Annotated in this window: 93 protein-coding genes, 2 tRNA genes and 4 pseudogenes (2 of these 99 only partly in view); 44 read left to right on the forward strand and 55 right to left on the reverse strand. The window is 69.1% G+C overall.

Translation table 11 applies throughout. The features are described 5' to 3' along the window. Together ACFV6H_RS06775 and ACFV6H_RS06780 are read left to right on the forward strand one after the other, a co-directional pair. Nucleotides 1–102 (forward strand): annotated as a pseudogene (locus ACFV6H_RS06775) (DUF1990 family protein) (its annotated part extends 150 nt beyond the left edge of the window); the annotation flags it as partial. A gap of 201 nt (nucleotides 103–303) precedes the next feature. Continuing rightward, nucleotides 304–588 (forward strand): annotated as a pseudogene (locus tag ACFV6H_RS06780) (DUF1990 family protein); the annotation flags it as partial. A gap of 102 nt (nucleotides 589–690) precedes the next feature. Here ACFV6H_RS06780 and ACFV6H_RS06785 read toward each other — a convergent pair. The 5 genes from ACFV6H_RS06785 to ACFV6H_RS06805 form a co-directional block, all read right to left on the reverse strand. After that, nucleotides 691–861 (reverse strand): hypothetical protein, encoded by a 171-nt coding sequence (locus ACFV6H_RS06785; RefSeq protein ID WP_176732606.1) that lies wholly within the window; start codon nucleotides 859–861, stop codon nucleotides 691–693. A 223-nt stretch (nucleotides 862–1,084) separates the two neighbouring features. Continuing rightward, nucleotides 1,085–2,602: an SDR family NAD(P)-dependent oxidoreductase gene (locus ACFV6H_RS06790; protein ID WP_385539298.1), complete on the reverse strand. Its 1,518-nt coding sequence runs from the start codon at nucleotides 2,600–2,602 to the stop codon at nucleotides 1,085–1,087. A gap of 146 nt (nucleotides 2,603–2,748) precedes the next feature. Next, nucleotides 2,749–3,498: a GNAT family N-acetyltransferase gene (locus tag ACFV6H_RS06795; protein ID WP_385539781.1), complete on the reverse strand. Its 750-nt coding sequence runs from the start codon at nucleotides 3,496–3,498 to the stop codon at nucleotides 2,749–2,751. A gap of 98 nt (nucleotides 3,499–3,596) precedes the next feature. Beyond that, entirely contained in the window at nucleotides 3,597–4,520 is a 924-nt protein-coding gene (locus tag ACFV6H_RS06800) for an NADP-dependent oxidoreductase (RefSeq protein WP_385539783.1), read from the reverse strand. 233 nt (nucleotides 4,521–4,753) lie between these two features. Next, a complete protein-coding gene (locus tag ACFV6H_RS06805) occupies nucleotides 4,754–7,420 on the reverse strand; it encodes a PA14 domain-containing protein (RefSeq protein WP_385539300.1) in 2,667 nt (888 codons plus the stop codon). Nucleotides 7,421–7,539: 119 nt separating this feature from the next. Between ACFV6H_RS06805 and ACFV6H_RS06810 the strand changes: the two genes are divergently transcribed. From ACFV6H_RS06810 to ACFV6H_RS06830, 5 genes are all read left to right on the forward strand, one after another. Then, entirely contained in the window at nucleotides 7,540–8,565 is a 1,026-nt protein-coding gene (locus tag ACFV6H_RS06810; protein WP_384975078.1) for a LacI family DNA-binding transcriptional regulator, read from the forward strand. Between the two features lie 156 nt (nucleotides 8,566–8,721). Further along, complete coding sequence (locus tag ACFV6H_RS06815) at nucleotides 8,722–9,813, forward strand: ABC transporter substrate-binding protein (RefSeq protein WP_385539302.1); 1,092 nt, start codon at nucleotides 8,722–8,724, stop codon at nucleotides 9,811–9,813. Nucleotide 9,814: 1 nt separating this feature from the next. Beyond that, nucleotides 9,815–11,332 carry a sugar ABC transporter ATP-binding protein gene (locus tag ACFV6H_RS06820; protein WP_385539304.1) on the forward strand — a complete coding sequence of 506 codons (1,518 nt, stop codon included), beginning with the start codon at nucleotides 9,815–9,817 and terminating at the stop codon, nucleotides 11,330–11,332. Beyond that, nucleotides 11,325–12,290, forward strand: a complete 966-nt coding sequence (locus tag ACFV6H_RS06825) for an ABC transporter permease (RefSeq protein ID WP_385539306.1) — start codon at nucleotides 11,325–11,327, stop codon at nucleotides 12,288–12,290. Before ACFV6H_RS06820 ends, ACFV6H_RS06825 begins: the two co-directional genes overlap by 8 nt. 89 nt (nucleotides 12,291–12,379) lie before the next feature. Next, nucleotides 12,380–13,360 carry an ABC transporter permease gene (locus ACFV6H_RS06830; RefSeq protein ID WP_385539308.1) on the forward strand — a complete coding sequence of 327 codons (981 nt, stop codon included), beginning with the start codon at nucleotides 12,380–12,382 and terminating at the stop codon, nucleotides 13,358–13,360. Nucleotides 13,361–13,429: 69 nt separating this feature from the next. Here the strand turns inward: ACFV6H_RS06830 and glgC are convergent, their stop codons facing one another. Beyond that, the gene (gene glgC, locus ACFV6H_RS06835; RefSeq protein WP_384782431.1) at nucleotides 13,430–14,647 is read right to left on the reverse strand and encodes a glucose-1-phosphate adenylyltransferase; all 1,218 of its coding nucleotides are present in this window, start codon (nucleotides 14,645–14,647) and stop codon (nucleotides 13,430–13,432) included. An 11-nt stretch (nucleotides 14,648–14,658) separates the two neighbouring features. After that, the gene (glgA, locus tag ACFV6H_RS06840) at nucleotides 14,659–15,840 is read right to left on the reverse strand and encodes a glycogen synthase (protein WP_385539310.1); all 1,182 of its coding nucleotides are present in this window, start codon (nucleotides 15,838–15,840) and stop codon (nucleotides 14,659–14,661) included. Between the two features lie 287 nt (nucleotides 15,841–16,127). Between glgA and ACFV6H_RS06845 the strand changes: the two genes are divergently transcribed. Continuing rightward, complete coding sequence (locus ACFV6H_RS06845) at nucleotides 16,128–17,222, forward strand: DMT family transporter (RefSeq protein WP_385539312.1); 1,095 nt, start codon at nucleotides 16,128–16,130, stop codon at nucleotides 17,220–17,222. Here the strand turns inward: ACFV6H_RS06845 and ACFV6H_RS06850 are convergent. After that, nucleotides 17,103–18,434 (reverse strand): transglycosylase family protein, encoded by a 1,332-nt coding sequence (locus tag ACFV6H_RS06850; RefSeq protein ID WP_385539314.1) that lies wholly within the window; start codon nucleotides 18,432–18,434, stop codon nucleotides 17,103–17,105. The genes ACFV6H_RS06845 and ACFV6H_RS06850 overlap by 120 nt on opposite strands. Nucleotides 18,435–18,715: 281 nt before the next feature. Here ACFV6H_RS06850 and ACFV6H_RS06855 point away from each other — a divergent pair, with 281 nt between their 5' ends. Both ACFV6H_RS06855 and ACFV6H_RS06860 read left to right on the forward strand, forming a co-directional pair. Further along, nucleotides 18,716–21,268, forward strand: coding sequence for a glycoside hydrolase family 3 C-terminal domain-containing protein (locus ACFV6H_RS06855; RefSeq protein ID WP_385539316.1), 2,553 nt, complete (start codon nucleotides 18,716–18,718; stop codon nucleotides 21,266–21,268). 16 nt (nucleotides 21,269–21,284) lie between these two features. Next, on the forward strand, nucleotides 21,285–22,409 hold the full coding sequence (locus ACFV6H_RS06860; RefSeq protein ID WP_385539318.1) for a LacI family DNA-binding transcriptional regulator: 1,125 nt from the start codon (nucleotides 21,285–21,287) through the stop codon (nucleotides 22,407–22,409). A 129-nt stretch (nucleotides 22,410–22,538) separates the two neighbouring features. Here ACFV6H_RS06860 and ACFV6H_RS06865 read toward each other — a convergent pair whose 3' ends face one another. Beyond that, entirely contained in the window at nucleotides 22,539–23,879 is a 1,341-nt protein-coding gene (locus ACFV6H_RS06865) for an ROK family protein (RefSeq protein WP_384975088.1), read from the reverse strand. 142 nt (nucleotides 23,880–24,021) lie between these two features. On the opposite strand from ACFV6H_RS06865, the gene ACFV6H_RS06870 reads away from it, so the two are divergent. Genes ACFV6H_RS06870 through ACFV6H_RS06885 form a run of 4 tightly spaced genes read left to right on the forward strand, consistent with a single transcriptional unit; the run spans nucleotide 24,022 to nucleotide 28,582 of the window. Beyond that, entirely contained in the window at nucleotides 24,022–25,332 is a 1,311-nt protein-coding gene (locus ACFV6H_RS06870; RefSeq protein ID WP_384975089.1) for an extracellular solute-binding protein, read from the forward strand. Nucleotides 25,333–25,342: 10 nt separating this feature from the next. After that, complete coding sequence (locus tag ACFV6H_RS06875) at nucleotides 25,343–26,353, forward strand: carbohydrate ABC transporter permease (protein WP_384782415.1); 1,011 nt, start codon at nucleotides 25,343–25,345, stop codon at nucleotides 26,351–26,353. After that, nucleotides 26,346–27,206: a carbohydrate ABC transporter permease gene (locus ACFV6H_RS06880; RefSeq protein ID WP_384782413.1), complete on the forward strand. Its 861-nt coding sequence runs from the start codon at nucleotides 26,346–26,348 to the stop codon at nucleotides 27,204–27,206. Before ACFV6H_RS06875 ends, ACFV6H_RS06880 begins: the two co-directional genes overlap by 8 nt. 20 nt (nucleotides 27,207–27,226) lie before the next feature. Beyond that, nucleotides 27,227–28,582, forward strand: coding sequence for a GH1 family beta-glucosidase (locus tag ACFV6H_RS06885; protein ID WP_385539322.1), 1,356 nt, complete (start codon nucleotides 27,227–27,229; stop codon nucleotides 28,580–28,582). A gap of 103 nt (nucleotides 28,583–28,685) precedes the next feature. Here ACFV6H_RS06885 and ACFV6H_RS06890 read toward each other — a convergent pair whose 3' ends face one another. The 8 genes from ACFV6H_RS06890 to ACFV6H_RS06925 all read right to left on the reverse strand — a co-directional run bounded on the left by ACFV6H_RS06890 (nucleotide 28,686) and on the right by ACFV6H_RS06925 (nucleotide 38,331). Beyond that, complete coding sequence (locus ACFV6H_RS06890; protein ID WP_385539786.1) at nucleotides 28,686–29,582, reverse strand: PfkB family carbohydrate kinase; 897 nt, start codon at nucleotides 29,580–29,582, stop codon at nucleotides 28,686–28,688. 38 nt (nucleotides 29,583–29,620) lie between these two features. Then, nucleotides 29,621–30,610, reverse strand: a complete 990-nt coding sequence (locus tag ACFV6H_RS06895) for a zinc-dependent alcohol dehydrogenase family protein (RefSeq protein WP_385539324.1) — start codon at nucleotides 30,608–30,610, stop codon at nucleotides 29,621–29,623. Continuing rightward, on the reverse strand, nucleotides 30,610–31,509 hold the full coding sequence (locus ACFV6H_RS06900; protein ID WP_202450676.1) for a carbohydrate ABC transporter permease: 900 nt from the start codon (nucleotides 31,507–31,509) through the stop codon (nucleotides 30,610–30,612). Before ACFV6H_RS06900 ends, ACFV6H_RS06895 begins: the two co-directional genes overlap by 1 nt. Then, nucleotides 31,506–32,489: a carbohydrate ABC transporter permease gene (locus ACFV6H_RS06905; RefSeq protein WP_385539327.1), complete on the reverse strand. Its 984-nt coding sequence runs from the start codon at nucleotides 32,487–32,489 to the stop codon at nucleotides 31,506–31,508. The genes ACFV6H_RS06900 and ACFV6H_RS06905 overlap by 4 nt, the downstream gene beginning before the upstream one ends. Beyond that, nucleotides 32,486–33,865 carry an ABC transporter substrate-binding protein gene (locus tag ACFV6H_RS06910; RefSeq protein WP_385539329.1) on the reverse strand — a complete coding sequence of 460 codons (1,380 nt, stop codon included), beginning with the start codon at nucleotides 33,863–33,865 and terminating at the stop codon, nucleotides 32,486–32,488. The genes ACFV6H_RS06905 and ACFV6H_RS06910 overlap by 4 nt, the downstream gene beginning before the upstream one ends. 207 nt (nucleotides 33,866–34,072) lie before the next feature. Further along, the gene (locus tag ACFV6H_RS06915) at nucleotides 34,073–34,834 is read right to left on the reverse strand and encodes a DeoR/GlpR family DNA-binding transcription regulator (RefSeq protein ID WP_066949817.1); all 762 of its coding nucleotides are present in this window, start codon (nucleotides 34,832–34,834) and stop codon (nucleotides 34,073–34,075) included. A 461-nt stretch (nucleotides 34,835–35,295) separates the two neighbouring features. Next, on the reverse strand, nucleotides 35,296–37,101 hold the full coding sequence (locus ACFV6H_RS06920) for a discoidin domain-containing protein (RefSeq protein WP_385539332.1): 1,806 nt from the start codon (nucleotides 37,099–37,101) through the stop codon (nucleotides 35,296–35,298). Nucleotides 37,102–37,212: 111 nt separating this feature from the next. Further along, nucleotides 37,213–38,331 (reverse strand): DUF1996 domain-containing protein, encoded by a 1,119-nt coding sequence (locus ACFV6H_RS06925; protein WP_384975096.1) that lies wholly within the window; start codon nucleotides 38,329–38,331, stop codon nucleotides 37,213–37,215. Nucleotides 38,332–38,715: 384 nt separating this feature from the next. On the opposite strand from ACFV6H_RS06925, the gene gndA reads away from it, so the two are divergent. Then, a complete protein-coding gene (gndA, locus tag ACFV6H_RS06930; protein ID WP_385539334.1) occupies nucleotides 38,716–40,158 on the forward strand; it encodes an NADP-dependent phosphogluconate dehydrogenase in 1,443 nt (480 codons plus the stop codon). 540 nt (nucleotides 40,159–40,698) lie between these two features. Here the strand turns inward: gndA and ACFV6H_RS06935 are convergent. The 3 genes from ACFV6H_RS06935 to ACFV6H_RS06945 form a co-directional block, all read right to left on the reverse strand. Then, nucleotides 40,699–41,328: an aspartate/glutamate racemase family protein gene (locus tag ACFV6H_RS06935; protein ID WP_385539336.1), complete on the reverse strand. Its 630-nt coding sequence runs from the start codon at nucleotides 41,326–41,328 to the stop codon at nucleotides 40,699–40,701. 100 nt (nucleotides 41,329–41,428) lie between these two features. After that, complete coding sequence (locus ACFV6H_RS06940) at nucleotides 41,429–41,797, reverse strand: GNAT family N-acetyltransferase (protein ID WP_385539338.1); 369 nt, start codon at nucleotides 41,795–41,797, stop codon at nucleotides 41,429–41,431. A gap of 90 nt (nucleotides 41,798–41,887) precedes the next feature. Next, a complete protein-coding gene (locus ACFV6H_RS06945) occupies nucleotides 41,888–42,433 on the reverse strand; it encodes a DUF6328 family protein (protein WP_385539340.1) in 546 nt (181 codons plus the stop codon). Between the two features lie 433 nt (nucleotides 42,434–42,866). Between ACFV6H_RS06945 and ACFV6H_RS06950 the strand changes: the two genes are divergently transcribed. Beyond that, nucleotides 42,867–45,587, forward strand: coding sequence for a carbohydrate-binding protein (locus ACFV6H_RS06950; protein WP_384975101.1), 2,721 nt, complete (start codon nucleotides 42,867–42,869; stop codon nucleotides 45,585–45,587). Nucleotides 45,588–45,641: 54 nt separating this feature from the next. Here the strand turns inward: ACFV6H_RS06950 and ACFV6H_RS06955 are convergent, their stop codons facing one another. Continuing rightward, a complete protein-coding gene (locus ACFV6H_RS06955; protein WP_385539342.1) occupies nucleotides 45,642–46,211 on the reverse strand; it encodes a DoxX family protein in 570 nt (189 codons plus the stop codon). A gap of 234 nt (nucleotides 46,212–46,445) precedes the next feature. On the opposite strand from ACFV6H_RS06955, the gene ACFV6H_RS06960 reads away from it, so the two are divergent. The 3 genes from ACFV6H_RS06960 to ACFV6H_RS06970 all read left to right on the forward strand — a co-directional run bounded on the left by ACFV6H_RS06960 (nucleotide 46,446) and on the right by ACFV6H_RS06970 (nucleotide 49,144). Next, entirely contained in the window at nucleotides 46,446–47,456 is a 1,011-nt protein-coding gene (locus ACFV6H_RS06960; RefSeq protein WP_385539344.1) for an SPFH domain-containing protein, read from the forward strand. Beyond that, nucleotides 47,453–48,352, forward strand: coding sequence for a hypothetical protein (locus tag ACFV6H_RS06965; RefSeq protein ID WP_384975104.1), 900 nt, complete (start codon nucleotides 47,453–47,455; stop codon nucleotides 48,350–48,352). Before ACFV6H_RS06960 ends, ACFV6H_RS06965 begins: the two co-directional genes overlap by 4 nt. A gap of 105 nt (nucleotides 48,353–48,457) precedes the next feature. After that, nucleotides 48,458–49,144 carry an endonuclease gene (locus tag ACFV6H_RS06970; RefSeq protein WP_385539347.1) on the forward strand — a complete coding sequence of 229 codons (687 nt, stop codon included), beginning with the start codon at nucleotides 48,458–48,460 and terminating at the stop codon, nucleotides 49,142–49,144. 98 nt (nucleotides 49,145–49,242) lie between these two features. Here the strand turns inward: ACFV6H_RS06970 and ACFV6H_RS06975 are convergent, their stop codons facing one another. Continuing rightward, complete coding sequence (locus ACFV6H_RS06975) at nucleotides 49,243–49,455, reverse strand: antitoxin (protein ID WP_384782358.1); 213 nt, start codon at nucleotides 49,453–49,455, stop codon at nucleotides 49,243–49,245. 69 nt (nucleotides 49,456–49,524) lie between these two features. Next, on the reverse strand, nucleotides 49,525–50,079 hold the full coding sequence (locus ACFV6H_RS06980; protein WP_385539349.1) for a luciferase family protein: 555 nt from the start codon (nucleotides 50,077–50,079) through the stop codon (nucleotides 49,525–49,527). 59 nt (nucleotides 50,080–50,138) lie between these two features. On the opposite strand from ACFV6H_RS06980, the gene ACFV6H_RS06985 reads away from it, so the two are divergent. Beyond that, nucleotides 50,139–50,708, forward strand: coding sequence for an HD domain-containing protein (locus tag ACFV6H_RS06985; protein ID WP_385539351.1), 570 nt, complete (start codon nucleotides 50,139–50,141; stop codon nucleotides 50,706–50,708). A gap of 63 nt (nucleotides 50,709–50,771) precedes the next feature. Here the strand turns inward: ACFV6H_RS06985 and ACFV6H_RS06990 are convergent, their stop codons facing one another. Both ACFV6H_RS06990 and ACFV6H_RS06995 read right to left on the reverse strand, forming a co-directional pair. After that, nucleotides 50,772–52,343 (reverse strand): M1 family metallopeptidase, encoded by a 1,572-nt coding sequence (locus tag ACFV6H_RS06990; protein WP_385539353.1) that lies wholly within the window; start codon nucleotides 52,341–52,343, stop codon nucleotides 50,772–50,774. 79 nt (nucleotides 52,344–52,422) lie between these two features. Next, nucleotides 52,423–54,774: an MMPL family transporter gene (locus ACFV6H_RS06995; RefSeq protein ID WP_385539354.1), complete on the reverse strand. Its 2,352-nt coding sequence runs from the start codon at nucleotides 54,772–54,774 to the stop codon at nucleotides 52,423–52,425. A 261-nt stretch (nucleotides 54,775–55,035) separates the two neighbouring features. On the opposite strand from ACFV6H_RS06995, the gene pgm reads away from it, so the two are divergent. From pgm to ACFV6H_RS07020, 5 genes and pseudogenes are all read left to right on the forward strand, one after another. Beyond that, nucleotides 55,036–56,682, forward strand: coding sequence for a phosphoglucomutase (alpha-D-glucose-1,6-bisphosphate-dependent) (gene pgm / locus ACFV6H_RS07000; protein ID WP_385539356.1), 1,647 nt, complete (start codon nucleotides 55,036–55,038; stop codon nucleotides 56,680–56,682). A gap of 240 nt (nucleotides 56,683–56,922) precedes the next feature. Then, entirely contained in the window at nucleotides 56,923–57,450 is a 528-nt protein-coding gene (locus tag ACFV6H_RS07005; protein ID WP_385539358.1) for a DUF4142 domain-containing protein, read from the forward strand. A 171-nt stretch (nucleotides 57,451–57,621) separates the two neighbouring features. Next, on the forward strand, nucleotides 57,622–58,599 hold the full coding sequence (locus ACFV6H_RS07010) for a ketopantoate reductase family protein (protein WP_385539360.1): 978 nt from the start codon (nucleotides 57,622–57,624) through the stop codon (nucleotides 58,597–58,599). A 58-nt stretch (nucleotides 58,600–58,657) separates the two neighbouring features. After that, entirely contained in the window at nucleotides 58,658–59,671 is a 1,014-nt protein-coding gene (locus ACFV6H_RS07015; protein ID WP_385539362.1) for a zinc-dependent alcohol dehydrogenase family protein, read from the forward strand. A 66-nt stretch (nucleotides 59,672–59,737) separates the two neighbouring features. Then, nucleotides 59,738–59,878, forward strand: a pseudogene (locus ACFV6H_RS07020) (TetR family transcriptional regulator); the annotation flags it as partial. Between the two features lie 7 nt (nucleotides 59,879–59,885). Here the strand turns inward: ACFV6H_RS07020 and ACFV6H_RS07025 are convergent. Together ACFV6H_RS07025 and ACFV6H_RS07030 are read right to left on the reverse strand one after the other, a co-directional pair. Continuing rightward, nucleotides 59,886–60,995: a PP2C family protein-serine/threonine phosphatase gene (locus tag ACFV6H_RS07025; RefSeq protein ID WP_385539364.1), complete on the reverse strand. Its 1,110-nt coding sequence runs from the start codon at nucleotides 60,993–60,995 to the stop codon at nucleotides 59,886–59,888. Nucleotides 60,996–61,162: 167 nt separating this feature from the next. Beyond that, nucleotides 61,163–61,239: transfer RNA gene (locus ACFV6H_RS07030), tRNA-Pro, on the reverse strand. A gap of 105 nt (nucleotides 61,240–61,344) precedes the next feature. Here ACFV6H_RS07030 and ACFV6H_RS07035 point away from each other — a divergent pair. Continuing rightward, the gene (locus ACFV6H_RS07035; protein WP_385539366.1) at nucleotides 61,345–61,836 is read left to right on the forward strand and encodes a DUF309 domain-containing protein; all 492 of its coding nucleotides are present in this window, start codon (nucleotides 61,345–61,347) and stop codon (nucleotides 61,834–61,836) included. Here ACFV6H_RS07035 and ACFV6H_RS07040 read toward each other — a convergent pair. Genes ACFV6H_RS07040 through ACFV6H_RS07050 form a run of 3 tightly spaced genes read right to left on the reverse strand, consistent with a single transcriptional unit; the run spans nucleotide 61,817 to nucleotide 64,709 of the window. Next, nucleotides 61,817–62,458, reverse strand: coding sequence for a lactate utilization protein C (locus ACFV6H_RS07040; protein WP_385539368.1), 642 nt, complete (start codon nucleotides 62,456–62,458; stop codon nucleotides 61,817–61,819). The two genes, ACFV6H_RS07035 and ACFV6H_RS07040, sit on opposite strands and share 20 nt — an antisense overlap. Next, nucleotides 62,455–63,993, reverse strand: a complete 1,539-nt coding sequence (locus ACFV6H_RS07045; protein WP_385539370.1) for a LutB/LldF family L-lactate oxidation iron-sulfur protein — start codon at nucleotides 63,991–63,993, stop codon at nucleotides 62,455–62,457. The genes ACFV6H_RS07040 and ACFV6H_RS07045 overlap by 4 nt, the downstream gene beginning before the upstream one ends. Continuing rightward, a complete protein-coding gene (locus tag ACFV6H_RS07050; RefSeq protein WP_385539372.1) occupies nucleotides 63,990–64,709 on the reverse strand; it encodes a (Fe-S)-binding protein in 720 nt (239 codons plus the stop codon). Before ACFV6H_RS07050 ends, ACFV6H_RS07045 begins: the two co-directional genes overlap by 4 nt. A gap of 121 nt (nucleotides 64,710–64,830) precedes the next feature. Here ACFV6H_RS07050 and cobF point away from each other — a divergent pair, with 121 nt between their 5' ends. Further along, nucleotides 64,831–65,640 (forward strand): precorrin-6A synthase (deacetylating), encoded by an 810-nt coding sequence (gene cobF / locus ACFV6H_RS07055; RefSeq protein WP_385539374.1) that lies wholly within the window; start codon nucleotides 64,831–64,833, stop codon nucleotides 65,638–65,640. Between the two features lie 104 nt (nucleotides 65,641–65,744). Here the strand turns inward: cobF and ACFV6H_RS07060 are convergent, their stop codons facing one another. After that, nucleotides 65,745–69,110 carry a family 78 glycoside hydrolase catalytic domain gene (locus ACFV6H_RS07060; protein WP_385539376.1) on the reverse strand — a complete coding sequence of 1,122 codons (3,366 nt, stop codon included), beginning with the start codon at nucleotides 69,108–69,110 and terminating at the stop codon, nucleotides 65,745–65,747. Between the two features lie 206 nt (nucleotides 69,111–69,316). Between ACFV6H_RS07060 and ACFV6H_RS07065 the strand changes: the two genes are divergently transcribed. Both ACFV6H_RS07065 and ACFV6H_RS07070 read left to right on the forward strand, forming a co-directional pair. Beyond that, nucleotides 69,317–71,692 carry a discoidin domain-containing protein gene (locus ACFV6H_RS07065; protein WP_385539378.1) on the forward strand — a complete coding sequence of 792 codons (2,376 nt, stop codon included), beginning with the start codon at nucleotides 69,317–69,319 and terminating at the stop codon, nucleotides 71,690–71,692. A gap of 286 nt (nucleotides 71,693–71,978) precedes the next feature. Continuing rightward, nucleotides 71,979–72,896 (forward strand): MIP/aquaporin family protein, encoded by a 918-nt coding sequence (locus ACFV6H_RS07070; RefSeq protein WP_385539380.1) that lies wholly within the window; start codon nucleotides 71,979–71,981, stop codon nucleotides 72,894–72,896. Between the two features lie 53 nt (nucleotides 72,897–72,949). Here the strand turns inward: ACFV6H_RS07070 and ACFV6H_RS07075 are convergent, their stop codons facing one another. Further along, complete coding sequence (locus ACFV6H_RS07075) at nucleotides 72,950–73,678, reverse strand: cupin domain-containing protein (protein WP_385539788.1); 729 nt, start codon at nucleotides 73,676–73,678, stop codon at nucleotides 72,950–72,952. A 161-nt stretch (nucleotides 73,679–73,839) separates the two neighbouring features. Further along, nucleotides 73,840–74,316 carry an ATP-binding protein gene (locus tag ACFV6H_RS07080; protein WP_093593506.1) on the reverse strand — a complete coding sequence of 159 codons (477 nt, stop codon included), beginning with the start codon at nucleotides 74,314–74,316 and terminating at the stop codon, nucleotides 73,840–73,842. Between the two features lie 284 nt (nucleotides 74,317–74,600). Here ACFV6H_RS07080 and ACFV6H_RS07085 point away from each other — a divergent pair, with 284 nt between their 5' ends. Continuing rightward, nucleotides 74,601–75,434, forward strand: coding sequence for an alpha/beta fold hydrolase (locus ACFV6H_RS07085; protein WP_384975124.1), 834 nt, complete (start codon nucleotides 74,601–74,603; stop codon nucleotides 75,432–75,434). Here ACFV6H_RS07085 and nhaA read toward each other — a convergent pair. Together nhaA and clpX are read right to left on the reverse strand one after the other, a co-directional pair. Beyond that, nucleotides 75,424–77,310, reverse strand: coding sequence for a Na+/H+ antiporter NhaA (gene nhaA, locus ACFV6H_RS07090; protein WP_385539383.1), 1,887 nt, complete (start codon nucleotides 77,308–77,310; stop codon nucleotides 75,424–75,426). The two genes, ACFV6H_RS07085 and nhaA, sit on opposite strands and share 11 nt — an antisense overlap. 100 nt (nucleotides 77,311–77,410) lie before the next feature. After that, nucleotides 77,411–78,706: an ATP-dependent Clp protease ATP-binding subunit ClpX gene (gene clpX / locus ACFV6H_RS07095; protein WP_385539385.1), complete on the reverse strand. Its 1,296-nt coding sequence runs from the start codon at nucleotides 78,704–78,706 to the stop codon at nucleotides 77,411–77,413. Between the two features lie 116 nt (nucleotides 78,707–78,822). Between clpX and ACFV6H_RS07100 the strand changes: the two genes are divergently transcribed. Further along, on the forward strand, nucleotides 78,823–79,941 hold the full coding sequence (locus tag ACFV6H_RS07100) for a TetR/AcrR family transcriptional regulator (RefSeq protein WP_385539790.1): 1,119 nt from the start codon (nucleotides 78,823–78,825) through the stop codon (nucleotides 79,939–79,941). Nucleotides 79,942–80,027: 86 nt separating this feature from the next. Here the strand turns inward: ACFV6H_RS07100 and ACFV6H_RS07105 are convergent, their stop codons facing one another. Then, a complete protein-coding gene (locus tag ACFV6H_RS07105; RefSeq protein WP_385539387.1) occupies nucleotides 80,028–82,298 on the reverse strand; it encodes a M4 family metallopeptidase in 2,271 nt (756 codons plus the stop codon). Nucleotides 82,299–82,858: 560 nt separating this feature from the next. Here ACFV6H_RS07105 and ACFV6H_RS07110 point away from each other — a divergent pair. Further along, nucleotides 82,859–83,998 (forward strand): Gfo/Idh/MocA family protein, encoded by a 1,140-nt coding sequence (locus tag ACFV6H_RS07110; protein WP_385539389.1) that lies wholly within the window; start codon nucleotides 82,859–82,861, stop codon nucleotides 83,996–83,998. 72 nt (nucleotides 83,999–84,070) lie between these two features. Here the strand turns inward: ACFV6H_RS07110 and ACFV6H_RS07115 are convergent, their stop codons facing one another. Beyond that, the gene (locus ACFV6H_RS07115) at nucleotides 84,071–84,928 is read right to left on the reverse strand and encodes an NAD-dependent epimerase/dehydratase family protein (RefSeq protein WP_385539391.1); all 858 of its coding nucleotides are present in this window, start codon (nucleotides 84,926–84,928) and stop codon (nucleotides 84,071–84,073) included. 137 nt (nucleotides 84,929–85,065) lie between these two features. Further along, on the reverse strand, nucleotides 85,066–86,154 hold the full coding sequence (locus ACFV6H_RS07120; RefSeq protein ID WP_385539393.1) for a glutamate--cysteine ligase: 1,089 nt from the start codon (nucleotides 86,152–86,154) through the stop codon (nucleotides 85,066–85,068). Nucleotides 86,155–86,494: 340 nt separating this feature from the next. On the opposite strand from ACFV6H_RS07120, the gene ACFV6H_RS07125 reads away from it, so the two are divergent. Continuing rightward, nucleotides 86,495–88,498: a DUF305 domain-containing protein gene (locus ACFV6H_RS07125; RefSeq protein WP_385539395.1), complete on the forward strand. Its 2,004-nt coding sequence runs from the start codon at nucleotides 86,495–86,497 to the stop codon at nucleotides 88,496–88,498. Between the two features lie 80 nt (nucleotides 88,499–88,578). On the opposite strand, the gene ACFV6H_RS07130 is transcribed toward ACFV6H_RS07125, so the two are convergent. Next, the gene (locus ACFV6H_RS07130; RefSeq protein WP_385539397.1) at nucleotides 88,579–89,043 is read right to left on the reverse strand and encodes a nuclear transport factor 2 family protein; all 465 of its coding nucleotides are present in this window, start codon (nucleotides 89,041–89,043) and stop codon (nucleotides 88,579–88,581) included. A 213-nt stretch (nucleotides 89,044–89,256) separates the two neighbouring features. On the opposite strand from ACFV6H_RS07130, the gene ACFV6H_RS07135 reads away from it, so the two are divergent. The 3 genes from ACFV6H_RS07135 to ACFV6H_RS07145 are packed head-to-tail and all read left to right on the forward strand — an operon-like array spanning nucleotide 89,257 to nucleotide 91,425. Continuing rightward, nucleotides 89,257–89,823: a TetR/AcrR family transcriptional regulator gene (locus tag ACFV6H_RS07135; RefSeq protein ID WP_385539399.1), complete on the forward strand. Its 567-nt coding sequence runs from the start codon at nucleotides 89,257–89,259 to the stop codon at nucleotides 89,821–89,823. A gap of 42 nt (nucleotides 89,824–89,865) precedes the next feature. Continuing rightward, entirely contained in the window at nucleotides 89,866–91,089 is a 1,224-nt protein-coding gene (locus ACFV6H_RS07140) for an exo-alpha-sialidase (RefSeq protein WP_385539401.1), read from the forward strand. Between the two features lie 9 nt (nucleotides 91,090–91,098). Next, the gene (locus ACFV6H_RS07145; RefSeq protein WP_385539403.1) at nucleotides 91,099–91,425 is read left to right on the forward strand and encodes a hypothetical protein; all 327 of its coding nucleotides are present in this window, start codon (nucleotides 91,099–91,101) and stop codon (nucleotides 91,423–91,425) included. Nucleotides 91,426–91,708: 283 nt separating this feature from the next. Here ACFV6H_RS07145 and ACFV6H_RS07150 read toward each other — a convergent pair whose 3' ends face one another. The 4 genes and pseudogenes from ACFV6H_RS07150 to ACFV6H_RS07165 form a co-directional block, all read right to left on the reverse strand. Further along, nucleotides 91,709–92,245, reverse strand: coding sequence for a hypothetical protein (locus tag ACFV6H_RS07150; protein ID WP_385539405.1), 537 nt, complete (start codon nucleotides 92,243–92,245; stop codon nucleotides 91,709–91,711). Nucleotides 92,246–92,449: 204 nt separating this feature from the next. Then, nucleotides 92,450–92,989, reverse strand: coding sequence for a hypothetical protein (locus ACFV6H_RS07155; protein WP_385539407.1), 540 nt, complete (start codon nucleotides 92,987–92,989; stop codon nucleotides 92,450–92,452). Nucleotides 92,990–93,000: 11 nt separating this feature from the next. Beyond that, a pseudogene (locus ACFV6H_RS07160) lies at nucleotides 93,001–93,464 on the reverse strand (nitroreductase). Nucleotides 93,465–93,622: 158 nt separating this feature from the next. After that, nucleotides 93,623–94,234, reverse strand: a complete 612-nt coding sequence (locus ACFV6H_RS07165) for a helix-turn-helix domain-containing protein (RefSeq protein WP_385539409.1) — start codon at nucleotides 94,232–94,234, stop codon at nucleotides 93,623–93,625. Between the two features lie 144 nt (nucleotides 94,235–94,378). Between ACFV6H_RS07165 and ACFV6H_RS07170 the strand changes: the two genes are divergently transcribed. Beyond that, nucleotides 94,379–95,368, forward strand: coding sequence for an alpha/beta fold hydrolase (locus tag ACFV6H_RS07170; protein ID WP_385539411.1), 990 nt, complete (start codon nucleotides 94,379–94,381; stop codon nucleotides 95,366–95,368). A 939-nt stretch (nucleotides 95,369–96,307) separates the two neighbouring features. On the opposite strand, the gene ACFV6H_RS07175 is transcribed toward ACFV6H_RS07170, so the two are convergent. The 3 genes from ACFV6H_RS07175 to ACFV6H_RS07185 form a co-directional block, all read right to left on the reverse strand. Next, a complete protein-coding gene (locus ACFV6H_RS07175; RefSeq protein ID WP_385539413.1) occupies nucleotides 96,308–98,050 on the reverse strand; it encodes a PE-PGRS family protein in 1,743 nt (580 codons plus the stop codon). A 187-nt stretch (nucleotides 98,051–98,237) separates the two neighbouring features. Continuing rightward, entirely contained in the window at nucleotides 98,238–98,393 is a 156-nt protein-coding gene (locus ACFV6H_RS07180; protein WP_385539415.1) for a hypothetical protein, read from the reverse strand. 528 nt (nucleotides 98,394–98,921) lie between these two features. Next, nucleotides 98,922–98,998 (reverse strand) — tRNA-Pro (locus ACFV6H_RS07185). Nucleotides 98,999–99,141: 143 nt separating this feature from the next. Between ACFV6H_RS07185 and ACFV6H_RS07190 the strand changes: the two genes are divergently transcribed. From ACFV6H_RS07190 to ACFV6H_RS07200, 3 genes are all read left to right on the forward strand, one after another. Beyond that, a complete protein-coding gene (locus ACFV6H_RS07190) occupies nucleotides 99,142–99,867 on the forward strand; it encodes a transketolase (RefSeq protein WP_385539417.1) in 726 nt (241 codons plus the stop codon). A 64-nt stretch (nucleotides 99,868–99,931) separates the two neighbouring features. Further along, complete coding sequence (locus ACFV6H_RS07195; RefSeq protein WP_385539419.1) at nucleotides 99,932–100,831, forward strand: transketolase family protein; 900 nt, start codon at nucleotides 99,932–99,934, stop codon at nucleotides 100,829–100,831. A 165-nt stretch (nucleotides 100,832–100,996) separates the two neighbouring features. Further along, the gene (locus ACFV6H_RS07200) at nucleotides 100,997–101,509 is read left to right on the forward strand and encodes a DUF664 domain-containing protein (protein WP_385539421.1); all 513 of its coding nucleotides are present in this window, start codon (nucleotides 100,997–100,999) and stop codon (nucleotides 101,507–101,509) included. On the opposite strand, the gene ACFV6H_RS07205 is transcribed toward ACFV6H_RS07200, so the two are convergent. Further along, entirely contained in the window at nucleotides 101,484–102,464 is a 981-nt protein-coding gene (locus tag ACFV6H_RS07205; RefSeq protein WP_385539423.1) for a LysR family transcriptional regulator, read from the reverse strand. The two genes, ACFV6H_RS07200 and ACFV6H_RS07205, sit on opposite strands and share 26 nt — an antisense overlap. Before the next feature lie 161 nt (nucleotides 102,465–102,625). On the opposite strand from ACFV6H_RS07205, the gene ACFV6H_RS07210 reads away from it, so the two are divergent. The 3 genes from ACFV6H_RS07210 to ACFV6H_RS07220 all read left to right on the forward strand — a co-directional run bounded on the left by ACFV6H_RS07210 (nucleotide 102,626) and on the right by ACFV6H_RS07220 (nucleotide 108,200). Beyond that, nucleotides 102,626–103,483 carry an aldo/keto reductase gene (locus ACFV6H_RS07210; RefSeq protein WP_093596423.1) on the forward strand — a complete coding sequence of 286 codons (858 nt, stop codon included), beginning with the start codon at nucleotides 102,626–102,628 and terminating at the stop codon, nucleotides 103,481–103,483. Nucleotides 103,484–103,801: 318 nt separating this feature from the next. Next, nucleotides 103,802–107,284 (forward strand): ThuA domain-containing protein, encoded by a 3,483-nt coding sequence (locus ACFV6H_RS07215; RefSeq protein ID WP_385539425.1) that lies wholly within the window; start codon nucleotides 103,802–103,804, stop codon nucleotides 107,282–107,284. Nucleotides 107,285–107,474: 190 nt separating this feature from the next. Next, nucleotides 107,475–108,200, forward strand: coding sequence for a sugar phosphate isomerase/epimerase family protein (locus ACFV6H_RS07220; RefSeq protein WP_385539792.1), 726 nt, complete (start codon nucleotides 107,475–107,477; stop codon nucleotides 108,198–108,200). A 41-nt stretch (nucleotides 108,201–108,241) separates the two neighbouring features. Here the strand turns inward: ACFV6H_RS07220 and ACFV6H_RS07225 are convergent, their stop codons facing one another. From ACFV6H_RS07225 to ACFV6H_RS07240, 4 genes are all read right to left on the reverse strand, one after another. Then, the gene (locus ACFV6H_RS07225) at nucleotides 108,242–108,829 is read right to left on the reverse strand and encodes a GNAT family N-acetyltransferase (protein WP_385539427.1); all 588 of its coding nucleotides are present in this window, start codon (nucleotides 108,827–108,829) and stop codon (nucleotides 108,242–108,244) included. A gap of 242 nt (nucleotides 108,830–109,071) precedes the next feature. Then, entirely contained in the window at nucleotides 109,072–109,878 is an 807-nt protein-coding gene (locus ACFV6H_RS07230; protein ID WP_385539429.1) for an ABC transporter ATP-binding protein, read from the reverse strand. A gap of 56 nt (nucleotides 109,879–109,934) precedes the next feature. Then, nucleotides 109,935–110,954 carry an ABC transporter substrate-binding protein gene (locus tag ACFV6H_RS07235; protein WP_093596014.1) on the reverse strand — a complete coding sequence of 340 codons (1,020 nt, stop codon included), beginning with the start codon at nucleotides 110,952–110,954 and terminating at the stop codon, nucleotides 109,935–109,937. Between the two features lie 82 nt (nucleotides 110,955–111,036). Next, nucleotides 111,037–111,936, reverse strand: a complete 900-nt coding sequence (locus ACFV6H_RS07240; protein WP_385539432.1) for an ABC transporter permease — start codon at nucleotides 111,934–111,936, stop codon at nucleotides 111,037–111,039. A gap of 232 nt (nucleotides 111,937–112,168) precedes the next feature. Here ACFV6H_RS07240 and ACFV6H_RS07245 point away from each other — a divergent pair, with 232 nt between their 5' ends. Continuing rightward, the gene (locus ACFV6H_RS07245; protein WP_385539794.1) at nucleotides 112,169–113,224 is read left to right on the forward strand and encodes a LacI family DNA-binding transcriptional regulator; all 1,056 of its coding nucleotides are present in this window, start codon (nucleotides 112,169–112,171) and stop codon (nucleotides 113,222–113,224) included. A gap of 46 nt (nucleotides 113,225–113,270) precedes the next feature. Here the strand turns inward: ACFV6H_RS07245 and ACFV6H_RS07250 are convergent, their stop codons facing one another. The 4 genes in view from ACFV6H_RS07250 to ACFV6H_RS07265 are tightly spaced (at most 23 nt apart) and all read right to left on the reverse strand, a layout consistent with a single transcriptional unit that may run on beyond the window. Further along, a complete protein-coding gene (locus ACFV6H_RS07250; RefSeq protein ID WP_385539434.1) occupies nucleotides 113,271–113,810 on the reverse strand; it encodes a GAF domain-containing protein in 540 nt (179 codons plus the stop codon). Between the two features lie 23 nt (nucleotides 113,811–113,833). Further along, on the reverse strand, nucleotides 113,834–114,529 hold the full coding sequence (locus ACFV6H_RS07255) for an ATP/GTP-binding protein (protein WP_385539436.1): 696 nt from the start codon (nucleotides 114,527–114,529) through the stop codon (nucleotides 113,834–113,836). After that, a complete protein-coding gene (locus tag ACFV6H_RS07260; RefSeq protein WP_384975557.1) occupies nucleotides 114,507–114,878 on the reverse strand; it encodes a DUF742 domain-containing protein in 372 nt (123 codons plus the stop codon). Before ACFV6H_RS07260 ends, ACFV6H_RS07255 begins: the two co-directional genes overlap by 23 nt. 2 nt (nucleotides 114,879–114,880) lie before the next feature. After that, nucleotides 114,881–115,007, reverse strand: partial view of a roadblock/LC7 domain-containing protein gene (locus ACFV6H_RS07265; RefSeq protein WP_093596032.1) — the 3' end only. Its footprint extends 311 nt past the window's final position; only the last 127 of its 438 coding nucleotides appear in the window; its start codon lies beyond the right edge, outside the window — the gene reads right to left on this strand; its stop codon occupies nucleotides 114,881–114,883.

Consider the following 115,007-nt stretch of genomic DNA (forward strand, 5'->3'; position numbering starts at 1 on the left):
TTCGAGGCGGCCGGAGCCGCGGTCACCACCTGGCGGCTGCACCGCTCGGCAGGCGCGCGGATCCTGGCCGGATCGCCCTGGGCGGAGCCCGGCACCGATGTGGAGGTCTCCGTCGGTCCAGGGTCTCTCGTTTGGGTCTTGCTGGGCTCGCGTGCCCTGGCACCGCGCCTCGCCGCGTTGTCGTCACTCAACGACGCTCCGCGTCGCCTCCCTCCTCCGCCTTGCGATCCACGGCACCAACGCCGACATCAGCCGCTCCCGCAGCGGGCGCTCCCTGATCCAGCCAGACCCAAACGAAAGACCCTGGGCCCGCTGCGGCTGAGCGCGCCGTGCCAGGTGGTGTGGACGGCGTACGAGAGGGACCGCACCGGCTTCGCGTACGGGACACTGCCCGGCCATCCGGAGTGCGGCGAGGAGTCGTTCATGGTCGAGCTGCGCGAGGACGGCTCGGTGTGGTTCACGGTCATGGCGTTCAGCCGTCCCGCCCGCTGGTACTCACGGCTCGCGGGACCGCTGGTGCCGGTGCTCCAGCTCGGGTATGCCAAGTGGCTGGGCCGTACGCTGCGCCGGATCACGGCCGGAGGCTGAGGGCGGAGAGATCTCCGTCGTACGAAAACCTCCGCCGTAAGGCCGTAAGAAAGACGTCCCGCACCCCGGAGATCCCGGGGCACGGGACGGACGGCGTCCGGTTCAATCGATACCGGGCAGGATGTGCGGCTCGGCCAGGTCGTCCTCGTAGCCGGCGAGCCTGATGGGAGCCGATCTGGCCCACACCTCCAGGTTGCCGATCTTCTCGGGGCCTGGCTTGGGCTTGTCGGCCTTCGCCGGTCTTTCTTCCTGCTTGGTCGGCTTTCGTGTCACCGCGCGCTCCTCTGCGTCGTGCAACTCTGGGACAGGGGCAGTTCCGTCGCGGTGGCGCCGTTTCAGAGACGGGACCGCGGCCTTGGTAGTGGGCCTGTCCCAGCGGCGGCCGTGGAGATGGTGTATCCCGTGCGTGGCCGCCCGTACCTCCCAGAGTAACCAGATGAGCAGCTCGGCGCTCTCCCGGGTTCACGTTCTGGTGATGTTCCGGTCGAACGGCGCACTACCAGTTGGCAGGTGCGTAGTCCTTCAGGAAGCAGCCGTAGAGGTCCTCGCCGCCCTCGCCGCGCACGATCGGGTCGTACACCCGGGCCGCACCGTCGATCAGATCGAGCGGAGCGTGGAAGCCCTCGTCGGCGAGACGCATCTTGTCCGGGTGCGGGCGCTCGTCGGTGATCCAGCCGGTGTCGACGGCGGTCATCAGGATGCCGTCGGACTCGAACATCTCCTGGGCGCTGGTGCGCGTGAGCATGTTCAGCGCGGCCTTGGCCATATTGGTGTGCGGATGGCCCGCGCCCTTGTAGCCGCGGCTGAAGACGCCCTCCATGGCGGAGACGTTCACCACATAGGTGCGCTTGGCCTCGGCGGCGGCCATCGCCGGACGGAGCCTGCTGATGAGGATGAACGGCGCGGTGGAGTTGCAGAGCTGCACTTCGAGCAGCTCGACCGGATCGACCTCGGAGACCGTCTGCACCCAGCTGTTGGTGTCGTGCAGGTCGGGTACGAGCCCGCCCGCGTCGATCGCCGTGCCCGCCTCGATCCTGGCGAGCGAGGCGGAGCCGCCGACCAGGGCGAGCGAGGTGATGTCGGAGGCGCTCAGGGCCTCGGCGCCGGCGGCGGGCAGCACGGCCTGGGCGCCGCTGCCGAACGCGCCGATCACCTGGGAGGCCGGGAGCTCCCCGGCGGGCAGCGGCGCGGACTCGGCGGCGAGGAGCTCGCTGTACGCCTGCGGGGAGCGGCGTACCGTCTGCGCGGCGTTGTTGATCAGGATGTCCAGCGGGCCCTCGGCGGCGACGGAGTCGGTGAGGGCGACGACCTGCGCCGGATCCCGCAGATCGATCCCGACGATCTTGAGCCGGTGGATCCAGTCGTCGCTGTCGGGCATCGCCTTGAAGCGGCGGACGGCGTCTCCGGGAAAGCGGGTGGTGATGGTGGTGTGGGCGCCGTCGCGCAGCAGCCGCAGCGCGATATACATCCCGATCTTGGCCCGGCCGCCGGTGAGCAGCGCGCGCCTGCCGGTGAGATCCGTACGGGCCTCGCGGCGGGTGCGGTTCTCGGTGGCGCAGGCCGGGCAGAGCTGGTGGTAGAAGGCGTCGACCTCGGTGTAGCGGGTCTTGCAGATGTAGCAGGAGCGCGGGCGCTGAAGTATGCCCGCGATCTCCCCGGTGACCGAGGAGGAGGGCAGCAGGCCCTGTGTCTCGTCGTCGATGCGCTCGGCCGAGCCGGTGGCGGTGGCCTCGGTGACGGCCTTGTCATGGGCGGTCTTGGCGGCCCGGCGCTCCTGGCGGCGGCGCTGCTTCACGGTCCGGTAGATACCGGCGGTGGCACGCCGGACCGCGATCGAGTCGGGATGGTCGACATCCAGCGAGTCGAGTTCGTCCAGCACGCTCAGACAGACGGCCATCCGCTCCGGATCGATACCGGGGCCGTACTCCTGGCTCCCGCCCTGTGCCGCCTGCGCCGGGATCCCGTCGTGGACGGGGCTCTCGCCGTACGCGGGGCCGTCCTCTGTCACCGTCATCGCCGCTGCCGTTCCTCGATCACTCGTGCCGCTCGTACCACTCGTACGCCGGAGTCCCACATGGTGGCATTTACCGACCTTGCGGACATCCCCGCAGGTCAGGAGCATACCGATGGCGTGGGAGTCAACAAAATCCCGCGGTGCCCCTACTCCGGGACGTCCGGGACGCGTACGGCGCGGAAGGTCGTCTCCTTGCGGAGCCGGAAGCCCAGAGACTCGTAGAGCCTGATGGCGCCCGTATTGGAGGCGGCGGCGTGCAGGAACGGCGTCTCGCCACGGGCGCGGATCTCATACGAGACGGCCACGACGAGCCGGGCCGCGAGGCCCTGGCCGCGGAACTCCGGTGCGGTGCAGACCGCGCTGATCTCGGACCAGCCCGTCGGACGCATCCGCTCACCGGCCATCGCCACGAGCGTGCCCTCGCGGCGGATGCCCAGATAGGTGCCCATCTCGACGGTGCGCGGCAGAAAGGGACCCGGCTGGGTGCGTTCGACCAGGTCGAGCATCTCCGGCACATCGGCGGGACCGAGGCGTACGGCCTCCTCGTCCGGCGCGGCGGCCACTCCGGCGTCCACGAGCTGCACTCCGCCGGCATGGAAGGTGATCTCCCAGCCGTCGGGCACGGAGCCGTCGAAGCCGACGAGCCCGAGGGATCCGCCCGGTCCCGCGAGGACGGCGGCATCGGCCCAGTCCCGCTCGTCGGGATCCTCGGGCAGGGCCACCCAGAGCGACACCTCGGACGGATAGCGCAGCAGTCGGCCGCGGCGCTCGGCGAAGTGCGCGTGCGGTCCGGTGAGCGCGGAGCGTACGGGCTCGTCCAGCGGATGCCGCCGAGGCTGCGGGCCGGCGGGTTCGAGGTCCGAGGAGCGGAGATCCGACGTACGGAGATCCGGCATACGTGTGTCTGCGGGCCGGGAATCCGGCGTACGTGCGTCTGCGGGCCTGGGATCCTGCGTGCGCGGCTCGGCCGGGCGCGATATGGACGGTCGGGTGCTCATGCGCCGACCTCGATCACGATCTTGCCCTGGACATGTCCGTCCTCGACCGCGCGCAGCGCCTCGGCCGCGCGCTCCAGCGGGAAGGTCCGTGTCACATACGGCCGCAGCGTCCCGCTCACCACGAGCTCGGCGACCGCGTCGAGGACGGCGGCGGTACGGGCCCGTACGACGGCCGCTCCGCCCAGCTCCGGCACCGTGCCCTTGTCGCCCGCGCTGATCAGTCGTCCCTCGGGATCGGCGAGCACTTCGGCCGCCTCGCGCAGGGCCGGGCCGCCGACCAGGTCCAGGACGGCGTCGACACCGTCGGGCGCCACGGCCTTCACACGCTCGGTGAGACCGGGCCCGGGAAGCACATGGACGGCGCCCAGCGACTCGACGAACTCCTTCTTGCCCGCGCTCGCCGTACCGAGGACCCGGATACCGAGACCGCGCGCGATCTGCACGGCGGCCACGCCCACTCCGCCGCCCGCGCCGGTGATCAGCAGAGTGGCACCGGGCTCCAGAGCGAGCTGGTGCAGGGCGTCGTACGCGGTCGCCGCCGCGACCGGCAGTGTGGCCGCGTCCGTGAACGGGAGCGCGTCGGGCTTGTGCGCGGTGATCCCGACCGGGAGCAGGGTGTACTCCGCGTAACCACCGGTGAGAGTGGAGCCGAAGACCGCGTCCCCGACGGCGAAGCCCTCCACTCCCGCGCCGATCTCCCTGACCACGCCCGCCGCCTCGCTGCCGAGGACGGCAGGCAGCTCGGCCGGTGCGGAGCCGGGCCGGCGGTAGCCGTTGCGCAACTTCCAGTCCACCGGATTGACGCCCGCCGCGCGTACGGCCACCAGAAGCTGTCCGGGGCCCGGGCTGGGCACGGGCAGCTCGGCGAAGGCCTCCGCCTCCGGGCCGCCGTGTTCGGTGAAGACATACGCCTTGGAGATGGCCTGGGGCATGGGACTGGGCTCCTCGTTCCGACCGATCACACCGGGCCGCCGCCCGGGACAACAGAATGTCCAAGGCGGTCGGCCCGATCACTATTCCCGATTCCCGTGGCGGCCGGCCACGGTCGAACGGCCCCGGTCCGCCCGACGCGCGGGCGGGCCGGGGCCGTCGGCCGGATCAGGCATCAGGCATCAGGCATCAGGCATCAGGCATCAGGAGGCCGGATCAGTGATCAGGAGGTCGCGCACTCCATCGACGCCGGGTCCGAGGCATCGCGTATCAGTGCGTCATGGGCCGCCTTGAGCCGCTCGGCGTCGGGCTTCAGCACCTTGCGGTCATAGGTGAGCAGTCCGTTCAACTCGCCCTCCACATCGGAGATCTGCGTATAGACGGCGCCGTTGCCGCCTCGGCAGGCGAGCGTCCGTACGTTGTCGAGCTGGGCCAGATACTCGTCGGTGTACACGGTCTGGTCGACACCGACATAGGTGTGCTGCACCGGCCAGGCATGGCCGGGCACCGCGAGCCCGAGTCCACCGTACTCGCCGCTGACCAGTGCCCGTCTGCCGTCGAGTGCGGGCAGTTGCGGGCTCGGATACCCATGGGCGTCGGCGATGTCGCCGTTGCCGCCGTCGACCGCGCCGCAGCAGTTGACGCCGCTCATGTTGTTGATCAGCCGGCTCGGGTCCCAGGCCTTGGCCTGGTCGGCGACGCGCGCCTGGTCGTACTGGCCCCAGCCCTCGTTGAAGGTGACCCACATGACCACCGAAGGGCTGCTCGCGTGCTGGTCGATCATCTCCTTCATCTCGTGTTCGTACTGGGCGCGGGAGGCCTCGTTCGGATTGATCGTGTTCATCGCCGGCATGTCCTGCCAGACCAGCAGTCCGAGCCGGTCGGCCCAGTAGAACCAGCGGTCCGGTTCCACCTTGATGTGTTTGCGCACGGAGTTGAAGCCGAGCCGCTTGTGCGTCCTCAGGTCGTACGCGAGGGCCTCGTCGGTCGGCGCGGTGTGCAGCCCGTCCGGCCAGAAGCCCTGGTCGAGCGTGGCCATCAGAAAGACCGGCTTGCCGTTGAGGACCGTACGCGGCGCTCCGGCGACCGTCCGGACGCCGATCGAGCGCATACCGAAGTAGCTGCCGATCTTGTCCTTCCCGGCCGTCACCTCCAGCCGGTAGAGATACGGATCGTCCGGCGACCAGAGCCGTGGATCGCGTACGGGCACGCTCAGCGGTGCTCCGGTGCGGCCGGTGACCGTGCCCACCTTGCGCCTGCCCTCGTACGCGGTGGCCGTGACCGGCACACCGTCGCGTATCCCGCGCACCTCGACGGTGAGCCGCTCGCCGGGCACATCGGGCGTGAGCTTCAGGGAGTCGGCGTGGTCGGGCGCGACCGGCTCCATCCACACGGTCTGCCAGATTCCGGAGGACGCGGTGTACCAGATACCGCTCGGGTCCAGGCGCTGCTTGCCGATCGGCGGATTCTCGCCGTCCCTGGCGTCGGTCGGGTCGTACACACCGACGATCAGCTCCTGGGTGCGGCCGGGCCGGAGCACGTCGGTGACATCGACGCCGAACCGGTCGTAACCGCCTTTGTGCTCGGTGACCTTGGTGCCGTTGACATAGACCTCGGCCTTCCAGTCGACGGCGTCGAAGTTGAGTTTCAGCCGCTTGCCGACGCCGATCTGCCAGTTCGACGGGACCGTGAAGGTACGGCGGTACCACATCCGGTCCTCGTGCCGTTCGACACCGGAGAGCTGTGACTCGACCGGGTACGGGACGAGGATCTTCTCGGGGAGCGTTCTGCCGACGGGCGGGCGCTCGCCCTGCTCGGCGGCGGCGAACTGCCACTGTCCATTGAGGTTCTGCCAGGCGTCACGGGTCAACTGCGGCCGTGGGTACTCGGGATGGGCGTTGCCCGGTCCCACGTCCTTGGCCCAGGGAGTGGTGAGCTGGTACTCGGAGGTGTTGGGTCCGCTGCTCCAGAAGGCCGCGACGGGCTTGCCCTGCCGTGCCGTGAGACCGCCCGTTCCGTCGTAGCGCAGATCGGCGGTGCCGCCTCTGCCGACGACCGGTTCCTTCAGGCTCACCAGCAGCCTTCTGTCGTCCGTCGGATCGCTTCTGACCGTGCCCAGCGGCCAGGCGGCGCCGCCGATGACCGCGCCGAGATGGGCGGCGAGCCCGGCGGGCGGCGGTGCGAGCGGCTGGGCGAAGTCCAGCCGCAGCGTGCGGCCGTCGGGCAGTACGGTGGCGGCGAGGGCGCCGTCGTACGCGAAGCCGTCGGGCAGCCGGAAGGCGGACTGGGGCACCGGCCGCTTCGTACTGCCGGGCTCGGTCCACCTGAGGTGCAGATTCGAGCCGCCGTAGTGCTCGAAGTACTCCACCTTGATGTCATAGGCCTGACCTGCCGTCAGTTCGACTGGCTGGGCGGTCTGTTCGTTCTCCCAGTCGTCGATCCAGTGGTCGATGGTCAGCCTGCCGTCGACCCAGAGCCGGAACCCGTTGTCGCCGATCATCGAGAAGGTGTGCGGGCCGGTGGTGGTCGGCACGATCTTCCCGGTCCAGCGCACACTGACATCGTCCGCCCGTCCCGTGGTGGCGCTCAGCCGCGGGTCGAGATTGCCGAAGTCGATGGCCGGATCGAAGACGGTGGCCTTGAGTTCATGGAAGTCGAAGGCTCCGGGAGCGGACTGGGTGTAGTACTCGCCCTTGAGGCCACGGGCCTCGACGGCATCGTCGTCGGCGGCAGCCGAGGCGGCCGGGACCGCGATGAGTCCCGCGACGCCGAGTACGGCGGCGAGCAAGAGGGCCAGTTTTCTTCGGATGCGCACAAGTCCTCCTTGAAACTGAGGGTGGCGGCTCGTTGCGACGGTCTGTACAACGTTGGAAGGAACGGCAGTTGGCATGACAGCACGCCGTTCCTCCACTGTCCAGGGCCCTGACCGAGCCGGGATCGGCGCCTTGTATAACGTTGAACAAAACGGGCGGGGCGGGCCCGCGGGACCACTCCGGAGGGGAAGTGCCGATGAACGTCAGCCTCAAGGACGTCGCGGAGCGTGCGGGCGTCTCCATCAAGACCGTGTCGAACGTGGTCAACAACTACCGGCATGTCACACCGGCGATGCGCGCCCGGGTCCAGCGGGCGATCGACGAGCTGGGCTACCGGCCGAATCTGACGGCACGTCATCTCCGTAAGGGACGTACGGGCATTCTCGCGCTGGCCGTGCCCGAGCTGGGCAATCCGTACTTCGCCGAACTGGCCGGCGCGGTGATCGATGTGGCCGCCGAGTACGAGTACACCGTGCTGCTCGACCACACCGGTGGCCGCCGTGAGCAGGAGATCCTGGTCAGCCAGGGATTCCGGGCACGGGTCATCGACGGGCTGATCCTGAGCCCCATCGAGCTGCGTCCTGAGGATCTGCTCGGGCGTGACCACGACGCGCCGCTGGTGCTGCTCGGCGAGCGGGAGTACGACCTGCCGTACGACCACATCGCGATCGACAATGTCGCGGCGGCCAGGACCGCGGTAGGGCATCTGCTCGGTCTCGGCCGCACCAGGATCGCCTTCCTGGGCGCCCGTACGGACCGGGCGAACGAGCCCTCGCAGCTCCGGCTGCGCGGCTGGCGTACGGAGCTGACGGCGGCCGGAGTGCCCGCGCCGGACTCCCTGGTCGCGCCGACGGGCGGCTGGGAGCACGCGGACGGCGCGGCGGCGATGGCGCGGCTGCTGGACTCCGGCGTGCTGCCGGACGCGGTCTTCGCGTACAACGACCTGATCGCCATCGGAGCGATGCGGGTGCTGTGGGAGCGCGGGCTCCGGGTGCCCGCGGATGTCGCGGTGGTCGGCTTCGACGACATCACCGAGGGCCGCTACGGCATGGTGACACTGACCACGATCTCACCGGACAAGCAGACCATCGCCCGGCTCGCCGTGCAGTCGGTGGTGGAGCGGCTGCGCGGCGGGACGGAGGACCGCGAAACCGCGGCGGCACGTGAACTCCGTGTGGATTTCACCCTGGTGGAACGGGAGAGCACACGCGGCGGACAGTGAGCGTGCCGCACCGGGCCGGTGCGACAGGAGGGGTTTACAGGTCTCGTACAACGATGTAAAAACCTTCCGAACAATCTCAACGCACCAACTGACCGTACGAGTTGGCCTCCCGCGGGCGCTCAGCGCGCCGGGGCCGCGCCGAGATGGGGTTCCGCCATGAAGTCTTCCGCCGTCCGCCGCACCACCGCCAAGACCGTTCTCGCCGCTGCCGTCGCCGCCGCTCTCGCCCTCACCGGCTGTGCGAAGACCGAGGACGACGCGGCCGGTGACACGTCCTCGTCCGCCTCGGGCGACACGGGTCAGGTGGTCGCCACTCCCGGCGCCGGGAGTGGCGCGACCTGCACCGTCGAGCAGTTCGGCGGTGCGAAGACCGATCTCGCCACCGCGACCGTCGGCTTCTCCCAGTCCGAGAAGGAGGCCAATCCCTTCCGGATCGCCGAGACCGCCTCGATCAAGGCGGAGGCGGAGAGCCGTGGTGTCAAGCTGCTCACCGCCAACGCGCAGAGTCAGTTCTCCAAGCAGATCAGCGATGTCCAGGACCTGATCGCCAAGGGCGCGGACCTGCTGGTGATCGCTCCGCTCAACTCAGACGGCTGGGGCCCGGTGCTGCGCGCGGCGGCGGCCAGGAAGATCCCGATCGTGACCGTCGACCGGAAGATCAACGCGGCTCCGTGCAAGGACTATGTGAGCTTCATCGGCTCGGACTTCATCGAGCAGGGCAAGCGGGCGGCGGACCGGATGATCGAGGCAACCGGCGGCAAGGGCGAGGTCGCCATTCTGCTGGGCGCCGCCGGGAACAATGTCACCACCGAGCGCACCAAGGGCTTCAAGGACCGGATCGAGGCCGAGGCGCCCGGTCTCCGCGTGGTGTTCGAGCAGACTGGTGAGTTCGCGCGGGAAAAGGGCCAGCAGGTCACCGAGCAGCTCATCCAGTCCAATCCGGACATCACCGGGATCTACGCCGAGAACGACGAGATGGGCCTCGGCGCGGTCAACGCCCTGAAGGGCGCGGGCAAGAAGCCCGGCGCCATCAAGATCGTCACCGTGGACGGTACGCGCAACGCGGTGCAGGGCATTGTCGACGGCTGGATCTCCGGAGTGATCGAGTCCAACCCGCGCTTCGGACCGCTCGCCTTCGACACGCTCGACGCCTTCACCAAGGGCGAGGAGGTCGCCCAGGACATCGTCATCCAGGACAGCGCGTACACCGAGGCGAACGCGAAGTCCGGTCTGGGCAAGGCCTACTGACGTGCTGTCGGTCACCGGACTGAGCAAGACCTTTCCCGGCGCGCGGGCCCTGGACGGTGTGGACCTGGCCGTAGGGCCCGCCGAGGTCCATGCGCTGATCGGCGAGAACGGCGCCGGCAAGTCCACACTGATCAAGGTGCTCACCGGTGTGTACCGGCCCGACGAGGGCGAGATCGTCCTCCAGGGCCGGCCGGTCCGGTTCGCGACACCGCTGGAGGCACAGCGCGCCGGGATCTCCACCATCTACCAGGAGGTCAATCTCGTCCCGCTGATGAGCGTGGCCCGCAATCTGTTCCTCGGACGCGAGCCGCGCGGCCGGCTCGGGCTGATCGACTTCCGCCGGATGCACCGCGCGGCGGACGAGGCGCTGCGCGCGCTCGGGCTCCGGGTCGACGTACGGCGGCCGTTGCGCTCGCTCGGTGTCGGCGCCCAGCAGATGGTGGCGCTGGCACGGGCCATGGCGGCCGACGCCCGGGTGGTCGTGATGGACGAACCCACCTCCTCGCTCGAACCGCGCGAGGTCCGCACCCTGTTCGAGGTGATCAGGACGCTCAAGGAGCGCGGGATCGCGGTGATCTATGTCAGCCACCGGCTGGACGAGCTGTACGAGATCTGTGACACCGTCACCGTGCTGCGCGACGGCAAGCGGGTGCACACCGGCTCCCTCGCGGAGCTCGACCGGCTGCGGCTGGTGTCGCTGATGCTGGGCCGGGAGATGGGCGAGGTACGCGGCGAGGGCCGCACCAAGTTCACCGGAGCGCACCGGACCGGCGGTGAACCGGTGCTCGAAGCAACGGATCTGACGGCGCGTCACTCCCTGCGTGGAGTGTCCCTGCGACTGCGTCCCGGCGAGGTGGTGGGACTCGGCGGACTGCTCGGCTCCGGCCGTAGCGAGACCGTCAGAGCCATCGCCGGGGCGCTGCCGGCCGACTCGGGCCAGGTGCTGGTGGCGGGCGTTCCCGTACGGACCGGCTCCACGCCCGCCGCGATCAGGGCGGGTATCAGTCTGCTGCCCGAGGACCGCAAGGCCGAGGGCATCGTGCCCGGACTCTCCGTACGGGAGAACATCGCGCTGGCCGCGCTGCCCGGACTCTCCCGCTTCGGTCTGGTGGACGACGCCCGGATCGACCGGGTGGTGGACACCTTTGTGAAGCGGCTGCGGATCAAGGCGTCCTCACCGCACCAGAAGGTCGGTGAGCTCTCCGGCGGCAATCAGCAGAAGGTGCTGCTCGCCCGCTGGCTCGCGATGCGGCCCAAGGTGCTGCTGCTGGACGAGCCCACCCGGGGCATCGACGTCGGTGCCAAGGCCGAGGTGCAGGGCCTGATCGACGAACTCGCGGACGAGGGACTCGGAGTGCTGCTGATCTCCTCCGACATGGAGGAGCTGATCGAGGGCTCCGACCGCGTCGTGGTGCTCAGGGACGGCGCGGTGGTGGCGGAGCTGACCGGGACCGAGGTGACGGAGGAGCGGCTGCTGCGCGCGATCGCCGCGGAGGAGGGCGGAGACCGTGATGACTGAGCTGGCGGCGCCACGGCGTGTACCGCTGGACCGGACACGGACGCTGACGCTCCTTCAGGAGTACGGCGTCTACGTGGGCGTGGCCGTTCTGCTGCTGGCCAATGTCCTCTTCACTCCGCACTTCCTGTCCGCGGAGAACTTCCGCACCCAGGCGGTGCAGGTCGCTCCCGTTCTCGTCGTGGCGCTCGGCATGGCGCTGGCCATCGGCAGTGAGGGCGTCGATCTGTCGGTCGGCTCGGTAATGGCGCTGTCGACCTCGCTGCTCTCGCTCTATCTCGGCTACGGGCCCTGGATCGCGCTGATCGCCGCGCTCGTCGGCGGAGCCGCGGTCGGTCTCGCCAATGGCTCACTGATCGCGTTCATCGGCGTGCAGCCGATCGTGGCGACGCTGGCCCTGATGGTCGCGGGCCGCGGGCTGGCGCTCGTACTGCTCCCGCAGCTCAAGGATGTACGGGACCCGGGGATGGCGGCGCTCGGGTCGGACGATCTGCTCGGCGTTCCCTATCCGGTACTGATCGCGGCCGTGCTGGCGCTCGCCGTCGGCTTCACCGTACGGCGCACCACCTTCGGCCGGCAGCTCCTCGCGATCGGTGACAGCCGGCCGGCGGCGAAGCTCGCCGGGCTCCCGGTGCGGCGGGTGCTGATCCTTGTCCATGTCTGCTCGGGCGTGCTCGCCGCGATCGCGGGAGTGCTGGCCACGGCCCGTCTCCAGGCGAGCGATCCGACCTCGCTCGGCAATCTGATGGAGCTGTCCGCGATCACCGCCGTGGTGGTCGGCGGGACTCCGCTGAGCGGCGGACGGATCAGGATCGGCGGCACGGTGGCGGGCGCCGTACTGATCCAGTTGCTGACCGCCACGCTCATCAAGCACGATCTGCCGCCGTCCTGGACGCAGATCGCCCAGGCCGTGGTGATCGTGCTCGCGGTCTACACGGCACGGGAACGGGGGAAGCGGTGACCACGGTGGAGACCGGGAAGGCCGGAGGCTCGGGGAAGGGCGGAAGTTCAGGGAGAGGCGGAAGCTCAGGGAAGGGCGGTTCCGCGCCAGTGCCGGAGGAAGAGCTCGGCGCGGGCCGGGCCGAGCGGCTCAGCGCGCTCGCGCAGCAGCACGGAGCGCTCATGACGCTGATCCTGGTGGCGCTCGCCGCCTCGATCGGCTTCGACACCTTCGCGACCGGCGACAATCTGGCGAACATGGCGGTCTCCTCGGCGTTCCTCGCCGTGGTCGCCCTCGGCATGACCTTTGTCATCATCACCGGCGGTATCGATCTCTCGGTGGGCTCGCTGTTCGCGCTCGGCGGTGTGCTCGCCGCCTGGGGCTCCCGGTACGGCACGGCCGTCGCGCTGCTGCTGCCGCTGACGGTCTGCGGAGTGATCGGCCTGGTCAACGGACTGCTGATCGCACGGGCCCGGCTGGCGCCGTTCATCGTGACGCTGGCCGCGATGCTGCTGGCACGCGGTGTGCTGCTGTCGGTCACCGACGAGGGCTCCACCACCTATCTGGTGGACGAGACGTCCTTCTTCGCCCGGCTCGGCCAGGACACACTGCTCGGGATCGGTGTGCCGGTGTGGATCACCGCGGCGCTCTTCGTGCTGGGCGCGATCGCGCTGCGCCGCAGCCGGTTCGGCCAGTATGTGTACGCGGTCGGCGGCAACGAGGACGCGGCGGCCCTGATGGGCGCTCCGGTGGCCCGTACGAAGATCGCCGTCTACACGCTCTCCGGGCTCTGCGCGGGACTCGCGGGAGCGCTGAACGCGGCCTGGCTGGTCTCCGGCGTGACCATTCTCGGCGCCGGTCTGGAGCTGGAGGCGATCTCCGCCGTGGTCATCGGCGGCACACTGCTGACCGGCGGCTTCGGCTTCATCAGCGGTTCGCTCGTGGGCGTCCTGCTGCTGAAGGTCATCCAGAATGTGATCAACCAGATCGGTTCGCTCGACTCGGCGTATCAGCAGGTCGTCAGCGGAGCGTTTCTCGCGGTGGTGGTGATCGCCCAAACCTGGCTGGGCCGACGGCGCCGGATGCTCTGACCGTACGGGCCGCTCCGGGCGGAGGTGCCAGGAGTTCCGGCACCTCCGCGGCACCTCCGCCCGGACCGGTCAGACGACCCGCTGTCCCTTGCCCAGGGCGATGACTCCGTTCTTCGAAACGGTGTACAGCTCCTGGTCGCGCCCGGGATTGACGCCGATCGTCGCGCCGGGCGGCACATCCACGTTCTTGTCGAGGATCGAGCCGCGCACCACCGCGCCACGCCCGATCCGTACGTTGTCGTGCAGCACGGAGCCCTGCACCACCGCGCCCTCCGCCACCACCACTCCCGGCGAGAGCACGGAGCGGGTGACCTGGCCCCGGATGACACAGCCGGGCCCGACGATGGAGTCGCTGGCGATCCCGCCCGCCACGAAGCGCGCGGGCGGCAACTGGCCCGGGTGGGTGTAGATGGGCCAGCGGCGATTGTCGAGATTGAACACCGGCTGGTGCGAGATCAGATCCATGTGCGCGTCGTAGTACGAGTCGAGCGTGCCCACATCGCGCCAGTAGCCGTGCTCCCTCGGTGTCTCGCCCGGCACATGGTTGTCCTGGAAGTCGTAGACCTGGGCCATGCCGCGCTCGGTGAGCATCGGCAGGATGGAACCGCCCATGTCATGCACCGAGTTCTCGTCCTCCGCGTCCCGGTGCAGCGCGTCGACGAGGACCTTGGTAGTGAAGAGATAGTTGCCCATGGAGGCGAAGACACGGTCCGGATCGCCCGGCAGGCCCGGCGGATCGGACGGCTTCTCCAGAAACCGTTCCACCTGAGTGCCGTCCGAGGCCGGTGTGATGACTCCGAAGGACGAGGCCTCGGCACGCGGCACCCTGATCCCGGCGACGGTGACGCCCGCGCCGTTCTCGATGTGCTGTCTGAGCATCTGGCGCGGATCCATCCGGTACACATGGTCGGCGCCGAACACCGCGATGTAGTCGGGCTGTTCGTCATGGACGAGATTGAGCGACTGGAGAATGGCGTCCGCGCTGCCCAGATACCAGCGCGGGCCCAGCCGCTGCTGGGCGGGAACGGGCGTCACATAGTTGCCGAGGAGGCTGGACATCCGCCAGGTGGTACTGACATGGCGGTCCAGCGAGTGCGACTTGTACTGCGTCAGCACACACATCCGCAGGATGTCGCCGTTCACCAGATTCGACAGGACGAAGTCGACGAGACGGTACGTACCGCCGAAGGTCACCGCTGGTTTGGCCCGGTCCGCGGTGAGCGGCATCAGGCGCTTGCCCTCGCCACCCGCCAGTACGATCCCGAGCACCGAAGGTCCACCACGCATCGCCGCTCCCTCTATTCGGACTTGAGAAGCTCCTGGTACACCTCGTACGTACGGCGGGCGATCCGGTCCCAGCCGAACGCGCCGACGGCGCGCCCCCGGCCCGCCGCGCCCATCCGCGCCGCCGACTCGGGATCGTCCAGCACCCGGTTGAGGGCCTCGGTGAGTCCCGACTCGAAGGCCTCCGGATGGCGTTCGTCGTACGGCACGAGCAGTCCGGTCGTCCCGTCGTCCACCACCTCGGGGATACCGCCGACGGCCGAGGCGACGACGGCCGTTCCGCAGGCCATGGCCTCCAGATTGACGATACCGAGCGGCTCGTACACCGACGGGCAGACGAACACCGTGGCATGGGTGAGGAGTTGGATCACCTCGGGGCGCGGCAGCATCTCCGGGATCCAGTGCACACCGTCCCTGGTCCGGCCCAGCTCCTCGACCAGCTCCCGGAACTCCCGGCCGATCTCGGGCGTGTCGGGAGCGCCCGCGCACAGCACGAGCTGGGCGCCGGGATCGAGCGCGCGGGCGGCGCGCAGCAGATGCGGGACGCCCTTCTGGCGGGTGATCCGGCCGACGAAGAGGACATAGGGCCGCTCGGGATCGAGACCGATCCGGTCCAGTACGGCGGTGCCGTGGTCGGGACGGTAGAGCCCGGTGTCGATGCCGTTGTATACGACCTGCACGCGGCCGGGATCGAGCGCGGGATAGCAGGCGAGGATGTCGTCGCGCATCCCTCGGGAGACGGCGATGACCGCGTCCGCGGCCTCGATCGCCGTACGCTCCGCCCAGCTCGACAGCGCGTAACCGCCGCCGAGCTGTTCCGCCTTCCAGGGCCGCAGCGGCTCCAGGGAGTGGGCGGTCACCACATGAGGGATGCCGTACATCAGCTTGGCGACATGGCCGGCGAGATTGGCGTACCAGGTGTGCGAGTGGACCAGCTCGCGCCCGTCGAGCTCCGCCGCCATCGACAGATCCACGGAGAAGGTGCGCAGGGCGTCATTGGCGCCGTCGAGTCCGGGCGCGGCCCGGTGGCGGACCACTCCCGGCTCCACCGCCGCGGCGGGCTCCTCGCCCGCGCTCCAGCAGTGCACTTCGAGATCGGTCAGGGAGCGCAGCTCCCGGGCCAGGAATTCCACATGGACGCCCGCGCCGCCGTAGACGTCCGGCGGATATTCGCGCGTGAGCAGGCCGACTTTCACGCCATCCCCCGTTCTCGCCCGGCGATCGCAGCCCTGTCATGGTCACCCGGATTCGGCCTGGGCGGAAGAGCACGAGGGCGACCGGTGTCGCGACGGGCCGCGATCGGCCCCGCCGTACCGGACCACACCGGCCGGATCACCGCGGCCGACGGCCATCCATCCGGCGCTGACCTGGACGACCCTCCGTGGGAGGACATCTTGCTCCACCCAGTACTACGACAGCAGTACACAGGATTGACCTCTCCAGGACGACGACCGGAACACACAGAAGAGAGATCGTGGAAGACATGAGTGCCCTCGCGCTGTCCGTGCTCCTCTCCCTGGTCTCCGCCGTCGCGTACGCGACCGGCGCGATCCTCCAGGAGCGCGTCGCGGCGAACACCCCGGACCGTCCCTACGCGCCGCTGCACCATGGCGCGTGGTGGGCGGCCGTGGTGCTGAACGGTCTGGGCGCGGCGCTCCATGTGGTGGCGCTGGCGTACGGGCCGCTCAGCCTGGTCCAGCCGCTCGGTGCGCTCACCATAGTCTTCGCCCTGCCCATGGCGGCGCTCTTCGTGGGCCGCAGGGCCGGGCGCACGGCCTGGCGTGGCGCGATCATGGCGAGCGTGGGCCTGGCGGGGCTGCTCGCGCTGACCTCGGGCAGCGATGCCCGCACGCTGGGCGGCGAGGAGCGGCTGGCTCTGGCCGCGGCCACGCTGGGCGGCGTGGGTGTGCTCTTCCTGGCCGCGCAGCTCGTGGGCCGGCCTGCGGTACGGAGCGTGCTGCTGGCGGCTGCGGCCGGTGCCGCGTTCGGTATCGGCTCGGTCTTCACCAAGACGGTCACGGTGGACTGGGCCTCGGACACACCGAGTGTGCAGCTGCCGAGCCTGCTGATCATCGCGGTCCTCGCGATCGGCGGGCTGCTGCTCTCCCAGGCGTCCTACCGAGGCGCGGGACTGGCCGCGCCGCTGGCCACGGTCACCGTCGTCAATCCGGTGGTGGCCGCGACCGTGGGCCTGACGCTCTTCGGTGAGCAGTTCCGCTACGGCGTCCTCGGTACGGTGCTGGCGCTGGGCTCCGGTGTGGTCGCCGCGGGCGGGCTGATACTGCTCACCACGGAGCGGCTCGGAGCCTCGCGGGCGGGCGGCCCGGGAGCGTCTGCGGCTCCGTCGGCCTCCTCGGCGGCCTCCGGCCGGCTGGAACGGGCGGATCGTCCGGGACCGGCTCATCCGGGACCGGCCGGGGCGGGCGGCAGCACCGTGGCCCCGGCCTCGGACGCTCCCTCAGAGCCTGATGCCCGCGGCCCGCAGATAGGCGAGCGGATCGATGTCGGTCCCGTAGTCCGGCCCCGTACGCATCTCGAAATGGAGATGCGGTCCCGTACTGTTACCGGTCGATCCTGACCGTGCGATCCGCTGGCCGCCGCCGACCTGCTGGCCCTCACGCACATTGAGCGCGGAGAGATGCGCGTACTGGCTGTACTTGCCGTCCTCGTGCCGGATGACGATCTGATAGCCGTACGAGCCCGCCCAGCCGGCCGAGACCACATGTCCGGCGGCGACGGCCTTCACCGAGGTGCCGGTGGGCACCGGGAAGTCCACACCGGTGTGATAGCCGCTGGCCCAGGAGCCGGCCTGACGGTACTGGGTCCCGGTGGAGGCGGAGACGGGCGCGGTGACCACGGCCGTCCTCGGCCTCTCGGTGCGGGCGGGCGCCTTGGCCTGCTGCTTCTTCTCCGTCTGCTTCGGCTTCTCGGCCTGCTTGGGCTTCGCCGCCGCCTGTTTGGGCTTCTCGGCCTGCTTCGGCTTGTCCGCCGCCTGCTTCGGCTTCGCGGCCGGTACGGGCTTCGCCGTCTCCTTGGGTCCTGTGGTAGCGCTGCCCTTCGGAGGCGTGCCCTTCTCAGGCGCCAGGACATGCAGGACGAGCTTCTGGCCCGGGAAGATCAGATCGGGATCGGTGCCGATGAGCTGACGGTTCTCCTCGTACAGCCGCTGCCAGCCGCCCTTGACGGACTCCTCGACGGCGATCGCGGAGAGCGAGTCGCCGCGCGCCACGGTGTAGCCCTCGCGCTGTGTCGGGACGGTGGTGGGCGACGCGGCCTTCTTCGGCCGGCTCTGCTCGGTCTGCCGGCTCTGCGCCGACTTCGTCCGGAGCGGGCCGCTGGTCCGCTCGGTCGCGGCTTCGGGCGCGTTGCCGCCACCGCCGGTCCGGTCCGGAGTGATGTCCGGCGCGTCGCCGCCCCGCGTCAGTCCGGCCTGTACCGAGCAGGCGGGCCAGGCTCCCGGGCCCTGGCCCTTGAGCACCTTCTCCGCGACGGCGATCTGCTGGTCCTTCGTGGCCAGATCGGCGCGCGGCGCATAGCTCCCGCCGCCGTACGCCTCCCAGGTGGACTGGGTGAACTGGAGTCCGCCGAAGTAGCCGTTGCCGGTGTTTATCTGCCAGTTGTCGGTCGACTCACAGGCCGCCACCTTCTCCCAGACATCCACCGACGCTCCATGCGCCGATCCGGCGGCGATGAGCGGCAGTGCCATCCCGGCGCCGCTCGCCGTAACGGTCAGCGATGCTCGGTTGATACGGCTCGGCTGGTACCTGCGGTGCCGACCGGTTGCGGCCATGGCTGGGCTCCCCCACTGGCTGTAGGACACGTCGCAACCGGACAACTTACGGGCTGGGCACACACCGTGACAAGACCTCAACTGGTGGCGACCGCAACCCGATTCGACCGATCGGCGCCCTGCCTGGTCAGCGGCCCTCCTCCGGCGCGGTCCGACGACGGGAGCCGGGCCGCCGGTGTCCCGCGAGAGCCGCCATTGACAGCGCCGAGGCCGTCCGGCGAGTCTTGGCGCAGCAAATGGGAGAGCGCTCTCCCGGTGTGGTGTGGAGCGAAGGGGCGGACATGACCGAGGAAGAGATCGGCCATCTGCTGGAGAAGCTCGATCTCCGGCAGAAGGTGCGTCTGCTGACCGGCGCGAGCAACTGGCGTACGCATCCGGAACCGGCCCTCGGACTGCGCGCCCTCACCTTCTCCGACGGTCCCGCCGGAGTGCGCGGAGTGGCCTGGGACGAACGGGACACCTCGCTCGTGCTGCCCTCCCCGAGCGCGCTCGCGGCCTCCTGGGACGAGGAGTTGGTGACCGAGCTGGGCGGGCTGCTCGCGGAGGAGGCCCGGCGCAAGGGTGTCGACGTCCTGCTCGCGCCCACGCTCAATCTGCACCGATCGCCGCTGGGCGGGCGGCACTTCGAGTGTTTCTCCGAGGACCCGCTGCTGACCGGCCGTACGGGCGCGGCCCTCGTCCATGGCATCCAGGACGGCGGAGTGGCGGCCACAGCCAAGCACTTCGTCGCCAATGACGCGGAGACCGACCGGCTCACCGTCGATGTGCGGGTAGACGAGCGGACATTGCGCGAGGTGTATCTCGCGCCTTTCGAAGCGGCGGTGGAGGCGGGCGCCTGGGCGGTGATGTCCGCGTACAACCGCGTCAACGGGTACACGATGGCCGCAGGACCGCTGCTGACCGAGCCGCTCAAGGGCGAATGGGGCTTCTCCGGGCCGGTGGTCTCCGACTGGGGCGCGGTCCGCTCGCTGCTCGACACCGCGCGTGCCGCGCAGGATCTGGCGATGCCGGGGCCCGAAAGCCCTTGGGCCGACGGGCTGTTCGCCGCCGTGCAGCAAGGGCTGGTCCCTGTGGCACGGATCGACGACAAGGTACGCAGACTGCTGCGGCTCGCCGACCGCGTGGGCGCGCTGGGTGAACGGCCTGTAGCGCGGCGGCCGTTGGCCGCGGTGGCGGCCGACGGGCGCGGGCTGCTGCGCCGTGCCGTCGCGGCGGGAACGGTCCTGCTGCGCAACGAGGGCGGGCTGCTGCCGCTCGATCCGGCGCGACTGCGCTCCGTCGCGGTCATCGGTCCTCATGCCACGGCGGTCCGTATCCAGGGCGGCGGCAGCGCGGAGGTGTTTCCCGCCTCCGTGGTTCCGCCGTTGGCCGGTATCACCGCCGCTCTGGACGGATCGGCCGAGGTGACCTACGTCCCGGGGCTGCCGCCGGACGGTCGGCCCAGGCCGCTGGACCGGAGCTGGACACGCGATCCGCGCGACGGCGAACCGGGCGTGCTGGTACGGCTGTTGGACGCCGACGGGACCGAACTCCACGCGGAGCACCGGCTGTCGGGACGGATCGTGGAGCCCGCCCGGCTGCCGGGAGCGGAGACCGTGGAAATCCGGGCGCTGATCCGGCCGGACCGGGACGGCGACTGGACACTGGCGGTCGGCGGCTGGGGCCCGGTCACTCTCTCCGTCGCCGGACGCACGGTGCTGAACGGCACCTTCCCGCTGGACTCCGACGATCCGACGCGGGTCCATGTCGCGCCGCCGTACCGGTCCGTACGGGTCGGGCTGACCGCCGGGACCGAGGTGGAGGTGGTCGCCCGGCGCGGGCTCGCTCCCGGCACCGGAGTGGCCACGGTGCTGGCCGCCGCACCGCCGCCCGGCGATCCGGTGGCCGAGCTCGCCGCGGCCGTCGCGGCGGCCCGCGACGCCGATGCCGCCGTGGTGGTGGTCGGCACCACCGAGGAGAGCGAGTCCGAGGGCCGCGACCGCGACTCGCTCGCGCTGCCGGACGGTCAGGACGCGCTGGTACGGGCCGTGGCGCGGGCCAATCCACGGACGGTGGTGATCCTGAACGCGGGCGCTCCCGTCACCCTTCCATGGCGCGCGGAGGTGCCCGCGCTGCTGCTCGCCTGGTTCCCGGGACAGGAGGCAGGCGACGGTCTCGCCGATGTGCTCTTCGGACACACCGAGCCGGGCGGCCGGCTGCCCACGACCTGGGCGGCGGCCCGCGAGGACGTTCCCGTACTCCGCACCAGGCCCGAGGAGAACAGCCTCGTCTACGCCGAGGGACCGTATGTCGGCTACCGCGCCTGGCTGAGATCGGGCGCCACGCCCGCGTACTGGTTCGGCCATGGACTGGGCTATACGACCTGGTCGTACGGCGCGCTGGAGGCACCGGACCGGGTGGGCGCGGGCGAGCCCTTCGACGTCCGGATACGGCTGCGCAACACGGGCACGCGGCGCGGACGCGAGGTCGTACAGCTCTATCTGTCCGAACCCGAGCCGTCCCAGGCCGAGCCGTCCCAGGCGGAATCGTCCGGACCCGAGCCGTCCAAGGCCGGATCGTCCGGTCCTGAGCCGGTCGATCCGTCGGCGCGCAGGCTCGTCGGATATACGGCGGTCGTCGCGGAGCCCGGCGAGGAGGTCGTCGCGGTGGTACGGGTCGACGGCCGGGCACCGGCGCGCTGGTCGACGGAGCGTCACCGCTGGGAGTGGACGCCCGGCAACTACGCCCTCTACGGCGGGCGCTCGGCCGGAGATCTGCCGCTCGGCGGGACGATCACACTGTCCGTGACGCCACCGCGCTCACCTGGGCCGACCACGGAGAGCGCTCTCCACTAATGCTATAAAGGGGGTCATGACGGAAGACCCGCGACCGGCCGGCGCACCCACCCTGGAGGATGTGGCGCGAGCCGCCGGTGTCTCCCGCGCCACGGTCTCACGGGTCGTCAACGGCGTCCGCAATGTCGACCCGGTGATACAGGAGTCCGTACGGCAGGCGGTGGCCGCGACCGGCTATACGCCCAACCGCGCGGCCCGCTCACTGGTCACCCGGCGCGCCGACGCGATCGCGCTGGTGGTCTCGGGAGCCGGGGACGACTCGGCCGAAGAGCCGGCGGACAGCCCTGCGGAATCGGCGGGCGGCTCGCCCGATGCCTCCGCCGTCGGTCCTGACGGTGCCAACAACTCTTTCACCGCACATGTCTTCGCCGATCCGTTCTTCGGCCGGGTGGTGGCGGGAGTCGTCAACTACCTGCGGCCCCGGGGCATGTATCCGGTGCTGATGTTCGCCGAGACGTCCCGCGCCCGCGACGAGGTCGTCTCGTATCTGCGCCAGGGCAGCGCGGACGGCGCGCTCGTGGTGTCGACACACGCCGAGGATCCGCTGCCCGCGCTGATCACGGACGCGGGACTGCCCGCCGTGCTGTACGCGCGCCCGGCCCGGCCCGCCCGTATCAGCTATGTGGATCTGGCCCATCAGGACGGCGCGCGGCTGGCCGCCGAGCATCTGCTCGCACGCGGCTGCCGGCGGATCGCCACGATCACGGGCCCGCTGGACGTGCCCGCGGGCCAGGACCGGCTGGCGGGCTTCCGCGACACGATGGCGCGGCGGGGCCATCCGTACATCCCCATCGCCGAAGGGCGGTTCACACAGGAGAGCGGCGAGACTGCGATGGAGCGGCTGCTCGCCGAACACCCGGATCTGGACGGCGTGTTCGCGGCGAACGATCTGATGGCGGTGGGCGCGTGCCATGTGCTCCGTGAGCACGGCAGACGGGTGCCGGAGGATGTCGCCGTGGTCGGTTTCGACGACAGCAGCGCGGCGCTCGCCTGCCGGCCGCCGCTGACCACCGTCCGGCAGCCCGTGGAGGAGATGGCGGCGGAGATGGCCCGGCTGCTGCTGGACCGGCTGGCGGGCTCGGACCGCGCGGTCACCTCGGTCATCTTCGAACCGTCACTGGTGGTACGCGGCTCGGCCTGACCGGACGACGCCTGGCGACGCCTCGCCTCGTAACGCCTCGCGCGAATCCACGGTTAGGCAACCGGAGTACGGAACAGATCGGGACCAAGCGGGCATTTCCTACGAAAAGGCATGGCCAGTTACATCTCGTCAGCCCGCCGGCTCGCCCGCCGTAGTCGAGGCGCGGTGCCAGCGGCGGGACACGGAGACTCCGCCCGGGTCCGGCTCGGATGACGGTCCCGGGAGTCTCGGACGGCTGCCGCCGCGTGCGAGGAACGCGGCGAGAGGCAGCGTCGCGGCGCCCACCGTCACCGCGTCCGGGCCGAGATGGCCCAGCTCGATGCTGGTGCGCTCCGCCGGGTGCCGGAGCGCGTACGCCTCCGCGTGGCGCCGGATCTCGGGCAGCAGATGCGGTCCGATCAGCAGTCCCGCCCAGCCGCCGAGCAGGATGCGCTCGGGCAGGAAGAGATTGATCAGATCGGCGACGGCCGCTCCCAGACACTGGGCGGTGTCGTCAAGGAGCGATACGGCCACCGGATCGGGCGCGAGGCCCTCGCCTTCGGGAAAGGCCGCTTCGAGCAGCGCCGCCAGCGCGGTCTCGTCGTCCGCGTCGTCCGGCAGCGGTCCGCCCGCTTCGTACCATCTCTCGCGCATCGCCTCCGCTCCGGCGTACGCCTCCAGACAGCCGACGGAGCCGCAGCGGCAGCGGCGTCCGCCCATGTGCACGGTGGTATGGCCCCATTCGAGCGCGCTGCCCCGGCCGCTCTCCTCCACCAGCGCGCCGCCGTGGATGACGCTCGCGCCGACTCCGGAGCCGATGAGCGCGATCGCGGCCGTGCCGGCACCACGGCCGCCGCCGAACCACATCTCGGCCTGTCCGAGAGTCTTGGCTCCGTTGTCGATGAACAGCGGCACCTCGGACGGTACGTCCAGGACCGCACGCAGCAGCTTCTCGAACGGGACCGCCGTCCAGCCGATGGTCTGGCCGTGCACCACGGCGCCGTCCTGGCCACCGCGTTCGATGATCCCGGGAACGCCGATACCGATACCGAGGAGCCGTCCCGGGTCGGCGCCCGCGTCGCGCAGCACATCGGCGACACCGGAGCAGACATGGGAGACGATGCGCTCGACGTCGTAGCCGTGCTGGGCCAGCAGCCGGTCGGTACGGGCGAGTTCGGTGAGGGAGAGATCGAAGAGTTCGACGCGGACCCGTGTCTCACCGATGTCGATACCGATGAGCAGTCCTCCGCCGGGCGCGACGCGCAGCAGCGTACGGGGACGCCCGCCGTCCGAGTCGACCACTCCGGCCTCCTCCAGAAGGCCTTCGGCGGCGAGTTCGGCAACGACGTTGCTGATAGAGCCTGAACTCAGCCCGGTGGCCGTACCGAGCTCCTGGCGGCTGAGCGGACCGTCGAAATACAACCGTTGTACAACCCTGGCACGGTTGTCCCTTCGCAGGTCACGCACCGTCCGTCTGCCGCGTTCTCCCATGGTGCTCCTTCCGTGGACGCAACATACCCCGGTCACAGACCTTGACGCGACCTTCCCTCACCTCTTAAATCACGTCATAAATTAAGTCATGGAGGCCGTTCGACTCTCGAACGCAGCCACCCCCGGAAAGGGGCCACCTCACATGCGCACCATCAGAGCCGCAGCAGCAGTAGCCGTCGTCAGTGCCCTCACCGCCGTCGCCGGCTGCGGTGGCGGATCCTCCAGCGAGGGCGGAAGTAACGAATCACCCAAAACCCTGACGTACTGGGCGTCCAACCAGGGGCCCAACATCGAGGCGGACAAGAAGATACTCACTCCCGAACTGAAAAAGTTCGAGGAGCAGACCGGCATCAAGGTCAAGCTCGAAGTCATCCCGTGGTCCGATCTGCTCAACCGGATCCTGGCCGCCACCACCTCGGGTCAGGGCCCCGACGTGCTGAACATCGGCAACACCTGGTCGGCCTCCCTCCAGGCCACGGGCGCGCTGCTGCCGTGGGACCAGAAGAACTTCGACGCGATCGGCGGCCGTGACCGGTTCGTCGACTCGGCGGTCGCCTCGGCCGGTGCGGAGGGTCAGGACCCCGCCGCCGTGCCGCTGTACTCGCTGGCCTACGCGCTCTACTACAACAAGCAGATGTTCGCGGACGCCGGTATCTCGCAGCCTCCGGCCACCTGGGACGAGCTTGTCGCCGACGGCAAGAAGATCTCCAAGGACGGCAAGTGGGCGCTGGGCGCCGAGGGCGGCAACCTGTCCAACAACATCCACCAGGTCTTCGTGCTCGGCAAGCAGCACGGTGCCGACTTCTTCGACAAGGCGGGCAAGCCGACCTTCACCTCCGACGGCGCCGTCGCCGCGGTGAAGCAGTACGTCGACTTCATGGCCAAGGACAAGATCATCGCTCCGGGCAACGCGGAGTACGCCCAGAACCAGTCCCTCACGGACTTCGCCAAGGGCAAGACGGCCATGGTGCTGTGGCAGGCCGCGGCCTCGACCTTCGCCTCCCAGGGCATGAAGCCCGAGGACTGGGGTGTCGCTCCCGTTCCGGTCCAGTCCGGCACTCCGGGCGCCGGCCAGAACACCAACTCCATGGTCGCGGGCATCAATATCGCGGTGTTCAACAACACCAAGAACGTCGACGGCGCCAAGAAGTTCGTGAAGTTCATGACGAGCGACGAGGAGCAGAAGCTGCTCAACAAGACCTTCGGCGCGATCCCGCCGGTGAAGGCCGCCCAGGAGGACCCGGCGTTCGGCGCGCCCGATCTGAAGGTCCTGCGTGACACGCTGTCCACCAGCGCCGCGCCGCTCCCGCAGGTCGCGAACGAGTCGCAGTTCGAGACGACCGTCGGTACGGCCGTCAAGGAGCTGTGGGCCGATGCCGCGGCCGGCAAGCCGGTGACCACCGAATCCGTCAAGGCGGCCCTGACCAAGGCCCAGCAGCAGATGGCACAGTGAGGCTTTCTCCATGACCGCCACCGTGACACCCAGTACTGGGCACAAGGCGGGCAAAACGGAGAAGACGGAGCATGGGGGTGCGCGCGGACCACGTCTGCTGCGCATCCCCGACCGCATCCGTCAGGGCGGTCTGCCCTATCTCCTGCTGCTGCCCGCGGTCGTGCTCGAACTGCTCATCCACATCATCCCGATGGTGATCGGGATCTGGGTGAGCTTCCGGCAGCTCACCCAGTTCTTCATCAGGAACTGGGGCAATTCACCCTCGGCCGGCTTCGACAACTACAAGATCGCCATCGATTTCGATGCTCCGATCGGCCAGGCACTGCTCCACTCGTTCCTGGTGACCTGTGCCTTCACCGTGCTCTCCGTCGGGCTGTCCTGGCTGTTCGGTGTGACGGCGGCGATCATGCTCCAGGAGAACTTCCGAGGCCGGAGCATTCTGCGGACGATCTTCCTCGTCCCGTACGCCCTGCCCGTGTACGCGGCGGTCATCACCTGGGCGTTCATGTTCCAGCACGACAACGGCATCATCAATCACGTACTGCATGATCAGCTCGGCCTCACCGACAAGCCGTCGTTCTGGCTGATCGGCAACAACAGCTTCATCGCGCTGGTCGTCGTCTCGCTCTGGAAGTCCTGGCCGTTCGCGTTCCTGATGCTGATGGCGGCCCTCCAGAACATCCCGCGCGATCTCTACGAGGCCGCCTCCATCGACGGAGCGGGCATCTGGCAGCAGATCCGCAAGATCACACTGCCGTCGCTGCGCCCGGTCAACCAGGTGCTGGTGCTCGTGCTGTTCCTGTGGACGTTCAACGACTTCAACACGCCCTATGTGCTGTTCGGCAAGTCGGCGCCGGAAGCGGCGGATCTGATCTCGATCCATATCTACCAGTCGTCGTTCGTCACCTGGAACTTCGGCTCGGGATCCGCGATGTCCGTCCTGCTGCTGCTCTTCCTGCTGCTCGTCACGGCGGTCTATCTGTTCTTCACCTCACGGGGAAGGAAGGGCTCCGATGTCTAGGCCCAGGTCGCCCAGCGCGCCGCCGCAGTCGTTCATCTGGACGCGCCGTGTCGTACTGACACTGCTCGCGGCCTTCGCGCTGCTGCCGGTCTATGTGATGGTCAGCAGCTCGCTCAAGCCGCTCCAGGACGTGTCGGGCAAGTTCCAGTGGTTCCCGACGAACTTCACGGTCCGGCCGTACTTCGACATCTGGAAGACCGTCCCGCTCGCCAAGTACTTCGTCAACTCGCTGATCGTGGCCGGTTCGGCGACCGCGCTCTCCGTGGTGATCGCGGTGTTCGCCGCGTACGCGGTGAGCCGCTACCGCTTCCGCGGCAAGCGGGTCTTCACCGTCACGGTGCTCTCCACCCAGATGTTCCCGGGCATCCTCTTCCTGCTCCCGCTGTTCCTGATCTTCGTCAACATCGGGAACACCACGGGCGTCGAGCTCTACGGCTCGCGCGGCGGTCTGATCCTCACCTATCTGACGTTCTCTCTGCCGTTCTCCATCTGGATGCTGATCGGGTACTTCGACTCGATTCCCAGGGAGCTGGACGAGGCCGCCATGGTGGACGGCGCGGGACCCATCCGCGCGCTGTTCCAAGTGGTGGTGCCCGCCGCGGTGCCCGGCATCGTCGCCGTCGCCGTCTACGCGTTCATGACGGCCTGGGGCGAAGTCCTCTTCGCCTCCGTCATGACCAATGACACCACCAGGACCCTGGCCGTCGGTCTCCAGGGCTACGCCACCCAGAACGATGTCTACTGGAACCAGATCATGGCCGCCTCGCTGGTCGTCAGCGTGCCCGTGGTCGTCGGGTTCCTTCTTCTCCAGCGCTACCTCGTCGCCGGCCTGACCGCGGGCGCCGTGAAGTGACCCATTCAGAAAGGCAGTCCGTGAACGACCTCAACGCCCTTCCCCACGATTTCACCTGGGGCGTCGCCACCGCCGCGTACCAGATCGAGGGAGCCGTGGCCGAGGACGGCCGCAGCCCCTCCATCTGGGACACGTTCTCGCACACTCCGGGCAAGATCGACAACGCCGACAACGGCGATGTGGCCTGCGACCACTACCACCGTGTGCCCGAGGACATCGGGCTGATGAAGCGGCTCGGTGTGGACGCGTACCGGTTCTCGATCGCCTGGCCGCGGATCGTGCCCGGCGGTGACGGACCGGTGAACGAGCGCGGTCTCGCGTTCTACGACCGGCTGGTGGACGGTCTGCTGGAAGCGGGCATCACTCCGTTCGCCACGCTCTACCACTGGGATCTGCCGCAGATCCTCCAGGACCGCGGCGGCTGGCCCTCGCGTGACACCCCCGAGCACTTCGCGGCGTACGCCTCCGCCGTCGCCGAGCGGCTCGGCGACCGTGTGAAGGACTGGGCGACGCTCAACGAGCCGCTCTGCTCCTCCTGGATCGGCCATCTCGAAGGCTCGATGGCGCCCGGACTGACCGATCTCACGGCCGCCGTGCGCACCTCGTTCCATCTCCATCTCGGGCACGGTCTCGCGGTACAGGCGATCCGTGCGGCGTCCTCGGACGCCCGGGTCGGCATCGTCAACAATCTCAGCCCGATCGAGCCGGCGAGCGACAGCGACGCGGACCGCGCCGCCGCCGTCCGTGCCGACGGTCATACGAACCGCTGGTGGCTGGACCCGATCCACGGCCGCGGCTATCCGCAGGACATGCTCGATCTGTACGGAGTGGACCTGCCCGTGCGCACGGGCGATCTGGAGACCATCGCGACACCGCTGGACTGGCTGGGGCTCAACTACTACTTCCGCCAGATCGTCGAGGACGACCCGACGGGCCAGGCGCCGTTCGCCCGCCAGGTCGACGTACCGGACGCCCGCCACACCCATATGGGATGGGAAGTGCACGCCGACGGTCTGGAGCAGCTTCTGCTCCGGCTGAAGGACGAGTACGGCGCCCAGCGGATCTTCGTCACCGAGAACGGTTCGGCCTTCCCCGACACCGTACGGGCGGACGGCACCGTCGACGACCCGGAGCGCGCCCGGTATCTGGACGAACATCTCGCCGCCTGCGCGCGGGCCGTGGAGAAGGGCGCGCCGCTCGCCGGGTACTTCGCCTGGTCGCTGATGGACAACTTCGAGTGGGCGTACGGCTACGACAAGCGGTTCGGTCTGGTCCATGTGGACTACGAGACACAGCGCCGCACCATCAAGGGCAGTGGCCACCACTACGCGGAGATCATCCGCGCGGCCAACGGCGGGACCGGCAAGGCCGCCTGACGCAAGGCTGTCTGACGCGCCCTCACTTGCCGTGAACGGCCGGAGCCACCGTCCTGGGGAGGTCGGACGGTGGCTCCGGCCGCGGCCGGGTACGCTCAACCGCTCAGATACTGGCGGGTATTGAGGGTTCCGTACCGGTCTGGGCGCAGACCGAGGCGGCCACCTCGGAGGCATAGCCCAGCATCCGTGTCACCTGGTCACGCGACAGCGCGGATGCGCCGCCGTCCCGGTGCGCGCCGGTGGTGGTCAGCCAGTTGAGAACACCGGACATGAAGGCGTCTCCCGCGCCGATGGTGTTGACCACCTCGACCGGCACCGCGGGCACGGACACCGGCTCCGCGGAGCCCGCGTATCCGGTACTGCCCTTGGCGCCACGGGTGACCACCACGAGCCTGCCCTCCGCCGCCAGCCGCCGGCAGGTCTCGTCGGGATCGGTGCCGGGCCAGAGCCGTACGAGATCCTCGTCGCTCGCCTTGACCACCTGGGCCAGCGAGCACAGCTCGCGCAGCCGCCGCCCGCCCGTCTCCGGATCGATCGTCCGGTCCTCGCGCACATTGGGATCCACCACCAGCAGGGAGCGCGCGGCGGCGGCGCGCGCGGTGGACGCGACGGCCTCGGCGGCCGGTTCGACGACCGCCGCGACACCGCCCGCGTACACCGCGGCGAACCGGTCCACCTCGCCCGCGTGGTCCGGCAGCCGGAAGGTCGCCGTGTCCTGGAGATGGAAGTGGTAACTGGTGCCGTCCGGGCCCGGATCGGCGACCGCCAGCGTGGTGGGCAGCTCCGAGCGCGCGCAGAGACCGAGCTCCGTACCGGCCGAGACCAGCCGCTGCTCGATCATCCGCGCGAAGCCGTCGCCGCCGAGCGCGCCCGCGAACCAGCTCGGTGTGCCGAGCCTGGCGAGTCCCGCCGCGACATTGGCCGGAGCACCGCCCGGCTCGGCGCGGTAGGCCGCCGGCTCCTGCGGCGACGGTACGAGGTCGATGAGCGCCTCGCCCATCACCAGAACGGCGCCCGGGCGGACCGGCCGCTCCTTGCTCACGGCTCCACCACGATCTTGCGGCCCTGGCCCGCCTTGAACCGCTCGATCGCCTGCGGGTACTCCTCCAGCGGCATCCGGTCGCTGATGAAGACCGCCGGATCGAGCACTCCGGTGGCGAAGAGCGCGGCGGCCCGCTCGTAGCTGTGCAGCACCGCCATGGAGCCGGTGATGGTGATCTCCTGGTTGTAGATGCGGTACGGCTCGATGACCGCGGTCGTCGCGTAGTCGGAGACGCCGAACTGGAGGAAGGTGCCGCCCTTGGCGACCCGGCCGAGACCGTCCTGGATGGCGCCCGCGTTGCCGGTGGCGTCGATCACGAAGTCCCAGCCGCCCGGCCGGTCGAACTCCTCCGCCGAGGCGGCGGTACGCGAACAGCCCAGCTTGCCGGCGGTCGCCAGCCGCTCCGGATTGATGTCCAGGACGTCGACAACGGCGGCGCCGGTGCGCTTGGCGAGTTCGAGCATCATCAGTCCCATGGTGCCCGAACCGTAGATCAGCACCTCGGCGCCGAGCGTGGAGCTGAGGACGTCGTATCCGCGGACCGCGCAGGAGAGCGGCTCGATCAGCGCCGCGTCCCGTACGTCGATATGGTCGGGCAGCTTGACACAGTTGGCGACGGGCGCGACGGCGTACTCGGCGGCGCCGCCCGGCTTGCTGACACCGATCGCGTTCCACCGGTCGCACAGATTGCCGCGCCCGGCCCGGCAGTAGCGGCACTCGTGGCAGTACAGCGACGGATCGACCGCCACCTTGTCGCCCACGGCCAGTTCAGTGACGTCGGAGCCGATTTCCACGATCTCACCGGCGAACTCATGGCCGGGCACGATCGGCAGGGTGGGTGCGAACTCTCCCTGGAGAATGTGCAGATCGGTGCCGCACAGGCCGCACGACGCGACGGAAACGACCACATCCCGGGGGCCCGGGGTGGGATCGGGCACCGTCGTGACGGAGACCTGGCCGACGGCTTCGACGATCGCTGCCCTCATTACTTAACAGCTCCAAGAGAAAGGCCCTGGACCAGCTTGTCCTGGGCGGCGAAACCGGCTGCGAGCACCGGCAGGGAGACAACGACGGACGCCGCGCAGAGCTGGGCGAGGAAGAGCCCCTGGCTGGTGACGAAGCCCGTCAGGAAAACAGGTGCGGTCTGGGCCGTCACCCCGGTGAGCACCCGGGCGAAGAGCAGCTCGTTCCAGCTGAAGATGAAGCAGATCAGGGCGGTGGCCGCGATGCCCGGCGCGGCCACCGGTGCCACCACCCGGGCCAGCACGGTCGGCAGCCGGGCGCCGTCCACCTGGGCCGCCTCGATGATGGAGACCGGGACGTCCGCGAGGAAGGACTGCATCATCCAGACCGCGATCGGCAGATTCATCGAGGTGTAGAGGATGACGAGCAGCCAGATGTTGTCCAGCATGCCGGTGTTCTTCGCGAAGAGATACACGGGCAGCAGTCCGGCGACGACCGGCAGCATCTTCGTGGAGAGGAAGAAGAACATCACGTCCGTCCACTTCTCCACCCGCTTGATGGAGAGCGCGTACGCCGCGGGAAGCGCCAGGACGAGCACGAACACCGTGGAGAACAGTGACGCGGTCAGGGAGTTGATCAGCGGCGGCCAGGGGCTCGCGCCGCCTCCCGCGCCGAAGAAGACCCGGTAGCTGTCGAGTGTGAGTCCCGCGCCGAAGGAGGGCGGATTGGTCGCCGCGTCCGCCTCCGAGTGGAAGGAGGTGAGCAGCATCCAGAGCGCCGGCAGACAGAAGACGATTCCGACGATCCAGGCCAGCAGACCGAGCCCGGCGGAGCGCCGCCTGGCCCGCTTGGCGGCGGGCGCGTACGGATCGATCCTGGGGCGTGCGACCGGTGCCGCGTGCGGGGCCGAGAGGGTACTCATGCGCGGTTCGCCTCCTCACTGAAGAGGGACGAGACCACACGCAGGGCGAAGGTCGCGATCACGATCGTGCCGATCACGACGACGACTCCGGCGGCGGAGGCCAGTCCGTACTCGTGAGCCTGGTAGAAGGTCTGGTAGATGGTGTACGGGAGGTTCGCGGTGCCGAGCCCGCCCGAGGTGAGGGTGAAGACCGCGTCGAAGTTCTGCACGATGTAGATCGAGCCGAGCAGGACGCCCAGTTCGAGATAGCGGCGCAGATGCGGCAGTGTCAGATAGCGGAAGGTCTGCCAGGTGGTGGCGCCGTCCAGCTTCGCGGCCTCGATGATCTCGGCCGGCCTGCTCTGGAGTCCGGCGAGCAGGATGAGCATCATGAACGGCGTCCACTGCCACACCAGAGCCGCCTCGACCGCGATCAGCGGCATGTCGGAGATCCAGTCCGGCTGGGCCGGGCTGCTCACTCCGAAGAGTCCGGTGAACCAGGCCCAGGCACCGTTGAACAGACCGTACTCGGGGTTGTAGAGCGCGTGCTTCCACAGCAGCGCCGCCGAGACCGGGACCAGCAGGAACGGCGTGATCAGCAGCGTACGGACAAAGCCGCGGCCGAAGAACTTGCGGTCCAGCAGCAGGGCCAGCAGCAGTCCGAGGATCACACTGGCGATCACGACGCTCGCGGTGAGCAGGACGGTGGTGAACACCGATTCCCGCAGGCTCGCGTCGGAGAACACGGAGCCGTAGTTGGCGAGTCCGGCGAAGCCGCGCTCGTCGGGAGCCAGCGAGTTCCAGTCGAAGACCGAGATCACCAGCGTCGCCACGAAGGGCAGCTGGGTGACCGCGATCAGAAAGACGAGCGCGGGCAGCAGCGGGGCCCGGGTGGCCCAGGCGCGGGCCCGGCCGGAGGCCCTCCGGCCGGCGCGCCGTGGGGCGCCGGGGCGCGACGCGCCGGCCGGGGAGAGCGGAGATGTACTGACGGAGGTGCTCACTGCTGCTCCTTGCCGACCTTCTCGGCGAGCGCCTGCGAGGTCTTCAGCGCCTCGGCCACCGACTTCTTGCCCGCGATGGCGGCGCTGATCTCCTGCGAGACCTTGGTGCCCAGATCGGTGAACTCCGGGATGTCGACGAACTGGATGCCAACGGTCGGGCGCGGCTGGGTGCCCGGGTCACGCGGGTTGGCGGTGGCGATGGCTTCCTTGGTGACCTCGGCGAACGCCGCCGCGTCCTTCAGATAGTCGGGGTTGGCGTATGTCGAGGCGCGCTTGCCCGCGGGGACGTTGGCCCAGCCGATCTGCTCGCCGACGAGGTTCTCGTACTCCTTGCTGGACGCCCAGGAAATGAACTTCCACGCGCTCTCGGTCTTGGTGGAGGCCTTCTGCATGCCCCAGGCCCAGGTGTAGAGCCAGCCCGAGCTCTCCGTCTTGTCCACGGGAGCCGGCACATAGCCGATCTTGCCCTTGACCGGCGAGCCCTTGGCCTCCAGCGATCCGGCGCCCGCGGTGGCGTCGTACCACATGGCCGAGTTGCCCTGCGTCATGTTGTTGAGGCACTCGGCGTAGCCGGACTGCGGAGCACCGGCCTGGCCGTGGTTGCGTACCAGGTCGACATAGAACTGGGTGGCCTTGGTGAACTCCGGCGAGGTGAGCTGTGCCTCCCAGTCCTTGGTGAACCAGGTGCCGCCCATGGTATTGACGACGGTGGTCAGCGGAGCGATGACCTCGCCCCAGCCGGGCAGTCCGCGCAGACAGATGCCCTTCATGTTCTCCTGCGCGCCGTCCACCTTGGCGGCGAGGTCGGCGACCTGCTGCCAGGTGGGCTTCGCGGGCATGGTGAGGTTCTTCGCCGCGAAGACGTCCTTGCGGTACATCAGGAAGGACGACTCGCCGTAGAAGGGCTCGCCGTAGAGCTTGCCGTCCTCGGCGGTCAGGGACTCCTGGAGCGGCTTGAGTATGTCGCCCTGGTCGAAGGCCTTGTCCTTGGCGGAGTACTCGTCGAGCGGGTGCAGCCAGCCGTTCTTCGCGTAGAACGGGACCTCGAAGTTGCTGATGGTGGCGACGTCGTACTGACCGGCCTGGTTGGAGAAGTCCTGGGTGATCTTGTCGCGTACGTCGTTCTCCGGCAGGACCGTGAAGTTGACCTTGATCCCGGTCTCCTTGGTGAAGTTGTCCGCGGTGAGCTTCTGCAGCTCCACCATCTGCGGGTTGTTCACCATGAGCACATTGAGCGTGTCACCGCCCGAGGAGGAGGTGCCGCCCGCACCGCTGCACCCGGCGAGCAGGGCCATCAGTGCGGCGCTCGCGCCCACACGTACCCGGATTCCGTTGCTTCCACCAAAGCGCCGTTGCTGGAGGGGAAGGAGTGGCATGACGTTCTCTCCTGATCGTTCGATGCGGGAAGACTCAGAGGTGCCGGACGAGAAGGCACCAGAGTTGCTGGAGGGGATGGAGGGTGTGACGGATATCCGAAGGCGGTTACGGGTACGAAATGAAGGACGGGTGCCCGGCGGGCGGGACGGAACGGGATGCGAGGGGACGCATACGGGCGGAACGGAAGCGGGCGGAGCGGGACGGGATCAGACGCGGATGACCTGCGGCCCGAGCAGCGAGTAGCGCTGGGCCTCGGCCGAGGGCAGGCCGGCGTCCGTGACGATCGACTCGAAGTCACCGACCTCGGCGAAGCGGCAGAAGCTGACCGCGCCGAATTTGGTGTGGATCCCGGCGAAGACCCGGCGGCGCGCGCTCCGCATGGCCTGGGCCTTGACCTCGCTGACCGCCGGATCGGGAGTCGTGAGGCCGTACTCGCGGGATATGCCGTTCGCTCCGACGTACGCCAGATCGATGACGAACTCGGCGAGCATCCGGGTGGTCCAGTGGTCGACCGTGGCCATCGTAGAGCCACGGACCCGGCCACCGAGCAGCAATACGGCGATCTTCTCGGCATCGGCGAGCGCCGTCGCCACCGCGAGGGAGGCGGTGACCACGGTCAGCGGCCGGTCCCTGGGCAGCGCCTCGGCGACGAGCTGAGGAGTGAAGCCCTCGTCGACGAAGACCGTTTCCGCGTCGCCGAGGAGATCGGCGGCAGCCGCCGCGATCCGGGACTTCTGAGGTACGAGCCGGGTGGTCCGTACCGCGAGGGTGGTCTCGAATCCGGCGCTCTCCACCGGGTAGGCGCCGCCGTGGGTGCGTCGCACCAGCCCGTGTTCCTCCAGGGCGTGCAGATCGCGGCGGACGGTCTCCTTGGCGACCTGAAGTCTCCCGGCCAGGGCGGTGACCTCGACCGACCCGTCTCGTCGGGCGATCTCAAGGATTTCTCGTCGGCGCTCGTCGGTGTCCACGACAACACACTTCCCTGCTTTGCTGCGGCTCAGCACCCGTTCGGGCTCATGCGTCGTTTGTACAAGCAAGAGACCGGCTGCGACCAGCTTCTTCACAGCATCGACTGTGCCCGTTCATGCCCGTTTCGGGAAGAGTGTTTGCGCTGATCACCGCAGTGATCGGGATGACTGTTGCCCGGATCACTGCCCGATTGATGCCCGCCGTGCGCCCGTTCGGCGCCCGGTGCGGTACACGCTTTTCCCGCAATCGGAACCGTCATACGGCAGCCCGTCGCGGGACGGGAAATCCAACGGCGGGCCATGGAGTGTCCATGGCCCGCCGTCGGAGTGCCGTCCGGCGCCGCCGGCGGGGAGGAGACGGCGCGGGCGGATCAGGTGAACCGGGCCGCGCCCGGATCAGAGGTCCGGGTCAGGCGTCCGGGTCAGACGTCCAGGTCAAGCGTCCGGGTCAGACGCCCGGATCAGTTGTAGACGCCGAACTCGTAGAGCGAGTAACCCCAGCCGGTCCCTCGCACGGTCGCATTGATCCTGACATAGCGGGCATTTCCGGCCAGGTCATGGTCGTCTATCCCGCCATTGCCGTCGGTGACGGTCTTCAGCGTGGCCCAGTTCTGTCCGTCGTCGGAGGTCTGGACGGTGTAGCCCTTGGCGTACGCGGTCTCCCAGGCGAGCTGGACATGGCGGAACGCCGTCTTCTGGCCGAGGTCGACCTGGATCCACTGCGGATCGCTCCAGTCGCTCGCCCACCGGGTGTCGAACGAGCCGTCGACCGCGTTGCCGGCCGGGCAGGGACAGCCCGTACCGCCCGCCTGCGCCGAGGACGCCGTGGCGGGCTTGCCACGGGCGACATTGGTCCCGGTGACCGGCGGCGGCACCACCTTGAACGACTTGGTCTCGATGCCCACATTGCCCTTGCCGTCGCTCGCCTTGACATAGACCTTCCAGACACCGAGCCGCTCGGGCGCGACCAGCCGGAAGGTGCCGTTGCCCAGGGCGGTGAAGGCCGTGTCGTTCAACTGGCCCGAGTTGTCCACGTACTTGGCGCCGAGCAGCAGTTGGTACGAGAGCGGATCGCCTTCCGGGTCCGTGACCGAGGCGCGGACGGTGAACTCCCGGCCCGCGGGCACCGAGGCGGCTCCGTCGACCGACATCGAGGAGATCACCGGCGGTGTGTTGTCCCGGGAGGTGTCTCCTCCGTACGCGCGCTTCACCGCGTAGTACGAGAGCCGCTTCTGGCCCGCGGGAAGCAGATTGAACCAGACGCCGCCGAAGTCGTACTCGGTGCCGTAGTGGAAGAGCGTCGCACCGAGCGCCACTCCCCGGTGACCGGTGATACAGCCCCAAGCCTTGGTGTAACCGGCGGCCTTCGCGGGATCGGCGGGCTCGTCGGGCACGCCGTTGGCGTCGTTCGGGACCTCCCACTCACCGGCCGGACCGCCCTCGGTGACGATGTACGGCTTGGTGTAGCCGCCGTCCTGCCAGGTCTTCTGGATATTGCAGACGTCTCCGTACGAGTTCACCGCGTACAGATCGAGGTCGGGCGCGTTGCGCCGGTAGTACGGCCAGGCGCCCGTCCAGGCGTCGGTCGAGGTCACCGGATGGTTGGGATCGACGGCGTGGATCCGCTTCGCGATGTCGTTGACGAAGGTCGTGTACGCGTTGCGCTGCTGCTCCAGCGCGTCGCCGCTGTAGCAGTTCTGGAGACCGAGGACGGATTCGTTGCCGACGTTCCACATCAGCACGCCCGGGTGGTTCTTGTAGGTCTCCACCCAGCGCGGGAACTCCGCGAGCATATTGTTCTTGTACGTGGTGTCCGTCAGATAGTTGACACAGCCACCGCTCCCGGGGCCGCCGCCCGGCTGGAGCCAGAAGCCCGCGATGACCTTGACGCCGTTGGCCGCCGCCGCGTCGAAGAGCGGTGCGCTGCTGGCGTCGGTGCCCCAGGTCCGTACGGTATTGGCGCCCATCGACTTCACGTCGGGCATGTACCGCGCCGCGTCGGCCACGGCCGGTCCCCAGGTCAGGCCCTTGACCTGGTACGGCGCTCCGTCGACGGTGAGCTGCCAGTTGCCCTGCGCTCCGGTGACCTTGACGACGCTGCCGGCGGCGTGCGCGGCGGGCGCGGGAAGGGCCACCAGACAGGCCCCGAACAGGGCGGCGACGGCGAGCGGCGCCGCGCGCCGGATTCCGGCGGCCCGGCGCAGAACGGCGGCGAGCCGCGCGGCTCGCCGGTGTGCGGGTGGTCGATGTGCGGGTGCTCGGTGCATGGCGTGCTGTCTCCTCGGGGTGGCGGTGCGGGTGGGAGAGCGAGTGACGAGAGAACGGGAGAGCGCTCTCCCGCAGAGGCACGGTCCACCTCCGCGGAAGAGCGGCCCGGATCAGGGCAGTTCGTAATTCGCGTTGAGCGCGGCGCCCGCGTCTGGGTGATTCTGGTCGTACCCACGGGCATCACACTGGAGCCCGCCGACGACACAGTGCTGGACCAGCGCGTTCAGCGTGCGGTCGTCCCAGGCGTTGAAGAAGTCGTAGTGGAAGGTGTGTCCCACTCCGCTCGCCAGCCTGACCTGCGACATATCACCGTTGACGGGCCAGGCCATCTTGAACTCGATCATCGGCAGCGCCACCGGATGCGAGGGCGGGCAGACGTCCTGGTTGGCGCCCTGCGCTCGCGGATAGGCCATATGGCTCTGGTGGTCCGGTGTGTCCAGATACTTTCCGTCCCAGCAACTCGGCGCCTGGAAACGGAGATTGAGCTGGACATCCGGCCGGGCCGGGCAGGACGCGGGGATCTCGGTGTTCTTGTAGCTGTCCCCGCACTCCCAGCCCTCCACCCAGCCACGGTGGTTGCGGAACTGCTCGGCGGTCTGCAGCGGACTGCCGACGACGAAACGCAGTCCCTTGGGGAACGGCCGCACCGAACGGTAGTCGGTGACGCCCGACTTGTAGTAGATGGTCTGCGGACCGACCGGCCTGACCGCGGTGTTGCCGTTGAACAGCGTCGGCATCCAGTACGCGGACTTGTCACCGGGCGCCTTGCACGCGGTGCCGCCGCCGCTCAGCGAAGCCGTGGTGCTGTTCGCGTCGGTCGTGTTGTTGCCCATGAAGGTGTGGTCGTGCGACTTGCCCGGCTGGCCCGGGTAGACGATCGGGTCGTCCGGCCGGGTGTGTGTGACGGAACAGTTCGCCTGGAACTCGTGGAAATAGCGGGTCGGCGGGATCTGGTCGGACGGCACGACACCGGTCACGGGCGGATTGGCCGGAATATAGCCGTCTCCGTCGGGATCGTCGCCGGACGGTACGGGGACCGCCGGGGCCATCCGGTGTCCTGCGTGGGCCGCCTTGGCCGCCGCGGGCGGATCTGCCGCCCGGGGAGTGGCCTCGGCGGTGGCGGTGTCCGGGATCGCGATGAGCCCGAACGCCACCAGAGCGAGGGCGGTGGCGACGAGCAACGCGGACACCAGTGCGGTACTGCGAAAACTGCGCAATCTTTCGGCCATGCGGACCTCCATGCCGCTCTTCAGCCGCACCCGTCGGAGGGTGCGGTGGGGGGAAGTGGAGCTGGAAGGTGCACCGCGGAGAGCCGGGCCCGCAGCCGGTGAAGAAGCCGGGATCACTGCGGGAGAGCGCTCTCCAAAGCGCTGTCAGTGTTACGCCGCCGCTGAGAGGGTGTCAATACTTTGTGAACGAAGCCCGGTCGACGCCTGCCGTCCTCGTCTCGCGCTGGCGCTCAGAACACGGCACGATGCGTCAGGTCCGGAATGCATGAGCTCCGGGCCCGCTTGACGACTGATGAACGGCCGTGTCCGGCGGTACGTACCGCTCCCCAGCGGGACCTACCGGCGGCGCACGGCGCATCCTACGGATATCCAGGAGCACACGACATGAGTGGAACTGCCCAGATCGGTGTCACGGGGCTCGCGGTCATGGGCCGCAACCTCGCCCGGAACTTCGCCCGCAACGGCTTCACGGTCGCCGTGCACAACCGCACCGCGTCCAAGACCCGTGCCCTGGTGGAGGAGTTCGGTGATGAGGGCACGTTCGTCCCCGCGGAGTCCGCGGCGGATTTCGTCGCGGCGCTGGAGCGGCCCCGCCGGCTGATCATCATGGTGAAGGCCGGTGCTCCGACCGACGCGGTGATCGAGGAGTTCGCACCGCTGCTGGAGGAGGGCGACGTCATCATCGACGGCGGCAACGCCCACTTCGCCGACACCCGGCGCCGGGAGAAGGAGCTGCGCGAGCGCGGTATCCACTTCGTCGGTGTGGGCATCTCGGGCGGCGAGGAGGGCGCGCTGCACGGGCCGAGCATCATGCCGGGCGGCTCCGTCGAGTCGTACGCCTCGCTCGGCCCGCTGCTGGAGCGGATCGCCGCCAAGGCGCCCGACGGCGCGCCGTGCGTGGCCCATATCGGTCCTGACGGCGCGGGCCACTTCGTGAAGATGGTGCACAACGGCATCGAGTACGCCGATATGCAGCTCATCGCGGAGGCGTACCACCTGCTGCGGTCCGTGGCCGGCTACTCCCCCGCGAAGATCGCGGAGACCTTCAGGTCCTGGAACACGGGCCGGCTGGACTCGTATCTGATCGAGATCACGGCCGAGGTGCTCGCCCATACGGATGAGGCGACCGGGAAGCCGTTCGTGGACATCGTGACCGACCAGGCCGAGCAGAAGGGCACCGGCCGCTGGACCGTACAGATCGCCCTCGATCTGGGCGTCCCGGTCTCCGGTATCGCCGAGGCGGTCTTCGCCCGCTCGCTCTCCGGCCACGCCGGGCTGCGCGAGGCCTCCCGTTCGCTGCCGGGCCCGACGGCGGCGGCGCTCTCCGAGGCGGACGCGGCGCGCTTCGCCGACCAGGTCGAGCAGGCGCTGTACGCGTCGAAGATCGTCTCGTACACCCAGGGCTTCCACCAGATCCAGGCGGGCAGCGACGAGTACGACTGGAACATCGACCTCGGCTCGGTCGCCGCGATCTGGCGGGCCGGATGCATCATCCGGGCCGCGTTCCTCGACCGGATCCGCGAGGCCTACGACACCCAGCGCGAACTGCCGAGCCTGCTCTCCGACAAGCAGTTCGCCGAGGAGATCGGCGCGGCGCAGGAGGACTGGCGCGCGGTGGTCGCCACGGCCGTGCACCAGGGAGTACCGACGCCGGGCTTCGCCGCGGCGCTCTCGTACTACGACGCGCTGCGCGCCGAGCGGCTGCCCGCCGCGCTCACCCAGGGACAGCGGGACTTCTTCGGCGCGCACACCTACCGGCGCACCGACCGCGAGGGCTCGTTCCACACCCTCTGGGGCGGCGACCGCTCGGAGGTCTCGACCGACTAGGTCCTGTCTGGCAGGTCCTGTCTAGCGGATCCAGCCGAGCGGCCCGGGCGCGGGCTCCGGTTCCGGCCCCGGTACGGGGTCGGGGCCCGGCGGCGGGCTCGGGATCGGGTCCGGCGGAGGCATGGGCGTGGGGCTCGGCGGCGGTGTCGGGTGCGGCGGCGGTGTGGGCATGGGTGGTGGACCGGGCGGCACCGGATCCGGGCCGCCGGGGCCCGGCAGGCCGGGCGGCGGAGTGGGTGTGGGCGTTACCGGATCGGGGTGAACGGGGTCCGGGTTCGGGCTGGTCATGGCCTTGCCTCCATGGTGCGGGCGTCGTGCGTTATCACTCTCTCCCTCTGCGCGTGCCCACGCGCGCCGGGTCCACGCATGATCGGACCCGGTACGAGCCGGACGCACGCAAGCGCCTTGCGGACGGTGCCCACGGGCGGCGTCGGAACGCCCGTGGGCAGCCGGCACACGCCGTACGCGCTACGGCGTACGAGCTAAGGCTCCTACGCGTCGTACGCGCTCCTGTACGCGCCGGATACGCCGCCTCCGCCGTCAGATCGCCGCCGCCGCGGCAGCCGCCGCGTTCAGTCCCGGGCGCGGGCTGGAGAAGACCGGAAGACCACAGGTCGTACGGTCGGCCGCGTCGGCCATCGAGGCCTGGGCCAGCACGACGACATCCGCGCCGGTGATCGCGTCCACCGCGGCGGCCACCGCGTTCAGATAGCCGTCCCGATCGCCCGCCTCGAAGCGCTCCCAGGCGCCCTCGACCAGCACCATCCGCAGATCGACCGGCCGCCCGGCCGCCTCCTGGCGGATCAGCGCGGCCGTCGGTTCCAGTGTGCTCTCCAGAGCGGCGACCACGACAACCCGGCCGGCCGCGGCAGCGGCAGCCGCCATCGGCCGGTCGACCCGCAGTACGGGCACGCCGAGCGCCGCGCCGGTCTTCTCCGCGACCTCACCGATGGTCGAGCAGGTACAGAGCACGGCGGCCGAGCCCTCGGCGACAGCGGCGGCGACCACGGTCTCGACATCGGCCGCCACGGATTCCGGGCCCTCGGCCCGCGCCCTGGTGAGCAGGGACTCGTCGACGACATGGCGCAGGACGAGTCCCGGATGGTCCATGTCCCGCAGGGCGTCGAAGACCGGGACATGGACCGGGGAGGTATGCAGCAGAGTCAGCATGATCGCGATGCTAGGTCCTGCTCTTGTGCCGAGTCCGGCAATGTTCGCCCGACAGGACGAAGAGTGACGGAAGGGACCCGCCCGAAGGATGGGAACACCGTCAGGCGTCCGCCGCGTTGCCTTCGTCTTGCGCGGCCTTCAGCAGCTCCCTCGCGCTCTCGACCACATCGTCCGGGGCCGCCGGAGCCTCCTCGGGATGGCGCTGGGCCCACCGGGCGGCATACGGGCAGAACGGGACGACGGGCACGCCCTCACGCCCGGCCGTCGCGTACAGCTCCCGTACCAGCGCTCCCGCGATGCCCTTGCCCTCGTGCCCTTCCTCCACTCCGGTGTGCACCGCGACCAGCGCACCGGACGACTCCTCCGTGGCCTCCATCGCGAAATAGACGATGGAGCCGACGGCCCGGCCGTTCTCGTACGCCTCAAGACGGCCCTCGGACCGGTTGTCGCGGATGTCGAGATCTGACATGACGGTTGGTTCTCCCTGCTCCTGGTGGCGCGCGGCCGATTCGGCCCGCGGGTACATCGTTCCACCGTCAGGCTGTCATCCCTCGCGCTGTCATCCCTCGCGTTCCAGACGGCGTTTGAGGACCAGCGGCAGGACCAGCCAGCAGCACGCGAACCACACCAGTACGACCGCCGCGACGGCCCAGGCGTAGTCGGATTGCAGTGCGACGCGGAGCAGAAGGAGTACCGCGCAGACGATGGCGGCGGCAAGCAGGGCGATGCCGGTGCCGAGCAGCCGGCCTGTCATACGGACGAGCTCAGGCTTGCGCCGGTGTCCGGCCAGCATGCGGTGTACGGAGACCGGCGCGACCAGCGCGCCGGTGGCCAGCGCCCCGATCACCACGGTGACCACATAGAGGTCCTTGTCGAACCAGCCCAGCCGCGCGAAACGCGGTGTGAAGGCGACGCTGAGCAGGAAGCCGAAGAGGATCTGCGCTCCCGTCTGCGCGACCCGTACTTCCTGGAGCATCTCGACCCACTGGCGGTCCGCCCGCTCCTCCGGGCTCTCGTGCCGCGCGAAGCCGTGGGCCCGGTCGGCTGCGGCTGCCTCTGCGGCTGCGGCTCTCTCGTCCTCCGGCCGTCCGTCGTCGTCTGCCATGGCCCTCCTCGGGAACGCTGCGACGGCGTCGCCGGCGGCGGACCCGTCCTCGTCGCCGGCGGACCCGTCCTCGTGCCCCGTCCTCGTCGTCCTCGTCCCGCATGCGCATGTAAGCGCGTGGCCGGTCTTCGTACCACCGGGTGGACGGCAAGTGGCCGCAGCGGGCCGCCGAGACCGTCCCAGCAAGTCCGCTGAGGCCGGTCGCAGCTGCGGTATCGATGGAGATCCGATCAATATGCGCACAGGGCTGCGAAATAGTTCTGCACGGCTACTTGACGGCCTGAAACCTCCGATGTTCACTGCATGTTGCGAACATGTCACCAGCTTGCTGCTTTATGGATCACCGCGCCGACCAGGTGTTCCCGCGCCACCGCGAACCCGCACACCTCCTTGCCTTTCGGCACCCCCTTGCCACTCGTGGGAGTGACACACGATGAGACCCAACCGAATAGTCGTATTCGTCCTCGCCGCCGTCTGTCTGCTGGGCGGTCTCGCCGGTGGTCCGGCGTCCGCGTCGACCACCGACGCCGCGTTCAACAACGCGACCGGCGCACTGAACGTCGACTACGCGAGCTATCTCTCCAAGCACGACATCGTCTACAACCGGCCCAACACCAATCCCGATCACGGACTGACCGTCGGCAACGGCCGTATCGGTGCCATGGCATGGCAGAACAACGGTCTGTCCATGCAGGTGTCCGGCGTCGACACCTCCCAGCAGACCGCGTTCGGCGGCGGGCTGCTCAATCTGGCCACCACTCCGGCGATGGACAGTGGGTACTCCACCTACCAGCAGCGTCTCTCGCTGTACGACGGAACACTCACCACCAAGTACGACAACAACCGGACCGTCACCGTCATGGGTTCACCGAACTCCGAGGTGATGGGCATCCATGTGGACGACACACGCGGCGGAGTGTCCAGCATCGCGCTGGAGCTGAGCCTGTGGGATGTGAGTCAGCTCGGGAACAGCGGTGACGTACCCAATCTCGACACCTGGAAGACGGTGTCCACCTACGCCGACTCCACCGGCGCGGGACTGAGCCGTGGCCAGGCCGATCCGCAGAACTTCGGCTACACCCTGGCGGCGACCGTGGAAGGCGCGGCGTACTCCGCTCAGGTCGTCGACGGCCGGAAGGTACGGCTGACGATCACACCGTCCAGCAGTTACACGATCTGGTTCACCGCCAGCAGCCGGCTCAACGCTCCCGGCAACAACTCGGTGACCCAGGCCAAGAACGCGCTGAACTCGGTGAAGGGCACGGGATACACGACCACCCTGAACAACTACCGCAACTGGTGGCACGCGTTCTGGGAGAAGTCGTTCGTGCAGTACTCCAACGGGTCCCGTGAAGCGGACTACATGGAGAATGTGTACTACCTCAGCACCTATATGATCGCCGCCGGCGGATACGCGAACTATCCGTTCCACTTCATCAACGGCACTTTCCGGGCGACCGGCGACGCCACGAAGTGGAGCAATTCGTATTGGTACTGGAACCAACGGGACGTCTACAACTCGTTCCTGGCCTCCAACCATCCCGATCTGCTCGCCGGGTTCAACAAGCTGTACAGCCGCAACTTCGACGCGCTCAAGGCGTACACCCGGACCAGATACAACGTGGACGGGATCTGGGTGCCGGAGACCATGGGCTGGGACGGCAACGCCCGTGGCACGGTCAACAGCGACTACACCAAGAACATCTGGTCGACCGGTGCCGAAGCCGCGTACAACATGTATCTCCAGGCCAAGTACACCAACGACACCAACTATCTGCGGAACACGGCCTATCCGTTCATGCGTGAGGTCGCCAAGTTCTACGCGGCGAAGCTCTCCTACGACAGCGGCACCGGCAAGTACTATGTGGCCACGTCCAATTCGCACGAGACCTACTGGAACGTGCCGAACGCCATCACCGATCTGGCCGCCGTACGCACCCTGTTCCCGCTGGCCATCCAGACCGGCGCCGATCTCGGTCTGGACGCCGATCTCCGTCCGCAGTGGCAGCGGATCCTGGACAATCTGATCGCCTATCCGTCGGACGCGAATGTGTATCTGCCGCACACGCCTCCGATATCCCAGACACGCAACAACGAGAATGTGGCGGCCGAGATCGTCTGGCCCTACGACCTCACCGGAATCGGCTATCCGGACCAGCAGAAGGCCATCAACACCTGGAACGCCCGGCCGTTCCCGTACGGCAACGTATGGGCGAACGACGCGGTCCAGGCCGCCAGGCTCGGCCTCGGGGACCAGACGTTCCAGGGCATGAAGACCATGCTGCGCCAGTACCAGAACTATCCGAACGGTCTGACGGCCAACACCAACGGTGTCTTCGAGTATCTCGGTGTGCATCTGACGGCGACGAACGAGTCGCTGCTCCAGTCGTACAACGACAAGATCCGGGTCTTCCCGGCCGTGCCCTCGGACTCTTCCTTCGTCGGCAAGTTCAGCCTGCTGGCCAAGGGCGGTTTCCTCGTCAGCTCGGAGCGCGAGGCGGGCGAGATCAAGTACGTGGGAGTCAAGAGCCAGTACGGCAACAGCACCCGGATCGTGAACCCGTGGGGCACGCAGCAGGTGCGTGTCCGCCGGGTCTCCGACAACGCGACCGTACTGACCACCAGCGCCGCCGAGTTCGCGCTCAGCACCACGGCCAACACCGTGTACGTCGTCGAGCGCACCGCCAAGCCGCTCAGCTCGTACACCTCCACCCGGCTCACCGGGACGGCCAACCAGGACGCCAAGTCCCTGGCCGGCACCAACTCCACGCTCGGGCTCGGCTCGACGCCCAACCCGATGGTGAACAACACCTCGGTGACCTACGACAGCAACTGGTACCTCACGACCAACCGCGGCTACGGCGACTACAACGACGACACCCACCACAGCAACACGGTGGGAGCGACGGCGCAGTACACCTTCACCGGCACCGGGATCCAGTACCTCTCCGAACGCAACGGTGACATGGGAACGGTGGACGTCTATCTGGACAACGCCTTCCAGGCGACGGTCGATCTGAGGATCACCGGCCCTCGGCAGGCCCAGCAGACCGTCTGGCAGAGATCGGGGCTCTCCCGGGGCTCGCACACCATCAGGATCGTCAACAGGAGCACAGCGGTCGGCATGATCGACGCCTTCCGCATCACTCCGTAGCCGTCAGAGGCGCATGGGAAAGGGCGGTGGCCGCGGCGGCGGTCACCGCCCGTCTCACTCTCCGGCGGGCGCGCCCTCCTCTCCGGCGGGCGCGCCCTCGGCGCTCTCCCGGGCAGCCGCCGCCATGCCTCTGGCCCGCTTCCCGATGACCAGCGCCGCGCCCGCCGCGCTGGCCGCGAAGGCGACGGGAACCATCCACCGCCGGTCGAGCCGGTAACAGGTGACATGGTCCAGCGAGTAGCGGCCCGCTCCCATCAGACCGATGGAGGCCGCGGTCCAGCCGAGAAGGCCCGGATACTCGAATCCGCCCGACTGACTGAAGAATCCGTTGGGCGCGTGCACCGCCGACGCTCCCGCCATACCGCCGGCCGCCGCCGCGCCGGCCGCCGGAGTGGCGAGCCCCAGGGCCAGCAGCACACCGCCTCCGGTCTCGGCGAGTCCGGAGGCGATCGCGCTCGGTCTGCCGGGCCGGTAGCCCATGGCCTCCATCCCCTGGGCGGTCCCGTCGATCCCGCCGCCGCCGAACCAGCCGAAGAGTTTCTGGGTGCCGTGCGCGGCGAGTACGGCTCCGACGCCGAGCCGCAGGGTGAGCAGTCCGAGGTCGCGTCGGTTCACACAGGTCATGGCGGGCTCCGGGGTGTGTGGGTGCGTCAGTCGTGCCGAGGAGTACGGGGACGTACGACTCCACTCTCGGCGGAGCGGCGGGCGGGAGGTCAGCGTTGCTGGGCCGTACGAGTCGCCACGGCGCGCCGGCCCACTCCTTATGTCACCTTGACGATAAGCAGAGGAACTCGATATCGTCGCCATGACGAAAAGAAGGAAGAGAAACAAGAAGAGATCAACGAGGAAGGCCCTTCCATGGCCGACATCACACGCCGTCTCGGCCGGCGCCATCTCCGCTCCGCGCCGACCGCCCATGTCCGCCACCACCGGCGCGGCCGACTCGTCCACGACGGGCCGGGGCTGAGCTTCTGGTTCCGGGCGCTGACCGCCGCGCTCTCCGAAGTGCCCGTCGACGACCGCGAGTTGGCGATGGCCTTCCATGCCCGTACGGCCGACTTCCAGGATGTCACCGTGCAGTCCACGGTGACGTACCGGATCAGCGATCCGGCCACCGCCGCCGCCCGTATCGACTTCTCCATCGATCCGGACAGTGGTGTCTGGCGCGGCGCGCCGCTGGAGCAGATCGCCACTCTGCTCACCGAGACCGCGCAGCAGCACGCACTGGACGTGCTGGCCCGTACGCCGCTCTCGGCGGCCCTCGCGGACGGAGTGGCGGCGGTGCGCGAGCGGATATCCGAAGGTCTCGGCGCGGAACCGCGGCTGCCCGCCACCGGGATCGAGGTGGTGGCGGTACGGGTCGTCGCCGTACGTCCCGAGCCCGAGGTGGAGCGCGCGCTGCGCACTCCCGCCAGGGAGCAGATCCAGCAGGAGGCGGACCGGGCCACCTATGAGCGCAGGGCCGTGGCCGTCGAGCGCGAGCGGACCATCGCCGAGAACGAACTCGCGAGCCGGATCGAACTGGCCCGCAGGGAGGAGCGGTTGGTCGAGCAGCAGGGCGCCAACGCCCGTCGTGAGGCCGAGGAGAGCGCCGCGGCCGATGCCGTACGGGCGGAGGCCGAGGCGCTGCGCACCGTACGGCTGGCCAGGGCGAAGGCCGAGGCCGAGCGGGAGACCGGCGAGGCACGGGCCGCCGCCCAGTCCGCCTGGCTGCGGGTGCATGCCGAGGTGGAGGCCGCCACACTGCACGCGCTGGCCGCCACCCGGCTCGCGGAGAATCTGCCGCGCGTCGAGAGCGTCACGCTCTCCCCCGATGTGCTCACCGGTCTGCTGGCCAGACTGGGCGGTCCGAGCCGGGACGGGGCATGAGTCTCGCGCCGCGTGCGGTGCTGGTGCACCGCACCAGTGAGTACGAGGAGTTGCTCGCCCGGCACGGCACCCATGGCCAGGCCGCCTTCTTCCTCTCCTCGCGCGGCCGGTCCGTCGAGGAGGTGGCGGAGCGGCACCACCGGGCGCGCCGGGCGCTGGCGGAGGTGGCGGGCGCGATACCGCTGCGCTGGCGGCAGGCCCGGGTGGAGCGCGCGGATCTGGACCGGTTTCTCTTCGCGCCCGAGGATGTGGTGGTCGTGGTGGGCCAGGACGGACTGGTCGCCAACGCCGCCAAGTATCTGTCGGGCCAGCCGGTGGTGGGCATCGACACGGATCCGGGACGCAATCCCGGTGTACTGGTGCGCCATCGTGCCGCCGACGCGCCCGCGCTGCTGCGGGCGGCCACCGCGGGCGCGGGCTCCGTCGACGAGCTGACCATGGTGGAGGCCGTCACCGACGACGCGCAGCGGCTGCTCGCGCTCAACGAGATCTATCTCGGCCGGCCGGGCCACCAGACCGCCCGCTACCGGCTCGGTCCCGACGAGGAGAACGGCCCGGCCGAGGCCCAGGCGTCGTCCGGAGTGCTGGTCGGCACCGGCACGGGCGCCACGGGCTGGCTGAGCTCACTGCGGCGCGAGCGCGGCGGCGGACCGCCGCTGCCGGGACCCGCCGAGCCCAGACTGATCTGGTACGTACGGGAGGCCTGGCCCTCCCCGGTCACCGGCACCTCGCTGGTGGAGGGCGTGCTGACCGCCACGGAACGGCTCCGGATCACCGTCGAGTCCGACCGGCTGGTGGCCTTCGGGGACGGTATGGAGAGCGACGCCCTGGAGCTGACCTGGGGACAGACGGTCCGGGTGGGCAGATCCGCCACGGCGCTGCGACTGCTCGGCTGAGAGCCACGTACACGCGTGCGACCGCCGTCGGACCGCGTCACAATGGAGAGAGCGGGCACGGGCACCGATACGGCGATGGCAGCCGGACGGAGGAGGCGCGTTGCGATGGAGACCAGCGATCGCGAGACCGTACGGAAACTGCTCGCCACCCACGGCCGCACCTACGCCGATCAAGCGGGTATCCAGCTGCGGAACACACCTCAGCCGCTCTACCAACTGCTCGTCCTGGCCTGTCTGTTGAGCGCGCGTATCCGCAGCGACACCGCTGTCGCGGCTTCCCGCGCGCTCTCGGAGGCCGGCTTCCGCGACGCGCGCCGGATGGCGGACGCCACCTGGCAGCAGCGGGTGGACGCGCTGGGCCTCGGCGGCTACCGCCGTTACGACGAGCGCACCTCGACACAGCTCGGTGTGGGCGCCGAGCTCCTGCTCGACAAGTACCACGGCGATCTGCGCCGACTGCGCCACGCGGCGGGCGGAGACATGGGCACGCTGCGGTCGCTGCTGCGGGAGGTGCCCGGACTCGGTCCCGTGGGTGTGGACATCTTTCTCCGCGAGGTTCAGGGCATCTGGCCGGAGGTCGCGCCGTATCTGGACAAGAAGACTCTCCAGGGCGCGCGGAAGCGCGGACTGCCCGACGAGCCCAAGGCGTTGGCGCGGCTGGCCGATCACACGGATCCCGCGGTCTTCGCGGCGGCGATGGTACGAGCCGCTCTCGAACGGACCGGGACGACGAAGAAAGCAACGACGACGAAGAAAGCGGCTGAGAAGACAGCGCAGAAAACAACGCAGTAGCCCGCCATGCCCGCCATACATGAGGCGCCTCTCCGTGCAACTGCTCGCACGGCAAGGCGCCTTCACGTCGAATGTGGTCTCGCGCCGGAAGTGTCGCGTCAGCTAGCCGGCGGCCGGTTGTCGCGAGGCGGCTCACGGGACGGCTCGTTGGTGCCGAGCTGCTCATTGATCTTCTTCTGGGCCATGTCGACCGGCCCTTTGTACTTGTTCCCCGTCTTCCTGTCGAACGCGTCGCCCGCCTTCTCGACCCCCTGGCGGACCGTGCTCTCATGCCCCTTGATGAGGCCCTTCAGCTTGTCGAGCATCGACATGTTCGGCTCCTCGCTCGGAACGTCTTCATGTCCACCTTCACCGCTGTCCGGCGATCCCGCATCCGGACATCAGCGTGAGTAGGCGTAAGTGCGCTGCCGCGTGCAGGGATCGCTCACCGCGCCCGTGCCGTCGTCCTCGGGCAGCCCGGCGACGGCCTGGAGCGCGGCGCTGACCAGAGTGACCAGAAGATCGATGTCCGCTCCGGTGTCGAGCCGTACGGTGACCCAGCCGCAGCCGGCCCGCAACCGGAGCGCGGTGGACCTCTTGAGCGCCGGCCGAAGCTTGGCGATCATGGCATTGGTGAGATGAACATCTGCTTCGTTCTCACCGTGGAAGTGAACTATTTCCTGTGTACCCGAGCGTACGCACGGATCTGTGCCGCAATAGGCCCGGCCACCGCTGAGACCTGGCCAAGTCATCAGCCGTTCGCCGGCATGTCTGGCAGCGTTCATGCCATCAGCGTGCCGTACCGCGACCTCGGCGGACAGAGGAAACGAGGAACAAATGTGCTTGTCTTTGCCGAGTTCCGCGCAGCTCCGCCGATTTCCACGCGGCCGGGCGCGCCTCGGGCCGACGGCTTTTGTTCGCCACGTGTTCAACGCTCCGTCCGTCGGCCCGTTCATCCCTTCATGATCTCCTCGGCAGGGCGACGGCAGACATTTCAGGACGAGAAAGGGCCGCCATGGCTGCGAACTCGGTCGATGAGCTGATGGATCTCCTGTACGCGTGCCGGGGCGTCTGGGACAGCCCCGACCGCAGCGGCGACGCCGTCGATCTCCATGACCACGCCCTTCAGACAGCCGCTCTGCTGCGCCGCCGGCATCCCGCCGACAAGGAGCTCCAGATCGCGGGTCTGGTCCACGATCTGGGCCATCTGCTGCTGCCCGGTGACGACGCGGGACACGGGAACCGGGCCGCCGACGCCGTACGCCCGCTGCTCGGCGACCGGGTGGCCCGGCTCGTACGGCTCCATGTGCCCGCCAAGCGGTATCTGGCCGCGATGGAACCGTGGCACACGCTCTCGGAGCAGAGCGCGCGGACGCTGCGGCTCCAGGGCGGCGCGATGACCCGGGCGGAGGTGGAGGCCTTCGTCCTGGACCCGCTGGCCGAGGACGCGGTACGGCTGCGCAGGGCCGACGACGAGGGCAGGACCGCCGGAATGGACGCGGGAATCATGGAGGACTGGCGGCCGGTCCTCGAATCGGTCGCGGCCGGCCACCATCATGTCGGTGTGCGCTCGCGATACCAGTAGGGCTCGCGGTACCAGTAGGTACGGTACGGGCATCGGCCACCCGTACCGTACCTACTGGGCGCGTCAGCCGAGCGTCGCGCTTCCCAGGTCCTTCGGGGAGCTGGGCAGCGGCAGCCGGCGCGCGGTGGAGCCGGTCGGCGGAGTGACCGTCCAGTCCGGGTGCCCGGGCATCCTCGGCGTCTTCGTGCCGTACAGCCACTCGGTGAGGAAGCCGGTCAGATCCTGTCCCGACACCTCGGAGGCCACGGCGATGTACTGCGCCGTGGAAGCGCTGGAGTTGCGGTACCGGTCGAGGAAGGTGTGCTCGATACGGCTGAAGACCTCCTCGCCGACCAGCGTCCACAGCGCGTACAGGACCAGCACACCGCCCGTGTAGCGCTGGCTGTGGAAGAGCGTGGCCGCCGTCGGCGCCGCGACGGGACCGGCGTCCTTGCGCCACTGGTCGCCACGGGAGTAGACGTCCTTCATCCGGGCTTCCATGCTGGTCAGCCCGATGGAGTCGGGCCAGCCGCGCTCGTACCGGTACAGCAGCCCGTAGTAGTCGGCGTGGCCCTCGTTGAGCCACAGATCCGCCCAGGTGGCGGGCGAGACGAGATTGCCGAACCAGGAGTGGACCAGCTCGTGCATCATGTGCGAGCCGATCAGATTCTCCGTCTGGAGAAGGAAGTTCGGCTTGTAGATGGTGAGGGTCTGGGTCTCCAGACCGGTGAAGTCGAAGGCGTTGGGATCGTCGGTGTTGGCGGGCAGGATGCCGTACGCCTCGAACGGGAAGGCGCCCAGCCGCTGCTCCAGCCAGGTGAGCTGATTGGGCGTCAGGGCGAGGGCCGGCTCAAGTGCCGCCGCGCGTGCGGTCGGTACGACATCGCGCAGCCGCAGTCCGCTCGGGCCCGGCCGTTCGACGATCCGGTAGTCGCCCACGGTGATCTGCACCAGCTCGGTGGCGAGCGGATCACGTGAGCGGTAGGTGACGGTGGTGGTGCCGTTCGCCTTCCTGGTGGAGACCAACGAGCCGGTCGCGACGGCCGTCAGTCCGTCGGGCGCGGTGATACGGAAGGTGAAGTCGGCCTTGTCGCTGGGATGGTCGTTGCACGGGAAGACCGTGCGCGCCAGATCCGGCTGCCCGGCCACAGCGAAGCCGTCGGGAGTGGGCACCCAGCCGTTGTACGGCGGCGCGATCTTGCGCGGATCGGCGGTGTAGTCGATCCGTACGGTGAACCTCTCACGGTTCGCCAGGCAGGACGGCGGCGTGACGACCAGCTTCTCGGTCTGCTGCTCGAAAGCCGCTTCCCGGCCGCCCACCCACACACCGTGGACCACGAAGCCGACCGCGTCGAGGGAGAAGCGGGAGAGATCCTGGGTGGCGTGCGCGGTGACGGTCACGCTCGCGTCGACGAGCTTGGTGTCGGCGCGGTAGGTGAAGTCCAGCAGATAGGCGGCGACACGGTATCCGGTGTTGCCGAGCACCGGATAGACGGGATCGTCCAGACTGTCGCCGCCCGGAGTTCCGCCGTCTCTGACGTCCCGTACGCCACGTCCGTCGGTGCTCCGCGCCTGCGCGGCCGGGGAGAGGGTGAGAGCTGCTGCTGTGCCGAGGAGCGCGACCGCCGGGGCCGTCACTCTGGTGCGATATCGCATGTTCCTCTTTCGGTAAGTGCGACTTGAGCAGCGCGATCCGGCCAAGAATGATCACGCCAACTGCCGGGACGCATAGGTGTCATGGTCGGTTCCCGGCATCCCGGTACCGGTTCCGGAACCGGTACCGGTCCTGTTCCCTGTCCAGTCGGCGAGGCAGCCACCAGGCACGCGCGCCGAGCAGTGTCATCACCGCGGGGACCAGTAGCAGCCGGACGATCGTGGCGTCGATGAGCACACTGACGGCCAGTCCGAGGCCCAGCATCTTCACCACGATGTTGTCGCTGAGGATGAACGCGGCGAAGACGCTGGCCATGATGAGCGCGGCGCAGGTGATCACACGCGCCGTGATCTCCAGACCGTGCGCGACCGCCGCTCTGCTGTCACCGGTGAGCAGCCAGGACTCATGGACACGGGCCAGCAGGAAGACCTCGTAGTCCATGCTCAGACCGAAGACGATGGCGAACATCATCATCGGCACATAGCTCTCGATCGGCACCGTCCCCGAGATCCCCAGCGCGGGGCCTCCCCAGCCCCATTGGAAGACGGCGACCACCACTCCGTACGACGCGGCGATCGACAGAAGGTTGAGCACGGCGGCCTTGAGAGCCACCAGCAGCCCGCGGAACACCACCAGGATGATGAGGAACGCCAGGGCGACGACCACACCGATGATCAGCGGGAGCCGCGCCCTGATGATGTCGAGGAAGTCCTCCGCGGCGGCGGTCGCGCCCGTGACATAGGTCGTGGCGGCCGTGCCGGAGACGCCTCGGGGCAGGACGTCGTCCTTGAGCCGGCTGAAGAGGGCGGAGGTTCCCGCGGACTGCGGTGAGGTCGCGGAGACGGCCGTGGCGGTCAGCACCTGACCGTCGCCGGTGGGCCGGAGAGGGCTAATACCGGCCGCGCCCGGGACATCCGTGAGCGCCTCGGTGAGGCCTGCCGCCAGCGCGGGACGCCCGGCGCGCGGCACCCGGCTCTGGTCGACGACCAGGAGGAACGGACCGTTGGCGCCCGGCCCGAAGCCCTCGGTGATCAGGTCGTACGCGCGCCGGTCCGTGAAACTCCTCGGATCGGCGCCGTCATCGATATGGCCGAGGCGGATGGAGAAGACGGGAATCGCGAGTACGCCCACGGCGACGAGCCCGGCCAGCAGGAACCACCAGGGCCGGCGCTCGACGCGCTGGGCGTAACGGTGCCAGGTGCCCTGCGCCTCGGCGGACCGCCGCGTACCGGCCTGCCGCGTACCGCCCTGCCACGTACGTACTCGCCGCGTACGGACCTGTCGCGCGCCTCCCGGCCGCGTACCGCCCGCGCGCAGGGCCGGAAGTCCCTCCGCGACGGGCTTTCTGACGTAGTAGCGGTCGATACGGCGGCCGACGAGTCCGAGCAGAGCCGGTACGAGAGTGATCGCGCCGATGACGGCGATGACGACCGTGACGGCAGCGGCCACGCCCAGCTTGCCGATAAAGCTGACCTGGGAGACATACAGGCCCGCCAGCGCGACGATGACGGTGCAGCCCGAGACCACCACGGCCCGGCCGCTGGTGGCGACCGCCCGGCCGGCCGCCGTCACCGGATCCGCGCCGTCCATGATCTGCTGCCGGTGACGGGTGATCAGGAACAGCGCGTAGTCGATCCCGACGCCCAGTCCGATCATCGTGGCCAGGGTCGGCGAGACACTGGCGAAGGTGGACGCGGCGGCGATCAGTCCCAGACAGCTCAGCCCGACGGCGACGCCCACCAGCGCGGTGAGCAGTGGGACACCCGCGGCGATGACGCTGCCGAATCCGAGGAGCAGAACGGTGACCGCCACCGCGAAGCCGATGACCTCGCTGTTCAGATCCGTCGGCAAGGGCCGGGCGAGTTCACCGAGCGGACCGCCGTACTCGACCCGTACTCCGGCGGCGCGCAGCGGCTCGACCGCCCGGTCGATCCCGTGGAGATAGGCGGCGCCGAACGAGGCGGGAATGGCGTCGAATCCCACGGTGATGTACGCGATCCTCCCGTCGGCGGTCAGCGCGCCCGTGGGCGGTCCCGACGGCGTCGCGGGCAGCGGGCTCACCACGGAGATGACATGCGGAAGCGCCCGGAGCGAGCCGACGGCCCGGTCGATTTGGCTCCGTACGGCGGTCAGAGGCGCGCGCGTGTCGTGCAGGACGATCTGGGCGCCGATACCGCCCGTACCGGGAGCGTGCCGGGCGAGCACCCGCGCGCCGTCGTCCGACTGCGTACCGGGCAGCGAGAAGCTGTCGGAGTAGGTGCCGCCGAAGGCTCCTTGGAGCGCGTGCAGCCCGCCGAGCGCGACCAGCCAGAGGAGCAGAACGACGATGAAGCGCCGCGCGCACCACTCCCCCAGCCGCTGAAGTCCGCCGGCCTCGTGAAGAGCTGCCCGCGCTTCCGCGTCCGTGTCGCTCTGCTCGCTCTGCGACGTCATACGGTCCCCCCGAGGGTGCCGGCCTCGCCCTGGCCCGATAAATGTCGGCATTTTATGTGGTTCGTCAGGAAAAGCCGGGCTCAGTACTCCATCCGGCGTGCCCTTGGAAGCTGACGGCCCGTCATGCCACCGGCGGACGGGCGCCGGGCGGGCAGGCCCGGCAGGAACGTCCCTGCGGTGGGGCAGCCGCCACGCGCGGCGACGGCCCGGGAAAATAGGACCGCGAACCGATCGCAGCAACCGACCTGGAGGAGTGGGCAGATGCCGCACGAACGAGCGGGACAGCCGGCCCGGCCGGAGGATCTCATCGATGTCGCCCGGCTGGTGACCGCGTACTACGCGCTGCACCCGGACCCGGAAGAGCCGGGCCAGCGTGTCGCGTTCGGGACCTCCGGGCACCGTGGATCGTCCCTCGCCACCGCGTTCAACGAGGACCATATCGCCGCGACCAGCCAGGCGATCTGTGAGTACCGGGCCGGACAGGGCATCACCGGGCCGCTCTTCCTGGGCGCGGACACCCACGCGCTGTCCGAACCGGCCCGTGTGACGGCGATCGAGGTGTTCGCCGCCAATGATGTGACCGTGCTCGTCGACAGCGCCGACGGCTATACGCCCACTCCGGCGGTGTCGCACGCCATCCTGGCCCACAACCGTGGGCGTGCCTCGGGGCTCGCCGACGGTGTGGTGGTCACGCCGTCCCACAATCCGCCCGCGGACGGCGGCTTCAAGTACAACCCGCCGAGCGGCGGCCCGGCCGGTTCCGAGGCGACCGGCTGGATCCAGGACCGGGCCAACGAGATCATCGCGGACGGACTGAAGGACGTACGGCGGATCCCGTACGTCCGTGCCCTGGCCGCGCCGACCACCGGGCGGTACGACTTCCTCGGCACCTATGTGACGGATCTGCCGGCCGTGCTGGACCTGGACGCGGTGCGCGCCGCCGGAGTGCGGATCGGCGCGGATCCGCTGGGCGGCGCGTCGGTCGCGTACTGGGGCCGTATCGCCGAGCAGCACCGGCTCGATCTGACGGTGGTCAATCCGCTGACCGATCCGACGTGGCGGTTCATGACGCTGGACTGGGACGGCAAGATCCGGATGGACTGCTCGTCGCCGTACGCCATGGCCTCGCTGATCGACCGGCGCGACGAGTACGGGATCGCCACCGGCAACGACGCCGACTCCGACCGGCACGGCATCGTCACGCCGGACGCCGGGCTGATGAATCCCAACCACTATCTCGCCGCCGCCATCGGCTATCTCTACGCCCACCGCGACCGGTGGCCCGCCACGGCGGGCATCGGCAAGACGCTGGTGTCGTCCGGGATGATCGACCGCGTCGCCGCGGATCTCGGCCGCGAACTGGTCGAAGTGCCCGTCGGCTTCAAGTGGTTCGTGGCCGGGCTGGCCGACGGATCGCTCGGTTTCGGCGGGGAGGAGTCGGCCGGGGCGTCCTTCCTGCGGCGCGACGGTTCGGTGTGGACCACCGACAAGGACGGCATCATCCTGGCGCTGCTCGCCTCCGAGATCCTCGCGGTCACCGGCAGGACGCCGTCCGAGCACTGCGCCACGCTCACCGGCCGCTTCGGGGCGCCCGCGTACGCCCGTATCGACGCGCCCGCCACGCCGGCGGAGAAGTCCGTACTGGCCCGGCTCTCACCCGAGCAGGTCACGGCGGACAGCCTCGCGGGCGAACCGGTCACCGCCGTGCTCACCGAGGCGCCCGGCAACGGCGCGTCCATCGGCGGTATCAAGGTGATCACCGAGAACGCCTGGTTCGCGGCCCGTCCCTCGGGCACCGAGGACGTCTACAAGATCTACGCCGAGTCCTTCCTCGGCGCCGACCATCTCGGCCGCGTACAAGAGGAGGCCAAGGGCGTCGTCGCGGCGGCCCTGTACCTGGGCGACTGAGCCGGCTGAGCCGGCGATCCGGACGACCGCGTACGGGCCGGCTCGTACGCGCGGCCCGTACGCGGTCGCCGGGCCATCGCCGGGCCATGACGGCCATTCGCGTGATGAATGTGGTGATCGTGTGAGCACACGGCGTGGCGAGGGAAAGGATGACCACCGGACACCGACACGCGTGCCCGTTCATCGACCGGTCTGACACGAGCTGTGTGCCTCCCAGGCCGGGCGAAGGGAGCAACGCAGATGATTGCTGTGCGACGCATCGCAGCTGCCGCGACGCTGGCAGCGCTGGCCGGCATATCCGCGCCTTCCGCGTTCGCGGCGGCCAGGGCCACCGACGACGCGCCTTTCCTGAAGGCGATCCATCAGGGCAACCTGACGGAGATCCAGGACGGTGAGAACGCGGGCAAGCACGCCAGGGCGACATGTGTGAAGACGGTCGGCGCCACGCTGGTGCGCGACCACAAGAAGCTGGACGCGGGCGTCAAGGCGCTGGCGAACAAACTCGGCGTCACTCTGCCCACCTCGCCCTCCGCGGCACAGGAGCAGGCACTGGCCGCCGTGCAGGCGAAGGCGGGCACGAGCGGATACGACAGCGCCTGGCTCGCCAACGAGGACAAGGGACACGTGGACACACTCAAGCTGATCGACCAGGAGATCGCCACAGGCGGCAACTCCGAGGTCAGGGCGGCGGCCAGCGCGGCACGTCCCGTGGTGGCGGAGCACCTGACCCTGATCCGCGACTGCAAGGCCGAGCTCAACTCGACCTGACCCGGCCGACCTGCCTGACCCGACCGACCTGACCTGATCTCTGGTCAAGCCCGCCTCCACGGAGACCGGCCGCTGCCGCCGCACCGACGACCGCGGCAGCGGCCGAATCCGTTACGGTCAGGGCATGTTCGTGCCGTACCGCCGTGGGAGGTCATGATGAGGCTTCTGGTCGTGGGTGCCGGGGCTACCGGAGGTTATTTCGGGGCCAGGCTGGTGCGGGCGGGCAGGGATGTCACGTTTCTGGTGCGTCCCGGCCGGGCGGCCGTTCTGCGGGAGCGGGGGCTGCGGATCGTGGGCTCCGGAGAGGACGACCGTATCGACGCGCGGTTGGTCACGGCGGCCGAACTCCGTGATTCCGGCGGCTCGTACGGTTCCTACGATGTGGTTCTGGTGTCGGTGAAGGCGACCGCGTTGGCTCAGGCGATGGAGGACATCGCGCCGGCGGTCGGGCCGTCCACCGCGATCCTGCCGGTCCTGAACGGGATGGCGCACCTGGACCGGCTCAGCGACCGGTTCGGTACGGCGTCGGTGCTGGGCGGTGTGGCGTTGCTGGCGACGTCCGTGGACGCGCGAGGAGACATCGTCGTACTGGCTCCCGGCGCGAAGCTGACGCTCGGCGATCAGCGCGGCGGTGCCGTACGCGCCGGTGCCGCCGATGCCGTGCGCGCCGCCGACTCGCCTGCCGGGCGGGCCCTTGAACTGCTGGACGGAGCGGGCTTCGAGGTCACGGTCTCGGAGAACATCCTCGCCGAGATGTGGCACAAGTGGGTCTTCATCGCCACCGCGGGTGCGATCACCTGCCTCATGCGCGGCACGATCGGTGATGTCGTCTCTGTACCGGGCGGCACCGAGTACGCCAAGGCCGTACTCGCCGAGACGGCCGCCGTGTCCGCCGCCGCGGGATTCCCGCTCACCGAGGAGAGGCGTGCCACCACCGAGGGCACTCTCACCCAGCCGGATTCACCGTTCGCGCCGTCCTTCTACCGGGATGTGACGGCGGGCCGTTCGACCGAGGTCGAGCATGTCTTCGGCGATCTGACCCGACGGGCCGCCGAGCTCTCCGTCGCCACTCCGCTCATGGATCTCGCGACCATGAACCTGCGCGTGTACGAACACCGATACGGGCTTGGCTTGCGTTCCGCAAGCTGACATCTAGCCTGGAAGTAGGTGGCCGGCCTCGAAAGCGGCACGCCGAAGGAGCGATGTCATGAGCCAGATCATCCTCAAAGAAATAGGGCCCGTCAGCGAGTCCGTTTATCTCGAACCGAATCCCGACCTGACCTTGGGCCCGGCCGATGTGCTGGTGGAGATGGAGGCCGCGGGAATCAATCTGACCGACTTCAGGCTGGCCGAAGGCACCTACACGGAACGTGTTCGGCCTTCCCTTCCGAGCGTGCTGGGCACGGAGGGAGTGGGCCGGGTGATCGAGGCCGGTACGGCCGCCGATCCCTCGCTCGTGGGCCGGCGCATCATACTTCTGCCGAACTATCTGCAAGGCACCTGGGCGGACCGGACCGTCGCGCCCGCGAGCAGTGTGATCCCCGTGGGAGAGAAGGCCGACGCACACCAGCTCGCCCTGCTCGCGGTCAATCCCGCGACGGCATACGGCCTGCTGCACCGGTACGCCTCGCTCAAGCCCGGCGACTGGATCGGCCAGGACATGGGCAACTCCGCCGTCGGCCAGAATGTGATCGCCCTCGCCCACCACGCGGGCGTCAGAACGCTGAGCGTCGTGCGCCGCGAGGAGACCGTCAAGCAACTGCTCGACCAGGGCGCCGACTTGGTGGTGGTCTACGGAGACGGCGGAGACGACCTCCGCGACCGTATCGCCGACGTACTGGGCGATACGATATTCCGGCTCGTCTTCGACGGCGTCGGCGGCCCCGTCGCCGGAGCCCTCGCCCACTCACTGGAATTCGGCGGCCAGGTGATCAGCTATTCGTCCCTGACCCACACACCGGTGGCGGTACCGGCGGCCGATCTCGTATACCGCGAACTCGGCGTGCGCGGCTACTGGCTGATCAACTGGATCCGAACCGCTCCACGACCGGAGATCGAAGCCGTCTACACCGAACTCGCCGAACTGGTCGAACAAGGCATCCTCTACACACCCGTCGAAGAGACCTTCGCGCTCGCCGACTACCGCACGGCATTCGACCGGGCCCGAAAGCCACAGCGAGAAGGAAAGATCCTGTTCCATTTCCAGAACGGCGACCGTTAGAGGGCTCGGCGACTGTTAGAGGGCTCAGTGGGCGCCGGACAGGCGCTCGGCAGACGTGGTCAGGTCTGGGCGCTGGCACAGGACAACGCCGAACGCCTGGCGTACGGGGAGTCCGCCGACGAGCGCTATGCGGGTGCGGTGAGCGATGCCGAGCACGCGTTCGCACTGCTGGAACACGGATTGGGTCGGCTGAGCTCGCGGGAGTGAACCGGGATCAGGGCCGGCCGGCGCCCTTGTGGAAGTGGGCCGTGAGGTGAGGGCCGTGGGTCTGCTGGGCGGGAATGCGTTCGATGACCAGGAGAACCGCGTCGTCGGCGGGATGCTTGCCGATATGGGTCAGCAGATCGCGGTGGATATGGCGCAGCAGCGCCTCCGGGCTGGACGCGGGAAAGGAGGCGACCCGTTCGGCCAGCGGATAGAAGACTCCGGCCGGTGAACGGGCTTCGACGACTCCGTCGGTGTAGAGCAGGAGGGTGTCGCCGGTTTCCAGGGTGAACGGATCGACGCGATGGCTGAGGTCGGGTGGCTCGCACACACCCAGCGGCGGTGCCGGACTGGGTGAGTACAGCACCGTGACCTCCCGGCCGCGCACCAGGAGCGGCGGCGGATGACCGCAGTTGATCATCTCGGCCTCCGGGCCCTGGTCCGGTATGTCGAGCACGAGAGCGGTGGTGAAGTGCTCGCCGGGATCGTCCTGGGTGTCGGCGACCTCCTCCAGACTGCGGCTGACGCTGCCTTCGAGAGCCGCCGCGAGTTCGAGCAGACTCGTGCAGCGATGGGCGCCCTCCCGGAACGCGCCCAGCACCACCGAGGCCTCGCCGATGGAGGCCAGACCTTTGCCGCGGACATCGCCGATCACCACGCGCGTACCGGTCTCACCGGCCCGGGCGACCGCGAACAGATCGCCTCCGATCTGGGTCTCGTCCTCGGCCGTCAGATACAGCCAGGCCACCCGCAGCGGCCCGATCCGGCGAGGCGGCAGCCTCAGCAGCACACGCTGCGCCGCATCCGCCACCGAACGCACCCGGATCAGCTCCCGGCCACGCCGTTCTCGTACCAGACAGAAGAAGACCACCAGAGAGGAGAGCACGATCAGCGCCGTGATCTGTGCCAGATGGTTGGTTGTGGTCAGCCCGCCGTGGAACACGGCGATGAATACCTGCGCCACCACCGTCAGCGCCCCGATCAGGGCGGTCAGCCGCGCTCCGGCGAAGGAAGCGGCGAGGGCGGGCGCGATCACCAGAAACGGGCCCAGATGGACATCTGTCGGAGAGTGGAGGTCCACCACGGTGATCACCACGATCAGCGCAAGTGGGATCGCCACCAGTCCGCGACCCGGCGATTGCTCCTGAAGGCGGTCGGCCCACCAGCGCCCGGCGTGCATAATGTCCCTTTTTATCACTTTCTTGGCGCCGTGCGCTTCCCTTGAGCCGCAAAAACTGAAAGGCGGTACCGGATTCCTCCGATACCGCCTGCGACCTGCGAAAACGCTGGTCGGGACGACAGGATTTGAACCTGCGACCCCTTGACCCCCAGTCAAGTGCGCTACCAAGCTGCGCCACGTCCCGATGCGCGGATCCGACGGGAAAGATCCCTTCGGCCGACCACGCAGGACAACATTACCCCACTCCGCGCGACGGGAAGACGCACTCTGTCCGGGCGACAATCGACGTATGACGGAGAACGGTCGGGACCGTGACAATGAGGGACGGGCGCGTAACGCGCGACCGCGTGACGGGTTGGGGCGGCCTCTGCCGTACGGGGCCCAGGGCGTGGAGCGGCAGCCCGAGGGTGTGATCCGTACGCCCGAGGAGACCGTCAGGGAAGCCCAGCTCCTGCTGGACGCGGGCAAACCGTTCCACGCGCACGAGGTGTTCGAGGACGCCTGGAAGTCGGGACCCGAGGACGAACGGGCGCTGTGGCGCGGACTGGCCCAGTTGGCCGTCGGGCTGACGCACTCGGCCCGCGGCAATACGGCGGGCGGTGCCCGGCTGCTGCTGCGCGGCGCGGGCGGGATCGCCGCGTATCCGTCGCCTCACGGTATCGATATCGCCGGGCTGACCTCCTGGGCACGGGAGTTGGCCGGACGGGTGGCCGGCGGCGGTCCGGTGGACGCGAGCGCCGAGGCACCGCGGCTGACCTCGGTCACTCGGCGAGCAGGATGACTTCCAGCGTTCGTGGACCATGGACGCCCTCGACACGGTCGAGCTCGATGTCGCTGGTGGCGGAGGGACCCGAGATCCAGGTCAGCGGGCGGGTGGGATCCAGCCGCGGCATGGCCTGCGGTACGGAACCGACGATCTGGTCGGCGGTCCTCACCACACAGATGTGATGGTCGGGTACGAGCGTGATACGGCGTCGTCCCTGGTCCGGGGCCGCGTCGAGGACGAGCGTGCCGGTCTCCGCGATGGCGAGGGCACAGCCGGTGACCACGCTGTCGACCGCGTCGAGCTCCCGGGCCGTCGCGTCGATGTCGTCCTCGATCCGGGTGATGTCCGCGGGCGTCGCGGAGAGCCAGGACGGCGGGAGCAGCGGAGGCACCAGGACCGTACGGGCGCCTCGCCCGGCCAGCAGGCGCCCGATGAGCGCGGGAAGCTCCTCGGTGTCCGACCGGTGGACGATCGCGCGGTAGTCCGCGAGGTTCTCGGCGAGCAGCTCGACGATACGGTCCTCGGGCGTGTGCGTGTCCAGATAGTCGCGTACGGCCTCCGGAGCGTCCGGGGCATCGGCGACCGCCGTACGGATACGGGCGAGAATCCGCTCCCGCGAGCCGGAACCGGTGCTCATGTCCCACTGTCCTTACGGTCGTCGGAGTTGAGGTCGGCGGAGTTGAGGTCCGTGGCGCTCCGAGGGCCGGCGCCGTCCGCACCGCCGCCGGTCGGGCGGGCGCCCTTGCCGCGGCCCTCCGCGCGGTTCTTCTTCCACCAGTCGCGGAACGGCTCGGGCGGCAGCTTCGGCAGATCGCGCGCGTCCGTCCACGCCCTCGCGCCCGGCAGTCTCGACGGATGGAGCCGACGCGTCTTCGAGGCGACCTTCTCGCCCGCGGCCAGCACCCGGGGATGGTCGAAGACCCAGCCCGCCGCCTTCATCGCGGCCTTCTCCAGCCGGTGCCCTTTACCGCCCTGGTCCGCCACCCGCTCGCGCAGATGGACCAGGACCTCGGGAATGTCGATGGCGACGGGACACACCTCGTAACACGCTCCGCAGAGCGACGAGGCATACGGCAGCGAGGCGTCGATCTCGCTCTGGGTGCCACGGAGCTGAGGGCTGAGGATCGCGCCGATCGGGCCCGGGTAGACCGAGCCGTACGCGTGCCCGCCGGCCCGCTCGTACACCGGGCAGACGTTCAGACAGGCCGAGCAGCGGATACAGCGCAGCGCCTGCCGGCCGGCCTCGTCGGCCAGTGTCTCCGTACGGCCGTTGTCCAGCAGCACCAGATGGAAGGTGCTCGGGCCGTCGGCGTCATGGGTGCCGGTCCACATGCTGGTGTACGGGTTCATCCGCTCGGCGGTCGAGGAGCGCGGCAGCGTCTGGAGGAAGACCTCCAGATCGCGCCAGGTCGGCACCACCTTCTCGATCCCGACCACGGAGATCAGTGTCTCGGGGAGCGTCAGACACATCCGTCCGTTGCCCTCCGACTCGAAGACGACGAGCGTCCCGGTCTCGGCGACCATGAAGTTCGCGCCGGAGACACCGACCTTGGCGCGCAGGAACTTCTCCCGCAGATGGAGCCGCGCCGCCTCGGCGAGTTCGCCCGGGGTGTCGGAGAGTCCTTCGGGAGCCGCCCGGCCCCAGGCACCCATCCGATCGCGGAAGATGTCACGGATCTCGCCGCGGTTCTTATGGATCGCCGGGACCAGGATGTGGGAAGGGCGGTCGTCGCCGAGCTGCACGATCAGCTCGGCCAGATCGGTCTCGTACGCGGAGATGCCTTCGGCCTCCAGCGCCTCGTTGAGCCCGATCTCCTGGGTGGCCATCGACTTGACCTTGACGACCTCCGACTCGCCGGTGGCCTTCACCAGCTCCGCCACGATGCGGTTGGCCTCGGCGGCGTCGGCAGCCCAGTGCACCACTCCGCCCGCCGCCGTCACCGACTCCTCAAGCTGGACAAGATAACGGTCGAGATGGCGCAGCGTATGGTCCTTGATCCGCTTGCCCGCCTCGCGCAGCAGCGCCCAGTCGTCCAGCTCCGCGACGGCTTTGGCGCGCTTGTCCCGGATCGTATGGGTGGCGTGCCGCAGATTCGCCCGCAGCGTCTCATTGCCCACGGCCTCCTTGGCCGCGACCGGAAACGCCGGCATCCCCAGATATGTACCGCTCATGACCAGGGCTCCTCTTCCGTCGACGCCAGGATCTCCGCGAGATGCACAGGGCGCAGCGGGGCGTCCTCACGGCTCACGATTCCGCCGATATGCATCAGACAGGAGTTGTCCGCGCCACAGAGCACATCGGCCCCGGTGGACACGGCGTTGCGCACCTTGTCCTGGCCCATCGCGGCCGAAACATCGGAGTTCTTCACGGCGAACGTACCACCGAATCCACAGCACTCGTCCGCGCCGGGCAGCTCGCGCAGCTCCAGTCCCTTCACCGCCTCCAGCAGTCTCCGCGGGCGCTCTCCGAGCCCGAGCAGACGCAGTCCGTGGCAGGACGGATGGTAGGTGACGGTGTGCGGGAAGTACGCGCCGACATCCGTCACGCCGACCACATCGACCAGGAACTCCGTCAGCTCATAGGTCCGTGCGGCGAGGGCCGTGGCGGCCGGGTCGCCGAAGGCCGGATAGTGCTGACGGACCATGGCCGCGCAGGATCCGGACGGCGTCACCACATAGTCGTAACCCTCGAAGGCGCGTGCGGTCCGCCGTACCAGCGGCTCGGTCTCGCGCCGGTAGCCGGTGTTGAACTGAGGCTGGCCGCAGCAGCTCTGCGCCTCGGGAAAGTCGACTTCGACACCCAGCCGTTCGAGGAGCCGTACGGTCGCGATCCCGGTGGACGGATAGACGGCGTCATTGACACAGGTGACGAAAAGGGCGGCACGCATGGGCGGAGCATATGCGGTGTGCGGTGATACGCGTAAGCCCTTCGAGAGGCGGCGGAGATCGCGAAGAGGCGTCAGACCTCCGATGAGTGGTACGCGGCGGGCATACGGCAGACTCGACGTGGTGAGAAAGATCTATGTCATCGGTATCGGAGCGGGCGACCCGGACCAGCTCACCGTGCAGGCGGTCAGAGCGCTCAACGAGGTGGATGTCTTCTTCCTCCTCGACAAGGGCGCGGAGAAGGCCGATCTCATCGGTCTGCGGCACGAGATCCTGCGCCGATATGTCGAGGGCGACCGCTACCGGCTGGTGGAGGCCCGCGATCCGCTGCGGGACGCCGCGGCCGACGGAGCCGGCTATCCCGGGACCGTGGACGACTGGCGGAGCCGGCGGGCCGATCTCTACGAACGCATGATCACCGACGAGCTGGGCGAAGGGCCGGACGGCGACCGGACCGGCGCGTTCCTGGTCTGGGGCGATCCCGCCCTGTACGACTCCACGCTCGGGATCCTGGCAGAGGTCCTGGCACGTGGCACGGTCCGGTTCGAGCACGAGGTGATCCCGGGCATCAGCAGTGTCTCCGCACTGGCCGCCAGGCACCGGATCGGGCTGAACCGGGTGGGCGGGCCGGTGCAGATCACCACGGGCCGACGGCTCGCCAAGGGATGGCCGGAGGGCGTGGACGACCTTGTCGTGATGCTCGACGCGCACCAGTCCTTCCGGCACCACCTCGCGGCCGATCCGGTCATCCACTGGGGCGCCTATGTGGGAACGGAGGACGAGATCCTGGTCTCCGGACGGCTCTCGGAGGTGGCCGGCCGTATCGAGGAGCTCCGGTCGGCGGCCCGGGAGCGCAAGGGCTGGATCATGGACACCTATCTGCTGCGCCGGGACCCGGAGCCGGACCGCGACCGCGATCTCCACAGGGAATGACCCGGGAAATGAAACGTTCAAATCCACTCCGCCCTCAACTCCCCCTCAACTCCCCGTCGCCCTTCCTCCAGCTCCCCCGTCAGCCCCTCCTCCGGCTCCGCTCGTCAGCTCCGTCCCACGAACTCCCACTCGCCGTGCGCCGCGCGGTACACCACGAAGCCCGGCTCCGTACGCAGATACACGGCGCCGCCCGGCGCCCGCACCTCCTCGCGGCGGGCCGCAGGTACATGGATCTCGGCGCTCGCGCCGACCGGCACCCGTACCGTGAGCCGCAGATCCCGGCCGATCAGCGACCACGCCACCGAGGCCGTGCCACGGACCGTACGGATCGAGGTGCGTGCCCAGCTGACTCCGGTCCGGCCGTCGGGCCGTACGGTGAAGGTCCGGTAGCCCGCGTCCCCAGGGCGCAGCCCGGCGACATTCTCGTACAGCCACTGGACGACCGTGCCCTGGAAGTAGTGGTCGCGCGAGCGTGAGTCGAGCGGCCACATCTCCCACATGGTGTCGGCGCCGTGGTCGAACCAGTAGCCCCAGCTCGGATATGTACGCTGGGTGGCTATGGCGTGCGCGACGTCCGGGCGGCCGTGGGCGCACAGGACCCGCAGCAGCACACTCGTGCCCAGGGCGCCGGTGTTGAGATGGTTGCCACGGGCGGTGATGTCGGCGACGAGACTGTCCAGCACCGAGGCGCGGGCGCCGCTCGGGACCAGGCCGAAGGCCAGCGGCAGGGCGTTGGAGGTCTGCCGGTAGCCGGGATCCTTCGCGGTCCTGTAGTGACCGGAAGAGGTGTCGAGAAAGGCGGAGTTGAAAGCGTCCCGCAGCCCGTCTGCCGCCGCGCGGTAGCGCACCGCGTCCTCGTCGTGGCCCAGCAGCTCGCCCATCTCGGCCGTCTGGGTGAGCGCGCGGTGCAGATATGCGGTCGCCGTCAGCCGGGTGTCCTCGGGCGGATTTCCGCCGTAGCCGGGCGGCAGATAATCGCCGAGCGCGGTGACCGCGAGTCCGTCCACCAGCCGGTCCAACTCCCAGTCCAGATAGCGGATCAGAGTCGGCCAGTGCTCGCGCGCCACGCGGTCGTCGCCGTAGATCCGGTACATCTCCCGTATCAGGAACGGATATACGGTCGTCCACTCCGGCGACGGCCCAAGATCGCCGTAGCCCCAGCCGCCGCTGGGAACGATCACCGGGAGCTGGCCGTCCGGGTTCTGACTGTCCGCCAGATCGCCGAGCCACTTGCCCAGAAAGCGGTGCACTCCGAAGGCATAGATCATGACGGGCGCGCCGAGCTGTGCGTCGCCGGTCCAGCCGTTCTTCTCGTACATGGGCGTGTCGGTGGGTATGCCGTGCAGATTGTTGAGCAGGGTGCGGCGCATCGCCCGGTCGAGCTGCTCGTAGAAGGGCTCGGAGCAACGGAAGTCACTGACCTCGGCCACCTTCGAATGGACGACACGGCCCTGGACATCGGCGGGAAGCGGGCGTGTGGGCAGCCCGCTGACCTGGACATAGCGGAAGCCCTTGTACGAGAACGAGGGCTCCCACACCTCCGTACCACCGCCCGCGCAGATGTACTCGTCGCGCTGGAAGCGGCCGGGCACATGTCCGGTCTCGGCGTGCACGGTGCCGTCGTCCTTGAGCTTCTCGCCGTGGACGAGCTGGACGGTGGTGCCGGCCGGGGCCCGTACGGTCAGCCGGCTCCAGCCCGCGGTCGTACGGCCCATGTCCACGACATACACACCGGGACGCGGCTCGCTGATCGCGGTGGGTGTGAGCGTCTCCACGACCTCGATCGGATCGAGCGGCTGGGCGCGCAGGCTGCCTCCGGGAGCCGGCTGGGCGCTGGGACGGCGCCATGCGCTGTCGTCGAAGCCGGGCCGGGTCCAGCCCTCGGGCGCCAGCCGGGCGTCGTATGTCTCGCCCGCGTAGAGGGAGTTGGTGAGCGTGGGGCCTTCGGTGATACGCCAGTCGGTGTCGGAGACGACGGTGGTCCGGGAGCCGTCGGAGTGTTCCATCTCCAGTCGGCACAGGAGCCGGGGCTCGCCGTGCCAGGGCGGCCGGTGCCAGTTCCAGACATTGGGAGTGGTCATTCCGTAGAAGCCCCGGCCGAGTGTCACGCCGATGGCGTTGTCTCCTCGCCGGAGGAGCGAGGTCACGTCGTGCACCGCGTACAGCACCGTCTCGTCGTAGTCGGTGAAGGCCGGATCGAGCACCTGGCTGCCGACGCGCTTCCCGTTCAACTCGGCGACGTAGTAGGCGAGTCCGCTGATATAGAGCCGGGCCCGCGCGACCGGTCGGGTGACGGTGAACTCGCGGCGCAGCAGAGGCGCGGGCGCCTCGGGCACGGCGAACGACACACCGGTGCCCCATGGTCCCTGGCCGTACGGAGCGAGGACGGCGGTCTCGGTCCAGGCGCTGTCGTCGAAGTCCGGGCGCTCCCAGCCCGGTTGCTCGGTCTCGGCGGCGCGCCAGCCCGCGCCGGTGACGAGTTGGTGGCGCGCGCCGTCGGCGGTCTCGATCAGCAGCCGGACCAGCAGTCCCGCCGGATTGACGGAGACATTGCCGCGGTTGGTGGCACGGGCGGCGAGGACGAGCCGGCCGTCGGCGGCGGACCGTACGGCCTCGGTGACATCGGCCATCAGACCGGTGCGCCAGCCGTCCACCTGCTCGGGCGCGTGGAGCGTCTGCCGGCCGTTGAGATGGAGAGTGAAGTCGTCGTCGGCGGTGGCGAGGAGAGTCGCGCGGACGATGTCGGGGCGGATGCTGTCAGGGCGGGCGGCGCCGGGGTGGGCGGCGCCGGACATCTGCGGCTCGCCCGCCGTACCGGCCGGGAGTGTGAGACCGCCGCGGAACCACCGTGATCCGACAGGCGCGTTGCCGGTCGTCGCTCCGGGAGTCCAGATCCAGGACGCGCCGTCGAGGCCCGGCGGTTCGGCCGCGGGATCGGCTCCTATCCACCGCGCGTGCCACTCCTCGTCGCCGAGCGCGGTCTCCCACCAGCCGGCGGTGCTCCACAACGAGGCGTGCCCTTCCGCGTCCCATACCCGGACCTGCCAGTGGCAGCGGGTACGGGACGGCAGCGGCGGGCCCGCGTACGGGACGGCGACACCGCGGTCGGACTCCACGCGGCCGGTGTCCCAGAGAAGCCTTCGGCCGGCCGCGAGGTCGCGCGGATCGGCAGCGGCCCGGATCTGATACGCACTCTGGCGGGCGCCCCGAGCGCTGCCTCGGCCGGCGCCCTGGCCCTCGCCACCGCCCTCGCCGCCGTCGAGTTCCCAGGACAGGAGCGGGGCCCTGACATCGGTGCCGAGGAGCCGCTCGGCGTACTCGACCGTGGCGCGTACGACACGGAGCCGGCCGGCGCGAGCGCCCTTCTCCATGGCGGCGGCCGGTGAGACCGCGGCCAGGCCCGCGATTCCCGCTCCCGCGCCCATGACGGAGGTGTGCAGAAGACCTCTGCGCGTCCAGCCCATATCCATTGCGGCCCTTCCTGATTGAAACGTTTCATGTCCCCCGTCAAGCATCGTAGGGCCGAGCGCGAGCGCTGGACAAGGGGCATGCACACACGCCCTCGGGTCGAGGATTTTTGCTTTGAGCTTCAAAATTTGCGCAGATTCATAGACTTCCTGCGGCGCCGCTTCTAGCCTTTTCGCGTCCGCAGAGTCCCCACGAGCCGCAAGGACGTATGTCTGTGACACTCCCCCCAACACCAAGAGGCCGTTTGCTCCGGCGCGGTCTGTCAGCCTCCCTCTCTCTCGCACTCGCCGTGGCCGGGACGGCCGCGGCGGTGGTGCTCTCCACCGCGCCCGACGCCCAGGCGGCGGCGGTCCCCGCGCCGTCCCCCCTCGATGTCCAGGGCCGTGGCGCGAGCGTGCCGTTCAAGGAGCAGGAGGCGGAGTACGCCGCCACCAACGGCACCCTGATCGGCCCCAACCGCCTTTACGGCACGCTGCCTTCGGAAGCCTCCGGACGGCAGGCCGTGACGCTCGACGCGGTCGGTGAGTATGTCGAGTTCACACTCACCGCTCCGGCGAACGCGATGACGTTCCGCTACTCGCTGCCCGACAACGCCGCGGGCACCGGCCGGGACGCCGACATCGACCTGCGGGTCAACGGCAACTCGCTCAAGAGCGTGCCGGTGACCTCCAAGTACGGCTGGTACTACGGCGGTTATCCCTTCAACAACAACCCGGGCGACACCAACCCGCACCACTTCTACGACGAGACCCGGACCATGTTCGGATCGACTCTGCCGGCCGGTACGAAGGTCCGGCTCCAGGTCTCCTCGACCGCCGCGTCACCGACGTTCACCATCGACCTGGCGGACTTCGAGCAGGTGGCCGCGCCGATCGGCAAGCCTTCCGGCGCGCTCGACGTCGTCACCGACTTCGGTGCCGACCCGACCGGTGCCGCCGACTCCACCGCCAAGATCCAGGCGGCGGTCGACGCGGGCCGTACCCAGGGCAAAGAGGTCTACATACCGCAGGGCACCTTCCAGGTGCGCGACCACATCATCGTCGACAAGGTGACGCTGCGCGGCGCGGGCCCGTGGTACAGCGTGCTGACCGGACGCGATCCGTCCAACCGCAGCAAGGCCGTCGGTGTGTACGGCAAGTACGCCAACGCGGGCGGCAGCAGCAATGTCACCCTCAAGGACTTCGCCATCATCGGCGACATCCGTGAGCGCGTGGACAATGACCAGGTCAACGCCATCGGTGGTGCGATGTCGGACTCGGTCGTCGACAACGTCTGGATGCAGCACACCAAGTGCGGCGCCTGGATGGACGGCCCGATGAACAACTTCACCATCAAGAACAGCCGGATCCTGGATCAGACCGCCGACGGCGTCAACTTCCATATGGGCGTCACCAACTCGACGGTCACCAACACCTTTGTGCGCAACACCGGTGACGACGGTCTGGCCATGTGGGCGGAGGCCGTGCCGAATGTGAACAACAAGTTCACGTTCAACACCGTGATCCTGCCGATCCTGGCGAACAACATCGTCACCTACGGCGGCAGGGACATCACCATCTCCGACAATGTCATGTCGGACACGATCACCAACGGCGGCGGGCTGCATATCGCCAACCGCTATCCGGGCGTCAACTCCGGTCAGGGCACGGCGGTCTCCGGTGTCACCACCGCCGCGCGCAACACCCTGATCCGGGCCGGCAACAATGACTACAACTGGCGCTTCGGCGTCGGCGCGATCTGGTTCAGCGGACTCAACGAGCCGATCAACGCGACCATCAACATCACCGACAGCGAGGTGCTGGACAGCTCCTACGCCGCGATCCATCTGATCGAGGGCGCGACGAACGGGCTGCGCTTCAACAACATCAGGATCGACGGCGCGGGTACGTACGCGCTCCAGATCCAGGCACCGGGCACGGCCTCGTTCACCAATGTGACCGCCACCCATATCGCCCAGTCCAACCCGATCCACAACTGTGTCGGCAGCGGCTTCCAGATCACTCAGGGCGCCGGTAACTCGGGCTGGTACGCCAATCCGCCCGCGTGCACGGGCACCTGGCCCGATCCGGTGTGGACCAACGGCGGTGTGCCGGGCGGTCCCACCACCCCGCCGACCACTCCCCCGACCACGCCTCCCACCACTCCGCCCACGACGCCGCCGGCGGACACGGGCAATCTCGCCCAGGGACGCCCGGTGACCGAGTCGGGACACGCGGACGTGTACGGCGCGGGCAACGCGGTCGACGGCAACGCCAACACCTACTGGGAGAGCACCAACAACGCCTTCCCGCAGTCGATCACGGTGGACCTCGGCGCCGCGAAGGCGGTCAAGCGCGTGGTCCTGAAGCTTCCTCCGGCCGCCGCGTGGGCGACCCGTACGCAGACGCTGAGCGTACTGGGAAGCACCACCGGGCCGTACAACACGCTGAAGGCATCGGCGAATTACACCTTCAACCCGTCGAGCGGCAACACCGCGACGATCAGTCTGGACGGAACAGAGGTCCGCTATCTGCGGCTGACGTTCACGGCCAATACCGGCTGGCCGGCCGCCCAGCTCTCCGAGCTGGAGGCCTACACCAGCTAGCGCAGGACAAACAAGCTCACGGTGAACAACAGACGGAACGCCCGGCCGGTGACCTCCCCGGCCGGGCGTTCTCGTATACGGGAGCGCTCACTTACGGGAGTGCTCACCCGAATGGCCTATACGGCCCTGTACGGCCTCCATGAATGACCGTCAGCCGGTGAATACACTCGCCGGGCGCGTTCCGCCGGACGGTCCTACACTCGCGTATCAAGGCCCCACTCCTGGGTACCTCCGTGGGATTCAGCATTCGAACAGCGCGCCGAACCCATCGCAAGCAGGAGGCGTAATGACAGCCACCAGTACGAAGCGTCGCGGCTACCGAGAAGGGCTCGCCGGTGAACTGCTCGCGGAATTCCTGGGAACATTCGTACTGATTCTGTTCGGCTGCGGATCGGTCGCCGTCGCCGTCGCCGGTCTCCCCGGTTCGGGCCGCCAGTCCACGCCCTTCGACGCCGCGAACTGGCTGATCATCTGCTTCGGCTGGGGCCTTGGGGTGGTCTTCGGCGTCTATGTCGCGGGAGGTGTCAGCGGCGCGCATCTCAATCCCGCGGTGACACTCGCCTTCGCCGCACGCAGGAAATTCGCCGTGAAGAAGGTTCTCCCTTACTGGGGCGCACAGTTCCTGGGCGCCTTCATCGGTGCCGCCGTGGTCTTCAGCATGTACAGCTGGGCCATCAACGCATTCGACAGCAAGGCAGGGATCGCCCGGGACCAGTCGCTCCCCACCTTTTCGATTTTCGCCACCTTTCCGGCCGAGTACTTCGGAAATTCCTGGTGGGGTCCGCTTCTGGACCAGATCATCGGTACCGGCATCCTCGTCATGCTCATCTTCGCTCTCATCGATACGCGCAACATGGCTCCCGCGTCCAATCTCGGCCCTTTTCTGACGGGCTTCATCGTTGTCGCGATCGGTCTCAGCATCGGTACGAACGCGGGATACGCGATCAATCCGGCCCGTGACTTCGGGCCGCGGCTGTGGACGTACATCATGGGCTGGGGCGACATCGCCATTCCCGGGACTTTCCAATGGTTCAGCCATTACATGTGGATCCCCATCGTGGGCCCGCTGATCGGCGGACTCGTCGGAGCCGTTGTCTACGACCTCTTCATCGGACAGGTGCTCGATGCCCGCCGCAAGGTCATGGAAGGACGAGAGGGCGGCCGTGCCGGAGACGCCGCGCCCGGCCCGGCCGCCGACGTCTAGAGCTTCTCGGCCGACCTGCCGACGTCCAGACCTGCCGACGTCCGGGCCGACGACTAGAACTGAACGTCGTAGGTGTCGAGGTGCCCGCACATGCCGAATCTGCCGTGCGCCGCCGGGAGCCGGGCATACAGCCGGGACTCGGTGAGATACGAGGCATCGCCCTCGGCGAGCCGGTCGAGTTGAGCACCGGTCTGCCGGGCGGCCTCCGCCGCGCCCGCCTCCCAGCGCTCGCGCCACCGCGCCACCCGAGGCCGTACGAGCGCGGCGGCGGCCCGCTGGAAGTCGAGCAGAGGCCGTGTGTCGCCGGCCTCCCATGCCGTACGCAGCACCGTGAAGCCCTCGACGGCGAGATCACGCCGTCGGCGCGCGACCGCGGCCTGCTCCGCCTCGGACGCCTCCGCCGCCTCGGGGATACGGACGGCCCGCGCGTATGTCTCCGGGTCGGCCAGATACTCCGGCGGGAGCGTGAGCACGGCGTCCCCGGCCTCCGGCAGACCGCTGTTCTGCATCAGGACCACGATGCGCAGCCCGTCGTCGTTGACCAGCCGGTGAATGGTGCCCGGCGTGAACCAGACGAGGGCTCCGGGCGCCAGCGGTGTGACGGCGAAACCCGTGGGACCGAGCGTCTGGACGGCTCCCTGTCCCGCCGTCACCACATATCCCTCGGAGCAGGTGAGATGGAGATGCGGTGTGCCACCGCGCAGTCCGTCGGCGGCCTCCCAGTCGTACACACGCAGATGCGATACGGCGACGGCTCCGGGCAGCCCGGCGAAGCCCGCCACCGGAGTCACCATGTGTGTTTCCACCAGCTCCTCGCCTTCACGGTGGTGGTGCGGAACACCAACAGCAAGCGCTTTCTACGCAGAACGTAGAGTCACGGCACAGCACTGTCAACGGGACGGTCCCGGGAGCCGGGAGCTCCGTCGGACCGTCGGGAGCTCCGTCAGACCGGAAGCCGACCGCCGCCCGTGTCGAACAGATCGAACACGGCCTGGACGCGCTTGCCCACCGGGACCCGTTCGGCGACCAGCCGGTCGCTCAGCGCGTCGACGATCTCCATACCGTGCCCGCCCAGCCGGCCGGGATCCCGCTCATAGCGGCGCGGCAGCGTCGAGCTGCTGTCGTACACGGTCACGATCAGCCGTCGGTCCGTGCCCTCCAGCTCCAGCAGATACGGTCCACGGCTGTGCCGCTCGGCGTTGGTGACCAGCTCATTGACGACGAGCAGCACATCGCCGCTCCTCCCGTCGCCGAGCACGGCACACCACTCCGCTTCGAGCCGCTGGAGGAAACGGGCGGTGAGCCCACGGGCCTCGGCCGTGCACCCCGGCGAGCCCAGGAACTCCCGTGCCAGGCGCAGTGGCCGCACGGAGTCCACCAGGGACGCCAGAGCCGTACCGATGACGGTCTGTCCGTTCATACGCTCATACGCTCCTGCCCCACATCGATGAGGGCGATGCGGGGGACCCCCTTCTCCGTTCTTCCTTGTGCCCCCGCACGCCGTGGGTATGCACTCCGGTCCCGACGCACTCCGGTCCCGGCGAAAAGCACACCGGTGGCGGGCCCCGACGGCCGGGGTTTTCATGGAAGACAAAGCGTCAGCATCAGGGGCGATCCGAACGGCACGGCCGGTGCCGGGTGTTCCCGCGTGGCCCGGACGATGCCGTAGGTGCCCCCTGCCGAGCAGAGAAAGCGGGCACACTCATGCCGTTCGTCACCGTCGGGCAGGAAAACACCGGCTCCATAGACATCTACTACGAGGATCACGGCATGGGACAGCCGGTGATCCTCATCCACGGTTACCCGCTCGACGGGCACTCCTGGGAGAAGCAGGAACGCGTCCTGCTGGCCACCGGCTACCGTGTCATCACGTACGACCGGCGCGGCTCGGGCAACTCCAGCCGCCCTACGTTCGGTTACGACTACGACACCTTCGCCGCGGACCTCAAGGTCCTCATCGACCATCTGGGCATCTCCGACGTGGTGCTGGTCGGCTTCTCCATGGGCACGGGCGAGGTCACACGCTATCTCGGGAAGTACGGCTCCGGACGGATCAGCAAGGCCGTATTGATGGGCGCCATACCGCCGTTCCTCCTCAAGACCGATGACAATCCCGACGGGCTCGACCGGTCGATCTTCGAGGACATCAAGTCGGCCATCGTCGCCGACCGCCCGGCCTATATGAAGGAGTTCGTCAACAACCTCTACAACGTGGACCGGTACCGCGGCACCCGGATCAGCGACGAGGCATGGACCTTCAGCTTCAACACGGCCCTGGCCGTCTCGGCCCATGCCGCCCACGCCTGCGTCGACACCTGGCTGACCGACTTCCGCGCGGACCTGCCGAACATCGACGTGCCCGTGCTGCTCCTGCACGGGACCGATGACCGAGTCCTTCCGTACGTGAACACGGCGAAGCGGCTTCCGGGGCTGATCAAGGATCTGACCTTCGTCACCGTCGACGGCGGCCCGCACAACATCGCCTGGACCCACTCCGAGATCGTCAACCCGGCCCTGATGGACTTCCTCAAGGCTTGAGAAAGGAGCGCGCGCGGGCGGCGCGTACGGCCGCGGTGAGACCTTCGATGTCGTACGCGCCGTGGTGGCGCCGTCCGTTGATGAAGAAGGTGGGTGTGCCCGAAACACCGCTCATATCGGCCGTCTCCACATCCTCGGCGACCCGCGCGGCGCCCTTGTGATGCCGCAGATTCCGGTGGAAACGGTCGGTGTCCAGCCCGGTCTCGGCCGCGTAGCGGAGCAGATCGGCGAGGCGCAGATCGCCCTGGTGGTCGAGCAGAAGATCGTGCATCTCCCAGAACGCGCCCTGTTCGGCCGCCGCCTCCGACGCCTCGGCCGCGAGCTGGGCGTTCGGATGAACATCGGTGAGCGGGAGATGGCGCCACACATACCGGACGTCTCCGGAGTCCGCGAGCAGTTCGCGGATGACGGGCTCCGCCAGTCCGCAGTACGGGCACTCGAAGTCGCCGTACTCGACGACGGTCACCGGCGCCTGTCTCGGACCGCGTACATGGTCGCGGTCCGGGTCGACGGGTGTCGACAGATCGACAATGGACTCCGCCCTGCCCAGCAGGGCGCTGATCCGGCGGCGCCGCGGCAGCAGCCAGATCACCCAGGTGACCACCCAGGTGGCGGCGAAGGAGCAGAGCACCGCGGCGAGAATGCCGATCTTCGCCTGGTCGAGCCGGGTGCCGTGGAAGGCGAGGGTGGCGATCAGCAGCGAGACGGTGAAGCCGACGCCCGCGATGGTGCCGCCGGCCGCGGTGGCACCCCAGCCGACGGGCGGGCGCAGCCGTCCTCGGCTCAGTCTGGTGGTCAGCAGTGAGGCGCCGAGGATACCGACGGGCTTGCCGAGCAGATAACCGAAGAGGATGCCCAGGGTGACCGGTGAGCCGAAGGCGTCCGCCAGCCGGGCGCCGCTGATGGTGATACCGGCGTTGGCGAGGGCGAAGACCGGCACGATCACATAGCTCGTCCAAGGGTGGTACATCCGCTGGAGCCGCTCGTTGGGCGAGAGGGCCGTGGCCAGTCCGGCCCGTACGGAGCGCTCCAGCTCCGGTGTGGGCTGCTCGCGGAAGAGCCGGAACAGCCCGGACGCCCGCTCCAGATCGCTGCGCGCCGCCGGATAGGCGGAGGTGATCAGTCCCATGGCGAGGCCCGTGACGATCGGATCCACACCGGATTCCAGTACGGCCAGCCACAGCGCCGCCGCGAGCACCGCGTACACCGCGCCTCGGCGTACTCCCGCGGCCCGTACCAGCAGGACCACACCGAAGATCGTGAGGGCCACGACCAGCGCGATCACATCGACATGGCCGCTGTAGGCGATCGCGATGACGCCGAGCGCCACGAAGTCGTCCACGACGGCGACGGTCAGGATGAAGGCCCGCAGTCCTCTGGGCAGCCGGGTGCCGAAGACGGCGAGGATGCCCAGCGCGAACGCCGTGTCGGTGGACATGGCGGTACCCCAGCCGTGCACCGACGGATCGCCGACGGTGAAGGCGAGATAGATCGCGACCGGTACGACCATGCCGCTCAGGCCGGCGATCACGGGAAGGGCGACCCGTTTGCGCTCGCGCAGTTCGCCCATGTCGAACTCACGGCGTGCCTCCAGGCCGACGACGAAGAAGAACAGCGTCATCAGTCCGCTGTTCACCCACTCGCGCAGTCCCAGGGAGACTCCGGCGGAGCCGACGCGGACCGAGAGATCCGTCGTCCAGAACGAGGCGTACGTACCGGGCCCGGCGTTGGCCCACACCAGCGCGGCCAGGGCCGCGGCCAGCAGTACGGAGGCGCTGCCGGTCTCCGTGCGCAGGAAGTCACGGAGCGGCGTCCGGATCTCCTCGCTGTATTCGGTCTGGCCGGAAAGGCGCGGCGTCGCCGGATCGACAGTCACCTGGCCATTCTGCTGCGAGCCGTCCCGTCACCGCCTGACGAGGCCCTCCGGGACCGGTCGCGATCGGTTCATGACGGTCCGCAACGGGCAGCGGTCGGGCTCAGGCGGACTTCTCGCGGCGCTCGTGCCCTCGGCGTGGTACGAGCGTCGGATTGACGTTGTCGAGCACAGTGGCGCGGTCGACCACGACACGGGCGACATCGTCCCGGCTCGGCACCTCGTACATCACATTCAGCAGGACCTCTTCGAGGATCGTGCGCGCCGCGCGGGCGCCGGTGCGGCGCAGCAGCGCCTGTTCGGCGATGGCGGCGACGGCGTCCTCGGTGAACTCCAGCTCCACTCCGTCGAGGTCGAAGAGCTTCTGGTACTGCTTGAGCAGCGCGTTGCGTGGCTCGGTGAGGATCCGGCTCAGCGCGGTCCGGTCCAGCGGCTGAACGGTCGCCAGCTTCGGCAGCCGGCCGACCAGTTCCGGGATCAGCCCGAACTTCAGCAGGTCCTCGGGCAGCACATCGGTGAAGGCGCTCCGTCCCTCCCGCTCGTCCCGCTCCTCCTTGGTACGGATCGAGGCGCCGAAGCCGATGCCCTTGCGTTCGACGCGCTGCTCGACGATCTGTTCCAGTCCCGCGAAGGCGCCGCCGACGATGAACAGCACATTGGCCGTGTCGATCTGGATGAACTCCTGCTGAGCGTGTTTACGGCCGCCCTGCGGCGGCACGCTGGCGACCGTGCCCTCCAGGATCTTCAGCAGCGCCTGCTGGACGCCCTCGCCGGAGACATCGCGGGTGATCGAACGGTTCTCGCCCTTGCGGGCGACCTTGTCGATCTCATCGATGTAGATGATCCCGGTCTCGGCCTTCCTGACGTCGTAGTCGGCCGCCTGGATCAGCTTGAGCAGGATGTTCTCGACGTCCTCGCCCACATATCCGGCCTCTGTGAGCGCGGTGGCGTCGGCGATCGCGAACGGGACGTCGAGCATCCGGGCGAGTGTCTGGACGAGATAGGTCTTGCCGCAGCCGGTCGGGCCGACCAGCAGGATGTTGGACTTGCCGAGTTCGACCTGTGCCTCGTCGGCGCCGTACCGCCCGCTCCGGGCGTCCATCGATCTGATGCGTTTGTAATGGTTGTAGACCGCCACCGCGAGCGTCCTCTTGGCGCTCTCCTGCCCGATGACGTACTGCCCGAGGAAGTCGAAGATCTCACGCGGCTTCGGCAGATCCGCCAGTGCGTCGCCGGAGGGCGCGCCGAGGTCCTCCGCGATCAGCTCGTTGCAGAGCCCCACGCACTCGTCGCAGATACAGACCGGGCTGGGACCCGCGATCAGCTTCTGGACCTGCTTCTGGTTCTTCCCGCAGAACGTGCACTTCAGCAGGGTGCCGCCGTCACCGATGCCTGCCACGCGGAAGTATCTCCTCAAGCTTGTATCCGGATGCTCCGACCATATGACGCGAACATCTGAATGGCTCACGGTATCTTGAAGCGCGATGGACAGCAACGCGGGGACGTGTGAGGACGATGGGCCGGCTCAGCAGGGCACAGGCGCAGGAGCGCAATCGCGCCAAGGTGCTGGCGGCGGCCAGAGGTGAGTTCGCCGAGCACGGCTTCCGGGACGCCAAGGTGGACGGGATCGCCCAGCGCGCCGGGCTGACCCGTGGCGCGGTCTACTCCAACTTTCCCGGCAAACGGGCGCTGTACTTCGCGGTGCTGGCCGATCTCGCCGAGCGTGCGCCGGAGCCGCCGCATCCGGAGCCCGGCCGTACGGCCCGTGAGGCGCTCGGTGTACTCGCGCGCGCCTGGGTGGCCCGGCTGCCGCTCGCCGATGTCGGCGAACAGCACGGTATGCCACGGCTCGGTATGTATCTGCTGCCCGAAGTGCTCGCCGAGGAGCGGACCCGACGGCCGTTCGCGCAGCTGATGAAGGTGGACGCGATCCTGCTCGGGCTCGCCCTGGAAGGGCTGCGGCCCTCCGGCGCACCGGCCGGCAGCCTGGTGCGGGTCGCGGAGGCGGTGCTCACGACCTTGCACGGCGCGAACCAGATGGCCGCCGCCGCGCCGGGATTCATCGAGCCGTTCAATGTCGTCAGCGCCTGTGAGCAGCTCGCGGGCCTCGGTCTCCACGACTGGTGGCCGCCCACGCATGTGATCACACAGGTACGGGAGGCGGACGAGCCGTGGTTGCCGCCGCGCGCGCTGGACGCGGTGCGCGGCGAGCCCGCGCTGCTCGCGGGCGACGGTGTGGTGGCCGTCCTCGGACTGCACCGGCTGGAGGCCGTCGAGGAGGCGGTACGGGCCGCTCCGCCCGGGACCCGTATCACCGCGGTCCTGGTCACCGGGGATCCCGATGAACTGGCGCCGCTGGCACGGCTGGCGGTGGCCGAGCTCTGCCGCTGTCTACGTCAGGCGTTCCCGCCCTCGGCGTGGCCGCGCGTACAGGTGGTGTTCGACGAGTCGGGCGCCCTGGCCGCGGCGGCCGGTCTGTCCGCCGTCAGCGACGGGACCGAGGCGGCCGTCCGGATCGAGGCGGACAGGATCGTCGCGTGCGCCGACGGCCGTGGCGCGTGCCACGCGGTCACCTCGGCCCTGGCGACCGCGTCCTTCTGCCCGGCTTCATCGGCCGGGCAGAAGGACGCTTGAGCGGTGCGACGGGGAAGGTGTGGCGGGAAGGTCCAGTGGGAAAAGCGCGGTGGGAAGGCGCCGGGCGGAAGTGGGTCAGCAGGCGGTCAGAAGGTCATGCTCCAGCTGTCCAGATAGCCCGGCGGAACGGTGAAGATGCCCGGTGTGTTGTCCTCGACCCGTAGCGTCCAGGTGCCGTTCGCGGGCACGGCCGAGGCGTCGACGGTGTAGGTCGCGTTCAGCTCCGGGCCCGGGCCGTAGATGAAATCCTTCACCCGGATCCTCGTACCGTCCTCGCTGATCAGGTCGATCACCTGGCCGTCGGCGAAGGCATGGAAGAGATGGACCGTCACCTTGAGTTCACCGGAGGCGTTGCCTTCGCGGCCGGTGACAATGATCGGAGAGGTCGCGACGCCCCAGTTGGGGATGTCGAACCGTGCGGGATTGACGAAGAAGTCACCGCCGGAGGCGAGGACGGTCCAGGTGAAGGGAACTTTCAGCGTCTCCGCCGCGGAGTTTCTGACGACGACTGTGGTGGTGAACTCGCCGGCCGTCGTGGGCGTACCGGCGATGAGACCGGTGACGGGATCGATCGACATACCGCCGGGCAGACCGGTGGCGGAGTAGGTCAGAGTGCCCGGCCGGGAGGTGGTCGCCTCGATCTGCCGGCTGGTCGGCTGGCCGGCTGCCGCCTCCCGGGTGGACGGTGCCGTCACTGCGATGTGATTGACGTAGCGCGGACCGACGTTGACGGCGGCCCAGGCGTTGCCGACGGCCTCGTACGCGTCGCTGGACCTGCCGAACAGATCGGCCGCGGCCTGGAGAGTGGCGACACGCGCGCCCGCGTAGTCGGTGTCGCTGGTCATATAGAGAGTCAGCGCCCGGTACCAGACATTGGTGGCGTTGTGCAGACCGAGGCCCGCGACGGGCTTGTTGTCGAAGGTCGGACTGTCGTAGCGGACGCCCTTGATGGTCTTCTCGCCGCTGCCCTCGGCGAGCAGATAGAAGAAGTGGTTGCCCACGCCGGAGCTGAAGTGCGGGTCGAGCGCGTCGGTTTCGGGAGTCCAGTAGTCCTGGGAGGTGCCCTTGGCCGATGCGTCCCTGGAGGGATGGTCCATATAGCGCAGCGGTCCGCCCGTACCGCGTACGTCGTCCAGCTCGCCGATCTGGTAGTCGGGTACGTCGGCGGCGCTGTTGGCGTAGAACTCGGCGGCGGTGGCCATGATGTCGCTGGTGGCCTCGTTCAGACCGCCGGACTCGCCTTCGTAGTCCAGATCGGCGGTGGCGTAGGTGACACCGTGGGTCATCTCATGGGCGGCGATGTCGAGCGAGGTCAGCGGCCGGGCGTTGCCGATCCCGTCGCCGTAGGTCATGCAGAAGCAGTTGTCGTCCCAGAAGGCGTTCGCGTAACCGTCGCCGTAGTGGACACGGGAGTACGCGCCGACGCCGTTGTTGGCTATGCCGTTACGGCCGAACCGGTCGTGGTAGAAGTCCCAGGTCTTCTGGGCGCCGTAGGCGGCGTCCACGGCCGCCGTCTGGCGGTCGGCGGTGGTTCCGTCGCCCCAGATGTCGTCAGTGTCGGTCAGCAGCCTGCCGGAGCCGCCCAGAGTGAGGTCATAGGTCCTGTGGCCGCCGCGCTGAGGATCGGTCAGTTCGTAGACATCGCCGTTGCGCACCGAGCCGAGCTGCACCTTGCCGCTGTACTGGCTGTTGCCCGTACCGGCGTGGATCTGCTCATGGCTCTGGAGCCGCGCACCGCTCCTGGCATCGGTCACCACATGCAGTTCGCTGGGCGTGCCGTCCGCCTGGACACCGGTGACGACGGATTCCCAGGCCAGCGTGGGTTTGCCGTCGCCCATCCAGACGACCAGCTCCGGCGCTCCGTCCGGAGCGGCCTCGTCGGTCTGCTCCGCCTCCGCGACGGCGAGGGCCGACTTCTCCGCCGCCGTCGCCGTGAGAGCGGCCTTGGTCGTCGGCACCGAGACCGGCGCGTTCGACGCCTTGGTGACGGTACGGGCGCCGGCGCGCTCGTGGACGACCAAGTCGCCGCCGAGCACGGGAAGTCCGGCGTAGGCGCGCTCGTAGCGGGTGTGCAGAGTGCCGTCGGCGTCCTGGACGACATCCTTCGGTATGAGCTTCTCCTGATCGCCCAGCTTCAGTGAACGGGCGGTGGCGGGCGCCGCGTTGGCGGCGGCTCTGAGCAACTGCGCCCGCCGTGCGGGAGATAGTTCGACGGCGGCGGCGCCGGGTCTTGGCTCGGCCGCGATCTGCCGTGGTGCCCGATCCGTACCGGTGGGCGCGGCCTGCGCGGCGAGGACGGCTGGCACGGCTGGAATAGCGGCCGAGGCGGGCAGTGCCGGGACGAGGAGCGCGGCCATGGCGACGGCCGCCGTCGCCGCCAGCCGCCCGCGTATGGAGGTCCGGCGCGCGGGGATCGGACGTGTGGAGGTCGGACGTGGAGAGGTCGGACGCGAGGAGGGAGGCGATGCGTGAGACAACGTTGTCCTGCTACGGAAGATGCTCGTCATTCCTGCGGCTTCCTTCTGTCCGGCCATGGGTGACGGCCGGCGGTGACGGGGGAACCGGAGGCGGTGGGTGCCCCGGCGAGAAGACCTGCGATACGACGTCCGTGCGGTGTGCAGATAGTTTCAGCGGGACATCGGAATGTCATCACTCCGGAGATCATTGTCCGAGAGTCGGTCACCTGTCCGATGCGATCCGCCGTCATATGCCAGGGATCACGTGGGCCTTTACCGGGCGGCAACACCGCGCTTACCGGTCACTTTGGCTTGTTCCGGTCCACAGCTTCCTGGGTGACGTCCTGGACAGGGCATATCGAACGGTCCATCAGGAACTGTGTCGCGAAGGCCGTCACGCCGTACCCTGCCGGATGGCCGCTTTCCACTCCCACCGGCCCGTCTTCAGAGGAGCGATCCACGTGAGTGCAGCACCCGTACGCTTCGGCCTGGTCGGCACCGGCTGGCGGTCGGAGTTCTTCGTCCGGCTGGCACAGAAGCTGCCCGACCGGCTCACGGTGACCGGTGTGGTGAGCCGGTCACCGGAGCGCGCCGCCGAGGTGGAGGCCGCATGGGGAGTGCCCGCCTGCCGCAGTATCGATGAGCTGCTGGCGGGCCCTGGGGCATCGGAGTCTCCTGGATCGCCGAAGCCTCCGGGAGCACCGGAGTCCTCGGGAGCGCCGGAGTTCGTCATCCCGTCCGTGCCGTGGTCCGTCACTCCGGAGGTGACGAAGGACCTCGTGCGCCGCGAGGTGCCGGTACTGGCGGAGACACCGCCGGCGGCGGACCTCGAAGGACTGCGGGACCTCTGGCGTGAGACCGGCGGCAGCGGGCTCGTCCAGGTGGCGGAGCAGTATCCGCTGATGCCTGGGCACGCGGCGCGGCTCGCCCTGCTGCGGGAGGGAGTGATCGGTGAGGTGACCTCGGTGCAGATGTCCTCCACGCATCTCTACCACGCGGTCTCCCTGATCCGGCACACGCTGGGAGTCGGCTTCGAGCCCGCCACCGTGACCGCGAGGTCGTTCACCGCGCCGCTCGCCGATCCGCTGTCCAGGGAGGGATGGGCGGACGATCTGACGCCCAAGGACGCCGCGACGACCATCGCGCTCCTGGACTTCGGCGGGCGGATGGGGCTGTACGACTTCACGGACAACCAGTGGTGGAATCCGCTGCGCGGCCGGCGGATGGTCGTCCGTGGCTCGCTGGGCGAGATCGTCGACGATCAGGTGGTCAGGATGGCGGATCCGCGTACGCCCGTGGAGTCGCCGCTGGTCCGCCGCCGTACCGGAACCGATCTCAATCTGGAGGGCTCCGAACTGCACCACATCACCTTCGACGGAAGGGTGGTGTACCGGAACGAGTTCGTCGGGGCGAACCTCTCCGAGGACGATCTGGCCGTGGTCGACCTGCTGTGCCGTACGGGTGCCTGGGTACGCGGCGAGGCCCCGGAGCCCTATCCGCTGGCCGAGGGCTGCCAGGACCATCAGATCAGCCTGGCGATCGAGGAGTCCGTGCGCACCGGGACCGCCGTGACCACGACACGGGAGGCCTGGGCGGTCTGAGAGGCGACGGAGGCCGCGTCAGTACGGCGGTGCGTCGGCAGAGGGGGCCGACGCACCGTCACAGGCGGCCGGTCAGTGATCGATGACGTCCCGCCAGGAGTGCTGCGGTACGAAGCCCAGCACCTCGCGGGCGCGGTCGATGCTCAGCAGTGTCTCGTACGTCCCGATCTCGCGGGTCAACTCGACGCCCGGGAACACCTCGGCGAGCAGTTCGGCGGAGGGCCGCCGCATGATGGTGTCCGCCGCCGCGATGACAAAGCTCTGCGCACCGGTCACCTGCGCGGTGAGCGCGAGACGGCAGGCGCCCGCAACATCCCGCGCGTCGACGTAGCCCCAGAGGTTCCACTTCCGCAGATGCGGATCGGCCCAGTAACCGGGGACGAGACGGTAGTCCTCTTCGAGATGGACGTTGGAGAGCCGCAGCGCGACAAAGGGGATGCCGGACCACTCGGCGACATGCCGGGCCGTGGTCTCGCCCGTCACCTTGGAGAGCGCGTAGGTGCTGGTCGGGTACGGATAGTGGTCCTCGTCCACCGGCGCGTAGCGGGGCGGGACGTCGAACGGGAGGCCGAGGGTGGTCTCGCTCGATGCCCACACCACACGGGACACCTTGTTCTGCGCGGCGGCGAGGAAGACATTGTTGTTCATCACCGTGTTGGTGTTCAGTGTGTGGGCGGCGGGGAACAGGCCGGGCGCCGGGATATTGGCCAGATGGACCACCGCGTCGACACCCTGGAGGGCGTCGACGGCCTGTCCGTAGTCCGTCAGATCCGCGCCCAGGAGGGATGTCCCGATCCTGGCCATCCTGTCCCGGTCGCCGGGACCGGCGACGATGTCCAGGGCGACGACATCGTGACCGTGCTCCAGCAGATCCGCGACGACGACACGGCCCGTCTTCCCGTTGGCACCGGTTACAGCGACTGTGCTCATGGGAGTGCTCCCCACTCGGCGTTCTTCCCAGGGCTTACTGCCTGGCGCCTCATCCTCTCCCGGCCGGGTTCAGCGGAAGCAACAGGCCACGGGCTTCACTCGACTGGCCACAGCATGGCGGGGACGAGCCACGGGCTTCACGTCTGTGTCCGTCGTACGCATTCGGCGATCATGGTGTGCAGGCTTCCGGTGCGCCGCAGCATGTCGCGTTGTACGCGCGCGCCGTTGCCCGTTCTCAGCAGCCGGCGGAGGCCCTCCTCGGCCAGTGCCAGATCCCCGTGGTCCCGCAGAGCGTCCCGTACATGGGCCAATAAGGACCGTACGACCGCTTCGGCGGGAGCGGGCTCCATGGTGCGGGGATGGACGAGCCGGTCCTCCAGCCCTGAGCGGCCGGCCCGCCAGGAGGCGAGCCGCAGTGACGCGACACGGTGCGGCAGCGGCGGCACCTGTGCCCGCCACTCGCGCGCGGCCGTCTCGACCAGCCCTCGCACCAGCGCGGCCACCACAACCGTGGTCGACGCGTCGAGGCATACGTCGGCCACCCGTACCTCGACGGTGGGATAGCGCTCCGCGAGCCGGGCATCGAAATAGGCCATCGCCGAATCCCGCAGCACTCCGGTGGCGGCCATGGCGGCCACATAGTCGTGGTATCCGGCAGCCGATCCGAACAGCTCCACCGGTCCGGCCGAGGGCCAACGTCCCCATACACGGCTGCGATAGCTGCTGTAGCTGCTGTCGTGCCCGCGCCAGAACGGTGAGTTGCCGGTGAGCGCGAGCAGCACCGGCAGCCATGGTCTGATCCGGTCGAGGACGGCGACTCCCTCCTCGTCCGACTCCACGGCCACATGGACGTGACAGCCACAGGTCAACTGCGCCCGGGCGATCGGCCCGAACTCGCGCTCCAGCCAGAGGTAGCGCTCGTCCTGATTGACGGCGGAATCGAAGGGCAGCGGAGAGGTCGCCAGCGCGGCCACGGCGGCGCCCACTTTTCCGGCGTACTCGGCGGCCTCCGCGCGCCGTTCACGTATCTCCGCGGCCAGCTCCGTCATCTCCGTGCGCGGACGGGTGGCGAACTCCAGCTGCTGGCCGTGGAGTTCCTTCTGAAAGGCGTGTCCTTCTCCGCCGGCCCGGTCGGCTGTCGCCAGCACCGCGGGCGACACGGCGTAAGGCTCCCAGGTGACCGCGTCCACCAGCAGTAGTTCTTCCTCAACGCCGACGCTGCGCAACAGGGCCGCCTCTCCACGGGGGAAGCGGAACCGTACGGCACGGCCCGGACCAAGGGAAGGGCGCCTTTGACCGGTTTTCTCCATCGACGGCCTCTCCCGGCCTCGTACCCGAACCGCGTATCCGCACCCGCACGAGCTCCGTTCACCCGATTGCGAAGCTCGGAAGGACATCTCTCCAGGAAGGTGAGAAGACTGGGATTCACCGGCGGAGAGCTCAGTCCTTCCCTGCCTTCCCTCACATGGATCACACACGTCTCCGGCCGCCGGACGGGGCCGTTGCATGACAGGCGACTCGACTCCATGACAGGCGACGGAAACCGGACGGAAGAGGAGATGCCGGATGACTGGGTACGCGTTTCGCCGGCTGCGTATGTCCGCGGCGGCCGGACTCATCGCACTGAGCCTGGTCTCGTGCGAGTCCCAGGAGCACGGGGCGGGCTTCTCGCCGCGCGCCCATCCGTCCCACCCGTCCCACCCGTCCCACGCGGGCGTGCACGGGCCGTTCACGCGGAAGATGGACGAGAGCATGCGGCTCATGGCCGAGGCCATGGCGGATTCGCGTATGACCGGCGATCCCGACCATGACTTCGCGGCCCTGATGGTGGCGCATCACCAGGGTGCCGTCGAGATGGCCAAGGCGGTCCTGGAGCACGGCAAGGACCCGGTTCTGCGGCGACTGGCGCAGGAGATCATCGTCACGCAGCAGCAGGAGATCGGTGTCATGAAAGGCCGGATGACGGCGACGTCCTCGGCCCGCCGCGGTTCGGAGCCCGGCTGGTTCGGCCAGAATCCGGGGCCTGCCGAGCCGATACGCCGGCCCGCCGAGCCGATACGTCCGGACAGGGAGGTCTCCGGAGGAGGGAGCGGTACGGGAGCGGGCACGGAGGCGGGTACGGGTACGGGAGCAGGTACGGAGGCGGTCATCCCGATATCCGGGCAGGACCGCGTCTACACCGCCGACCAGACGTCGAACACCGTCTCCGTGATCGATCCCGCCGCCAACCGGCTCCTGGGCGTGATCCGTCTCGGCGATCCCGTACCGGGCGCGCTCAGCCCGCTGTACAGAGGCCAACTGCTCGTCCACGGGATGGGCTTCTCGCCGGACCATCGGACCATTGCTGTCGTCTCCATCGGCTCCAACTCGGTCACACTGATCGAGACGGCGACGAACAAGGTCAAGGGCGTTGTGTACGTGGGGCGTTCGCCGCACGAGACGTTCTTCACGCCCGACGGCCGCGAACTGTGGGCGACCGTACGCGGCGAGGACTACGTATCGGTGATCGATCCCGTCCGGATGAAGGAGAAGCGCCGCGTCAGGACGGCGAACGGGCCGGGGATGGTGCTGTTCCGGCCGGACGGCAGATACGCCTTCGTGCCCTCCAGCTTTACTCCCGAAGTGGATGTGGTGGACACCCGGACGTACCAGGTCGTGGCCCGCGTCCCGCAGGCCAGCCCTTTCTCGCCCAACCTGGCCGTGAGCCGCGACGGAACCGAGGTGTGGTTCACGCTGAAGGACTCCGGCAAGACACAGGTGATGAGTGCCCGGCCGCCCTTCCGTATCCTCGCCACGCTCGACACCGGACCGATCAGCAATCACGTCACACTGGTCGACAACGCCAAGGGCCACTTCGGCTATGTGACGGTCGGCGGCGAGAACATGGTGAAGGTGTACCGGCGCGGCAGGGCGCCGACTCTGGTGGCCACCATCCCCACCGGCGATCTGCCGCACGGCATCTGGGTGTCCGGTGACGGCACACGGGTCTACGTCGGACTGGAGAACCAGGACGCCGTCGCGGCCGTCGACACACTGAAGAACCGGGTGATCGCCACGATTCCCATCGGCCAGCAGCCGCAGCAGTTGCTGTACGTTCCCCGGGCCGTCCCCACCGGCAAGGGCACGGCCAATCTGATGCCTCTCGGAGTCGCGGGCATGGCCGGTCACCTCACGCTGAGCGCGCCGAAGGGCAGCGGCGGGCGCGGCCACGCGACCGTCTCCGTGAACGCGCTCGGCGCACTGGACCTCCTCCAGGTCGCCGCGACCGGTCTGGAACCCGGGAAGAACTACACGCTCTGGCTCACGAAGAACCGGACGGCGCCGTTCGGCCGCAAGGAAGCACTCACCATGTTCACCACGAACGCGGCGGGCGCCCAGGTCAGCCAGGCGATCGGCCTGCTGCGGGAGGTACTGACGCCCGCGAGCGCGGCGGAGCGGGCCGCCGCCCATGAGCGCTTCCTGATCATCACGCGGGCGGACAGTGACACACCGGTGGCCGTCCAGGAGAGCCGTAAGCCCATGCCACCGACACCGGGCCTGCTGCCGGATCCGGCACCGGCGGCGGGATGACGAACCGTTCCGGCCCTCGGCGAATCGTCGGGGCCGGGACCGGGCCCAGGCCCGGGCCCTTCACGGTGTGGCCGGGGCCTTCACGGTGTGGAGGGCCTGGTCTCGGTCCAGTCGACCATCAGCTTCCGTTCGGCGAAGAGCCAGTGGCCGTCCAGCTTGGTGAAGGTGTCGAGATAGCGGATGGAGGCGATCATCAAGGTGCGCTGTCCGTCCACTTCCCAGAGGTGATGGGCGAGGCAGTAGGTCTCGCCGGTGGCACTGTCGCCGTCGACGGTCACCGTGGACTGGCCGTTGAAGTGGGTCGTGGTCTCGTAGGTGTTCAGATTGTCGAAGACCGGCGCCAGCGCGTCGCGGCCGTGCAGTTCCTGCGTCGGCTCGGCGGAGCGGCTGTCCATGTGGACGACGAAGTGCGTGTCCTTCGTGAACAGCGCCATCTGGCCTTCGGCGTCGCGGCTGTCCGCGCAGTGCGCGTACGCGTCCACGAGCTCACGCAGGGCGAGACGGTCCGCTGCTTCTTGCTCGGATACGGCGGTGTGGATGCCCATGGCGTCTCCTCGGGGAGCAAAGGGCGGCGGCCCGCCACAAAGCGTTCCGGCGCCAACTATTTTACATGTGTCCAATACTGTAACTCGTGCCGCCGCGCCCGCCGTACCGCGGCCCACACCGCAGGCAGGCCGGGCCATGGCACCGCGGACGTGGGACCGGGCCCCTGACATGGCACGATGACCTGGCCGACCGCAGGGAGGAGAGACGGCCGCATGGTGGACCCACGGATCACCCGGACAGAGCGCGCCACCGAGGAAGCCGTGATCACACTCGCGTCCGCCCGGCCCGTCTCCCGGATCAGCGTCTCGGAACTGGCCGAAGCGGCAGGCGTCAGCCGCGCCACGTTCTACAACCGCTACACGACGCCGCTCGATGCGCTCACCCGCGTGCTACGCAGGGATCTCCAGGCCAGACGCGCCAAGGACGAGGAACGCCGGGCCGCCCGCACAGCGCCGCCCGGCGTCGACCTGCGCCTGGCCACCGGGGACATCGTCGACCACGTCGAGCGCTATCGCGAGATCTACCGCCACGCGCAACACGATCCGGCGGACCGCGGAGTCTACGACGCGTTGACCGACCACTTCACCGACTACACCCTCGCCTTCATGCACACTTCGGGCCACGCTCCGCCCGAGGGGATCAACCACCGGATCGTGGCGCAGTTCCTTGCACACGGCTTCGCGGGAGCACTCAAGGCCTGGCTGTCGACCGAGGACGTCAGCCGCGACGACCTGGTCGAAGCGGTGAGCGCCGCAGCTCCGGTCTGGTGGACCCAGTAGAGTCTGAACTCCATTGCGCCTCATATCTTCCGGGAGTCGTCGGTGCCCTCCCCGTTCATGCGCGGCACCGTGCTTGTGGGGCTGGCCGCCCTGCTGTCCGGTTGCGTCAACTCGACCGGCGCGGCCGAGCGTTCCGCAGGTGAGGCGGGCGATTGCGAGTCGTCCGTGGTCTTCCGGTCCGGCACCGGCGGTTACCACACCTTCCGCATACCGGCCGTGGTCGCGGCACCCGGCGACACCGCGGGCACGCTCATCGCCTTCGCCGAGGCGCGCCGCAACGCCCAGGCCGACACCGGCGATGTCGATGTCGTCACCCGGCGTTCGACCAACGGCGGTTGCACCTGGTCACCGATGGAAGTGGTGGCGGACGCCGGCCCGGACACGGTGGGCAACCCCGTCCCCGTCGTCGTACCGGAGACCGGGCGCCTGGTACTCCTGACGTGCGGCAATGCCGCGACCGCCACCGAGGAAGCGATCCTCCAGGGAGACCATCCGCAAGCGGCGGGCCGACGGGTCTACGTCCAGCACAGCGACACCGCCGGACGCACCTGGTCATCACCCACCGAGATCACCGACCAGGTCAAGCGGCAGGACTGGCGCTGGTACGCCACCGGACCCGGCCACGGCCTCGTACTGACCCAGGGCCCGCACGCCGGACGCCTGGTCATCCCGGCCAACCACTCCACCGCACCACCCGCCGACAGCTCCGCCACCGGGACGGAACCGCGCTACTACGGCGGACACTCGCTGCTCAGCGACGACGGCGGCACCAGCTGGCGCATCGGCTACGTCGACGCCACACCCGACGGCCGCGTCAACGTCAACGAAACCACGGCGGCCCAACTGCCCGACGGCCGCGTCTACTTCAACGCCCGTGACCAGCACGGCACCGCGCCGGTCACCCGCGCCCACGCCTACAGCAGCGACGGCGGACAGTCCCTGGACGCGCCCTTCGCTCCCACTGAGGACGTGATCGCGCCCATCATCGAAGGAAGCGTCCTTCAGACACAACAGGGCGGACAGGCCGGCCCGCTCCTGCTGTCCGCACCCGCCGACCCCAAAGCACGCAGCCACATGACCGTACGCTCCAGCACCGACGACGGCCTGAGCTGGACCACCGGCCTCCGCCTGACGACACACCCTGCCGCCTACTCCGACCTGGTCCAGGTCGACCAGAACACCGTAGGCATCCTGTACGAGACCGGCCGCAGCACCGCGTACGAAACCATCACCTTCACCCGACTCCCCCTCGACCGGCTCCGCTGATCCGGCAAGATGTCCGCGATCGTGGTTTTCTCCGAAGGGGATCCATGGTTCACCAATTCCCATAACTGGAACGCCATTCTTCGGCGTGCCATGGATGCCGCGCGCCCTGCGGACCGTCAGTCGTCCGACTGGTTTCTCAACGAAACCGGTCTGGATTTCCCATCCGTAGCACCCGCTGATCGAAGCTCCGTGGCCCGGTTGATGCTCGCGGTGATCGAAGCACTGGAGTCGGAGCACACCGCTCAAGCCGGACCGAGAGCCGGGGCGAGCAATCCGCTTTACGGTGACCTCGAACAGAAGTTGCTGAATGAGGTCAGAGTGAGCATGAACAACTAAAAGTCCCCGGTCGATACCGGAACCTCCCTCAAGCTCTTCAACTACCTTGGAGCCGCGGCCGTTGTCGGCGAAGCCGAATCGCGAACAGGCCCCAAGATCGGCCGCATTCGGCCGGTGTCCGCGCTAGAGTCCTCACCTGCGAAATGACGGTTTCCCCGGGGGAAGGATCGTCACCAGGGAAGTGGCTCGCGACTTCGGGAGAACATATCAAGAGCGTTCACGCAGATCCGATCCGGCTGCGTGGCTGAGATCTGAGAGCGCTCCGAGCCCCGTGGACTCCATGTCAGTCTTCGTCTGCCTTGGAGAGGGCTTCGGTGATCATGCGGGTGGCGAAGTCGGGGTCGTCGGTGATGCGGTTGATGTGCTCCGCGAGGAGGAAGGCGGTGGCTTCCAGGGGGGTCATCTCGTCCTGGGTCCAGGATCCGTACTGCTTGCGCCACAGGTTGGGGCTCAGGCCGGTGCCCGCGGCGATGACCATGCCGGCCATGGTGGGGATGGCCTCGGGGCGGACGCTCCTGGGCATCATGCGCATCGTGGCCACGAGGCTGGGCACCACGTACTCGATGACATCCTTGTCGTGGTCCTCGTAGGCCATCCGCAGCCACTTCGTGAACATGAAGACGAGCGTGCACGCGCCGTCCAGCACGTCACTGGCGCCCTTGGGGCCCAGCGACGCGGTGAACTGGTCGATCAGCGCCTTCTGTTCGGGATCGGTCTCGGTCCCGCCGGCGTGGATGACTTTGAGCCGGGAGTCGATCATCATGAGCGCCGCGCCCACATCGCCGGCGGGAGCGTACTTGGGGTCGCAGGGCGATGACACAGAATTCCTCCTCGGATGACCGCGGTGAGCAACGCGGCGTATCCGTACAGTAAACGGCCGACGAGGCAGATAGCCGACGACTCCATGTAACGGAGCCCTCTGTTGGGAACGCCGCGCCATCAAGCAGACCACCGGCCGCGGGCGGCCGCCCGCCTGGCCGCCATCGAGCGACCCCGGCCATGCGCTGCCCTGTCCCGGCGGTCATCACCGCGAGCCGCGGCCCGGCGGCTCCTTTTCAGTAGCAGCTACTGAGCTGCGTGCGCGGTGGTGGCGACACCGCGCAGGCAGCAAGGCAGTGGCTTCGGAGGGCAGGCGCCTGGTGTTCAGGGAGATCACCTTCGCCCCCTCGTCTGCCGGATCCACCGGCTCCTGGTCGACGGTCTCGTCTTCGTCGTCCGCCGTGCCGCCGCGGGTGTGGAGGTCGATCTCCTCGGTGTCCTCGAGCGCCTTGCGGGCCTCGACCGCCACGAGATCCGTGCTGATCGAGCCGATCCTGACGACCGTGGCCATCCCGGCGATCACCGCGTGGGCGGGCAGCTGACGGTGCAGCAGCAACACCTCGATCAGCTGCCGAACGCCCTCCCAGTCCCCGCACTTCTTCTTCGCCGCCGCCCGGAACGCCTCATGGGTCTTGGTGAACCCGCCCTCGGCCCGCGCCTGCGCGAGCGCGGAGGGCCCAGCGAAACCCGAGCCCGCACTGAGCGGAGCGACACCGGCTGATGACCCGTCTGCTGTGAGGATCACCGGTCAGCGGGTCACACTCCGATGAAGCGCACCGTTTCTGCCATGTCCGCCCGCCCGGTACGCAGTCGTGGCACGCCTTCCTTCTCGAATCCCACCGCGACACCGCAGAACAGCACGAGTCCGTCATCGGCTCCGACTATCTGGCTGACAGTCTTGCGATACATCGTCCACATCACCTGGGGGCAACTGTGCAACCCTTCCGCCCTCAACAACAGCATGACCGTCTGCAGGTACATCCCCGCGTCCCCCCACTGCCCGGGCCCCATCGTCCGGTCGAGATAGCAGAACAGTACGACCGGCGCCCCGAACGCCTCCGAGTTCAAGGCGGCGATCTTCACGGGCCTGTCAAGGTCGTCGCGCTCGACGGAGCCCGCATCGCCGCAGCCAGCACTCGTTCGAGTACCTCTCTGGGCACCGGCTCATCGCTGAACGCCCGCACGGCCCTGCGACTGTCCACGGCTTCATACACATCCACGCCTTCTCGTCCTCTCACTCCATGGCGGGCAGCGAAGACACGGGGATGATCACCGCACCCGGCGGGCGGACCTGCCGCGCCCGCTGCGCGATGCGGACGCCGCCGAAGCGTGAAGCCGCAGGCGCCGTCGCGGGAGGAGCGGTCCCGGGCGCCGCGGGCTACCGGGCCCCACGGCCGGGGGCCGCAGGGGTGCGCGGTCGCAGGCGCTCTCCCTGCGGCCCGAACATGATCAGGTATTCGACCGGTCCGCCGGGGCCAGCGTTCGCGACCCCGTGGGCGGTGCGGGTGTCGAACTCGGCGACGTCCCCGGCGGCCAGGACGAGGTCCTGCTCGCCGAGCGCGAGCCACAGCCGCCCGTACAGGACGCACAGCCATTCGTACCCGTCGTGGGAGACCTGCCGCGGCCGCGCCGGCGGCGCGTCGACGGCGGGCAGGACGTGCTTGTGGGCGTGCAGGCCTCCCACGTACCGGGTCAGCGGCAGTACCACCTTGTCGTCGCCGGAACGCTGCGGCGCGGAGGGACGCGAGCCGGCCGCCGTGGCGGGTGCGGTGCCGGCCAACTCGTCCAGGGAGATGTCGTACTCCTTCGCGAGCCGCAGGAGCACCTCCAGGGTCGGCTTGCGCCGTCCGGTCTCAATCCGCGACAGCGTGCTCAGCGAGATGCCGGTCGCACAGCTGACGCCGGTGAGCGTGGCGCCGCGCCGCTCGCGCGCGGCCCGCAGCCGGGGGCCCATGGCCGCCAGCGTGTCGGCTACAGCGTCGTCCGTCATCGTCGCTCCACTCCCTCCGGCCGCACCACCTGCACCACTCTGTCCTGCAAGTTTGCCAGAATGGCAAGGCTGATCGCGTCGGACGGCCACCGCGCCGCATGATCGGTGGGTAACCGAGGCCGCCCGTGAACCGAGGAGAAGCCCATGCACCCCGAGCCGTCCGCCGACCTTCGCCACCGCACCATCGAGGCCCCGGCCGGGCGCCTGCACCTGGTCGAGCAGGGCACCGGCCCGCTGGTCCTGCTCGTCCACGGCTTCCCCGAGTCCTGGTACTCCTGGCGCCGCCAGCTCCCGGCCCTCGCGGCGGCGGGATACCGGGCCGTCGCGCTCGACGTGCGCGGCTACGGCCGTTCCTCCAAGCCGACCGCGACGGACGCCTACAGGATGCTCAACCTGGTGGGGGACAACGTTGCCCTGGTGCGCGCCTTGGGCGAGGAGACGGCGGTGATCGTCGGGCACGACTGGGGCTCCAACATCGCGGCGGCCTCCGCCCTGCTCCACCCCGAGGTCTTCCGCGCCGTCGGACTGCTGAGCGTCCCCTACGCGCCGCCCGGCGGCCCCCGCCCCACCGACATCTTCGGTCGGATCGGCGGCCCTGAGCAGGAGTTCTACATCTCGTACTTCCAGGAGCCCGGCCGCGCCGAGGCGGAGATGGAGCCCGACGTCCGGGGGTGGCTCGCGGGCTTCTACGCGGCCCTGTCCGCCGACACCATGCCCGCCCAGGGCGAACCCGACCCGCACTTCGTGACCCGCGACGGCGGCCGGCTGCGCGACCGCTTCCCCGGCGGGACGCTGCCCTCCTGGCTGGGCGAGGACGACCTCGACGTGTACGCCGGGGAGTTCGAGCGCACGGGCCTGACCGGGGCCCTCAATCGGTACCGCAACATGGACCGCGACTGGGAAGACCTCGCCCCCTACCGCGGCGCCCCGATCAAGCAGCCGTCCCTGTTCATCGGGGGCGCCCTGGACGCCTCCACGACCTGGATGGCCGACGCGATCGACGCCTACCCAGCCACCCTCCCCGGCCTGGCCGCCTCCCACGTCCTGGACGGCTGCGGCCACTGGATCCAGCAGGAGCGCCCCGAGGAGGTCAACCGCCTGCTGACCGGCTGGCTCGCCTCCCTCACGGGCTGAACCGCCAGGAGTGCCGGCCGGGCTCCGCCGCCGACGACCCCCGGCCGACACCCCCGAGGGCGGCACCCGGGACCCGGCCATCAGCGCCGCGCGTCCCCCGACACGAGCAGGCTGGTCACCTCGGCAATGCCTCCGCCGAGAGCTTGAAGTACCGCCGGTTCACTGCTCTGCCCTTCGTACGGCAGGGGGCTCGGACGGCTCGGCGCGCACCAGGAACACGGTCGGCCCGGGCTCCGGCCTGGATTCCGCAGGTGCCTGCGGCTGCGGCAGGCCGGGCGGCAGCACGGGCCGCCCCACGGCAGGAGCCCGCACGGCGCGGAGATGACATGCGCCAGGCCCAGCAGAACAGCAGGCAGAGCGGATGACTACCGGATGACTACCCGTCAAACCCTCATTTCCCCGGGTCACCTCGGTAGCACAAACCGTGGCAGTGGTTTCGTAACACGGACCGCGGCATCGCCGACTCCCCCGTCCGCAGGGCCATCCGCCGCTGTGGTTGGCCAGGCGCCGGGCAGGTCGGTCGGTGAGGACCTGCGGCGCGTCCGTACGGCAGGGTGGAGCTCCGCACCCGGAGCAGCTCGGTACGGGCGGCGGCCTCCACGATCCGGCGGGCGGCCGGACGACCAGGTCGCACCCACACCAGGTCGACCGGAGCCAGAACGGCCCGCAGGTCCTCCGGTGGACCGCTGCCCCCTCACGCATCTCCGCTACCGGGCGAGCGTCACCTCGACCGGGCGTTCGGGCACCCGGCGAAGGTCTGACTTGGTCCTGTTGGATTTCGCGGAGACTGCGGAATAACCGTCGGTCTGCCGGCTCATGGCTCCGGCGTGGCGCCGGCCGGAGGCTGGATCCGCTGGAGCATCTGCTCCATGACGGGGATGGGCAACGCGGGGTGCTGGGCTGCGGCTTGCGCGGTATCGGTGTCCCGAAGCAGCCGGATCAGCACCCGCGCGGGCAGTCCGGGGTGCCGCGCAGCCGCGCGGCGCACGCGTTCGTGCGGGTCGGTCGTCGAAGCCGTACGGCCGACGCGGGTGTCAGCCGGAGGTCGGTCGCGGCCCGGTGTCGAACTTCCTCATCGCTGTCCCGGCTGAACCGCTCGACCAGCTCGGCAGTCAACTCCGGGTCGCCCAAGGCCAGTTGGCGCATTCGCGGATTCGGGTCGTCGGCGTAACGGAGCAGGTCGCGACGGGGGAAGTTCGGATGACCGTGGGGGCGATCGGGGGTGCTGAGGCTGCCGGTCCACCACTGCCACACCCTCAGCAGCATGTCCGCGGGTGCGTCGTCGCAGGATTCCGCGAGGAAGAGCTGGACGACACGGTCTTCGTCGCGGGCGAGGCGTTCGACAACGTCCGGTGGGAGGCGCCGGGCCCGGGCAACGCTTCTGCGTACGAGGGGGTGGGTGGAGGCGGCCAAGCGGCGCATGGCGCCGGGATCCTGGTGCAGTGCCATGACCCAGTCGAGCGGGTAGTGGTGGCCGCGCGGGTCGAAGTCGACAGGAATGTCCGCCCGCTGTCCCTCGGTGAGGTCGGAGCGTATGGCCACCACGGAGCGGACGTTCTCGTCGGAGTCCTGGGCAAGGAGGATGACCAGGTCCGGGTCCAGGTGCGGGTTGCCCGCGAGGGAGCAACGCTGGGCAGGGTTGCCGTGGTGGGCCAGGTGTTCGGCGAGGCCGCGCTCCAGACGGCCCGTGCCCACCGCGTGGTCGGTGAGTTCCGCGGTGTCAAAGACCGACCGGGGCATCGGGTGCTCCTGGTGGTACTGGAGCAGTGCTTCGATGCGGACCTTGCCGTAGGGGTCGCCCAGCAGCGCGCGCCGGGCCGGAGTGTCCAGATGAGGCCAGGCCCTCCGGCAGGCCGAGGCCCGTACGGACGGGTCGACGTCGACGGCAAGGGCGGTGAGTATCCGTACGGGCAGGCCGGGAAGGCGAGCTGCCTCCTCGCGGACCCGCGCGGACGGGTCCGTAGCGAGCTGCTCGTACGCGGCGTCGGTGAGTTCGGCACGCCGGTCCGCCGCGAACATGGTGAGGATCCACCGGTGCCGGGATTCCTGTTCGCCCAGGATCAGGCGGGCCCACTGTTCAGCGGTGATGTTCGGCTGAGCCTCGGCCAGCAGCTGCCGTAGCTTCCACTCCGGGTGGACCATGGCCGCCTCGACGACCGCCGTCGGCAGGTGGCGCCACAGGAGGAAGTGCGACAGGCCCAGGAGGCGGGCGCGGAGATCATCGGGTGTGGCCTGGTTGAGGGCCAGCCCGTGCGCCCACATCTCGCGCAGTCCCGTCGAAGGTCCCGGTCCCTGAAGCAGTGCCGCCCAGGCAGCTTCCCGCTCCCGAGGGGTTTCCCGGGCCGCCACCTGCGCGGCTGCCTCCTGCCGCTCCGCGAGGTGGTCCAGCAGGGTGAACCAGACCTCGTCCTCCTCGGTCGTCACTCCGATCAGAGTGCTGCCGTCCGTCGCGAGGGTGACGAACTCCGGCTGCCCGGGCCGCGCGCCGAGGACTCCGGCGAGGTCCCACTGACCAGTGAGCCGCACCCGCGTCCAGCGCCTGGGCGCACAGCCCGTCCAGTGGCCGGCGACATCGATGAGGAATACGCCGTCCTCGCCAATGATCCCGTTGCCGACCGCGAGCCGGTGCCACTGTGCGTTGAGCTCGGCAATCAGGTCGGGCAGGTCCTCCCGCACAGCCACGGTCGGCTTGGCGCCGCCCGAGACGACCGGTCGCCAAGCTGCTCGGGGTGGCAGTACCTCCTCGGTCCCCCAATCCCCCACAACTTCCAGCCCCGCACGCCGCAACAACCCTATGAGCTTGTCTTTCTCACCCGTCGCGGGAACTCATCCTGCCCGAAGCGGCTCTCTGTCTTCCCAGCGACCGCACTTAGTCGGACAGGCAGTTCAGGAAGCCGCTGAGCACGGCGCGCCAGGATCCGCAGGAGCGGACGACCGTACGGCCTGCCGCCATGTCGGCGGCCTTGATGACGCGGGTCTGCTCCAGGCGTGTCTTCGTCGCCCAGGCCGACGACTTCGGGCACACGGTCAGCCTGGCCGGAGTCTGCGTCGAACCCGACGGCAGCGACGTGGCCGGCCAGGTCGGGGGCGATGGCTGCCCACCGCTCCCTCAGGCGGGGCGCCGACGATCGGGAGCTCCCAGGCCCGCTCGGTGACTAGTGCCGCGACCGGCAATGTTTGCCCGTCGAGGAGCGGCGTCCGGTGCGTGTGATCGCAAGGCGGCCGGAAGCCCTTGTAGCGGAGCTACCTGGGGTTTTGGCCAACGCGGTGAGCGCGCGTGCTGGGCGTCGCGACGGGGCAAACGTTGTCGGGAGGGGCACTAGGGCCTGGCGCTGCTCCGAGGCCCATCGGCTCGCGCCATTCCCGGCGCGCCGTACGGACCGGCCGCGGCCTCTGCTTGGCCTTCCGGCCGCCGTTCTTTCGGGCCTGCTCATCGCAGCCCACAGCGCAATCCAAGCCAAGACAACGCCAGTATGTTCGGCCCGGGCTCCCCAACAAACGCGGAAAAGCGGTATCGGATTCCTCCGATACCGCCTGCGACCTGCGTAAACGCTGGTCGGGACGACAGGATTTGAACCTGCGACCCCTTGACCCCCAGTCAAGTGCGCTACCAAGCTGCGCCACGTCCCGATGCGGGTCTGACCTGGGGTTTCCCCTGGCCGAACGCGCATGAGAACAATACCGCACTCGGCATGGTGGTCACGAACCGCTTTCCCCGGGGCCGTCGGAGGTGGCTTGACCTCAAGTGTGGTTCACGTTGCACCGTGGACCGTATGACAAAGACAGCTCCGACCTTCCCTTCCGGCCGCACACCGAGCCGCACGGCCGACTATCAAGATCTGACGAGGCTGCTGAGCCTCATGACGGGTGACGAGAAGCACGGGCCCGCCGCGACCTCCACGCTCGACGCGCTCTGGGTGCTGTACGACCGGGTGCTGCGGGTGTCGCCGGAGACCGTCGACGCGCCGGAGCGTGACCGCTTTCTGCTCTCCAAAGGGCATGGCCCGATGGCGTACTACGCCGTCCTCGCCGCCAAGGGATTCCTCGCCGAGGAACTGCTGCCCGGCTTCGGCTCGTACAACTCACCGCTCGGCCACCACCCCGACCGGACGCTCCTGCCCGGCGTCGAGATCGGCAGTGGCTCGCTCGGGCACGGGCTGCCGCTCGCCGTGGGCAGTGCGCTCGGGCTCCGGGCGCAGGGACTGACCGAGCCCCATGTCTGGGTGCTGATCGGCGACGCCGAGCTCGACGAGGGCAGCAATCACGAATCGATCGCCTACGCGGGCCCCGCCGGGCTCGGACAGCTCCACACGCTGGTGATCGACAACGCCTCCGCGAGCCACGGCCGGCCCGGCGGGATCGTCTCCCGGTTCGAGGCCGCCGGCTGGTCGGCCGAGACCGTCGACGGACGGGACCACGAGGCGATGTACGCGGCATTCACCGCCCCGCATCCAGGCCGGCCGCGGGCCGTGGTGGCCCGTGTCGAGCCCAAATTCTGACCGCGGACGACAGCACCCGAACACGCCTTCGGGCATCTACTTCCGGCATCTACAGGGGAGCTCCATGGACACCATGCGGGACCGTTTCATCACCACCGCCTCCGAGCTGCTGGACGAGGATCCACGGCTCGCGCTCGTCCTGGCCGAGATCAGCCGGGACGGCTTCGTCGCGGCGGAGCGCCGCCATCCGGACCGGGTCATCAATGTCGGGATCCGGGAACAGCTTCTGGTCGGCGTGGGCGGCGGACTCGCCCTCACCGGGCTCCGCCCGATCGTGCACACCTTCGCCAGCTTCCTTGTCGAGCGCCCCTTCGAGCAGGTGAAGCTGGACTTCGGCCATCAGGGCGTGGGCGGAGTGCTGGTGAGCGCGGGCGCCTCGTACGACTGGCCCGCGGGCGGGTTCACCCATATGTCGCCGGGCGATGTCGCGCTGATGGACACACTCGACGGCTGGACGGTGGAAGTGCCGGGACATCCGGACGAGGCCGAGGCGCTGCTGCGGCGGGCCGCGGCCGGGGACGGCCGGGTGTATCTCAGGCTCTCGCTCCAGAGTAACGACCGGGCGCGGCCCGTGACCGGCCCGGGCTTTCGGACCGTACGGGAAGGACGCGGCGCGGTGGTGATCGCCGTCGGGCCGATGCTGGACAACGTACCGGCGGCGACGGAGGGCCTGGATACGACGGTGCTGTACGCGACGACCGTGCGGCCGTTCGACCCGGAGGCGCTGCGCCGGGCCGTCGCGGGCGGGACCACGGCGGATGTCGTGCTTGTCGAGCCGTATCTCGCCGGCACTTCCACGGCCGCGGCGAACGACGCCTTGTCCGACACGCCGCACCGGGTGCTCGGCCTCGGGGTGGCGCGCCGCGAACTGCGGCGGTACGGCCAGTTGGAGGAGCACCTGGCCGGACACGGCCTCGACCCGAAGTCGCTGCGCGAGCGGATCTCGGCATTCTTGAGGCACTGAACCAGGGCACTGAACAAGGGCGCCGGACCAGGGCGCTGAACCAGGCGCTGAACGGCGGTGCCGAAACGTGACGCGCCCTGCGCTGTTCGCGCGTACGGGGCACCCTGGACTGGACGTACGCCCATCCGCCGGGCCCGTTCCCGGCCGTACCCTCCGGAGCCCGCCATGACCGCCAGCGGTGATCTGCTCGTCGACGCCTTCGGCCGTATCCGTGAGACCGTCCACGAGGTGGTCGACGGCCTCTCCCCCGACGAGCTGGCGGTGCGGCTGGACGACGGGGCCAACTCGATCGCCTGGCTCGTCTGGCATCTCACCCGGATCCAGGACGACCACATCGCCGACGCGGCAAGCCTGGACGAGGTGTGGATCGCACAGGACTGGTCGGCGCGGTTCGAGCTGCCGTTCTCGCGGCGGGCGACCGGTTACGGCCACTCCCCCAAGGATGTGGCGGCGCTCGGCGGTGTCCCGGCGGAGCTGCTCGCCGGCTACCACGACGCGGTCCACGATCAGACGGTCGCGTTCATCCGTACGGTCAAGGACGCGGATCTCAAACGGATCGTCGACGACGCGTGGGTCCCGCCGGTCACGCTCGGTGTCCGGCTGATCAGCGTGATCTCCGACGACCTCCAGCATGTCGGCCAGGCCGCCTTCATCAGGGGCTGGCTGGAACGGCCGTAACCACCGGAGCAGGTACGGCGTCCGGCGCCGGGCAGTTGTCCGGCGCGGCGCGGGACGCGGTGGGCGCCCGGGACGCGGTGGGCGGCAGATACGCGAGCAACTGCCGGGCGGCCGGGCCGGTGCGCTGATCGTCCGGGAGCGCGGCCGAGACCTCCCAGAGGTGCTCTCCGGCGTCGGCCAGCGGCACCGTACAGAGGTCCGCCGCCTGCGTCTTACGGGCGATCGGACGTGGCACCACCGCGATACCCAGACCATGGCCGACCAGCTCGATCAGGCTGTGCACATCGTTGACCTCCAGCGCCACGCGCCGTTCGGTACGGGCGGCGGCGAAGGCCCGGTCGGTGAGACCACGGGCGCCCCAGTCCTCGTGGAAGTCCACGAACACCTCGTCGCCCAGCTCCGCCCAGTCCGCCTCGGCCACTCCCGCCAGCGGATGGTCGGGATGGCAGAGCAGCACCATCGGCTCGCTCGCCAGCGGTACCAGCCGTACGCCCTCGGGAACGGTCCCGGACAGGGCGACAAAGGCCAGATCGAGCCGCCCGGCCGCCACATCCTCGACCAGCGAGGCGGATCCGGCCTGCCGCAGCCGTACCTCCACCTCGGGATGCTCGGCTCTGAACCGGGCGAGCAATCCGGGGACATGCACTCCGGTGACACACTGCTCGGTCCCCACCGACAGCGTGCCGCGCAGCAGTCCCTGGACCGCCGCGACGGCCTCCTTGCCCGCCCGCACACTGGCCAGCGCGCGCGACGCCTCCACCAGCAGGGCCTGCCCGGCCCCGGTCAGCTCGACCCTGCGGGTGGAGCGTACGAAGAGCCGCGCGCCCAGCTCGCGCTCCAGGGCCCGCACGGACGCGGAGAGGCCCGATTGCGAGACCATGAGGCGCTGAGCCGCCCTGGTGAAGTGGCGTTCCTCCGCTACGGCGACGAAATATTCGAGGTGGCGCAGTTCCATGAGGACCCAGCCTAATTGAGAAGCCCGGTCGCTCAATGCGTTCGTTTTCTTCTATTGGACGCCTCGCGAGGCAGCGGCAAAGCTTGAGGTACCTCCCGCCGGAACCGGCGGGTTCGCAGCAGGTCCGCAGTAGGTCCGCAGCAGGAAGGGTGCACTCCACCATGAAGACTCGCCGCATCGGAACCGTCGAGGTCAGCGCGATCGGTCTGGGCGGTATGCCGATGTCGATCGAGGGACGGCCCGACGAGGCCCGTTCCCTCGCCACCATCCACGCGGCGCTGGATGCCGGTGTGACACTGATCGACACGGCGGACGCGTACCACCAGCACGCCGACGAGGTGGGCCACAACGAGTCCCTGATCGCCAAGGCGCTGGCGTCCCACGCGCGCGGCTCCGAGGTGCTGGTGGCCACCAAGGGCGGCCATCTCCGTCCCGGGGACGGCTCCTGGACGCTGGACGGCTCTCCCGAGCACCTCAGGGCGGCCTGCGAGGCGTCGCTCGGTCGCCTCGGTGTGGAGGCGATCGGGCTGTACCAGTTCCACCGTCCCGACCCGAAGGTGCCGTACGAGGAGTCCATCGGCGGTCTGCGCGACCTCCTCGACGAGGGCAAGATCCAGCAGGCCGGTATCTCCAACGCCAACCCGGAGCAGATCCGGTCGGCGCAGGAGATCCTCGGCGGCCGGCTGGTATCCGTACAGAACCAGTTCTCGCCCGCCTTCCGCTCCAGCGAGCCGGAGCTCGAGCTGTGCACGGAGCTGGGCATCGCGTTCCTGCCGTGGAGCCCGTTCGGCGGGATCAGGCGCGCCGGTGAACTGGGCTCCTCGCACGGCGCGTTCGCGCGGATCGCGGAGGCGCACGGCGTGAGCCCGCAGCAGGTGTGTCTGGCCTGGATGCTGGCCAAGTCGCCCGTGGTGGTGCCGATCCCGGGCTCCAGCCGTCCGGAGACCATCCGTGACTCGGTCGGCGCTGCGGACCTCGTGCTCGACGCCGCCGAGGTGGCGGAGCTGGACGCGGCCTGACGATCGCCGCGAGGCGCCCGGCCACCTGACCGGCCACGGCGCCCAAAGCACGAGCCTGACGCATCACCGCATCACCCCCAGCCGACCCGTCCGGGCGCACTCCCGGACGGGTCGTTCGCGTTCCCGGACGGAAGCCCTGTCCTCCGGCGGACGGCCCCGCCCCGGACGGCCCTTCCCTCGTCCCGCCCCCAAGTGCCGTGCCGCAGAGGGCTCTTCCGACCCATTGACCCCCTGTGACACCGGAACCTACGCTGTGTGACGCACTCCAGAAAGCGCTTTCTAAACCCGCAGCCGGCTCTACCAGCACCGGGAGCGCCCATGAGAACGCCCATCAGAACGTCCTCACCCTTCCTTGCGATCACCGCGTTGCTGGCGCTCGTCCTCGGACTCGGGATGGCCTCGCCGCCCCGCGCCGACGCGGCGCCGTTCCGCGTTCTGGTCTTCTCCAAGGTCACCAACTTCGAGCACGACTCGATCCCGGCCGGGATCGAGGCCGTCCAACAGCTCGGCAGCGAGAACGGATTCGAGGTCGAGGCCACCAGCGACGCCTCGGCCTTCACCGAGGACAATCTCGCCCGCTTCCAGGCGATCGTCTTCAACAACACCAACTCCACGCCGGAGAGCGGCGATCTGCTCGACGCCGCACAGCGCGCCGCGCTCCAGGCGTTCGTGCGCGGAGGCGGCGGCTGGGTCGGTCTGCACGCCGCCTCCGCCAGCGAGCGCGACTGGAACTGGTACGAAGGGCTGGTCGGCGCGATCTTCGACAAGCATCCCGCCGTCCAGACGGGCCGGGTGAAGGTGCTCGACCAGGTGCATCCCTCCACCCAGGGCCTGCCACAGCTCTGGGAGCGTACGGAGGAGTGGTACAACTGGCGCGTCAATCCGACCGGCAAGGTCCATACGCTCGCCCAGATCAAGGTGAACGACGGGATCGACGGCCTGGACGAAGGCGTCGACCACCCGTGGTCCTGGTGCCAGAACTACGACGGCGGACGCTCCTGGTTCACCGCCGGCGGGCACGCCGCCTCCGCCTTCCAGGAGGACGCCTTCCGCAAGCATCTGCTCGGCGGCATCCAGTGGGCGGCGGGCAACAAGCCCGGTGACTGCACCGCCACCAAGACGGGCGCCTTCCAGCGCACTCCGCTGGCCACCAGCGATCTCGCCGATCCCTTCGAGCTGGCCGTCGCGCCGGACCGCCGTGTCTTCTTCATCCAGCGCACCGGCAAGCTCAAGGTGATCGACCAGCAGACGCTCCAGGTCTCGACCGCGCTGGACTTCGCGTACACACCGGAGATGACGAGCCAGTCCGACGGACTGCTCGGTCTCACGCTCGATCCGGACTTCGCGGAGAACAACTGGCTCTATCTGCTGCACTCCGACAAGACCGAGAAACGGCTCAATCTGTCGCGCTTCACGGTCACCGGCAACACCGTCGACCCGGCCTCGGAGAAGCGGCTGCTGACCGTGCCGACACTGCGCGGCGAGGGCCGGGCCAACTCGCACATGGCGGGCTCGATCACCTTCGACAAGAACGGTGATCTGTATGTCGCGACCGGCGACAACACCGATCCCTTCGCCTCCGACGGCTTCAGCCCGATCGACGAGCGCGAAGGGCGCCGCGCCTGGGACGCCCAGACCACGGCGGGCAATACGAACGATCTGCGCGGCAAGGTTCTCCGTATCACGCCCGAGGACAACGGCACATACTCCGTTCCCGAGGGCAATCTCTTCGCACCGGGCACGGAGAAGACCCGTCCGGAGATCTATGCGATGGGCATGCGCAATCCGTTCCGTATCACCACCGATCCGCTGAGCGGCGCGCTGCTGGTCGGCGACTACGGGCCCGACGCACGGGAGGCGGTCGCCAACCGCGGTCCTGAGGGCACCGTCGAGTACAACCGCATCACGGAGCCGGGCAATTACGGCTGGCCGTACTGCACCGGCAACAACACACCGTTCAACGACTACGACTTCGCCACCGGGACCTCGGGCGCGAAGTTCGACTGCGCCGCTCTCGTCAACGACTCGCCGAACAACACCGGTCTGCGCGAGCTGCCCGCGGCCAAGCCCGCGACGGTCTGGTACGCCTACTCCGCCTCGCCGCAGTTCCCCGAACTGGGCACGGGCGGCGGCGGACCGATGGGCGGGCCGGTCTACGACTACGATCCCGCGAACACGTATCCGTCCAAGTTCCCGGAGTACTTCGAGGGAAAGTGGTTCAACTACGAGCTGACCAGGACCTGGTTCAAGACCTTCTCGTTCCAGGAGGAGGACCAGACCTTCACGGATCCGCGCTTCGAGCCTGCCGAGGCGGGCGATCTCCACTCCATCAACGGTGTGTTCGGCGATATGAGCTGGAACCAGCCCTTCGACGCGGACTTCGGCCCTGACGGAGCGCTGTACGTCATCGACTTCGGGCTCGGCAGCGGCACGGGCCGCGGCGGCAGCAACGAGGGCTCTGGCATCTACCGGATCGACTATGTCGGCGACGGCCGGCTGCCCGACGCCAAGACGGCGGCGAGCCCGGACAGCGGGCCCGCACCGCTGACGGTGGCCTTCTCCAGCGAGGGTTCAGGACTGCCCGGCGGCAAACCGGTGTCCTACGCCTGGGACTTCGACGGCGACGGGACCACCGACTCGACCGAGGCGAATCCCTCCCATGTCTACCGCGACAAGGGCCGGTTCACGGCCCGGCTCACGGTCACGGGCCCCGGCGGGCTGACCGCGCTCTCCGTCCGGGAGATCACCGTCGGCAACACGCGGCCGGTGGTCACCATCCAACAGCCCCCGAACGGCGGGATGTTCAGCTTCGGCGACACCATCCCGTTCACCGTGAAGGTGAAGGACCGCGAGGACGGCAAGACCGGTGAGGGCGGGACGATCGACTGCTCGCGGGTGGTCGTACAGTCGCAGCTCGGCCATGACAGCCATCTCCATCCGCTGGACAACTACACGGGCTGCGCCGGGGAGATCGTCACCGACGCCGGGGACAGCCACGGTCCCGGGCAGAATCTGTACTACGGCGTCACCGCACAGTACGAGGACAAGGGCGTCGAGGGCGTGCCCGCCCTGACCGGTTCGTCCTCGCTGACGCTGCGGACCGCCTTCCGCGAGGCGGAGCACCGTACCGCCACCGGTGGCGCGCACGACGGCGCCGTGACCGGTGACCGCGCCGACGCCTCCGGCGGCAAGCGGCTCACGGAGATCGAGGACGGCGACTGGATCTCCTTCGATCCGGTCAATCTCAAGGGAATCTCCTCGGTCACGGTCGGCGCCGCCTCGGGCGGTCTCGGCGGGGACATCGAATTCCGTAACGGCTCGCCGACCGGTCCGCTGCTGGGCAAGGTGACGATTCCGAACACCGGCGGCTTCGGCAATGTCATCTCCCCGACCGTCGCGCTGAAGAGTCCGGGCGGTTCGGTGAAGCTGTACGTGGTCTTCACCAATCCCGGCTGGTCGGCGGAGAAACCGGATCTCCTCGCGCTCGACTGGCTGCACTTCAACGGTCGCGGAGTCGAGAAGAAACCGGTCACGAAGGTGAAGGTCAAGGCGGCACCCGCCTCGGGCACCGCGCCGCTGGCGGTGGAGCTCAGCAGCACGGTCAAGCCGGTGTCCGGGCGCACGATCGCCTCGTACCACTGGGACTTCGGCGACAACACCAAGGGCTCGGGTACGGAAGGGCCGACCGCGGCCCATACGTACTCCAGGCCGGGCGCGTACACGGCGCATCTCACCGTCACCGACGACAAGGGTGACACGACCACCGGCGCGGTCCGGATCGACGCGGGCCCCGCGGCCTGAGAGGAGAGCGACCATGAGCAGCACCCGAAGAGCGTTCCTGGGCAAGGCCGTTGGACTGGCGGCACTGGGCATGGGTACGGCGGTGGCGTCGGCGACCGCCGCCAACGCCGCCACCCATGGCGCCACCACCTATGGCGCCGGCGCCGCAGGCCGCTGCCCGCGGCGGCGCATACCGCCGTCCGGGATCGGTATGCACCTCTACACCATGCGCACACCGCTCGCGACGGACTTCAAGGGAACGCTGGAGCGGCTGGCGGAGATCGGTTACGCGACGGTCGGTGTCAGCGGCAGACACGGCCACAGCGCGGCCGACATCCGGCGGATGCTGGACGAGACGCGGCTCAAGGCCGTGCTCGAACATGTCGCCTACACCACGGTCACCGGCAGCGGACTGCCACAGGCGATCGAGGACGTCCGCACACTGGGCGGAAAGTGGGTGGTGGTGCCGAGCCTGCCGGCCGGGATGCACTCACCGGCCGGATACCGGGAAGCGGCACGGCAGTTCAACGCGGCAGGGCGCGTCGCCCGGGAGTCCGGGCTCAAGGTGCTCTTCCACAATCACGACGGCGACCACAGTGTGATCGACGGCGAGAGCCTGTACGGCATCCTGCTCAAGGAGACCGATCCCGAGCTGGTGGGCTTCGAGCTGGATCTGTACTGGGCGGCGAAGGGCGGGGACGATCCGGGCCGGCTCTTCGTCGAACACCGCAACCGGTTCCCGGCTCTGCATGTGAAGGACATGGCGCCGAACGGTGGTTTCGAGGACGTCGGCTCGGGAGTGCTGGACTTCCCAGCGATGTTCGACACCGCGCGCAGCGGCGGTGTGCGGCAGTGGCTGGTGGAGCACGACGCGCCGGCCGATCCGTTCGCGTCGGCGCTGAACAGCTACCGGTATCTGTCGCGGCTTCGGTACTGAGCCGAGATTGACGAGGGCTTACGGTGTGGTCCCGGCCGCTGTCACACGGCGGCCGGGACCGGCCCGAGGTCCTTCCCGGGGTGCTTGGAGTTCCCGAGGTCCTTGTAGAAGAAGGTGGTCGAACGGAGCGTCCCGCCCGGGTCGGCGGCATGGCCGGGAACCACTCCGATCACGGTCCAGCCCGCCGAGCGGTAGAGCGTCTCGGCAGGACTGCCGGTCTCGGTGTCGAGCAGCAGCAGCGTCACACCCGCCTCGGCCGCGGCCTCCTCCGCCGCGGTGAGCAACGTACGGCCGAGCCCTTTACCCCGCGCGTCGCGGTGCACCATCAGCTTGACGATCTCGGCGCGATGGCGGGCGTTGGGTTTGTCCGCGAAAGACACACCGACGGTCCCCACGATCCGTTCGCCGTCCCGGACGATCCGTACAGACAGCCGTCCCTCCCGTACCGCAGTGGCCTGCGCCCGCCACCATCGCGCCGCTGTCGCACGGTCCAGCGGATGGAGAAAGCCGATGGAGGCGCCGCCCGCCACCGTGTCGAGCATCAGATCGGCCAACGCGTCAGCGGCGTCGAGCAGTTCGTCGGCGCAGAGCCGTATCACCTCGGGCACATGCGTAGGACCGGCGCTCATGGCTGGACCATCACAACGGCGTACCGGACCGGATCAGGCCCCGGGCAGCGAAAGCGCGGGCCCCATAGCCGTATCCGCAGACAGTCGCCCGCGTTCATAGGCGAGCGGCGAGCAGCTCGTCAACGGGATCGGCGCCGGGAGCAGTACCGAGGTCGGCGCCGGGAGCGTTTCCTTCAGTCTCACTTTCTCTCACATACGGAACGATATCCCGCATCCAGGATGCGCCGCGAAGAGCCCCGGGATCAGTCCTGCGCCGAGGCCGCGCCCAGCAGTCCCCGGATATGTCCGGCTGCCTCACGGAACTCCGGCCGTCCCAGCGTCTCCGTGTAGTCACGCTCGGGCGGCAGCCCGACATCGATGATCTCGGTGATCGTGCCCGGGCGCGGGCTCATCACCACCACCCGGTCGGCGAGATAGACGGCTTCCGAGATGGAGTGGGTGACCAGCAGCACGGTGGTGCCGGTCTCGCGCCAGATGCGGTTCAGCTCCATGTTCATCTGCTCGCGCGTCAGGGCGTCGAGCGCGCCGAACGGCTCGTCCATCAGCAGTACGGGCGGCTCGTGCAGCAGTGCGCGGCAGAGCGCGACACGCTGCTGCATACCGCCGGACAGCTCGTGCGGATACGCGTCCTCGAAGCCGGAGAGCCCGGTCATCGCGATCAGTTCGTCCGCACGCGCCCGGGCCCGCTCGCCCGGCATCCGGCGCATCTCCGCTTGGAGCAGGATATTGCGCCGGGCGGTGCGCCACTCCAGCAGCGCGGCCCGCTGGAAGACATAGCCGATGTCGTGCCGTGGCCCGTCGACCCGGTCGCCGTGCAGCCGTACGGCGCCCGCGGATGCCCGGAGCAGGCCCGCGACCAGTTTGAGCAGTGTTGACTTGCCACAGCCCGAAGGGCCGACGATGGCCACGAACTCGCCCGGCGTCACATCGAGGGAGACCTCGTGCAGGGCGGTCACATCGCGCTTCTTCGTCCGGAAGCGAACGGCCACGTCCTCCAGACCGACGGCCGCCGCCGTCCCTCCTTCGGCCGCCGTCCCTCCGCCGGTCACCGGCCCTCCCTCGGCCGGCCCGGCAGCCTTCCGCAACGTCAAGTCCCTGGCCATCGTCATCCCTTCAGCGCCGTGCCGCTGTCCCAGTACTCCGCGACCGGCTTCGGGCTCTTCACCAGATCGGCCTCGGTGAAGACATCGATGGTCTGCTGCCAGTCGCTCTCGGTGTTGACACCGGGCGCCTTGCCCTGTGTCGCGTCGGTGTGCAGCAGTGTGAGTGTCGTCCTGAACTGTTCCGAGAGCACACTCTCGGGCGGCAGTTGCTCCGACGCGCCCTCCATCGCCGCGACGGCCGGCTCCGGCGCCTTCTCGGCCGCCGCCCAGGACTCGCTGACGGCCTGGACCATGCGCCCGGCCAGTTCGCTCCTGCCGGAGAGGATCTCCCGGCCCGCGATCAGACCGTTGGAGTAGAAGTTGAGACCGTGCTCCGAGAAACGCAGATACGAGACCTGCTTCTTGGCCTTGTCCTGCATCGTCGGGCCCTGGTCACTGGCGTAGCCGAGCAGCGCGTCCGTCTTTCCCGAGATCACCGCGGCGATTTTGCCGGCCGGATCGGTGTTCTGGATCCTGACGTCCGACTCCTTGAGGTTGTTCTTCGCCAGGAAGATCGGGAAGGTCTTGCTCAGCGCGTCACCGGCCGTGCCCGCGATGGTCTTGCCCTTGAGATCGGCGGGAGCCCGGACGTTCTCGCTGTCGAAGAACTGTACGGAGGACGGTGTGGTCTGGAGGAAGACACCGAGGCTCTTGACCGCGATGCCCTGGTCCACTCCGCTGAGCACGGCGGGTGTGTCGGCCCAGCCGAAGTCGGTCTGTCCCGCGCCGGTCGCCTGTACGGTCTTCTGCGAGCCCTGGCCCGCGCGGATCGTCAGATCGATGCCGTGCTTCTCGAAGATCTTCTGCTGCTTGCCGTAGTAGAACGGCGCGTGTTCGCCGTACGGATACCAGTTGAGTGTCAGCGTGACCTTGTCGAGCTTCTTGCCCGATTCGCTGGTGCTGGTGCCCGAGCCGTCCTCGCCGCAGGCGGTGGCGACCAGGAGCAGCGGTACGAGGCCGATCAGGAGTCTGCGCGCATGCATGGCTGGCCCTTCCCGGAACGGGGTCGAGTCGAGACGAGACGGAGCGGGACAGAACGGACGAGACGGAACGGGACGGTAAGTGTCAGTAGGCGGTGGTGACATTGCTGTCGCGGCGGCTGGCGTGCCACGGCAGCAGCAGCTTCTCGGCGATCTCCACCAGGACGAAGAGGACGACGCCGATCAGTGACATGACGAGCAGTCCGGCGAAGAGCATCGGAGTGTCGAGATTGCCGTTCGCCTGGAGGATCACATAGCCGAGCCCTTCGTTCGCGCCCACGAACTCCCCGACGACCGCACCGGTCACCGCGAGCGTCACGGCGACCTTCAGCCCGGAGAAGAGATGCGGCAGCGAGGCGGGAAAGCGGATCTTGGCGAAGGTCTGCCAGGGCTTCGCGCCCATGGTCGCGGAGAGCTGGAGCATCTCCGGATCGACCGCCTTCAGCCCGGTGACCATCGAGATCACCACCGGGAAGAAGGCGATGAGCACGGCGATCAGGATCTTCGGTGTGATACCGAAGCCGAGCCACACCACGAACAGCGGCGCGATGGCGATCTTCGGCACGACCTGGGCGAACAGCAGGATCGGATAGAGCGTCTTCTCGACGGTCGAGGAGTAGACCATCACCACCGCCGCGAGCACTCCGACCACGACGGCGATCGCGAAGCCGAGCAGCGTCTCATAGGTCGTCACCCAGGTGTGCTGCCAGAGATAGCCGGCCTTGCCCGTGAGCACATCGAGCGTCGCGCCGGGCGAGGGCACGAGATACGGCTCCACCAGCTCGGCCGCGGCGATGATCCACCACACGACGAAACAGGCGCCCAGCAGCACGACAGGCCGCCAGCCCGCCTCCACCACGCGGCCGAACCGCTCGCCCGCGCCCGGTCTGCCGCGTTCAGCGACTCCCGCCACATCCTTGGCCGGTGCCGGTGCCGACTCCGATGCCGGACTCGGTGTTGGTGTCGGTACGACGCTCTGGCTCACAGTGAACTCCTCGGGAAATCCGGGTAGTTACAAGAGCGGTGCTCCCCGACAGCGCTTTCAGAAAGCGCTTTCTGGTAGGGTGATCGCCACGCTAATGACTGCCCGTCCGTACGGTCAATAGGTCGTCCCGAACTTTCGGGGTCCGCAGGTTCTCCTCGGGCACCGCCGCCACCGCCGCCGCGACCTGGGGGTCGAGTTGAGTGAGTTGAGTGAACGGGAAGCACAGACCCATGTGACGCTGGACGCCGTCGCCCGCCGCGCGGGTGTCTCCCTGGCGACCGCGTCCCGGGCGCTGAACGGCACGGCGCGCGTCCGTGAGGAGCTGCGGCAACGGGTGCGGGCCGCGGCCGATGTGCTCGGCTATATCCCCAACGCCCATGCCCAGGCCCTCGCCAGCGCCTCCAGCAACACCGTCGGTGTCATCTGCCACGATGTGGGCGATCCCTACTTCGCCGCGATCGCGGGCGGTGTGATGCGGGCCGCCGCCGAGCAGGACGTCCTGGTCATGCTCGCCAGCACCTTCCGCGAACCGGCCAAGGAGATCGCGTATGTCTCGGTGCTCCGCGCCCAGCGCGCCCGTGCGATCCTGCTGATCGGCTCGGGCTTCCAGGACCCTGCCTGGGAGCGGAGGTTGGGCGCGGAACTGGCGCCGTACATCCGCGCGGGCGGCAGGGTCGCCGTCGTGAGCCGCCATCGCAGTCTGCGCACGGACGCCGTGCTGCCCGAGAACCGCGCGGGGGCCGCCGATCTCGCCCGCGCTCTGCTGGGCCTGGGGCACCGGGAGTTCGCCGTACTGAGCGGTCCGCGTGAACTCACCACGGTCGCCGACCGGTTGGCCGGATTCCGGGAAGGGCTGATGAAGGCCGGGATCACGCTCGGCGCGGGATCCGTGGTGCACGGCGCCTTCACCCGTGAGGGCGGCTACGCAGCCGCGCGGGAACTCCTCGTACGGTCCGGTCCCTCCGCCCGGCCCACCTGTGTCTTCGCGGTGACCGATGTGATGGCCGTCGGCGCGCTGGCCGCTTTCCGCGAGGCGGGCCTACGGGTCCCGGAGGACCTCTCGCTGGCCGGCTTCGACGACATCCCGCTCGTACGGGAGCTGACTCCGCCGCTCACGACCGTCGCCCTGCCGCTCACCGCGATGGGCGAGAGCGTGATCTCGCTCGCGCTGCGCGAGCCGCGCGGCACACGCTCACGGGTGCTGCGAGTAGGCGGCGAGGTGGTCCTGCGCGCGAGTACGGCGCCTCCGCCGTCGCGCACCATCTCGCCCTACTGGGAAACCTGTTGACGGATCGTCATACGCGTACCTCACCGGGGCAGCAGATCGAGCGGCATCAGATCAAGCCGTCCTCCCTGCGATGGATCCGCGTCATCAGCTCCGCGGCATACGACTTGATGGTGTCCAGTCCCGAACGGCCCCAGCGCCGCGGCTCGGTGTCGATCACGCAGACGGTGCCCAGGGCCAGCCCCGTACGGTCCGTACGGTCCATGAGCGGCGCTCCCAGATAGGAGCGGATACCGATCTCGTCGACGAGCGCGTTCGCGGCGAACCGTGGGAAGTCCTGTACGTCCTCCAGCACCAGCGCCTTGCGCCGTACCACCACATACGGGCAGTAGCCGAGGTCCCTGGCCATGAACCGGCCCTCACCGGCGCCAGGAGGAGCGTGCAGCCCGGCGAAGAACTGACGCTCCTCGCCGATGAAGTTGACCATCGCGTACGGAGCGCCGGTCAGCTGCGCCAGCTCCCGTGCGAAGGCGTCGAAGACCGGCTCCGGACGCTCGCCGAGACCGAGCTCGCGCAGCCGCACCACACGCTCGGGCGCGTCCCGGTCGACCGGAGTGAGAAGCTGACGTCCGATCGGGTCGTACTGCATGCCCGTCCTCCGTGGTGTCCGCGTCATTCGACCGGAACCGGCGACAGAGCCGAAGCCGAAACCGGGGACAGAGCCGGTGACGGTGACGATGGCCGCGCCGGTGACGGCGGCGGTGACGCCGACGCCGACGCCGACGAGGTGAGGAGATGCTGAACGAGCGTGACCAAGGTCTGGATACCGGAGCTGGCGATACGGGCGTCGCAGAGCACGATCGGCACCTCCGGTCTGAGGTCCATGGCGGCCCGTACCTCCTCCGCGCCATAGCGGTAGGAGCCGTCGAACTCATTGACGGCGACGACGAATCCGATGCCGCGCTGCTCGAAGAAGTCCACCGCGGAGAAGGAGTAGTCCAGCCGCCGGGTGTCGGCCAGCACGACCGCGCCGAGCGCGCCTCGCGACAGCTCGTCCCACATGAACCAGAAACGCTCCTGGCCCGGTGTGCCGAAGAGATAGAGCACATGACGCTCGTCCAGCGTCATCCGGCCGAAGTCCATGGCGACCGTGGTCGCCGTCTTGGTCTCGACGCCCGTCAGATCGTCGGTTGCCGCGCCGACCTGGGTCAGCAGCTCCTCCGTACTCAGCGGCGCGATCTCACTGACCGCTCCCACGAAGGTGGTCTTGCCGACGCCGAAACCGCCCGCGACAAGGATCTTCAGCGCGGTGGGAAAGGGCCGGGAAGAGGATTCGGGGAGGGCTTCAGAGCTGTCGTCGTAGGCCATCGAGCACTGCCTCCAGCAGGAAACGGTCGGTGGGGTGGTCAAAACTGTCGGGGGGTCGTGCGGTGATCGCCCCGCAGTCCACCAGATCGGAGAGCAGGATTTTGGTGACCGAGGCGGGGAGACCGAGATACGCCGCGATCTCCGCCACCGAGGTCGGGCCCGCGCAGAGGCCGACAGCCTGGGCATGCTCGGGCCCGAGATCCGGTGGAGGCACCAGCCCGGTGGCCCTCACCAGTGTCAGCAGATCGAGTGATGTCGTGGGCCGGGTACGGCCTCCGCTGACGGTGTACGGGCGGATGAGCCGGCCGGCCGCGCCGTCGAGCAGAGGCCCTTCCTTCGGGACCGGCACGGTCAACGGCCCAAAGCGCCCGGGGCGGAGCCGGCGGTCTGTCTCAACGGAGTGGCCAGATATGGTCGTACGCTCTTGACCAGCATGGCCATCTCGTAACCGAGCACCGCGGCATCCGCCTCACGTCCC

Origin of the sequence: Streptomyces sp. NPDC059743, assembly GCF_042732975.1 — a bacterium.
Lineage (GTDB): Bacteria > Actinomycetota > Actinomycetes > Streptomycetales > Streptomycetaceae > Streptomyces.

Bases quoted from the DNA above. Each gene is read 5' to 3' on its own strand.
- ACFV6H_RS06790 (WP_385539298.1), bottom strand. From the start codon at position 2,602: ATGACGGTGACAGAGGACGGCCCCGCGTACGGCGAGAGCCCCGTCCAC.
- ACFV6H_RS06795 (WP_385539781.1), bottom strand. From the start codon at position 3,498: ATGCCGGATCTCCGTACGTCGGATCTCCGCTCCTCGGACCTCGAACCC.
- ACFV6H_RS06805 (WP_385539300.1), bottom strand. From the start codon at position 7,420: ATGCCAACTGCCGTTCCTTCCAACGTTGTACAGACCGTCGCAACGAGC.
- ACFV6H_RS06810 (WP_384975078.1), top strand. From the start codon at position 7,540: ATGAACGTCAGCCTCAAGGACGTCGCGGAGCGTGCGGGCGTCTCCATC.
- ACFV6H_RS06815 (WP_385539302.1), top strand. From the start codon at position 8,722: ATGAAGTCTTCCGCCGTCCGCCGCACCACCGCCAAGACCGTTCTCGCC.
- ACFV6H_RS06825 (WP_385539306.1), top strand. From the start codon at position 11,325: ATGACTGAGCTGGCGGCGCCACGGCGTGTACCGCTGGACCGGACACGG.
- glgC (WP_384782431.1), bottom strand. From the start codon at position 14,647: ATGCGTGGTGGACCTTCGGTGCTCGGGATCGTACTGGCGGGTGGCGAG.
- ACFV6H_RS06845 (WP_385539312.1), top strand. From the start codon at position 16,128: ATGAGTGCCCTCGCGCTGTCCGTGCTCCTCTCCCTGGTCTCCGCCGTC.
- ACFV6H_RS06850 (WP_385539314.1), bottom strand. From the start codon at position 18,434: ATGGCCGCAACCGGTCGGCACCGCAGGTACCAGCCGAGCCGTATCAAC.
- ACFV6H_RS06855 (WP_385539316.1), top strand. From the start codon at position 18,716: ATGACCGAGGAAGAGATCGGCCATCTGCTGGAGAAGCTCGATCTCCGG.
- ACFV6H_RS06860 (WP_385539318.1), top strand. From the start codon at position 21,285: ATGACGGAAGACCCGCGACCGGCCGGCGCACCCACCCTGGAGGATGTG.
- ACFV6H_RS06865 (WP_384975088.1), bottom strand. From the start codon at position 23,879: ATGGGAGAACGCGGCAGACGGACGGTGCGTGACCTGCGAAGGGACAAC.
- ACFV6H_RS06870 (WP_384975089.1), top strand. From the start codon at position 24,022: ATGCGCACCATCAGAGCCGCAGCAGCAGTAGCCGTCGTCAGTGCCCTC.
- ACFV6H_RS06875 (WP_384782415.1), top strand. From the start codon at position 25,343: ATGACCGCCACCGTGACACCCAGTACTGGGCACAAGGCGGGCAAAACG.
- ACFV6H_RS06880 (WP_384782413.1), top strand. From the start codon at position 26,346: ATGTCTAGGCCCAGGTCGCCCAGCGCGCCGCCGCAGTCGTTCATCTGG.
- ACFV6H_RS06890 (WP_385539786.1), bottom strand. From the start codon at position 29,582: ATGGGCGAGGCGCTCATCGACCTCGTACCGTCGCCGCAGGAGCCGGCG.
- ACFV6H_RS06895 (WP_385539324.1), bottom strand. From the start codon at position 30,610: ATGAGGGCAGCGATCGTCGAAGCCGTCGGCCAGGTCTCCGTCACGACG.
- ACFV6H_RS06900 (WP_202450676.1), bottom strand. From the start codon at position 31,509: ATGAGTACCCTCTCGGCCCCGCACGCGGCACCGGTCGCACGCCCCAGG.
- ACFV6H_RS06910 (WP_385539329.1), bottom strand. From the start codon at position 33,865: ATGCCACTCCTTCCCCTCCAGCAACGGCGCTTTGGTGGAAGCAACGGA.
- ACFV6H_RS06920 (WP_385539332.1), bottom strand. From the start codon at position 37,101: ATGCACCGAGCACCCGCACATCGACCACCCGCACACCGGCGAGCCGCG.
- ACFV6H_RS06925 (WP_384975096.1), bottom strand. From the start codon at position 38,331: ATGGCCGAAAGATTGCGCAGTTTTCGCAGTACCGCACTGGTGTCCGCG.
- gndA (WP_385539334.1), top strand. From the start codon at position 38,716: ATGAGTGGAACTGCCCAGATCGGTGTCACGGGGCTCGCGGTCATGGGC.
- ACFV6H_RS06935 (WP_385539336.1), bottom strand. From the start codon at position 41,328: ATGCTGACTCTGCTGCATACCTCCCCGGTCCATGTCCCGGTCTTCGAC.
- ACFV6H_RS06940 (WP_385539338.1), bottom strand. From the start codon at position 41,797: ATGTCAGATCTCGACATCCGCGACAACCGGTCCGAGGGCCGTCTTGAG.
- ACFV6H_RS06945 (WP_385539340.1), bottom strand. From the start codon at position 42,433: ATGGCAGACGACGACGGACGGCCGGAGGACGAGAGAGCCGCAGCCGCA.
- ACFV6H_RS06950 (WP_384975101.1), top strand. From the start codon at position 42,867: ATGAGACCCAACCGAATAGTCGTATTCGTCCTCGCCGCCGTCTGTCTG.
- ACFV6H_RS06955 (WP_385539342.1), bottom strand. From the start codon at position 46,211: ATGACCTGTGTGAACCGACGCGACCTCGGACTGCTCACCCTGCGGCTC.
- ACFV6H_RS06960 (WP_385539344.1), top strand. From the start codon at position 46,446: ATGGCCGACATCACACGCCGTCTCGGCCGGCGCCATCTCCGCTCCGCG.
- ACFV6H_RS06965 (WP_384975104.1), top strand. From the start codon at position 47,453: ATGAGTCTCGCGCCGCGTGCGGTGCTGGTGCACCGCACCAGTGAGTAC.
- ACFV6H_RS06970 (WP_385539347.1), top strand. From the start codon at position 48,458: ATGGAGACCAGCGATCGCGAGACCGTACGGAAACTGCTCGCCACCCAC.
- ACFV6H_RS06975 (WP_384782358.1), bottom strand. From the start codon at position 49,455: ATGTCGATGCTCGACAAGCTGAAGGGCCTCATCAAGGGGCATGAGAGC.
- ACFV6H_RS06980 (WP_385539349.1), bottom strand. From the start codon at position 50,079: ATGAACGGGCCGACGGACGGAGCGTTGAACACGTGGCGAACAAAAGCC.
- ACFV6H_RS06985 (WP_385539351.1), top strand. From the start codon at position 50,139: ATGGCTGCGAACTCGGTCGATGAGCTGATGGATCTCCTGTACGCGTGC.
- ACFV6H_RS06990 (WP_385539353.1), bottom strand. From the start codon at position 52,343: ATGCGATATCGCACCAGAGTGACGGCCCCGGCGGTCGCGCTCCTCGGC.
- ACFV6H_RS06995 (WP_385539354.1), bottom strand. From the start codon at position 54,774: ATGACGTCGCAGAGCGAGCAGAGCGACACGGACGCGGAAGCGCGGGCA.
- pgm (WP_385539356.1), top strand. From the start codon at position 55,036: ATGCCGCACGAACGAGCGGGACAGCCGGCCCGGCCGGAGGATCTCATC.
- ACFV6H_RS07005 (WP_385539358.1), top strand. From the start codon at position 56,923: ATGATTGCTGTGCGACGCATCGCAGCTGCCGCGACGCTGGCAGCGCTG.
- ACFV6H_RS07015 (WP_385539362.1), top strand. From the start codon at position 58,658: ATGAGCCAGATCATCCTCAAAGAAATAGGGCCCGTCAGCGAGTCCGTT.
- ACFV6H_RS07035 (WP_385539366.1), top strand. From the start codon at position 61,345: ATGACGGAGAACGGTCGGGACCGTGACAATGAGGGACGGGCGCGTAAC.
- ACFV6H_RS07040 (WP_385539368.1), bottom strand. From the start codon at position 62,458: ATGAGCACCGGTTCCGGCTCGCGGGAGCGGATTCTCGCCCGTATCCGT.
- ACFV6H_RS07045 (WP_385539370.1), bottom strand. From the start codon at position 63,993: ATGAGCGGTACATATCTGGGGATGCCGGCGTTTCCGGTCGCGGCCAAG.
- ACFV6H_RS07050 (WP_385539372.1), bottom strand. From the start codon at position 64,709: ATGCGTGCCGCCCTTTTCGTCACCTGTGTCAATGACGCCGTCTATCCG.
- ACFV6H_RS07060 (WP_385539376.1), bottom strand. From the start codon at position 69,110: ATGGATATGGGCTGGACGCGCAGAGGTCTTCTGCACACCTCCGTCATG.
- ACFV6H_RS07065 (WP_385539378.1), top strand. From the start codon at position 69,317: ATGTCTGTGACACTCCCCCCAACACCAAGAGGCCGTTTGCTCCGGCGC.
- ACFV6H_RS07070 (WP_385539380.1), top strand. From the start codon at position 71,979: ATGACAGCCACCAGTACGAAGCGTCGCGGCTACCGAGAAGGGCTCGCC.
- ACFV6H_RS07080 (WP_093593506.1), bottom strand. From the start codon at position 74,316: ATGAACGGACAGACCGTCATCGGTACGGCTCTGGCGTCCCTGGTGGAC.
- ACFV6H_RS07085 (WP_384975124.1), top strand. From the start codon at position 74,601: ATGCCGTTCGTCACCGTCGGGCAGGAAAACACCGGCTCCATAGACATC.
- ACFV6H_RS07100 (WP_385539790.1), top strand. From the start codon at position 78,823: ATGGGCCGGCTCAGCAGGGCACAGGCGCAGGAGCGCAATCGCGCCAAG.
- ACFV6H_RS07105 (WP_385539387.1), bottom strand. From the start codon at position 82,298: ATGGCCGCGCTCCTCGTCCCGGCACTGCCCGCCTCGGCCGCTATTCCA.
- ACFV6H_RS07115 (WP_385539391.1), bottom strand. From the start codon at position 84,928: ATGAGCACAGTCGCTGTAACCGGTGCCAACGGGAAGACGGGCCGTGTC.
- ACFV6H_RS07125 (WP_385539395.1), top strand. From the start codon at position 86,495: ATGACTGGGTACGCGTTTCGCCGGCTGCGTATGTCCGCGGCGGCCGGA.
- ACFV6H_RS07130 (WP_385539397.1), bottom strand. From the start codon at position 89,043: ATGGGCATCCACACCGCCGTATCCGAGCAAGAAGCAGCGGACCGTCTC.
- ACFV6H_RS07135 (WP_385539399.1), top strand. From the start codon at position 89,257: ATGGTGGACCCACGGATCACCCGGACAGAGCGCGCCACCGAGGAAGCC.
- ACFV6H_RS07145 (WP_385539403.1), top strand. From the start codon at position 91,099: ATGTCCGCGATCGTGGTTTTCTCCGAAGGGGATCCATGGTTCACCAAT.
- ACFV6H_RS07165 (WP_385539409.1), bottom strand. From the start codon at position 94,234: ATGACGGACGACGCTGTAGCCGACACGCTGGCGGCCATGGGCCCCCGG.
- ACFV6H_RS07170 (WP_385539411.1), top strand. From the start codon at position 94,379: ATGCACCCCGAGCCGTCCGCCGACCTTCGCCACCGCACCATCGAGGCC.
- ACFV6H_RS07190 (WP_385539417.1), top strand. From the start codon at position 99,142: ATGACAAAGACAGCTCCGACCTTCCCTTCCGGCCGCACACCGAGCCGC.
- ACFV6H_RS07195 (WP_385539419.1), top strand. From the start codon at position 99,932: ATGGACACCATGCGGGACCGTTTCATCACCACCGCCTCCGAGCTGCTG.
- ACFV6H_RS07200 (WP_385539421.1), top strand. From the start codon at position 100,997: ATGACCGCCAGCGGTGATCTGCTCGTCGACGCCTTCGGCCGTATCCGT.
- ACFV6H_RS07205 (WP_385539423.1), bottom strand. From the start codon at position 102,464: ATGGAACTGCGCCACCTCGAATATTTCGTCGCCGTAGCGGAGGAACGC.
- ACFV6H_RS07210 (WP_093596423.1), top strand. From the start codon at position 102,626: ATGAAGACTCGCCGCATCGGAACCGTCGAGGTCAGCGCGATCGGTCTG.
- ACFV6H_RS07215 (WP_385539425.1), top strand. From the start codon at position 103,802: ATGAGAACGCCCATCAGAACGTCCTCACCCTTCCTTGCGATCACCGCG.
- ACFV6H_RS07220 (WP_385539792.1), top strand. From the start codon at position 107,475: ATGCACCTCTACACCATGCGCACACCGCTCGCGACGGACTTCAAGGGA.
- ACFV6H_RS07225 (WP_385539427.1), bottom strand. From the start codon at position 108,829: ATGAGCGCCGGTCCTACGCATGTGCCCGAGGTGATACGGCTCTGCGCC.
- ACFV6H_RS07235 (WP_093596014.1), bottom strand. From the start codon at position 110,954: ATGCATGCGCGCAGACTCCTGATCGGCCTCGTACCGCTGCTCCTGGTC.
- ACFV6H_RS07250 (WP_385539434.1), bottom strand. From the start codon at position 113,810: ATGCAGTACGACCCGATCGGACGTCAGCTTCTCACTCCGGTCGACCGG.
- ACFV6H_RS07255 (WP_385539436.1), bottom strand. From the start codon at position 114,529: ATGGCCTACGACGACAGCTCTGAAGCCCTCCCCGAATCCTCTTCCCGG.